This window comes from Acinetobacter sp. WC-743, assembly GCF_000335555.1.
GTDB classification, from domain to species: Bacteria; Pseudomonadota; Gammaproteobacteria; order Pseudomonadales; family Moraxellaceae; genus Acinetobacter; species Acinetobacter bereziniae.
In genome coordinates, this window is sequence record NZ_AMFQ01000009.1 from 1 (window position 1) to 95,587 (window position 95,587).

General features: G+C 39.5%; 76 protein-coding genes, 3 pseudogenes and 1 riboswitch. Of the genes and pseudogenes, 44 read left to right on the forward strand and 35 right to left on the reverse strand.

Features of this window, described 5'->3' with window-relative positions; all coding sequences use genetic code 11:
- The 3 genes from ACINWC743_RS00745 to ACINWC743_RS00755 all read left to right on the forward strand — a co-directional run.
- Positions 1–591 (forward strand): IS5 family transposase (locus ACINWC743_RS00745; RefSeq protein ID WP_009584009.1); only part of this gene is annotated, 591 nt, incomplete at its 5' end.
- Between the two features lie 446 nt (positions 592–1,037).
- Positions 1,038–2,201 carry a PQQ-dependent sugar dehydrogenase gene (locus ACINWC743_RS00750; protein ID WP_009584003.1) on the forward strand — a complete coding sequence of 388 codons (1,164 nt, stop codon included), beginning with the start codon at positions 1,038–1,040 and terminating at the stop codon, positions 2,199–2,201.
- Positions 2,202–2,323: 122 nt separating this feature from the next.
- Positions 2,324–3,568: an esterase-like activity of phytase family protein gene (locus tag ACINWC743_RS00755; protein WP_009583998.1), complete on the forward strand. Its 1,245-nt coding sequence runs from the start codon at positions 2,324–2,326 to the stop codon at positions 3,566–3,568.
- Between the two features lie 98 nt (positions 3,569–3,666).
- Here the strand turns inward: ACINWC743_RS00755 and ACINWC743_RS00760 are convergent, their stop codons facing one another.
- Both ACINWC743_RS00760 and ACINWC743_RS00765 read right to left on the reverse strand, forming a co-directional pair.
- Positions 3,667–4,434, reverse strand: a complete 768-nt coding sequence (locus ACINWC743_RS00760) for a hypothetical protein (protein WP_005034522.1) — start codon at positions 4,432–4,434, stop codon at positions 3,667–3,669.
- Between the two features lie 417 nt (positions 4,435–4,851).
- On the reverse strand, positions 4,852–8,343 hold the full coding sequence (locus ACINWC743_RS00765; protein ID WP_005034520.1) for a PAS domain-containing hybrid sensor histidine kinase/response regulator: 3,492 nt from the start codon (positions 8,341–8,343) through the stop codon (positions 4,852–4,854).
- A 186-nt stretch (positions 8,344–8,529) separates the two neighbouring features.
- Between ACINWC743_RS00765 and ACINWC743_RS00770 the strand changes: the two genes are divergently transcribed.
- From ACINWC743_RS00770 to ACINWC743_RS00785, 4 genes are all read left to right on the forward strand, one after another.
- Positions 8,530–8,862, forward strand: a complete 333-nt coding sequence (locus ACINWC743_RS00770; protein WP_004825640.1) for a DUF485 domain-containing protein — start codon at positions 8,530–8,532, stop codon at positions 8,860–8,862.
- Between the two features lies 1 nt (position 8,863).
- Positions 8,864–10,579 (forward strand): cation acetate symporter, encoded by a 1,716-nt coding sequence (locus ACINWC743_RS00775; RefSeq protein WP_004825638.1) that lies wholly within the window; start codon positions 8,864–8,866, stop codon positions 10,577–10,579.
- 270 nt (positions 10,580–10,849) lie between these two features.
- Complete coding sequence (locus ACINWC743_RS00780; RefSeq protein WP_004825636.1) at positions 10,850–11,527, forward strand: ion channel; 678 nt, start codon at positions 10,850–10,852, stop codon at positions 11,525–11,527.
- Positions 11,528–11,696: 169 nt separating this feature from the next.
- Entirely contained in the window at positions 11,697–13,664 is a 1,968-nt protein-coding gene (locus ACINWC743_RS00785; RefSeq protein ID WP_009584014.1) for a BCCT family transporter, read from the forward strand.
- 69 nt (positions 13,665–13,733) lie between these two features.
- On the opposite strand, the gene omp33-36 is transcribed toward ACINWC743_RS00785, so the two are convergent.
- Positions 13,734–14,618: a porin Omp33-36 gene (gene omp33-36 / locus ACINWC743_RS00790; RefSeq protein WP_004825632.1), complete on the reverse strand. Its 885-nt coding sequence runs from the start codon at positions 14,616–14,618 to the stop codon at positions 13,734–13,736.
- Between the two features lie 904 nt (positions 14,619–15,522).
- Here omp33-36 and blaOXA point away from each other — a divergent pair.
- Both blaOXA and ACINWC743_RS00805 read left to right on the forward strand, forming a co-directional pair.
- On the forward strand, positions 15,523–16,341 hold the full coding sequence (gene blaOXA, locus ACINWC743_RS00800; protein ID WP_228129096.1) for an OXA-229 family carbapenem-hydrolyzing class D beta-lactamase: 819 nt from the start codon (positions 15,523–15,525) through the stop codon (positions 16,339–16,341).
- A 282-nt stretch (positions 16,342–16,623) separates the two neighbouring features.
- Positions 16,624–18,336 carry a GGDEF domain-containing protein gene (locus ACINWC743_RS00805; RefSeq protein ID WP_035299940.1) on the forward strand — a complete coding sequence of 571 codons (1,713 nt, stop codon included), beginning with the start codon at positions 16,624–16,626 and terminating at the stop codon, positions 18,334–18,336.
- 15 nt (positions 18,337–18,351) lie between these two features.
- Here ACINWC743_RS00805 and ACINWC743_RS00810 read toward each other — a convergent pair whose 3' ends face one another.
- Positions 18,352–18,927: a hypothetical protein gene (locus ACINWC743_RS00810; protein ID WP_005034511.1), complete on the reverse strand. Its 576-nt coding sequence runs from the start codon at positions 18,925–18,927 to the stop codon at positions 18,352–18,354.
- Between the two features lie 301 nt (positions 18,928–19,228).
- On the reverse strand, positions 19,229–22,060 hold the full coding sequence (gene uvrA / locus ACINWC743_RS00815; protein ID WP_009584019.1) for an excinuclease ABC subunit UvrA: 2,832 nt from the start codon (positions 22,058–22,060) through the stop codon (positions 19,229–19,231).
- A 454-nt stretch (positions 22,061–22,514) separates the two neighbouring features.
- On the opposite strand from uvrA, the gene ACINWC743_RS00820 reads away from it, so the two are divergent.
- Positions 22,515–23,282 carry a hypothetical protein gene (locus ACINWC743_RS00820; RefSeq protein WP_035299943.1) on the forward strand — a complete coding sequence of 256 codons (768 nt, stop codon included), beginning with the start codon at positions 22,515–22,517 and terminating at the stop codon, positions 23,280–23,282.
- Between the two features lie 109 nt (positions 23,283–23,391).
- A complete protein-coding gene (locus ACINWC743_RS00825; RefSeq protein ID WP_005034503.1) occupies positions 23,392–23,733 on the forward strand; it encodes a GlpM family protein in 342 nt (113 codons plus the stop codon).
- 163 nt (positions 23,734–23,896) lie between these two features.
- Here the strand turns inward: ACINWC743_RS00825 and ACINWC743_RS00830 are convergent, their stop codons facing one another.
- Positions 23,897–24,532 carry a TIGR00730 family Rossman fold protein gene (locus tag ACINWC743_RS00830; RefSeq protein ID WP_004825617.1) on the reverse strand — a complete coding sequence of 212 codons (636 nt, stop codon included), beginning with the start codon at positions 24,530–24,532 and terminating at the stop codon, positions 23,897–23,899.
- A 437-nt stretch (positions 24,533–24,969) separates the two neighbouring features.
- On the opposite strand from ACINWC743_RS00830, the gene ACINWC743_RS00835 reads away from it, so the two are divergent.
- The 8 genes and pseudogenes from ACINWC743_RS00835 to ACINWC743_RS00865 all read left to right on the forward strand — a co-directional run bounded on the left by ACINWC743_RS00835 (position 24,970) and on the right by ACINWC743_RS00865 (position 34,570).
- Positions 24,970–26,550: a TerC family protein gene (locus ACINWC743_RS00835; protein WP_004825615.1), complete on the forward strand. Its 1,581-nt coding sequence runs from the start codon at positions 24,970–24,972 to the stop codon at positions 26,548–26,550.
- Between the two features lie 392 nt (positions 26,551–26,942).
- Positions 26,943–27,410 carry a YchJ family protein gene (locus tag ACINWC743_RS00840; RefSeq protein WP_009583990.1) on the forward strand — a complete coding sequence of 156 codons (468 nt, stop codon included), beginning with the start codon at positions 26,943–26,945 and terminating at the stop codon, positions 27,408–27,410.
- Positions 27,411–27,471: 61 nt separating this feature from the next.
- On the forward strand, positions 27,472–28,116 hold the full coding sequence (locus ACINWC743_RS00845; RefSeq protein WP_009583997.1) for a trimeric intracellular cation channel family protein: 645 nt from the start codon (positions 27,472–27,474) through the stop codon (positions 28,114–28,116).
- A gap of 155 nt (positions 28,117–28,271) precedes the next feature.
- Positions 28,272–28,430: pseudogene (locus tag ACINWC743_RS24655) on the forward strand (N-acetyltransferase); the annotation flags it as partial.
- A gap of 48 nt (positions 28,431–28,478) precedes the next feature.
- Positions 28,479–29,798, forward strand: coding sequence for an MFS transporter (locus tag ACINWC743_RS00850; protein WP_009583973.1), 1,320 nt, complete (start codon positions 28,479–28,481; stop codon positions 29,796–29,798).
- Between the two features lie 62 nt (positions 29,799–29,860).
- Positions 29,861–30,280 (forward strand): hypothetical protein, encoded by a 420-nt coding sequence (locus tag ACINWC743_RS00855; protein ID WP_227561095.1) that lies wholly within the window; start codon positions 29,861–29,863, stop codon positions 30,278–30,280.
- Between the two features lie 247 nt (positions 30,281–30,527).
- The gene (gene parC, locus ACINWC743_RS00860) at positions 30,528–32,747 is read left to right on the forward strand and encodes a DNA topoisomerase IV subunit A (protein ID WP_009584021.1); all 2,220 of its coding nucleotides are present in this window, start codon (positions 30,528–30,530) and stop codon (positions 32,745–32,747) included.
- Positions 32,748–32,896: 149 nt separating this feature from the next.
- Entirely contained in the window at positions 32,897–34,570 is a 1,674-nt protein-coding gene (locus ACINWC743_RS00865) for a long-chain-fatty-acid--CoA ligase (RefSeq protein ID WP_005034492.1), read from the forward strand.
- Between the two features lie 75 nt (positions 34,571–34,645).
- On the opposite strand, the gene ACINWC743_RS00870 is transcribed toward ACINWC743_RS00865, so the two are convergent.
- Positions 34,646–35,074: a hypothetical protein gene (locus tag ACINWC743_RS00870; RefSeq protein WP_046759763.1), complete on the reverse strand. Its 429-nt coding sequence runs from the start codon at positions 35,072–35,074 to the stop codon at positions 34,646–34,648.
- Positions 35,075–35,141: 67 nt separating this feature from the next.
- Between ACINWC743_RS00870 and ACINWC743_RS00875 the strand changes: the two genes are divergently transcribed.
- Positions 35,142–35,540, forward strand: coding sequence for an MAPEG family protein (locus ACINWC743_RS00875; protein WP_004825596.1), 399 nt, complete (start codon positions 35,142–35,144; stop codon positions 35,538–35,540).
- A gap of 121 nt (positions 35,541–35,661) precedes the next feature.
- Positions 35,662–36,186, forward strand: a complete 525-nt coding sequence (gene ppa / locus ACINWC743_RS00880; RefSeq protein ID WP_004825594.1) for an inorganic diphosphatase — start codon at positions 35,662–35,664, stop codon at positions 36,184–36,186.
- 104 nt (positions 36,187–36,290) lie between these two features.
- Here the strand turns inward: ppa and ACINWC743_RS00885 are convergent, their stop codons facing one another.
- On the reverse strand, positions 36,291–37,592 hold the full coding sequence (locus ACINWC743_RS00885) for an OprD family outer membrane porin (protein WP_004825593.1): 1,302 nt from the start codon (positions 37,590–37,592) through the stop codon (positions 36,291–36,293).
- A gap of 309 nt (positions 37,593–37,901) precedes the next feature.
- Here ACINWC743_RS00885 and ACINWC743_RS00890 point away from each other — a divergent pair, with 309 nt between their 5' ends.
- A complete protein-coding gene (locus tag ACINWC743_RS00890; protein ID WP_009584013.1) occupies positions 37,902–38,672 on the forward strand; it encodes a TorF family putative porin in 771 nt (256 codons plus the stop codon).
- A gap of 499 nt (positions 38,673–39,171) precedes the next feature.
- Positions 39,172–39,942, forward strand: coding sequence for a TorF family putative porin (locus ACINWC743_RS00900; RefSeq protein ID WP_009583975.1), 771 nt, complete (start codon positions 39,172–39,174; stop codon positions 39,940–39,942).
- Between the two features lie 61 nt (positions 39,943–40,003).
- Here ACINWC743_RS00900 and ACINWC743_RS00905 read toward each other — a convergent pair whose 3' ends face one another.
- Positions 40,004–40,513, reverse strand: a complete 510-nt coding sequence (locus ACINWC743_RS00905; protein ID WP_009584012.1) for a GNAT family N-acetyltransferase — start codon at positions 40,511–40,513, stop codon at positions 40,004–40,006.
- A gap of 537 nt (positions 40,514–41,050) precedes the next feature.
- On the opposite strand from ACINWC743_RS00905, the gene ACINWC743_RS00910 reads away from it, so the two are divergent.
- Both ACINWC743_RS00910 and ACINWC743_RS00915 read left to right on the forward strand, forming a co-directional pair.
- Positions 41,051–41,632, forward strand: a complete 582-nt coding sequence (locus tag ACINWC743_RS00910; RefSeq protein ID WP_009583983.1) for a TetR/AcrR family transcriptional regulator — start codon at positions 41,051–41,053, stop codon at positions 41,630–41,632.
- 250 nt (positions 41,633–41,882) lie between these two features.
- Positions 41,883–42,746, forward strand: a complete 864-nt coding sequence (locus ACINWC743_RS00915) for a nuclear transport factor 2 family protein (RefSeq protein ID WP_004825582.1) — start codon at positions 41,883–41,885, stop codon at positions 42,744–42,746.
- A gap of 190 nt (positions 42,747–42,936) precedes the next feature.
- Here ACINWC743_RS00915 and ACINWC743_RS00920 read toward each other — a convergent pair whose 3' ends face one another.
- Genes ACINWC743_RS00920 through ACINWC743_RS00930 form a run of 3 tightly spaced genes read right to left on the reverse strand, consistent with a single transcriptional unit; the run spans position 42,937 to position 46,729 of the window.
- The gene (locus tag ACINWC743_RS00920; RefSeq protein ID WP_009584004.1) at positions 42,937–44,448 is read right to left on the reverse strand and encodes a GMC oxidoreductase; all 1,512 of its coding nucleotides are present in this window, start codon (positions 44,446–44,448) and stop codon (positions 42,937–42,939) included.
- Positions 44,439–45,446 (reverse strand): Gfo/Idh/MocA family protein, encoded by a 1,008-nt coding sequence (locus ACINWC743_RS00925; protein ID WP_009584011.1) that lies wholly within the window; start codon positions 45,444–45,446, stop codon positions 44,439–44,441. Before ACINWC743_RS00925 ends, ACINWC743_RS00920 begins: the two co-directional genes overlap by 10 nt.
- A 2-nt stretch (positions 45,447–45,448) precedes the next feature.
- The gene (locus ACINWC743_RS00930) at positions 45,449–46,729 is read right to left on the reverse strand and encodes a sugar MFS transporter (protein ID WP_035299948.1); all 1,281 of its coding nucleotides are present in this window, start codon (positions 46,727–46,729) and stop codon (positions 45,449–45,451) included.
- A gap of 123 nt (positions 46,730–46,852) precedes the next feature.
- On the opposite strand from ACINWC743_RS00930, the gene ACINWC743_RS00935 reads away from it, so the two are divergent.
- Complete coding sequence (locus ACINWC743_RS00935; RefSeq protein WP_009583992.1) at positions 46,853–47,725, forward strand: AraC family transcriptional regulator; 873 nt, start codon at positions 46,853–46,855, stop codon at positions 47,723–47,725.
- 64 nt (positions 47,726–47,789) lie between these two features.
- Here the strand turns inward: ACINWC743_RS00935 and ACINWC743_RS00940 are convergent, their stop codons facing one another.
- From ACINWC743_RS00940 to ACINWC743_RS00980, 9 genes and pseudogenes are all read right to left on the reverse strand, one after another.
- Positions 47,790–48,932: a glycerate kinase gene (locus ACINWC743_RS00940; protein WP_009583972.1), complete on the reverse strand. Its 1,143-nt coding sequence runs from the start codon at positions 48,930–48,932 to the stop codon at positions 47,790–47,792.
- 81 nt (positions 48,933–49,013) lie between these two features.
- Entirely contained in the window at positions 49,014–51,704 is a 2,691-nt protein-coding gene (ppc, locus tag ACINWC743_RS00945) for a phosphoenolpyruvate carboxylase (protein ID WP_009583994.1), read from the reverse strand.
- A 28-nt stretch (positions 51,705–51,732) separates the two neighbouring features.
- Complete coding sequence (locus tag ACINWC743_RS00950) at positions 51,733–52,968, reverse strand: sugar MFS transporter (protein ID WP_004825571.1); 1,236 nt, start codon at positions 52,966–52,968, stop codon at positions 51,733–51,735.
- A 56-nt stretch (positions 52,969–53,024) separates the two neighbouring features.
- Positions 53,025–54,203, reverse strand: a complete 1,179-nt coding sequence (locus ACINWC743_RS00955; RefSeq protein ID WP_009583974.1) for a dihydrodipicolinate synthase family protein — start codon at positions 54,201–54,203, stop codon at positions 53,025–53,027.
- Positions 54,175–55,815, reverse strand: a complete 1,641-nt coding sequence (locus ACINWC743_RS00960) for a GMC family oxidoreductase (RefSeq protein ID WP_009583978.1) — start codon at positions 55,813–55,815, stop codon at positions 54,175–54,177. Before ACINWC743_RS00960 ends, ACINWC743_RS00955 begins: the two co-directional genes overlap by 29 nt.
- A gap of 8 nt (positions 55,816–55,823) precedes the next feature.
- Positions 55,824–56,609, reverse strand: coding sequence for a 3-ketoacyl-ACP reductase (locus ACINWC743_RS00965; RefSeq protein ID WP_004825564.1), 786 nt, complete (start codon positions 56,607–56,609; stop codon positions 55,824–55,826).
- A 49-nt stretch (positions 56,610–56,658) separates the two neighbouring features.
- Positions 56,659–58,173, reverse strand: a pseudogene (locus tag ACINWC743_RS00970) (aldehyde dehydrogenase family protein).
- A gap of 1 nt (position 58,174) precedes the next feature.
- A complete protein-coding gene (locus tag ACINWC743_RS00975; RefSeq protein WP_005034455.1) occupies positions 58,175–58,960 on the reverse strand; it encodes an enoyl-CoA hydratase/isomerase family protein in 786 nt (261 codons plus the stop codon).
- On the reverse strand, positions 58,957–60,543 hold the full coding sequence (locus ACINWC743_RS00980) for an acyl CoA:acetate/3-ketoacid CoA transferase (RefSeq protein WP_009584005.1): 1,587 nt from the start codon (positions 60,541–60,543) through the stop codon (positions 58,957–58,959). Before ACINWC743_RS00980 ends, ACINWC743_RS00975 begins: the two co-directional genes overlap by 4 nt.
- 361 nt (positions 60,544–60,904) lie before the next feature.
- Here ACINWC743_RS00980 and ACINWC743_RS00985 point away from each other — a divergent pair, with 361 nt between their 5' ends.
- Positions 60,905–61,957: a LacI family DNA-binding transcriptional regulator gene (locus tag ACINWC743_RS00985; RefSeq protein WP_004825556.1), complete on the forward strand. Its 1,053-nt coding sequence runs from the start codon at positions 60,905–60,907 to the stop codon at positions 61,955–61,957.
- Positions 61,958–62,231: 274 nt separating this feature from the next.
- Complete coding sequence (locus tag ACINWC743_RS00990; RefSeq protein WP_009583989.1) at positions 62,232–63,413, forward strand: maltoporin; 1,182 nt, start codon at positions 62,232–62,234, stop codon at positions 63,411–63,413.
- A gap of 78 nt (positions 63,414–63,491) precedes the next feature.
- Here ACINWC743_RS00990 and ACINWC743_RS00995 read toward each other — a convergent pair whose 3' ends face one another.
- Complete coding sequence (locus tag ACINWC743_RS00995) at positions 63,492–64,979, reverse strand: YifB family Mg chelatase-like AAA ATPase (protein ID WP_009583986.1); 1,488 nt, start codon at positions 64,977–64,979, stop codon at positions 63,492–63,494.
- A gap of 71 nt (positions 64,980–65,050) precedes the next feature.
- Positions 65,051–65,278: an accessory factor UbiK family protein gene (locus tag ACINWC743_RS01000; protein WP_004825547.1), complete on the reverse strand. Its 228-nt coding sequence runs from the start codon at positions 65,276–65,278 to the stop codon at positions 65,051–65,053.
- A gap of 291 nt (positions 65,279–65,569) precedes the next feature.
- On the opposite strand from ACINWC743_RS01000, the gene glnK reads away from it, so the two are divergent.
- The 9 genes from glnK (at position 65,570) to ftsW (ending at position 74,676) form a co-directional block, all read left to right on the forward strand.
- Complete coding sequence (gene glnK / locus ACINWC743_RS01005; protein WP_004725283.1) at positions 65,570–65,908, forward strand: P-II family nitrogen regulator; 339 nt, start codon at positions 65,570–65,572, stop codon at positions 65,906–65,908.
- A gap of 67 nt (positions 65,909–65,975) precedes the next feature.
- The gene (gene amt, locus ACINWC743_RS01010) at positions 65,976–67,379 is read left to right on the forward strand and encodes an ammonium transporter (protein ID WP_004825546.1); all 1,404 of its coding nucleotides are present in this window, start codon (positions 65,976–65,978) and stop codon (positions 67,377–67,379) included.
- A 160-nt stretch (positions 67,380–67,539) separates the two neighbouring features.
- Complete coding sequence (gene nrdR, locus ACINWC743_RS01015; protein ID WP_004825545.1) at positions 67,540–68,004, forward strand: transcriptional regulator NrdR; 465 nt, start codon at positions 67,540–67,542, stop codon at positions 68,002–68,004.
- A 32-nt stretch (positions 68,005–68,036) separates the two neighbouring features.
- On the forward strand, positions 68,037–69,149 hold the full coding sequence (ribD, locus tag ACINWC743_RS01020; RefSeq protein WP_009583993.1) for a bifunctional diaminohydroxyphosphoribosylaminopyrimidine deaminase/5-amino-6-(5-phosphoribosylamino)uracil reductase RibD: 1,113 nt from the start codon (positions 68,037–68,039) through the stop codon (positions 69,147–69,149).
- The gene (locus ACINWC743_RS01025; protein ID WP_004825539.1) at positions 69,146–70,450 is read left to right on the forward strand and encodes a DNA adenine methylase; all 1,305 of its coding nucleotides are present in this window, start codon (positions 69,146–69,148) and stop codon (positions 70,448–70,450) included. Before ribD ends, ACINWC743_RS01025 begins: the two co-directional genes overlap by 4 nt.
- 94 nt (positions 70,451–70,544) lie before the next feature.
- Positions 70,545–71,204 (forward strand): riboflavin synthase, encoded by a 660-nt coding sequence (locus ACINWC743_RS01030; RefSeq protein ID WP_005034441.1) that lies wholly within the window; start codon positions 70,545–70,547, stop codon positions 71,202–71,204.
- Between the two features lie 110 nt (positions 71,205–71,314).
- Positions 71,315–71,860 (forward strand): VTT domain-containing protein, encoded by a 546-nt coding sequence (locus tag ACINWC743_RS01035; protein ID WP_004825534.1) that lies wholly within the window; start codon positions 71,315–71,317, stop codon positions 71,858–71,860.
- 249 nt (positions 71,861–72,109) lie between these two features.
- Complete coding sequence (murD, locus tag ACINWC743_RS01040) at positions 72,110–73,456, forward strand: UDP-N-acetylmuramoyl-L-alanine--D-glutamate ligase (protein WP_005034438.1); 1,347 nt, start codon at positions 72,110–72,112, stop codon at positions 73,454–73,456.
- Between the two features lie 23 nt (positions 73,457–73,479).
- A complete protein-coding gene (gene ftsW / locus ACINWC743_RS01045; protein ID WP_004825531.1) occupies positions 73,480–74,676 on the forward strand; it encodes a putative lipid II flippase FtsW in 1,197 nt (398 codons plus the stop codon).
- A gap of 107 nt (positions 74,677–74,783) precedes the next feature.
- On the opposite strand, the gene gluQRS is transcribed toward ftsW, so the two are convergent.
- From gluQRS to ACINWC743_RS01080, 7 genes are all read right to left on the reverse strand, one after another.
- On the reverse strand, positions 74,784–75,701 hold the full coding sequence (gene gluQRS / locus ACINWC743_RS01050; protein ID WP_009583977.1) for a tRNA glutamyl-Q(34) synthetase GluQRS: 918 nt from the start codon (positions 75,699–75,701) through the stop codon (positions 74,784–74,786).
- A gap of 5 nt (positions 75,702–75,706) precedes the next feature.
- On the reverse strand, positions 75,707–76,234 hold the full coding sequence (gene dksA, locus ACINWC743_RS01055) for an RNA polymerase-binding protein DksA (protein ID WP_004825526.1): 528 nt from the start codon (positions 76,232–76,234) through the stop codon (positions 75,707–75,709).
- A gap of 208 nt (positions 76,235–76,442) precedes the next feature.
- On the reverse strand, positions 76,443–77,252 hold the full coding sequence (gene cpdA / locus ACINWC743_RS01060) for a 3',5'-cyclic-AMP phosphodiesterase (protein WP_009584007.1): 810 nt from the start codon (positions 77,250–77,252) through the stop codon (positions 76,443–76,445).
- A 9-nt stretch (positions 77,253–77,261) separates the two neighbouring features.
- A complete protein-coding gene (locus tag ACINWC743_RS01065; protein ID WP_004825520.1) occupies positions 77,262–77,882 on the reverse strand; it encodes an NUDIX domain-containing protein in 621 nt (206 codons plus the stop codon).
- Positions 77,883–77,956: 74 nt separating this feature from the next.
- Complete coding sequence (gene thiC, locus ACINWC743_RS01070; protein ID WP_004825518.1) at positions 77,957–79,852, reverse strand: phosphomethylpyrimidine synthase ThiC; 1,896 nt, start codon at positions 79,850–79,852, stop codon at positions 77,957–77,959.
- 135 nt (positions 79,853–79,987) lie between these two features.
- Positions 79,988–80,121: riboswitch (TPP riboswitch) on the reverse strand.
- A gap of 53 nt (positions 80,122–80,174) precedes the next feature.
- Entirely contained in the window at positions 80,175–81,230 is a 1,056-nt protein-coding gene (locus ACINWC743_RS01075; protein WP_009583995.1) for a hypothetical protein, read from the reverse strand.
- A gap of 66 nt (positions 81,231–81,296) precedes the next feature.
- Positions 81,297–82,376 (reverse strand): hypothetical protein, encoded by a 1,080-nt coding sequence (locus ACINWC743_RS01080; RefSeq protein WP_035299954.1) that lies wholly within the window; start codon positions 82,374–82,376, stop codon positions 81,297–81,299.
- A 386-nt stretch (positions 82,377–82,762) separates the two neighbouring features.
- Between ACINWC743_RS01080 and phoU the strand changes: the two genes are divergently transcribed.
- On the forward strand, positions 82,763–83,485 hold the full coding sequence (phoU, locus tag ACINWC743_RS01085) for a phosphate signaling complex protein PhoU (protein ID WP_009584000.1): 723 nt from the start codon (positions 82,763–82,765) through the stop codon (positions 83,483–83,485).
- Between the two features lie 92 nt (positions 83,486–83,577).
- Here the strand turns inward: phoU and ACINWC743_RS01090 are convergent, their stop codons facing one another.
- Positions 83,578–84,855, reverse strand: a complete 1,278-nt coding sequence (locus tag ACINWC743_RS01090; RefSeq protein WP_005034422.1) for an O-acetylhomoserine aminocarboxypropyltransferase/cysteine synthase family protein — start codon at positions 84,853–84,855, stop codon at positions 83,578–83,580.
- Between the two features lie 236 nt (positions 84,856–85,091).
- On the opposite strand from ACINWC743_RS01090, the gene ACINWC743_RS01095 reads away from it, so the two are divergent.
- Positions 85,092–86,669 carry an esterase-like activity of phytase family protein gene (locus tag ACINWC743_RS01095; RefSeq protein WP_009583985.1) on the forward strand — a complete coding sequence of 526 codons (1,578 nt, stop codon included), beginning with the start codon at positions 85,092–85,094 and terminating at the stop codon, positions 86,667–86,669.
- A 589-nt stretch (positions 86,670–87,258) separates the two neighbouring features.
- The gene (gene ettA / locus ACINWC743_RS01100) at positions 87,259–88,920 is read left to right on the forward strand and encodes an energy-dependent translational throttle protein EttA (protein ID WP_004825504.1); all 1,662 of its coding nucleotides are present in this window, start codon (positions 87,259–87,261) and stop codon (positions 88,918–88,920) included.
- Positions 88,921–88,962: 42 nt separating this feature from the next.
- On the opposite strand, the gene ACINWC743_RS01105 is transcribed toward ettA, so the two are convergent.
- Both ACINWC743_RS01105 and hisF read right to left on the reverse strand, forming a co-directional pair.
- Positions 88,963–89,322, reverse strand: a complete 360-nt coding sequence (locus tag ACINWC743_RS01105) for a tetratricopeptide repeat protein (RefSeq protein ID WP_004825502.1) — start codon at positions 89,320–89,322, stop codon at positions 88,963–88,965.
- A gap of 567 nt (positions 89,323–89,889) precedes the next feature.
- A complete protein-coding gene (gene hisF / locus ACINWC743_RS01110) occupies positions 89,890–90,648 on the reverse strand; it encodes an imidazole glycerol phosphate synthase subunit HisF (RefSeq protein WP_004825500.1) in 759 nt (252 codons plus the stop codon).
- A gap of 114 nt (positions 90,649–90,762) precedes the next feature.
- Between hisF and ACINWC743_RS01115 the strand changes: the two genes are divergently transcribed.
- Genes ACINWC743_RS01115 through ACINWC743_RS01125 form a run of 3 tightly spaced genes read left to right on the forward strand, consistent with a single transcriptional unit; the run spans position 90,763 to position 92,795 of the window.
- The gene (locus ACINWC743_RS01115) at positions 90,763–91,713 is read left to right on the forward strand and encodes a homoserine kinase (protein ID WP_009584001.1); all 951 of its coding nucleotides are present in this window, start codon (positions 90,763–90,765) and stop codon (positions 91,711–91,713) included.
- 19 nt (positions 91,714–91,732) lie between these two features.
- Positions 91,733–92,368 (forward strand): DUF1294 domain-containing protein, encoded by a 636-nt coding sequence (locus ACINWC743_RS01120; RefSeq protein WP_009583976.1) that lies wholly within the window; start codon positions 91,733–91,735, stop codon positions 92,366–92,368.
- Positions 92,369–92,402: 34 nt separating this feature from the next.
- On the forward strand, positions 92,403–92,795 hold the full coding sequence (locus ACINWC743_RS01125; protein ID WP_035299960.1) for a DUF4870 family protein: 393 nt from the start codon (positions 92,403–92,405) through the stop codon (positions 92,793–92,795).
- 66 nt (positions 92,796–92,861) lie between these two features.
- On the opposite strand, the gene ACINWC743_RS01130 is transcribed toward ACINWC743_RS01125, so the two are convergent.
- A complete protein-coding gene (locus tag ACINWC743_RS01130; RefSeq protein ID WP_009583987.1) occupies positions 92,862–93,782 on the reverse strand; it encodes a DMT family transporter in 921 nt (306 codons plus the stop codon).
- A 155-nt stretch (positions 93,783–93,937) separates the two neighbouring features.
- On the opposite strand from ACINWC743_RS01130, the gene ACINWC743_RS01135 reads away from it, so the two are divergent.
- Positions 93,938–94,231 carry an antibiotic biosynthesis monooxygenase family protein gene (locus ACINWC743_RS01135; protein WP_004825489.1) on the forward strand — a complete coding sequence of 98 codons (294 nt, stop codon included), beginning with the start codon at positions 93,938–93,940 and terminating at the stop codon, positions 94,229–94,231.
- Between the two features lie 61 nt (positions 94,232–94,292).
- On the opposite strand, the pseudogene ACINWC743_RS01145 reads toward ACINWC743_RS01135, so the two are convergent.
- A pseudogene (locus tag ACINWC743_RS01145) lies at positions 94,293–95,513 on the reverse strand (IS256 family transposase).
- Between the last annotated feature and the right edge of the window lie 74 nt (positions 95,514–95,587).

Below are 95,587 nucleotides of genomic sequence, written 5' to 3' on the forward strand. Positions count from 1 at the left end.
TTTGGACAACCGAACTCTATTTTTAAACGTTTTAATCGCTGGTCAAGTAGTGGTAAGTTACTCACTATATTCAAATTATTATCACTGAATACAGATATGGAATGGCTATTCATCGATGGTTCCCATATTCGCGCTCATCAACATTCAGCGGGTATCGCTGATCAGGCAATCTCTAAAAGTGCAGGAGGAAACTCCTCCAAAATACATTTAGTTGTAGATTCAAATGGGAATCCTATTGATTTCATTATTACTGATGGAACCACACATGATGTTAAGGTCGCACCTGATTTAATTTCAAAACTCGATTTAAATGAGGTAGAGGTTGTATGTGCAGATAAAGGTTACGATTCAGAGCCATTAAGACAGCAGATTAGAGCAACTGGAACAAAAGCGAATATACCTAAAAAATCCAATAGCCAATCAAACAATGACCATATGGATTGGTATTTATATAAAATCAGGCACTTAGTAGAAAACATGTTCTGTAGATTAAAGCAATTTCGAGGAATAGCCACACGATATGACAAGTTAAAACGGAACTATGAAAGTTCTGTTGCATTAGCTTGCATATTTTTATGGCTCCCCTTGTAGGTTAAATTATGGACCATAAATGTCAACAGACCCTAATAGATTTATATTAAAAATATTGTAATGAGATGGTTTGTTGATATTGAAGTGAGAATTACTATTGATTTAGAGTACTTTAGATTTGAAAAACTATTCAAGTACAAAAAAGAAAACCCCATCATCCTGATGGGGTTTTCTTCGTATTGGTGTGTTAGATCTGACTCCTGTCGAATCTCACGTTCCTGATGCTCAGACGTTTTGTTATTATTGTTTTGTCTGGGAAACTTCCTGTTCCCGATAACGATAGAATAGGTGAATTTACAGCAGCCGTATATTCGCTAAATTCGGCAGGGGTTGTAGGTAAATGCTTACATCGAATGGATTAGAAAATTGCTGTTAACAATATAAAATAGTTCAATACTGTCTTTTCTTTACAATAAATAAAACATCAAAGTATTGAGGAACAAGAAATGGAAGCGTTACGACAGAAATTTTTTTACTTACCTCTACTCATGGGCTGTACATTACTCAGTGCATGCAATGCTCAAAGCAATTCATCATCTGAAGTAAAACAAGCGACAGAAAGCACAACTGCGATGATTGATCAAAGCTATCGTGTTGAAAAAGTCGCGACATTTGATGAACCCTGGGCAATGACTGAATTGGTGGATGGGCGATTATTGATTACAGAGAGACGAGGGAAATTAAAGCTCTATGATCCTTCTTCATCACAAAGCATTGATATTTTAGGTGTTCCGCCAGTCGCTTATGGTGGGCAAGGTGGATTGGGTGATATTGCTTTGCACCCTGACTATAAAAATAATCATCAAATCTATTTAAGTTATGCTGAAAAGGGTAATGGTGGTTATGGCGCAGTTGTGATTCGTGGTGAATTAAACCTGCAAGAAACAAATCCTCAAATCCGCAATATACAAAGAATATGGGAACAAGTTCCAAAGGTCTCAGGACAAGGGCATTATGCGCATCGTATGTTATTTGGGAAAGATGGAAAGCTTTGGATCAGTTCTGGAGAACGTCAGAAATTTGATCCTGCACAAGATATGAAGTCGAATTTGGGTAAAGTCATTAGACTGAATGATGATGGTAGTGTTGTTGCAGATAACCCATTCACTCAACAAGGTGAAATCGCAAAACAAGTCTGGTCTTTAGGGCATCGCAATCCCTTAGGTATCGCTTTTGATCATAAAGACCAATTGTGGGTTGTAGAAATGGGTCCTAAGGGCGGTGATGAATTAAATCTAATTCATAAAGGTGAGAATTATGGTTATCCCATTGTTTCCAATGGGGATCATTATTCAGGAAAAGAGATTCCTGATCATGTCACCCGTCCTGAATTTAAAGCACCTGAGATCAGTTGGACACCTGTAATTTCTCCATCGAATTTGGTGTTTTATCAAAAACAATTGTTCCCCCAATGGACGAATAAGGCGCTCATTGGTGGATTGTCTTCAGAAGCAATAATTGTGGTCGATACTGAATCAAAGCCAGTTCGTGAAATACAGCGTTTGAACATGAAACAACGAATCCGAGATATTTATCCAGCGCTTGATGGTTCGATTTGGGTACTGGAAGATGGAAAAAATGCTGGGCTATTAAGACTTTTACCTAAATAGAATAGACTCATTTTTATGATTGGCTTTTTATTCAAATGACTCCGTATTGTCATTGAAATGACTTAAAAGTGTCATCCTGATTGGTTTAAATAAGGCTCATTTAAACCAATAAAAAGACCTTTATGAAAAAATTAGCCTACTCACTTTTAGCTTTCAGTATATTGGGTTTAACCGCTTGTAATGATGATGACAACGACTTTTCGTTCGAATCATCGGTTACCGTGCCTACATTGCTATCATTTGCTAAGCTTGATGTTGAAACTTATGCTGCTGGTCCAAATTCAGGTGCTTTCGTCAAAGGCGCAAATGGTATATTTCCGCCATTTAAAGGACAGCCAGTACAAGGTTTTTCAGGTGCATTAAAAAATAATGACGGTACCTATATTGTTATGGCTGATAATGGTTTTGGTACACAAGATAATTCATCAGATTTTCTGTTGCGTTTGTATCAGATCAAACCTGACTTACGAACCAAGTCATCTGGAACAGCGAAAGTTCAAGTGATGAGCTTTGTCCAACTTCGTGACCCAAATAAATTAATTCCGTTTAATATCGTCAATCAAAATACCGCTGATCGTTTGCTCACTGGCGCTGATTTTGATCCTGAATCGATTCAACGTACTGCGGATGGTACGTATTGGATTGGGGATGAGTTTGGACCTTATTTACTGCATTTTGATAAAGATGGAATCTTGTTGGATGCGCCAATTCCATTACCAAATCCATTGAAAGTAGGCGCTGAATTGCGTTCACCACAAAACCAGTTCAACAAAGCGAATATAAATTATGTTGAACCATTGGTTCAGCAAAGTGGCGGTTTCGAAGGTATGGCATTGTCTAAAGATGGGCAATATTTATACCCATTACTAGAGAAACCCTTAAAAGGCGAGACCACTCAGCAATTACTGATTTCTCAATTTGATGTAAAGAAAAAAGCCTATACAGGACGTTATTATTATTTCACTTTAAATACCAAAGCGACCAATATTGGTGACTTCCAAATGTACGATGACAAATCTGGCATTATTATCGAACGTGATGCGAGTCAGAATAAGCTCGATGGTTATAAAAAGCTGATTCAAATTGAGCTTGGCGATGTTGGTAAAGCGGTTAAACGTTCAGATTTGGTCGATTTAATGAAAGTTGCTAATCCAAATAATTTATATGGTGCGCCACGTGATGGTGATATCGGTACAGGCACTACATTCGCCTTTCCATTTGAAACGATTGAAGATGTCATTATTGAAAATAAAAATACTTTAACTGTGATGAACGACAATAATTTTCCCGGATCTTCAGGACGAAATGCAAAGCGTGCTGATGACAATGAAATTATTCAGATCAAGTTGCCTAAGGCATTGTATTAATACTGAGTCGCAACTATTCAAAGAATCGTATGTGGATATTTGATCAGAGTAAAAAGCCAGTCATTTGACTGGCTTTTTGTACTTCCTAAATAAGGCAATTAGGCTAAACAATCTTGTTTAGAGACTTGATCTGGGCAACCTAGAGGATTTAAAGCGCATTTTAAATCTTCGATCTGCTCATGAGTTACATAACCTTTAGATTTGAGGTAATCCGCAACTCGATCATCACGTAAACTTAAAAATGCTGCATCATATACGCCTAAATCAACAAATAATGCTGCTGTTTCTAAACTATTGAAGCGATCAAGGAAGACATCATTGCCATACATCAAGAATACATGGTCATAGTCTGCATGAGCATCTACTTTTAGACGCATTGCGAGCGTTGTCGGTGAAGTTTTAATGAATAACAAGTCTGATAGTTCATCAAACTGGGTCATGTCTAAACTATTTTCCCCAGTTTTAACTTTACCTAACCATGCTTTAAATACCAATACAGCACCACCACGAAGTAACATACTCCAGACTTGATGACGAACCTCATCATTTAGGCATTCGCATTCATCTTCTAAGCGTTGAACTAACTTTTCTTCTTGTTGGGCTAATTTATCAAATAAACCTAGACCTTGTGGATGAAATGCAACAGGTGCAAATACATCAAATTTTAATTCATCAAAAACTTGCAGTGCTAAAGGTACTGTTGCTTGATAGATGGTATTCAGCGCTTGGATTTGAGTGTCTTGCAACTTACTATGTTTAAAAATAGCTTGCCAATCGATTTCAGGCAGAATTGAATTAGCACCATATTGACGATGGAATTGTTGAGCTTGGTGTAGCCCATGTGGAACAGTTTCTGAAATATTCATAGCTAAAATCCTATTTAAAATTGAATTCAAACGCTGTTTTTGTTTCCCTAAACATGAGCGTGATTTTGTCTTGAATTAATTTTTGATTTATCTGAGATGCAATAGGAATACGACTAAAGTTGTATATGGGGTGAAAAGTAGTTTTTTATTATTTAGAATCAAATAAATATAAAATTGTAACTAACTATACAAGTGTATATTTACTATTTTGATGTTATTTGCCATAGAAAATAAAGCTTTGGAATCTTTCGCCAATAAACAAGGCAGTCTTTGGCAGCTTTTTGAATGCTTTTGCACAATCCTTAAAAAAAATTGCTATTTATCTTAAAAAAATGTGTAACACACGCGCTAGAGCACGAAGCTCTAGCGCGTGTAAATGTTTCAAAACATTAAAGAAGGGGATTCCAATAGGCAACACTATTTTGAAATTTTCAATCCAGATAACCATGCGCGTAGTGAGGCTGGTTTAAGTGGTTTCTTTAAAAGCACAACATTTAAATCTTTGACACGTTGTGGTAATTCAGGATCGGAGTCTGCGGTGATCAGTGCCGCAGGAACATTTTCCTGACGATTTTCAATAATGAAATCCAAACCAATTTTGCTATTGTTTAGATGCTGATCCACCAACCAGACTTGAATATTTTCTCTTTGAATAATGTCCAAAGCCTGTTCAGGTTCTGTGGCCTTAAAGACTTGATAACCCCATTTGGTCAGCAGAGTGGTCATACCTTCCAAAATTGTATCGTCATTATCTAAACATAAAATCTTATATGCTTTTGCTTTTAAAGGAACAGCTTGCACTGGTGTAGCAACAATTTTAGGTGCTTCTACCACGGGGACATCAATCATGAAGCATGAGCCTTTACCAAGCTCTGAATAGACATGTACAGGATAATCCAATAAGCTGGTCATTCGTTGAACGATCGCAAGACCAAGCCCTAAACCTTGTTCCCCCCAAGGTGAAGTATGTCCACAACGCTCAAACTCCTGAAACAGTTTAATGCGTTGTTCTTCTGCAATCCCAGGACCTGTATCCCAAACACCAATGCGGATATGTTGTGGAAGATCTGAAGCACGCAGTACACCCACCACGACACGCCCACGTGCTGTATAACGTAAGGCATTACTAACAAAGTTTTGGATGATACGACGAATCCATTGCGGGTCGGTGTCAATCCAGAATTGAGCATCATGTACGTGCAACTGGATATCACGTTGTGCGGCAATCGATTTAAATTGCAGTTCCAAATCACTGAGTAAATCATGTAATGGATAGGCTTGGCGTTTCGGCTGAATTGAACCACCTTCCAAGCGTGCAATATCCAAAAGAGCAGATAACATGCTTTCTGCACCATGCAAAGCACGGTCAAGCTGTTGTAAGGTTTTTCGGTCTTCATCCGACTGAACACTTTGTTCTAATGCTGTACTGAACAGACGTGCGGCATGCATGGGCTGAAGTAAGTCATGGCTGGCGGCGGCAATAAAGCGACTTTTTGACATGTTGGCTTTATCGGCTTGTTCGCGTGCAAGTTGTTGTTCTTCAAGTGCATCAGCCAACTGTTGGGTACGATCAGAGACACGGGCTTCAAGTACAGCTTCATTTTCACGGAATGCGGTAATATCAGCAAAAGTGGTAACGAAACCTCCACCTTCAATTGGATTTCCACGCATTTGAATCACACGACCATCTTTACGAATTCGTTCAAACTCATGCGCACTTCCGACTTTCATCCAGTGAATTCGCTTGCGTACATGTTCTTCTACCGAGCCAGGACCACATTCACCACGTTCAGCGTTATAACGAATCAAGTCTGCAATTGGACAACCGACATAAACGAGATCTTTAGGATAATCAAAAAGTTTGAGGTATTGATTGTTCCATGCCACCAGACACATATTTTCATCCACCACACTGACCCCTTGCGTCATATGGTCAATCATGGTCATGATGAGATTTTGGTTAAAGCGTTGCCATTGTGAAGCTTGGTCAAGAATGTTGGCAACTTGTCCCAAGGCTAAGCCGTTATTGACCATCGCTGTAGTTAATAAGGTACGCGCAGATGCTGCACCAATCGTTCCAGCAAGATACTGTTCGGTAAAACGCCACCACATCCCATTTGCACTGCTATTTTCATTTAAAACCACATTGTTCATAGCACAGAATTGCTGAAATGCGTGTGTTGCAGGTCCTTCACCAGTGATACGTTTAGCCAGTGCGATTAAATCGCCAACTTTGAGCTTGGCAACATCATGGTGTAAATAGTTAATATCAGTCGAAGTATTTTGCGCAGGTAAAGGTTTGGTTTCGTAATAGAAAAAGCTTTCGGCTTGTATTTGTTCAGCAATACTTGGGCGATAAATTCGAGATACCCAGATATATAAGGTAATGTTTAATCCGAGTGCCCAAATAACACCATGTGTTAATGGTGCGAATGATTCAAAACCAAATAATGCTTCTGGTCTTAACCATTCGATATTTAAAGGACCAAACATTAAAAACTGATGTGCGAACTCACTATACTCAACAGGTAAGCTTCGCAAAATTGTTGGAAGCAACAAGGTATATGACCACAGGATAAAACCGACCACTAAACCAGAATAGACCCCTTGGCGGCTACCTCCTCGCCAATATAAACCACCAATCAATGCTGGTGAGAACTGTGCAACAGCACTGAATGCCAAAAGACCAAAAGTTGAGAGTTGGTCAATATCATTAAAGAAATGGAAGAATAGAAAACCAAGTAGCATCACCGCTAAAATACACACACGACGTGTAAATTTAAGCACTTGCGGTAAGCGTTTATCATGACGGGAAAGAATGCCAAATTTCCATAAAGCAGGCATGATCAAGTCATTACTCAGCATGATAGACAGTGCGACAGAAGAGACCAAAAGCATGCCTGTAGATGCAGAAAATCCCCCTAAAAATGCCAGTAAAGATAACCAGTCTTGGTTATAACTAATCGGTAAAGAAAGTACCGCAACATCTGGAATGGTTAAATATTTCGGTGCTGCATGCAGTGCCCAACTGGCAATTGGAATAATGGCAATAATGGTAAGGATTAAATAAGCAGCAAACCAGCGTCTAGCACCTCGAATATGCTTTTCATCGCGTAACTCTACCACAGCAACGTGGAACTGACGGGGCAAACAAATAATCGCTAAAGATGCCAATAAGGTTTGAATCCAAAATGTTTCAGGAACACCAAACAGTTGCACTTCATGAAAGGTTTTTTGTACATCATGTGAAATTTGTACAATATTTTGAGGGTGGTCAAAAATAAAAAAGAAGGCAACACAGAGTAGTGCAAACAGTTTGACAAAAGATTCAAATGCTACCGCAAGCATGAGTCCGCCATGCTGTTCGGTATTGGCGATTTGTCGCGTTCCAAACATCATCGCTAAGATTGCAAGCACCGCAGTGAGTCCAAGTACACCATTGGTTGTGGTTGAAACAACTTGGGTATTATGATCGAGCATGACCGATGCACTGAGTGCAATCGCACGTAACTGCAAAGCCAAATAAGGAATAATTGCAATAACTGCTAAGATGGTGACCAAAGAGGCAAGTGTTCCGCTTTTACCATAACGAGCAGCAACAAAGTCGGCAATCGATGAAATGGCATGATGCTGGCGTACACGACCTAAACGACGCCAAATGTCATAACCTAGCCAAACGAATAATAAAGGTCCTAAATAAATCGGTAGGAAAATAATCCCTTCTCTTACTGCTGCACCAGTTGCACCATAAAAAGTCCAAGATGAACAATAAACGCCCAATGTTAGACTAAAGAGAAGCATTCTGCCGCGAGTGCTTAATCGGCTGGCATGCTTCTCCCCAAAGAAGGCACAAACGAAGAGAATGAAGATGTAAAGGGCTAAAACCCCTATAATTAACCAACTGTTCATAAGGACTACAGTATAAAAATCTACCCCCTATCATACCGCATCCATGAATTGACTCGCGCACTTTGCTCAAAATTTAACGACCAAAGTCTAAGTTACGAGAACCCCACAATATTGTTAATTTTGACCATGTAAAAAAAGATTAAAAAAAGCAACCAGGGTTCTGGTCGCTTATCAAGGAGCATGGTTATGGATGAGAGACAAGTAGAGGCGATTCTACAAAATCCAAAATTCAAAGAAATGGTTGCTAAAAAAAGTAGATTGAGCTGGACATTAACTGCAATTATGTTGTTCGTTTATGTTGGATTTATGCTTTTAGTTGGCTATAACAAAGAATTTTTGATGACTTCATTTAGTGGTGGAGTCACCACTTGGGGTATTCCTTTAGGTCTAGGCATTATTGTTTTATCTTTCATTTTGTGTGGTGTGTATTCATATATTGCCAACAATAAATTGGATCAATTGAATGAAGATGCAATGAGAGAAGTAGAAGCAATTGCTCATGAAAAAGGACTTCACTAAGATGAAATGGAACTCTTTAAAGACTAAAGCAGCACTTGCATCTACTGCACTGCTTTCTACTGTTGCACAAGCTGGTCCAGATTTAGGTGAAGCTCAGCAACAAGCGACCAACTGGCATGCGATTATCATGTTCGCAATTTTCGTTGGTCTTACCTTGTTCATCACTAAATGGGCTGCAAAACAAACCACCAATACAGCAGACTTCTATACAGCTGGCGGTGGCATCTCAGGTTTCCAAAATGGTTTGGCGATTGCCGGTGACTATATGTCAGCTGCATCGTTCTTGGGTATTTCTGCAATGGTGTTTAGCTCAGGTTTTGATGGCCTGCTTTATTCACTAGGTTTCATGGTTGGTTGGCCAGTTGTACTGTTCTTGGTTGCTGAACGTCTGCGTAACTTAGGTAAATACAACCTCTCTGATGTGGTTTCATTCCGCTTAGAAGAAAAGCCGGTACGTACACTTGCTGCGATCAGTTCTTTGGTTGTTGTTGCATTCTATTTGATTGCACAAATGGTGGGTGCAGGACAGCTAATCAAACTTCTTTTTGGTTTGAACTATAACATTGCAGTGGTGATCGTTGGTCTTCTGATGATGGCTTATGTGATCTTTGGTGGCATGTTGGCGACTACATGGGTACAGATCATTAAAGCGGTGATGTTGCTTTCAGGTGCAACATTCATGGCGTTCATGGTGATGCATTCTGTAGGCTATAGCTTCTCTGAAATGTTTAAACAATCTATCGATGTATTTGCAAAAGTGCATGATGTAAGCATCGAAGATGCAACTAAGATCATGGGTCCAGGTAGCTTGGCGAAAAACCCATTAGATGCATTATCGCTTGGTTTAGCATTAATGTTTGGTACCGCAGGTTTACCACATATCTTAATGCGTTTCTTTACTGTTAAAGACGCAAAAGAAGCGCGTAAATCAGTTGTTGTGGCAACAGGTTTCATTGGTTACTTCTACTTATTAACATTCATTATCGGCTTCGGTGCGATTCTGTTCGTATCAAACAACCCACAATTCATTGATGTCGCAAAAATGGCTGTAACTGGCAAACTAGAATTAGTTGGCGGTAACAACATGGCAGCGGTACACCTTGCTGATGCAGTGGGTGGCGATCTGTTCATGGGCTTCATTTCAGCAGTGGCGTTCGCAACTATTCTTGCAGTTGTTGCAGGTTTAACACTTTCAGGTGCTTCTGCAATTTCACATGACTTATATGCAAACGTAATTAAAAAAGGTCAAACTACACCTGAATCTGAATTACGTATGTCTAAGATCGCAACTTTAGGTCTAGCAATTTTCGCAATGATCTTAGGTATTTTGTTCGAAAAACAAAACGTTGCTTTCATGGTTGGTTTGGCATTCTCCGTAGCTGCATGTGCAAACTTCCCAGTGTTGGTACTTTCAATGTTCTGGAAAGGCTTAACGACACGTGGTGCAGTTATTGGTGGTGTTGTTGGTCTAGTAACAGCAGTGACTTTAATTATCTTATCGAAAGCTGTTTGGGTAGATACATTAAAAATCTCTGATACACCAATCAACTCATTCAATGGTCCTGCAATCTTCGCTATGCCGTTAGCCTTCATTTGCTGCTGGTTGTTCTCTGTGACTGATAAATCAGCACGTGCGCAAGCAGAACGCAAAGCATTTGATGCACAGTTTGTACGCTCACAAACAGGTATTGGCATCTCAGGTGCTTCAGATCACTAATTGATTTCGAATCAACTCAAAAACACCTTTTCGAAGGTGTTTTTTTATGGGTTTTCAATTTGAAAGCCTTCATGTCCCCTTTATAACAGGATTAAGTGCTTGAATAATTTAGAGTAGAAATAAAGCTGTAAAAGCGCACGATTTAGCATGTTATAAATAAGATGAATTATCTCAATTTATAGATTGAACAATAAGGTAAAATTTAAACAATTTATCAAATTGAATGAATATGTTAATTTGAAGTTTTAAAACAATAATCAGAAATTATTTATGCAATCAATCGTCGAATTTTGGAAAGGATTCAAGCAATTGCCTTCGGCATGGCTATTATTGGTGCAATTGCTGATTTTGGTTTTGTCTGTGTACACCAATGCCAGTAGAAGCTATCAAATTCTTACATGGCTGCTTGGGGTGTCTGCATTGTTGATCATTGCCAAGGTAATACGACAAACACCAACATTTACCGTGCTTGGGTTAAGCTTTGTGTTGGGGGCTTTTTCGTTATCTTTTTTGATGCTGATCGGTTTTCATTCAGTTACTTTGCAAATTATCGCCCATGCTTTTGAAGCAGCAGCATATTTTTGTGCTGCTTATGGACTGATCCGTTATATGTTTGCAGACCGTTACCTCACCAAAGATGAGTTATTTGCTGCTGGGGCAGTTTTTACCCTGATTGCTTGGGGCTTTGCCTTTTTATACAGTATTTGCCAATTATTGGTTCCACAAAGCTTTCAAAACCCCAATCATGTTGCGGATTATCAGTCTTGGCTGGATTTATTGTTTATTAGTTTTAGTTTGCAATCTGCAACTGGATTGTCGGATTTGATCCCTGTTGCACCCGCAGCACGTGTGATTTCGATGTTGCAAATGTTTTGTGGTGTGATGTATTTTGCGCTGATCGTTTCACGTATGATTGCACTGCAATATATTGAAAATAAACCAAAATAACGTGAAAACTATCTTGTTACATTTGCTAAATTGTTGAAAATATTAATTTAAATTATAATGTGTGCTGAATCTAATCGCTGTTCTACGGGATTCGTCTTTTTTCACTATTGTGAATGCCTTTTTTGACTTTAATACGTCTGTCCTTTTAATATAAAAACCTGGGGGAAATATGCCTTCCAAAAAAATCACTTGGTTTGACAATATCAATCCAAATGTTTTCTTGAGCACTGTTGGAATAATTGCGCTGTTTTTAGCGGTGGTTATCTTTGCACCTAATGCCTTTGAACTGATGACCACGCAAATGAATAAATGGATCACGGATTCATTTAGCTGGTTCTATGTTTTGTCCGTCGCAATTTTTTTAATTTTGCTTATTTTTATTGCCTTTTCTGAGATGGGCAAAATTAAACTCGGTCCAGACCACAGTCAGCCTGAATATAGCAATGGGTCATGGTTTGCCATGCTGTTTACCGCTGGTATGGGGATCGGTTTGATGTTCTTTAGTGTTGCCGAACCAGTCATGCACTATGTCAATCCGCCTACTGGAGATCCCCAAAGTATTGACTCTGCGCAACAAGCGATGAGAATTACCTTTTTCCATTGGGGTTTACACGCTTGGGCGATCTATGCTGTGGTTGGTCTAACACTGGCTTATTTTGCTTTCCGTTATCATTTACCACTAAAAGTTCGTTCGGGCCTATATCCAATTATTGGACGTAGGATCTATGGACCTATTGGCGATGCTGTGGATACCTTTGCGACCATTGGTACGGTATTTGGTGTTGCCACGACTTTAGGTTTCGGTGTAACACAAATTAACTCTGGCTTGAGCTATTTATTCGGCTGGGAAAGTAATATTACAACGCAAATTATATTGATCATCATCGTCAGTACACTTGCGTCACTGTCCGTATTTTTAGGCTTGGATAAAGGAATTAAAAGACTTTCTGAGCTGAATCTGGTCTTGGCTTTGCTACTTCTTGTTTTTATTTTTCTCGCCAGTTCAAGTGTTTATATTTTACAAGCCACAATTCAAAATGCTGGACAATACATCTCTAATTTATTCACCATGACCTTTAATTTATATGCTTATCAATCCAATGGTTGGATCGGTGGGTGGACCATTGTGTATTGGGCATGGTGGATTTCATGGTCACCATTTGTGGGGATGTTTATTGCTCGTGTTTCGAAAGGGCGTACTATTCGAGAGTTTATTGTTGGCGTTTTGCTGATTCCGACAGGTTTTACCCTGATTTGGATGGGCTTTATTGGTAATGCTGCATTATTCAGTATTTTGCAACAGGGGCAAGACAGTTTGATGGCTGCTGTGCAAAAAGATTCTTCAGTGGCATTGTTTGAATTCCTCGCTCATTTACCTTTCGCAGGAGTCTCAAGTCTAATCGAGACGGTACTGGTGGTTCTATTTTTTGTCACCTCAGCAGATTCTGGTGCATTGGTTACCGACTATCTCACAGCAAAGTCTGATAATTCACCGACTTGGCAACGTTTGTTTTGGACCATTTTAATGGCAGTACTTTCGATCATTCTATTAATGGTAGGTGGGCTTAGTGCATTACAATCCGCGACAATGATGAGCGCATTGCCATTCACATTTATTATGCTGTTGTTATGTTGGGGCTTAGTGAAAGCACTTCGTGTGGATGTGACCAAAATGCAAGCTTTACAAGTCGCAAGAATTACTCCGAGAGCAGTACAAAACCCACGAAGTTGGCAGCAACGTCTAGGCTTAATTATGCATTATCCGCATACACAAGCTGAGGTGCATGAATATATCCAATCTCATGTGATTAAAGCTTTTGAAAGTATTCGTTTTGAATTCAAACGCCGTCATTTGAATGTCGTCATCAAAGAATTGGAAGATGGAGTTCAGTTGAGTGTAGATCATCATGACGAACTAAACTTTATTTATAAAGTAATGGTGCGGGAAATGGTTGCACCCAGCTTTATGATGAATGAACAGCATCAACAAACAGATGACTTTTATCAAGCTGAAGTATTTTTAAGAGAGGGCGGTCAGAACTATGATGTGATGGAGTGGACACAGGAAGACTTGATTCAAGACATCATTGATCAATATGAACGTCACCTGCATTTTTTAAATGTACTGAGAAGCTAAGTTATTTATCTTCAAACAATAAAAAAGGACTCGTGAGAGTCCTTTTTTACAGATTCAATTTCTAAGTTATTAGAAACGGAATTTAGCGTTTAAGCCAACAGTTTGCGTATCACCAAAGTAAGAGATCGCTTGTTCTTTCTTCGCTTCGTAGTTTGCATTTACATAGCTTGCACCAACTGCAATCGCAGGAGTGATGAAGTAGTTTACGTTCGCACCCCAAGCTGAATCTGGAGAACCTTCGTAGCTAGAAGCTGCGTAAGAAGCACCAATGCTTAATTGTGGGTTCAAATAGAAGTCAGTTTTGAATTGGTATGCAGTTGCATCACCATAGATAATGCCTGATTCAAATGCTAAAGACATGTTTGTACCGTCAATACCACCAACGTATTTAGCACGTGCAGTGATTGCGTCTTGATCTTCACCAATTGTTGCAGCTTCAGCAGTTGCTTTAGCAACACCGTTACCCATTACATTGAATGCATCTAAAGCAACTTGGTCAGCAACGTTGGTATAACCAACAGCAACTAAGAAGTTTTGAGTAGGTAAAGCACCTAATTCTAAAGCAAAACGGTCGCCTTGATCGTTAGATAAGCCGTGTTTGCCATCAAGAATTGTGTGGCTATAAGATACGCTTGCATAAGCAGGAACATATGGTGTTGGAACATAAGCTTCAGCTTTAGCGCCATAGTTGTGTGCAGTTACGCCAGCATCTAATTCGCCATAGTTGTACGCTAAAGATACGTTAGAAGCTTGGTTTAAGAACGCTGCTTCAGCCAAAGGACCTTTAGAAGAGTCAACATTTTTGAAGTAGAAAGTACCTTGAAGACCACCAGTGAAGTCTTTGTCATTTTCAGTTGTATCGATATACTCTGATTGACCTTGAACTTCAAATTGGTATGCTTGTGCGCCGGTCATGGCTAATAATAGAGCAGTGGCTAAACCGAGTTTTTTCATAATCTTTTCCAATAGGAGAAATTGGTGAAACACACGGCATTGTATTGTAACAAGATATTAAGTCAATGATGTTTAAGACGTATGTTTACAAAGCAGATACATGAAAAAAACACTGTTTAAAAAACGAACATTTGTTTAACTTCAAGTCAACCTTAGAAAAAGTTTAATCAGAACAAGTAAATAAAACTAAAGAGCAGTAATATTTATTAAAAAAAGGATGGCAAAATACGAATTTTATTGATTTGTTTTTTCTATTGTATTCTGTTGTTAATTTGTATTTTCGATGGTTTTTTTGCAATCAATGTCAAGAAAATGTCATTAAAATCTGCTTAGCTGGCATAAAATATGTGATTTAATATTCATTTTATTTAATAAAGTGTTAGTCGTGGCGCAATTATTAGTAAAAACGATAATATTTCTATATCCGATCAATTTAATAGGTTTTACAAAGTGTGATGGATTTTAGATAATAAGTCTATAAAGTTCATTGCTAATCAATGAGTTTTTTTAAATTCGCAGTTTATATGCCCAGCTTTCCCCAAGGTTGGGCTTTTTTTTGTTTAAAAATCAATAAATTTTCATCAAATAAGGTAGGAAGTAAATTTTGCACCAATATAGTGCTAAACTTAACCTATCAAAGATAGGGTTGGCATGATTTTTGCCAAAAAAAATCCCAATTTTCAAAGAAAACTGGGATTTTTCGCCAAAATCTGGAGCAAAGCTAAAGTTTCTGCTGAGGAAAACCTAATTATTGCCCTAATGAGGTGCATTATGCACCAATATATTGCACATGTAAATATTTTCTTACATTCTTGGCACAATATATTTTTCCATGATCTCTACGATTTCAATTTTTCAGCATGTTAGAGTGGTATTTAAGGTCACCAATATCATGAAGTTTAAAATGAAAGGTTTATTTTGTGTCATCCTCAGTAGTTTGGCATTTTCAGGTTGTGTTTATGATTCAAAACTACAACGCCCAGTCATATCAGAGCGAGAAACTGAGATTCCTTTATTATTTAATCAAGCACAGACTCAAGCTGTGTTTGTTACTTATGATGGGATTCATCTAAAAAGTTATGGTAATGATCTAAGCCGAGCAAAGACTCAATATATTCCTGCATCTACATTTAAGATGTTGAATGCTTTAATTGGCTTGCAAAATGCAAAAGCAACCAATACTGAAGTATTTCATTGGAATGGTGAAAAGCGCGCTTTTTCAGCATGGGAAAAAGATATGACTTTGGCAGAAGCGATGCAGGCTTCAGCTGTTCCCGTATATCAGGAGCTTGCTCGACGTATTGGCTTGGAATTGATGCGTGAAGAAGTGAAGCGTGTAGGTTTTGGTAATGCAGAGATTGGTCAGCAAGTCGATAATTTTTGGTTGGTGGGTCCTTTAAAAATCTCCCCTGAACAAGAAGTTCAATTTGCCTATCAACTGGCGATGAAGCAATTACCTTTTGATCGAAATGTACAGCAACAAGTCAAAGATATGCTTTATATCGAGAGACGTGGTGACAGTAAACTGTATGCTAAAAGTGGTTGGGGAATGGATGTTGAACCTCAAGTGGGTTGGTATACGGGATGGGTTGAACAACCCAATGGCAAGGTGATTGCATTTGCGTTAAATATGAACATGCAAGCAGGTGATGATCCAGCTGAACGTAAACAATTAACCTTAAGTATTTTGGACAAATTGGGTCTATTTTTTTATTTAAGATAAATGCATTGGTTAAAAAAAATGCCCAGTTTATTGGGGGTAACTGGGCATTGAAAAGGGTGTATTTTCAAAATGTGATAATTCATTTGATTTTTATATTTTAAGAATAATCTATTTATATGTAAAATGTTAATTTTCAATATCACTTATCTGTAAAAGCGATAGTATAGTGAATGCAATAAACAGACTGAAATTTAAATACTTGGGTAGAATTGATTCAGATACTCTATAATATAGCCAAATTTTTTAGATTCATTCGACATTACTTCCCATAGGGTCATGACGATGGTGCAGGAACTCCGATCAGAACAAATAAGCACCCGTTTGCTTATCCTTATGTCAGTCATTATTTTGTCCGTTTTATTGATCGCTGTTCCTCAAATTATCAGTAATTATCAAGAATATGTTCGTTCAAAGAGAATTTTAGTCGATATTCAGACCTTACAAATTTTTGCAGAAACATCAAATAAAATATCACGAGAAAGGGCACCAACGAATAAGGCAATGTCGAACTCAACCCAAGATTTGTCTGAAAATATGAAAGCCTTGCAAGATTATCGTAAAGGGGTCGATCGACAAATTGATCTAACCGTCGAATCTTTAAGGCAGACAGGCTTTAATGCTTTAGCGGATCAGGTGGATGTACAGTTAAGACATGATTTAGCTGTCGCACGGGGGCAGGTCGATGCTTATTTGGCATTGCCTGCAAAAGAACGTACTTCTGTTCAAATGGATCAAGCAATTCAGGGGATGTTTGCTGCATGGGATAGCTGTAGAGCCATGTTACAACGCTTAATCAATGACTCAAAAAAAATAAATAGTGATGTGACGGACTATGCATCTATCGTATTGATCTTGGCGGATTTACGAGATCAATCGGGGCGTGTGGCTTCCAATATTATGGCACCACTGAGTTTTTCAGAGCCTATTCCTGAATATAACAAAGCGCGCTCACTACAAACTCAAGAGCAAGTAAAATACTTATGGCGTTTGATGGATACCATGCAAATGGAAAATTTAAAAACGCCAGCATATCTACATTTATACGCTCAAGTAAAAAGCCAATTTATTGATCAAGGATTACCGACTGTTAATCGTTTAATTGAGGAAAGTTCACATCAGCAAGCTTATTTTTTAACAGCCAATCAGTTGACTGATGTTTTGGTTGGGAAATTCAATTCAGTGATCGACTTACAAAAGTATTTATTGGAAACACATGCGTTGAGTGCTCAAGCACAAATGGAGTCGGAGCAACGTCAGTTTTTGATCACATTATTTATCTCGCTTTTGTCATTGGCTGTGGCGATTTTTACCATGTTATATACTAGGAAAAAACTCTTTGAGCCTTTGATTTATGCCAGAAATATGATTTTAGAGTTATCACAAATTCAAGAGCGTGATTATATGGGAGCTGTTTCTGTGCAAAATAAAGAAGTGCACACATTGAAAGATGCCATTGATAAATTAAAAGAAATGTTAAAACAGCGTGATGCCTTTGAATTTCAATTACAGAACAGTGCCAATACGGACATTTTAACCGGAGTTTCGAATCGTTTGGCATTAGAAGATTATTTAAAAAATATTGCCACTCAAACAGAACGTTTTGAAAAACTGACGCTAATCATGGTGGATATTGATAACTTTAAATATGTGAATGATCAATTTGGACATATCCTAGGCGATTCTGTAATTGTGGAAATTGCCCAGTGTCTAAAAGCCAATATTGCCCAGTCAAATTTAATTGTACGTTTTGGTGGTGATGAGTTTTTGATTTTAATTGATCAAGTCGAGTGGGATTGGGCGTTGCAAATTGCTGAAAGTATTTTGGCAGATGTTTCCCAGTTGAAATTTAATCATGCACCTTCAACAGATCACTTGAATGTTTCCGTAAGTATTGGCGTAGCAACAGGGGCAAAGAATTGGGAAGATTTGTTCGCTCAAGCGGATGCCTCTTTATTTAAAGCAAAGGCACAAGGTCGCAATAAAGTCGTGGGATAGTTCATTCAAACACGGTTATTTGAGATTCACTTTTTTTAATTCCCGATATAACTGATCCAGAAATTGCTGTTGTTCAGTATCATGTTTAAAGTAGCGTTGATAAAGCACACTACAGTTTTCTACATCAGCTATATTATTCAGATTAAATGACCAATCGTTATTATTTTTAATTGTAATTCCAAGATGGTCATTACAACTTTTCCATAATTTTGAAAATCTCGTGCTTTGACTCGGTGATAACTTTTCGAATTCTGCATGAACACTATAACCGCGCATTTGTGAATTGAAAAATTTCTCGATCATACTGACGGGTACGCCACCCCATATGATGTTTTGTCCACTTGGCATCAAAATGGATTGTAGTTTATTTTCATTCATGAGTTGATTTTGTTTGCCTGTCTTAAAACTTTGTTTCTCATAGGTCAGTATAGTCCCTGCCGGTACATTTATTTTTTTAATGATCATGGGTTGTGTAGTGACGAAATATGGATAGTTGGGGCGACCATTTCCACCCGCTGGATTCATATTGCCGATACAGCCGCTGAGTAAAGCAATACTGGGGATCAAAAAGCATGGGTAAAGAAACTTCATATGATGAATATCCTGTGCTATGGATTGATCTTGCCTTGTATGAATTGGAAATGCAAAATTTTTACAGTTAAAAGACAGAGTAATGAGCCAAGATATAGATCAGAAAGCCTGACAAATAAGCTAATAATTGACGGATAGATGGGTAAAAGACAAATATCAAAGTGGATAAAAAATATCAGTTATATATGTCAATTTTTATTTTAATTATAAAAACTTAGAGCCCTCTATACCCCTTTATCGACGAGCGTAGAGGCGCGAGCCCTCTCTAAAACAAGAGAGGGCAGAAATGCAATAAATCGCCTTACTTCAACAACGGTTTTAAGAATTTCGCTGTATGTGAAACTTTCGATTTAACCACATCTTCTGGTGTGCCTTCAGCAATAATTTGACCACCACCTGAACCCCCTTCAGGACCTAAGTCAATTACCCAGTCCGCAGTTTTAATCACATCCAGATTATGCTCAATCACCACAATCGTATTGCCCTTATTGCGAAGCTCATGCAGGATGTCTAAAAGCTTGGCAATATCGTGGAAGTGTAAGCCCGTCGTTGGTTCATCAAGGACATATAAGGTTTTGCCTGTATCTCGCTTTGCCAATTCACGTGCCAATTTAACACGTTGTGCTTCACCACCAGACAAAGTGGTTGCAGACTGACCTAAACGAATATAGCCTAAACCCACTTGGTTTAAGGTTTCTAATCGACGGTGAATGACAGGAATTGCATCAAAGAAATGCATGGCATCTTCAACCGTCATTTCCAACACATCAGAAATATTTTTACCTTTATAGCCGACTTCCAAAGTTTCACGGTTATAACGTTGACCATGGCAGGCATCACAAGGCACGTACATATCAGGCAAGAAATGCATCGCCACTTTGATCATGCCATCACCTTCACAGGCTTCGCAACGACCACCTTTGACGTTGAAAGAGAAACGACCTGCGGCATAACCACGTGCTTTTGCCTCAGGTGTTTGAGCAAATAATTCACGAATCGGGGTGAATAAACCTGTATAGGTTGCAGGATTGGAGCGTGGTGTACGTCCAATCGGGCTTTGATCAATATCGACCACTTTATCAAGGAATTGCAAGCCATCAATCGAGTCGAACTTTTCCGCCGTTAAGGTGGTTGCACCATTGAGTTGAGTTGCAGCCAAAGGCAATAGCGTACGGTTGATCAGTGTTGATTTTCCTGAACCAGAAACCCCTGTCACACAGGTCATCACACCCAAAGGTATGCTCAGATCAACATTTTTAAGGTTATGACCTGCTGCACCCATCAGTTTAATTTGCTCATCAGGTTTTGGCGGTGTTACACGCTGTTTAGGCACTGCGATTTTTAATTTTCCAGATAAGTATTTACCAGTTAAAGAATCTTCATTGTTTGCCAATTCTTCATAGGTACCTTCTGCAATGACATGACCACCATGGATACCAGCGCCAGGACCAATATCAATAATATGGTCAGCGGCACGAATGGCATCTTCATCATGTTCAACCACCAATACCGTATTGCCAAGATCACGCAAGCGTACCAATGTTTCAAGTAAACGGTCATTATCACGTTGATGTAAACCGATAGATGGTTCATCTAAAACATACATCACGCCCATTAAGCCTGCACCGATTTGCGAAGCAAGGCGAATACGCTGTGCTTCACCTCCTGAAAGGGTTTCAGCCGAACGTGAAAGACTTAAATAATTTAAACCCACGGAAACAAGGAAATGCAAACGCTCACGAATTTCTTTAAAAATCTTATCGGCAATTTCACCTTTGGCACCTTCAAGATTTAAATCTTGATAGTAGCTTTCAGCATCACCAATCGACATTTTAGTTATTTGAGCAATGGTTTTATCTTTTACCCGAACATGACGGGAAATTTCATTTAAGCGTGAGCCACCACAAGCATCACAAGCGGCATTTGATAAATATTGTGCCAAATCATCGCGAACATAATTCGATTCAGTTTCACGATAGCGGCGTTCTAAATGGGGCAAAATACCTTCGAAAGGTTGTACTCGATTGTGCTTACGACCACGTTCATCGATATAGCTTAAATCAACTTTTTCCTTGCCTGTTCCATACAGAAATTTCTTTTTGGTTTCTGCATCCAGCTCATTCCATGGTGTATCTAATGAAAAACCGAAATGATCTGCAACTTTTTGAATCATGCTGTAGTAGTAAGGGCGTTGTCTGTCCCAACCACGTATCGCCCCTTGGCTAATAGATACATCAGGGCTAGGGATTAATTTTTCAGCGCTAAAGTGGCTTCGCGTACCTAAACCATCACAGACAGGGCAGGCACCGAAAGGATTGTTGAACGAAAACAGACGGGGTTCAAGTTCAGCTACCGCACGATCACATTCAGGGCATGAGTGCTTTGCAGAAAACACACGATCAGGCTGCTCACCGCTCATCCACGATAGAACTGCAATATCTCCACCTAGACGTAGTGCAGTTTCAAAGCTTTCTGCAATACGGTTCCCTAGATCGTCACGTACTTTAAAGCGATCAACAACCACTTCGATGGTATGTTTTTTCTTTTTATCCAGCTCTGGCGGAGTATCGATATCAATGACTTCACCATCAACACGCGCACGGACAAAACCTTGACTCTGTAATTGTTCAAACAGATTGGTATATTCACCTTTACGCTCACGAACCACAGGCGCAAGTAGCATTAACGCTGTACCTTCTTCCAGAGCTTTAACTGCGTCCACCATTTCAGAAACAGTTTGGGCAACCATGGGTAAGTCATGTTCAGGGCAATATGGCGTGCCTACACGTGCATAGAGTAGACGTAAATAATCGTAAATCTCAGTGATGGTTCCGACTGTTGAACGAGGGTTATGGCTAGTCGACTTTTGTTCGATGGCAATCGCAGGGCTTAAACCTTCAATTGAATCGACTTCTGGCTTTTCCATTTGTGAAAGGAATTGACGTGCATAGGCAGAGAGGGATTCAACATAACGACGTTGACCTTCAGCATATAAAGTATCAAAAGCCAGTGATGATTTTCCTGAGCCTGAAAGTCCCGTGATCACCACAAACTTGTCACGTGGAATATCGAGTGACACATTTTTTAAATTATGGGTACGTGCGCCTCGAATACGGATATGACTTTGACTCATAAAACTTTCTCGAAATTATGCGAATTAAAGTGCTATATGATAGCGATTTAATTTTGTTCAAGCTGTAAAAAATAGTTTTTAAGCGACAAATTGTGTCATCTAACTGACCATTTTTTAAAAGCTACCACAATCAATGTTTTACATAAAATAATAAGATTCATAGCATTAGACTGATTGTGATTTATTTTATTGGTCTAATTTTTATACGTTCAATATGACAATATAATTTATTTAAAATGAAATGCTTATGAAATAACCAGTTTCATATATCAAAAGTTGAGTCTGTATTTTTTACCCAACGGATTGGTTTGTTTTGAGTGTCTGGTTATGCCTACTGAATGAGATGAAAAACCATTTATCTAGAAAAACAGATTGTAAGACAACTATTCTGCGATTGGTTATTATTTTTACTGTAATATATGTGATGTGCATCGCATTTACAGGGGGCTTAAAAATGAATATACACAAACTTATATGTGTTCTTTGTTTGGTATTTTCGTGCAATGTTTTTGCAGAAGATGCTATGCCAGTCCTGTTTGACCAAGTTTTACAGCTTAAACCAAATCAATTGTATGAAGTGGAATTAGAAGATGTTCAATCTGGCGATCAGATTTGGACAGCTGTATATTTAGTCGGACGTCAAAACTTCCCTGGATTGACGTCAAAAGCAGATTTTATACTTGAAAATCAAGGCTTATTAAATAAAGCGAAGCCAAGCGAACATTCCACACAGCAAACCTTGATTGCAGAGCAACTTACACAAACCAATCAGTATTCATTTCATCAATTTAAAGCGTTAACCGCTTTGTTGGATGAAAACGCTGTTCAACTTATTCAAGACCCCAAATTAGAAAAGACCGACACCATTCGTATCTACAGCCAGCTGAATGATTGGATTCCTGAATACAATACTTATGAACCGATAAAGGTTAAATTTGGCATTCAAAATGCAGTGGATTTTGATGTTGTTGCTGCCTATGTTTTAGTAGGCAAAGGTGAAAAACCAGCTGCGCTGACTGAATTAAACTTTAAAAATATCAAACCCTCTTATCTGACGACAAGTATCCCACCTGTACAAGCAGATTTTAGCCAAACAGAAACCAACAAATCTGAATACCATTTAAGCCGAAGTGAAATTAAATTCATTTTTTTCCTCGGTGCGTTAGCGGCAATGGCTTTTTTTGCCTTTATTCATCGTGGCAAATTGAAACGTGCATTCTAATTCAACATTGTGTTGATTTTGGATGAAATAAGCTGATTTTTTAGATTTCAAAAGGATAATGTTGGCGTAAACTCTTGCTCAGATCTGATGTTTGTTTGAGTGGTATTTAATGTTGTCTTTATTTTTGAAATGCAGTATCGGTGCAGCAGTAGTTTTACTGATTTCAATTCTTTCAAAAAGTAAGACATTTTATATTGCGGGCTTGGTTCCACTGTTTCCGACCTTTGCACTGATCGCACATGTAATCGTAGCTCAAGAAAAAGGTGCAGAAGCGTTAAAACAAACCGCTTTATTCGGAATATGGTCACTCGTTCCTTATTTTATTTATTTGTTGGTGGTTTATTTATTGGCAACAAAACTTTCAATGTGGTCTTGTTTTGGCGTTGCGACATTGTGTTGGATTGTAGCTGCTGCAGGTTTAATTTATGGATGGCAAATATTCCACCAATGATATAGTCGTTTTAGTCCTGCTTTGAAGTAATTGCATCTGTATTCAATGTTATTGATCTAATTTGAATAGATTGATCAAAAGTTGAACCCTATCAGACTGAATAAGATGAGTTTTTGAAAATTCATCTTATTCATTTTCATTCCATCGATTGACGATATAAAGCTTAGACGACGAATTGTTTAGGCGCTTCTAAGTTTTTAATTGCATTATAGATTTGATCAGCATGGTTACACACAATCAGTTTGGCACGATGTTGTGGTGGTAAAAAGCCTTCAACAACAGCATGATCTAACTGGGCAATCAAATGGTCATAAAATCCATTCACGTTATATAACATCATGGGTTTTTGATGTTGATTGAGTTGTCCCCATGTGGCGACTTCTAAGATTTCTTCAAAGGTTCCAAAACCACCTGGAAGAGCAACAAAGGCACTGGCACGATCTGCCATCATGGCTTTTCGTTCATGCATACTTTGTACAATGTGTAGTTCAGTCAGTTGATTATGTGCAATTTCATAATCCAGCATAAATTCAGGGATCACGCCTACCACATCACCACCATGTTCAGTCACGGTATCTGCAACTTGTCCCATCAAACCAATACTGGCACCACCATAGACAATACCAAAACCATGTTCGGCTATGCCTTGAGCCAATTGAATTGCTTTTTCTCTATAAGTCGGATTATTTCCAGGTCGGGAGCCACAATACAGTGCAATTAAACATTGAGTTGCTTTAGGAGTTTGCTGATCTAATTCTAACGATTCATTTATCATTACAGGCAATACACTATTCATCATTTATTTTTTCACCTTAACTTATCATGTTCTTATGTATTTCGACTACCTTAAGCAAGAAATATGACAAAAACATGTTGCGTTATAGGCACTTTTGCAATGATTTGTATCGTTAAAGAGTTGCTGTTGAGGTGAGAGTGAGCAAATCATGGAAATGAGCGATCTCTGGCGTTACGACAATATAGTGAGTTACGATTTATGCGCTAAGCAAATAAAATCCCATACAAATAAGATGAAATTTTTATCAAAACTGCCTATAATTAAAGCCTGTTTATCAACAAATGAATCATCATGGGTAGTGGTTGTAGTCGCTCCGAAAATGCACAATCTTTAGACAAAAAAATATTTCAAAATAAACTAAAGTTTTCTTCTCTGTTTCGAAATTTACAGTTCTCAAATGCTGAAAATATCAATTGCGCAACTGCAATGGAGCAAGATCAATGATACTTGAATGGATGTCCGATCCTTCGGCGTGGGTTGGTCTGGCGACTTTGGTTGTTTTGGAAATAGTTCTAGGTATTGATAACCTTGTTTTTATTGCAATTTTGGCAGAAAAACTTCCTCCAGAGCAACGTAATAAAGCACGGATTTTAGGCTTGTTGCTTGCGCTGTGTATGCGTATGGTTTTACTGGCATCCATTGCTTGGGTGGTTACGCTCACCGCACCTTTATTTCATATTTTCGACCATCCTTTCTCTGGTCGTGACCTTATCCTGTTGTTTGGTGGGGTATTCCTGCTTTTTAAAGGTACAATGGAACTGCATGAACGCCTTGAAGGTGGACAGGATTTAAAAGAAGAAAATCCAGTCCATGCGGCTTTTTGGATGGTGATTGTTCAGATTGTCATTCTTGATGCTGTATTCTCACTAGACAGTGTGATTACTGCGGTAGGCATGGTGAAAGAGCTTTCAGTGATGATGATTGCTGTGGTGATCGCCGTCGGGATTATGCTGTGGGCATCTAAACCTTTAATGGACTTTGTTAACAAACATCCGACTGTCGTGATTTTATGTCTAGGCTTCTTGATGATGATTGGTTTTTCATTGATTGTTGAGGGCTTTGGATACCATATTCCGAAAGGTTATTTATATGCTGCCATTGGTTTCTCGGTATTGATTGAGTTCATGAACCAAACCATGCGTAAGAACCAAGAAAAGATGGTCACAACCACAGATTTGCGTTTCCGTACGGCTTCAGCAGTGTTGAAAATGTTAGGGGGCAAAAATGCAGAAAGTCAAAATGGTAAAGCCGATGATGTGATTGCAACACAAGCTTTAGCCGATGAAATCTTTGATGATGAAAATGGGGCATACCATAGTGTCATGGTACAAGGTGTATTGGGTTTATCTGAGCGCCCAGTGAAATCAGTTATGACGCCACGACCAGAATTAGAATGGTTGGACTTGGATGAAGACGAAGCCACCATCAAAGAAAATTTAATGGCAATGTCTCACTCAAGACTGATCTTAGCGCATGGTGAATTAGACAATATCGCAGGTATTGTGCTCACGCATAAAGTGCTCAATGATTATATTGAAACGGGTATTTTGAATTTTGACAAACACTTACGTGAACCTGTCATTGTTCATGAAAATGCACAAGTGTTGATGGTGATGGAGCAACTACGTCAAGCACCTTTGCAAATGGCGATTGTCCTCAATGAATATGGTTCAATCGAGGGGATTGCCACGCCTATTGATGTACTTGAGGCGATTGCAGGTGAATTCCCTGATGAAGATGAGTTGGAGGCTGCTGCTGAAAGCTTGGAAGATGGTTCATTGATGTTGGAAGGTTCAACCGATATTCGCCATGTTTCATTGCTGTTAGGTCGAGACTTGGTAGATGAGTCAGAGCAATATTCAACACTTTCGGGTTATATCTTGTTCCATCTTGGTCGCTTACCTGAAAATGGTCAGAAGTTACAAGCAGATGGTTATGAGTTTGAAGTGGTCACGATGGATGGGCATAAGATTGAAAAAGTTCATATTGTGGCATTGTCGCCATCTAAAGACTCAGAATAAACCTTAATATTGAAAGCAAGGATATTGAAAACAAGCCAGTTGAAAAACTGGCTTATTTTTTTGTTCAGATGATCGGTATAAGCTGTAGCGTAGCCAATGGCGACATTCATGTTGCTTTAGGATAGAGAGATCTTCCACGGTTTATTAAAAGAGCAAAACAAATAAAGCATCAAACAGTCACTAAAAATTCGTATAAAAGGTTTAAAGTCGAGTTGGAATAAATCATTCAAAGTAAATGACTTATATGAATAATCTGGTGGTATGACTTGAGTATTCTTGAAAACTTGCATCATTTAAATCAGCTGTTTTTATCACGCTATATTTTTGTGAAAAGTTTCGATTTTAAGTAGGGTTGCATTATCATTTAAGCCTATTCAGATTTTGAGTTTACTATGTCCAATCTATCCTGTCCCTGTGGTTCGGCGCAATATAGTCAATGTTGTCAGCCACTACATTCGGGGCAAAAAAAAGCCCAGACAGCTGAGCAATTAATGAAATCTCGCTATAGCGCATTTGCCAAACAAGAGATTGCATATATTGTGGCAACAACTGCATTGGGGCAGCAGCAAGCATTGGATGTACAGGCGATTGCAGCATGGAGTACGTCTAATCAGTGGCTCAAATTAGAGGTAGTTCAAGCCAAAGAAAAGCTGGATAAAAATCACGCTCAGGTTGAGTTTAAAGCACATTTTCATGATGGTCAGCAAACGCAGATTCATCATGAAGTTTCACATTTTGTCTATCATGTAGATCAGTGGTATTTTTTAGATCCAACTACAGATCAGCAAGTTACAATGAAACAGCCTTGTATTTGTGGATCAACAAAAAAATTTAAGCAATGTTGTGCGCAATTCTTGTAGCTTTTAGCTCGTTTTGACTTAAAATAGCGCGCATCTTTTACCCATCAGTGGATGAAGGGCAATGTTACTGACCATTATTTATATTATTGCAATTACAGCAGAAGCCATGACGGGAGCGTTGTCAGCAGGACGACGTAGTATGGACTGGTTTGGTGTAGTGTTGATTGCCTGTGTAACCGCACTCGGCGGTGGTTCGGTCCGTGATGTCTTGTTGGGACATTATCCGCTCACTTGGGTGAAACATCCTGAATATCTTGTACTGACATGCTGCGCGGCTTTTGTCACAATTCTCATCGCTAAATGGATGAAGCATTTACATTCCATTTTCTTATTGTTAGATGCCTTGGGTTTAATTGGTTTTACCATTATTGGTTGTCAGATTGCGTTACAGATGGGGCATGGTTTTGTTGTTTCAGCAGTTGCTGGTGTTTTGACAGGTGTGTCAGGCGGTATTTTACGAGACATTTTGTGTAATGATGTTCCGTTGGTATTCCGTCGAGAGTTGTATGCATCAATTTCCTTTGTTGCTGTTATTTTCTACTGGTTCTGTATAGACTTTGGCTTATCTCTAGAAATCACTGTAATTTCGACATTGGTGTTTGGTTTTGCGCTACGCTGTATTGCCATTTATTTTGGTTTAGAAATGCCGAAATTTATTTATAAAGATGATGATGAGCAGTCGGCATCCTCTAAAGATGAAAGCTGAATATAGTGATGCTATTTAGAAGAGTATTTTGAAGATTTATCGCCGAATTTGAGGTTGTATATGTCATATAGAGGCAGCCCAAAGATTAAACTTGGAAAATTTACAACCTTAGATTTTAGAGCAAATTTTCAACTCGTCAGAAAAGTTGATGTCATGCAAAAAAACAGTCTCAGTTAAAGGGTTTAATCGCCATTATTGATCCTGTAAATATTCCATCTCGAAAAATTTTGATCAACAATGGTTTTCATTCTCAAGAATTTAAAGATTTTGACGGATTGTCGGGAGAAATTCTGAACTTAATTCTTCAAAAATAAAGTGTATGCCACGCTTGTCGATCAATTTACCTATTTGTTGAGTGTCTTATGGATTTAGTATCACGTGTACAACGTCTACCCATTGGGAAGTTTCACTATACTTTGCTGTGGGTGATCGGACTGGGCTGGATGTTCGATGCCATGGATACAGGTCTGATTTCATTTATTTTGACCAAAATGGCAGAAGAATGGCAGATGACACCTACGGAAAAAGGCTGGGTGGTCTCGATTGGCTTTGTCGGAATGGCAATCGGTGCTGTATTTTCAGGTGGCTTGGCTGATCGAATCGGTCGAAGAACAGTCTTTGCGATTACTTTGGTGACCTATAGCGTTGCAACCGCGTTATGTGCTTTTGCGCCGAATCTGACATGGCTGTTGATTTTCCGTTTTATTGTCGGATTAGGGCTGGGTGGGCAATTGCCTGTTGCTGTGACGCTGGTCAGTGAATATATCCCTGCTCAGGTTCGAGGTCGGTTTATTGTTTTGCTTGAAAGTTTTTGGGGGTTAGGCTGGTTAGTTGCAGCTTTGATTTCATACTTTGTGATCCCTGATTATGGTTGGCATATCGCATTTTTGATTGGTGGATTACCTGCCATTTATGTTTTCATGATTTTGAAAAAAGTGCCTGAATCTGTTCCTTATCTAATTAATCGTGGTCGCATTGACGAAGCTCATGCGCTGGTACAAAAACTTGAACGGCAATGTGGTGTAGAAGTCATCACTACGATTGAAGTCAAACCTGTTGCCGCCAAGCCAAATCTTTCCTTCACTCAACTGTGGTCGAGCGCTTTTGCCCGCCGTACCTTGATGTTGTGGTTGATTTGGTTTGGTATCGTCTATTCTTATTATGGCATTTTCACATGGTTACCCAGTTTGTTGGTCAAACAAGGTTATACCATCGTGCAGTCCTTTGAATATGTCTTGGGCATGATTTTGGCGCAGTTGCCGGGTTATGTTGCTGCTGCTTGGCTGGTTGAAAAGCTGGGGCGTAAAGCTACGCTGGCAGGCTTTATTGCGATGTGTGCGGTATCTGCGTATTTCTTTGGACAAGCTACCTCAGTCAATATGATCATGTTTTGGGGCTGTTTAATGTCTTTCTTCAATTTGGGTGCGTGGGGTGTTTTATATACTTATACGCCTGAACAGTATCCCACCAACATTCGTGCCTTTGGCTCAGGTTGGGCATCTGCGATTGGGCGTATTGGAGGAATCGTTGCACCACTGGTCGTCACTCATATGATGGTGGCAAGCAATGGTTTTAGTTCAGTCTTTATGATGTTTACAGCCGTACTTTTAGCAGTAGCAGCTGTTGTAATGGTCTTGGGTGAAGAAACCAAGAGCAAGACTTTAGAAGAGATTGGGTTATAGTGGTTGATTAGAAGTATTAAAAGTAAAGCGCCAAAAAAACGATAACAAATAATAAGTATAGAATGGCTGATATCGGGTTAATCTTAGCGATCAGCCGTTTTAATTTTTCGTATATTGAATTAAAAACAAACAATTTATCGCTATATTATGGGCTAGATCAGACAAGAATTAAGGGCGAAATAATGAAAAGTAAAATAGGATTAAGCTTCTGTATTATTTATCTTTTGCTTAGTGCATTTTGTCTTTATATTGCATTAGATCCAATGACTGATAACAAAGGAAATTTTGTTTTCTTACAATTACCCATAGGTTTTCAAGTGTCAGCATTTAATGTAATAGGGTTAGGTCCTTTATTGGATCGGTTGTCTTGGATGGAAGCGTATAGCTTAGTGGTTCCTGTTACTTTGCTGTTTTTATATGGGATCGGATGGTTGCTGAGTTTGAGCATCCATTTTATAAACGCACGAATTGGACCACTCTAATAAGTTTCAGCATTTATAAATTTCGTTTGAAATAAAGTGTATATTCGAATTTTAAAATAACCATTTAAATAAAAGTTGCTCATTTTCCAAAAAGTGGATAATTTTACGTCATTAGAAACACCGAAAGACGCAATTTGTCGTTGTGGCGTACACTTGTGCTTGTGTCGTCAGGCGCTGCGACTTAGCATAAGAATGTAGATACATCAGCATTTATTTAGAACGAATTTAATTAGGATAAAAGGTTGTTATGACAAGCCTTGCGCATCATGCGACAGAAAACCGTTCCGTAGCAGAATTTACTGAACAAGCTTACCTGAACTATGCCATGTACGTGATCATGGATCGTGCACTGCCTCATATCAGTGATGGTTTAAAACCTGTACAGCGCCGTATCGTCTATGCGATGAGCGAGTTGGGATTAAAGCCAAGTGGTAAGCCAAAGAAATCTGCACGTACAGTCGGTGACGTACTGGGTAAATATCATCCTCATGGTGACTCTGCATGTTATGAAGCTATGGTGCTGATGGCTCAGCCATTTAGTTATCGTTATCCATTCATTGAAGGTCAGGGCAACTGGGGTTCACCTGATGATCCTAAGTCTTTCGCAGCAATGCGTTATACCGAAGCTAAACTTTCAACTTATAGCGATTTATTATTATCAGAGTTAGGTCAAGGTACTTGTGATTGGCAAGATAACTTTGATGGTTCAATGAAAGAGCCAGTGAGTTTACCTGCGCGTGTACCGAATATTTTGCTGAATGGTACAACAGGTATTGCTGTTGGGATGGCGACCGATATTCCACCGCACAACTTACGTGAAGTGGTCAAAGGCACAATTGCATTAATTCGTAATCCTAATTTAACCGATGAAAAAGTTGCAGAATATATTCCTGCCCCTGATTTGCCGACCAAAGCAGAAATTATTACCTCACGTGAAGAATTACTTAAGCTCCAAACCACAGGGCGTGGAAGTTACCGAACACGTGCAATTTATCATATTGAAAAAAATGAAATCGTCATAACTGAACTGCCTTACCAAGTTTCAGGCTCTAAGGTTATTACGCAAATTGCAGATCAGATGCAAGCCAAAAAATTGCCTTTGGTGAGTGATTTACGTGATGAGTCAGATCATAAAAACCCAACACGTTTAGTGATTGTACTGCGCTCAAATCGTATTGATGCAGAAGCGGTAATGAGTCATTTGTTTGCGACTACAGACTTAGAATCCAGTTATCGTGTCAATATGAACATGATCGGAGCTGATGGTCGTCCACAAGTCAAATCAATCCGCAGAATATTATTAGAATGGATTGAAATTCGTAAACATACTGTCACACGTCGACTGCAATATCATCTCAACAAGATTGAAAAGCGCCTGCATATCTTAGGTGGTTTGATCATTGCTTATTTAAACATTGATGAAGTGATCAAAATCATTCGTGAAGAAGATCAGCCAAAACCTGTGTTAATGATGCGTTTCAATATTGATGAAATACAGGCTGAAGCGATTTTAGAACTCAAGTTACGTCATTTGGCAAAACTTGAAGAAATGGAAATGCGTCGTGAGCAGGAAGAACTTGAGGCAAGAGCGGCGGTGATTCGTGAGCAGTTGGCAAATCCAGAATCTTTAAAATCTTTGATTATTGAAGAGCTTAAAGATGATGCGAAAAAATTTGGTGATGATCGCCGTTCACCAATTGTGCAACGTGAAGAATCACAGGCAATGAGCGAGCAAGACTTGATGCCTGCTGAAGCTGTCACAGTAATTCTTTCAGAAGCAGGTTGGATTCGTTCAGCCAAAGGTCATGAAATTGATGTTGAGAAATTGAATTTCCGTGCAGGCGATCAGTACTTGAGTTCTGCACAAGGTAAGTCGAATCAAAAAGTGTATATTTTGGATGAGACCGGTCGAAGTTATGCCTTGTCAATAAATAGTTTGCCTTCTGCACGTGGTTTGGGAGAACCGTTGAGTTCAAAACTGTCACCTGCTAACGGTGTGAGCTTTATTCAAGTACTGGTAGAGGATGAAGATAAAGAAATTATTGCTGTAAGTTCAAAAGGTTATGGTTTTAAATCTCAAGCGAAACAATTGGATACAAATGCTAAAGCGGGTAAAACATTCTTGACTGTAGCGGATGATGCGAAAGCTATGCCGATAGAGGTCGTTGAAAATCAGACTCATTTGGCTATACTCAGTTCAGTAGGACGTTTACTTTTGATTGATTTGTCAGAATTGCCAACGCTGAATAAAGGAAAGGGAAACAAGTTGATACAACTTGAGGCTGATGAATATATTCAGTTTATGCTAACGTTGAATTTAGATGATGTAATTCAAGTGCTTGCAGGACAGCAACAATTAAAACTAAAAGGTGATGATTTACAGAAGTATATTGGTAAACGAGCATCGAAAGGTCAACTCTTACCCCGTGGATATCAAAAAGCAAATAAACTGTTGATTCAAAGATAAAACTAGCATCCTTGGATCGAAATACGTTATATATGCAATGTGTTCGTGGAAATGGATGCAATATTGAGCACAAAGAAGCCAAAAAATTATGCTCGATATTGAGAAAAACAGTTTAAAACTAAGGATTACTGATTGGAGATTATGGCATTATGGAAAAGATTTGGTTCGCTGAATACCAAAAGACTGGGATTCCAGAGACTGTAGAATTGCCCCAGGAAAATACTTCTCTTATTGATATTTTTGAGCGTAATTTCCAAAAGTTTGGTTCGCGTGATGCCTTTATCTTCATGGATAAGGTGATGTCATTCAGTGATCTTGAATTGGCAAGCCGTAAATTTGCAACTTATTTACAAAGTTTGGGTTTGGCAAAAGGCGCACGTGTCGCAGTAATGATGCCTAATGTCCTTCAATATCCTATTGTTGCTTTGGCGGTATTCCGTGCAGGTTTAGTGCTCGTCAATGTCAACCCACTTTATACTGCACGTGAACTAGAGCATCAGTTAAATGACTCAGGTGCAGAAGCATTGGTTATTGTTGAAAACTTTGCCACTGTTTACCAAGCAATTATCGGAAAAACGCCAGTAAAACATGTGGTTGTTGCCTCTGTTGGTGACATGCTAGGTACTTTAAAAGGTACTCTAGTGAATTTTGTATTACGTAAAGTACGTAAGCAAATTCCAGATTGGAACATTCCTGGACATATCAAATTTAATGCTGCATTGGCAAAAGTAAGTCCAAGCAACTACAAACGCCCTAACATGACGTTGAGTGATACTGCTGTGTTGCAATATACAGGTGGTACTACAGGTGTTTCAAAAGGTGCTGAACTGACTCATCGCAATTTAGTTGCAAACTTAATGCAATGTGATGGTATTTTCCAAAGTAAGTTTGGTCAGGGTGACGGTGCAAAAGATGACCGTATCTTCTGTGCATTGCCGCTTTACCACATCTTTGCATTTATGGTGTGTGCACTTTATGGTATGTACAAAGGTCAAGCAAATATTCTGATTCCTAACCCACGTGACTTACCTGCGGTGATTAAAGAATTACGTAAATATCAGCCGGGCTTTTTCCCAGCGGTCAATACATTATTCAATGCATTGGTACATAACGAAGAATTTAGACAGCTCGATTTCAGCAATTTAAAAATGGCGATGGGCGGTGGTATGGCTGTATTGCCTTCAACTGCGGAAGAGTGGAAAAAAGTGACGGGTACCATCATTATTGAAGGTTATGGTTTATCTGAAACTTCGCCTGTTGCAACAGCTAACCCACCTGCAACGACTGAATTCAGCGGTACAATCGGTGTTCCATTACCTTTGACTGATGTGGCGATCCTTGATGATGATGGCAACCACCTACCACAAGGTGAACAAGGTGAAATCTCGATTCGTGGACCACAAGTCATGAAAGGTTATTGGAACCGTCCTGATGAAACTGCGAAAGTGATGACAGCTGATGGTTATTTCCGTACTGGTGATATCGGTGTCATGGATGCCCGTGGTTACTTTAAAATCGTAGATCGTAAGAAAGATATGATCTTGGTGTCTGGTTTTAATGTTTATCCATCTGAAATTGAAGAAGTCATTGCACAACATCCAAAAGTGCTTGAAGTTGCAGCGATTGGTGTACCTGATGAAAAATCTGGTGAAGTGCCAAAACTGTTTGTTGTGAAAAAAGATCCTTCATTAACAACAGAAGAAGTTCTTGAATTTGCAAAACAAAACTTAACTGGCTATAAACGCCCACGTTATGTGGAGTTTATGGATGATTTACCAAAATCGAATGTAGGTAAAATCTTACGTAAAGATTTGCGTAAATAAGCAAAAACTCGAATTGAAAAAGCGCCAAGATTGGCGCTTTTTTTGTAACATAGAACAGTGCAACGATGGATAGAATCAGAAATTTTGCTTTGAGCGACTATACCAACCATCAATATAGGGACGGCTTAAACCTACAATCGCAGTAAAGGTCAACATTGTTCCCATTTGACGACCTAAAGCAGAAGGAACAATACTGCCGTAACTCATATAAATATCAATCAAACAATAGATGATAATGATCGCAAGCCACAAATATAGATTCATTCGTTTGATCGCAACCGCAAAAAAAGCCACAATTAAAATGATAAGCGTGCCTAATGTTGACTGCCAGTTATAATTGGCACAAATCACACATAATAAAAATGCCAAAATAGGCAGCACAATTTTAAGAATACGATCAATCTCGGCATGTTGCTGGCGTTGTTTCTCTAAAACTTCAAACAATTCATTTTGGTCGGGCTGCACGACATTGTCCTCACTACACAATTTTGCAAAACTCTGCATTAAACAAAAAATATTCTGTTATTGCCATGCTATGATAACCTGCATTAACACTTCATGAGAAAAAATCATGTCTGGGATAGATGGCATCATATATTTAATTCTAATTGCCTGTTTACTTCCTTATGTTTTTACCATTATTGCGAAAGTATCTGGGGGATTTAAACTCGCAGATAACCAGAATCCTCGTGACTTTTTAGCCAAAAGCACAGGCTTGTCGGCACGCGCCAATGCGGTACAACAAAATAGTTTTGAAAGCTTACCTTTATTTATTGCCGCTGTGCTTATGGCTGAGTATATGGTGGTCTCACAACATTTGATCATGATGTTGGGGATCGCTTATATTGTACTGCGCATTATCTATGGGATTTGTTATCTAGCCAATATTTCAGCATTACGCTCAATCATTTGGTTTCTATCGATGGCTTGTCCAATCATTTTATTATTATTGATTATTCGAATTGTCTGAGTGGATTTAGACGAAATCGATTCATTTTGATGATGCAAAATGTATAATCCGCAGCTGTTCGCGTATTTTAGCGTTATAATCGTCAAGATTTTTTATAAGACCTCACTTCAAAGAGTATCCTATGAGCTATAGCAATATTCCTGCTGGTAAAGATGCACCTAATGACATCTATGTAATCATCGAAATCCCAGCCAATGCTGCACCAATCAAATATGAAGTAGATAAAGATTCAGATGCTTTATTTGTTGACCGTTTCATGGGTACTGCAATGTTCTACCCAGCGAACTACGGTTATGTTCCAAATACCTTGTCTGAAGATGGTGACCCATTAGACGTATTGGTCGTTACACCACATCCATTGGTACATGGTTCAGTGATTCGTTGTCGTCCAGTGGGTAAATTAAACATGGAAGATGACGGTGGTATCGATGCGAAACTTATCGCTGTACCACACGACAAATTAACACCGCTTTATAAAGATGTGAAAGAATATTCAGATCTTCCAGCTTTGTTGTTGAATCAAATTGAACACTTCTTTGCACATTACAAAGATTTAGAGCCTGGGAAATGGGTTAAATTGACAGGTTGGGAAGGTTCTGAAGTTGCTAAAGCTGAAGTATTAAAAGCAATCGAAGCAGCCAAATAAGCCTGATAGAAATGCGGTTTGAAGATTAAATAATTGTTCAAATCAATAAAAAAACCTGCATGATTAAATGCAGGTTTTTTTATGGTTCATTTTTCTATTTTAGATTAGAAAAATTTCACAGGGATATCAAGGAAAATACGCCATTCGTTGGTATCACCGATATAAACAGGGTTATACGCGTCGCTTGCACGGTAGTAAGAGTGGCGAACACGTAAGCTTGCATCTTTTGCAAAACCGCTTTGCATAGTGTATTTCACTTGGTTGAAGAATTCGCGTTCTTGAGCATTGTCGGTCACATTGCGAACTTTAATATCCCAACCATAAACAAATGCAGTCGTCCAGTTTAATCCTGGAACACCATAACCACCAAAGTCTAAGTTATATTGAACTTGAGCAGATTTTTCATGGTTACCAATAAAGTCAGACAAGTACGAGTTTGGTAAATAAACACTTTGGAAACCATCGGCATTTTGACCATAGTCATAACCAACATCACCCGTGTTTTGTTGGTAAGCCAACATCACACTGTGTGGACCTTGATTATAGGTTGAAGACAACGCCCAAATATTATTGGTCTTTTCTACGCCTGCTTTACCTGTGTCTGCATAGTCAGCATCAACTGGACCCGTTGCTGAGTACGTATTGGCATTTTTATCAAACTTAGTGTGATAACCACTGAAGTCAAACGTCAAAGAGCTTTGATTTGCTAGAGGATATTTATAATTTGCATTGATATAATGACGCTCTAAAGCATTCTTAGAATCTAAACCATAATAAGATGCACTGAGTTGGTCATCAAACTTATATTTAGCACCCCAAACAATGGCATCATCCAGATGATTACTGTCTGTATTGATATGATCAGACATTTGGTCTTTGGTAAATTTACCAGCAACAAGTTCTAAGTTCTTAATTTCACGGCTAGTCAATAAAGTCCCTGTAAAGTATTCAGGAACAAGACGTGTGGTATTACTTGCCAATACAGGTAAATCTAAAACTTGAGTACCATAACGCACAGTTGTGTTTGAGAAACGTGCTTTCACGTTTGCACCACCACGAGCCCAGTGATGGTAAGGATTACCTTGATCATCACGAGGGATCATGTTGTTGCCTGAATGTTGGTTGTCACCAATTTTAAAAGAACCGTCACCCACAACACCCACACCAAAACCAACAACGCCTTGTGTGAAACCTGAATCTAAGTCAACAATTGCAGTTTGTGCAAATGAACTTTGGTCTTCGATGCCATGTTTTTTATCGCGAAGGATGTAACCAGTACGAAACAATACAGAACCTTTGGCATCTTCAACGAAACCTTTTGCATCACTTTGTTCGCTAGCAAATGTAGGTGTAATTAAAGCAGCATTAATTAATATAGCTAAAGTAAGTTTTGGAGCATTCAACATGAATTGCCTCGTGAACGAGAATAAATGGTACTGACTGATTGAATTCAGAGCAGATAATGGATGAATTGTATATTTAATCTATAAAAAGGGAATGACCTTTGATTAAAAATATTACATTTTTGTAATTTTCTACTCAATATTAATTTATTTCTTTATGAAAAAAAATTCTAAAGTTGCTTAAATATGATTAAATTGTTTGAAATATCCATTATTTTAATGAATTTGGTTATTCTGTAGCCACTATTTTTACCAAAAATTCAAAAAAACAGTAAAATTTCAGCAAATTTTTCCTCTTACTTATTTAATTTCATGAATTCAATTTTTTCCCAAATTTTATGGGCTTTGCCTATCTGTGTTGTATCGTGTTCTGTATTTGCGGATCAGACAGATCATTCTGCTGAAAATAGTATAATTTCTGGAAATATAGGGGTGGTATCTAAGTATATCTATCGCGGTGGTGAGGAAAATCAAGATCTTGCAATGCAAGGCGGTTTAGCCTATGCGCATCAAAGTGGCATAACATTAGGCTATTGGGGGTCGACTTTAGGCTATGATCCATCAGATGACAGACAAGATCATGGCTTTGAACATAATTTCTATCTGTCATATGGACAGGAAATTGATCAAAATTGGCGCTACAATCTTAAAACCACAGCCTATGTGTACCATCATGGTGGAACGGTCTACGCTGAGCAGGGGGATCATCGTAAAACTGATGATTTAGACATTTTAGCTGAGTTTGTTTATAAGAATTTAACAGTGGGTGCGGCAGTAATGCTCGCTGATTCTTCTTATGCCAATGCGGGTGATGTCTACTTAAGTGCCGCTTATAGTTATCCTTTAGCGCATGAATTTGTGTTCAATACATCTTTTGGCGGCTCTTTCTACAATACTCAGCACGATAATCAGATTGTGCAGTCGAAAAAGAATTTTACCTTCAATGAAGCGCGTATAGGTGTCAGTAAGTCAATTGCAAATACTGGGCTGTTGGCATCGTTTGATTACGTCGTAGGTGGCAAGAGTCGTATTGGAGAAGATTATGATGATCACATGGTACTTGGCTTGATCTACAATTTTTAGCTGATACTCAAGCCCCATTTTTATGCTCAAAAATTTAACACAGTGCATGACCTAAGATTGGGCATGCACTTTTTTTAAGCATTTTTTAAGTTAAAATCTGTTTTTTGATCAAAAATAGTACATTTTGTTGCAGTGTTGTGACATTTAAGCTTTGAAAAATATTTATGAGATTTTTATGTCACGAATCACATCAATGATAGAAAATTTATGCGACGGTTTTACATACTCATCAGCAGTCAAAATCATGCTGAAAGTAGGTAAATATGAAGCATCGTCATTTCGTGTTCAATGATCTAATGATCCGTACACAACTCAGAAAAAGAAATTTTATCCAACAAAAAAAATTAATAATTTTATTTATGATCAATAGTTTGGGGTGTTTTAATCAAAATTATAAAAAATTAAAAAATATTCTTGGCATGGCAATTGCTAAATGCTTAGGGAGTTCATCAAATTTTAGCATAACAAATAAACATCGTATGATGGGGGAGCACTCAAGATGAAATTCTCAACTAAAGCACTAGCATTGGCAGTTTTATCGTCTACAGCAACTATGGCAATGGCGGAAGATAACGCACTGTCAAAATTAGGTTTAAGTTTCTCAGGAAGTGCTGCCGTAACGAATGACTATCGTTTTCGTGGTATGACGCAAACAATGAGTGATCCAGCAGTGCAAGCAGGTTTCACTTTATCGCATACTTCAGGTCTATATGTTGGTCTATGGGGCTCCAATGTGAACTTTGGCGAGTCAGATCCTCATTTAGAATTAGACCCATCGATCGGTTTTACAACACCATTAGAACTTTCACCAACCTTTAAGCCAACTTTAGATGTTGGTGTGGTTGAATATAACTACCCAAGTGCAAGCAGTGACTTTAACTGGACTGAATTTTACGCAAAATTAATATTTGCAGATGTGTTTGTGAAAGGTGGAAGTTTATTAACAAACGTGAACTATACCAATGACTGGGCTGCAGTCGGTGGAAATAGCTGGAATTTTAACCTAGGTTATTCTGCACCATTCGGCGATACTGGTTTTGGTGGTGTTGCCAATGTGGGTTATACCACAATGGATGAAAAAGCATTACCAGATGGTAAAGACAACTATGTAGACTGGAAAGTTGGGGTTAACTACAGTGTTAAATCAATTCCAGGTGTTACTGCGGAACTTGCTGCTGTAGGGACAAATATTGATACAGATGGTTTTACCAATGCTTCAAAACGTGGAGTTGAAACAGGTGCTGTGTTTACGCTAACCAAAGCATTCTAAGTACGATTAAAATGAAAAAAGGTGACTTTAAGTCACCTTTTTTTATATCCAGTCAGCCAAGTTAAGCGGTTGCTCCAAATGCAGCATGATAGTTGACTTTCCCATGAGGAATATCTTGGGTAAAGGCAAGGGCTTGAAAGTATTCAGCAGGGACACCTTCAAGGATCAAATGGGCATAAGGTTTAAAGCCAAATTTTGAGTAGTAAGCAGGATCACCAAGGACTACACATCCCGCAGCGCCAAGTTGTTTGAGTTGTTGTAAGGACTGTTGTATTAACGCCTTACCCACACCTTGTTGTTGGTACGCTGGAACAACAGAAACTGGACCTAAGCCATACCAGTTTGGCTCGCCAGAGGAAATCACCACAGGTGAAATCGCAACATGCCCGATGATCTTGCCTTCAAATTCAGCAACAATCGAAATACTTAATTGATTTGCTTCCCTGAGTGCATTCACGATGAAGTGTTCGGTGTGATCTGTATGTGCTGCATGTTCAAAAGCTTGTTGTGTGATATTGAAAATACTTTCAATATCATCTGCTTGTTCGTTGCGTAAAGTTAAGTTGAGCATCTTGATTATATCGTACCTATTATTTAGCTCATTCTAAGAGTGCTTTTATTGCACTGGCAAGGCTTAGTCTAAATACATTTTTTGAATTTGCCGAAACCAGCATTTAACGATTTTACTCATATTTTTTATGATCAATAGTGTTTGATCACCTGAGTTAAAAATAGGATGCAGACAGAATATGATCAGAAACTCTTAATGCCTGTGCAGCAATGGTGAGCGCAGGATTTACAGCTGCGGAGCTTGGAAAAAAGCTTGCCATTATGCGAAAAATTACTCCAATACGATTTGTTGTAGAAGGAGTTTTAATTGAATCACCTTGCTCTGCGTTTCTAGTCTCACATTATTATGCTTAATTTCCTGAATTCATTAGTAAATTTTATGCATACTCCATTAAATTCAAAAGAAATTAATGAAAATAGATAACAATTTAATAACGATTTCGTAAGAGATGAGTATTCTTGACCGTTCGTTACAATATTGATTATACTGTGGTAAGTTAGTATTTCTTGGCAATACCTTTAACCTTTGGTGAATTTAATGAGTGGAAGACCTAGGGAGTTCGATGATGAGGCAGTTATTACTGCTGCTATGGATGTATTCTGGACTAATGGCTATGAAGCAACTTCTGCGCAAGAGCTGGTTGAGCGAACAGGCTTAGGGCGGGGAAGCTTATATAATGCTTTTGGCAGTAAGATTGGGCTATATCACGAATCATTGAGGTATTATCAAGAATTAGGAATTCATATTCAATCAAATATATTAAATGGTTCTGGTACCACTAAAGAACGTTTACGTACTCTTATGTTATGGGGGATTGAGGGTGATCTTGACCCCGTCAAACGAAGGGGATGTATGGCATTATTTGCAGCCTTGGAACGTTCAGGTAAAGACCCAATTGTTGTACAAATAAGTCAAGTTTATGTAAAGCGTCTTGAAAAAGTTTTATTCGACTTATTTACTGAAGGACAACATAAGGGTGAAATAGTAAAAAATCGTTCGGCACTTTCATTAGCACGAGCCTTTTTAAGTAGTTATTACGGCTTAAGATTATTAGGTAGATCTATGCCAGAAAGAGAATTTCTTATAGATGTAATGGAAGGAACATTGGCTCAGCTATAAAAGTTTAAGTAGTTGTTGTCCTTTTTATTTTTTTAATTTTGGAATGATCATTAAAGAATGTTTGAAAAAGAATTGATCTCTCGCATATTTTGCATTGTAGATTTGATGCAAATATTTGCTTCATTCGTGTGGAAAGAGAGAAGACTATTTTAGTCTGATACGCATTGTTATGTTTTTATGGATTTCCAAGAACTTAGTTACTTATTGACACGGCTTTCTACGTTGTCATTTTTTGCAAAAGGAATGTCTTATGCTTAATAACACTGATGCACGCATCGAAACCATTCGTAATTATTTTCGTAAGGTAGATGCTAAAGATCCTACATTGCTTGACCTCTTCATTGAGGAGGTCGAGTTCTTCTTTCCTAAGTTCGGACTTGCGCATGGTAAGGAGGCAATGATAAGTTTCGCCGAACGGATCGGGGTGGAGGCAGCCCATCTTACTCATGATATTGATGGTTTAACCTTCACTGTAGATGGAGACCGAATAGTGGTCGAAGGACGTGAATGGGGGGTTACACGTGATGGACGCAAATGGCCAGATGGAATTATATCGCAAGGTCGTTTTGCAAATGTATTCGAATTTGATGGTAAGTTGATTAGTCGAATGTACATCTATGTTGATCCAGATGTAACTAATGGAGATCGTCAACGTGTGGCACTGTATCGCGGTGAAACTGCTATTAAAACACCCTATCAGGTTGTTACTCACTACTTTGAGTATTGGGCTGATCTGTGGGTGGAACCAAATGATCCGCAAAAGTTGGCTGCCGTTCTCGAACTATTCGCTGAAAAGGTCGATTGGGATATCCCTGGTAATAAAGAAGTTGTACCTTGGATTGGTCCTCGAAATGATAGAGAGTCAGTGGGTGCTTTTCACCAAGAGTTGGCAGCACAAATTGCACCTGAGCGATTCGAAGTACAGCATATTTTAGCTGATGACCAAGATGTCGTGGCAATTGGTGAACTATCATCTCGTGTTAAAGCTACAGGAAGTCTCATTGAGACTCCTTTTGCTTTTCTGTTCACAATAAAGGAGGGAAAAATCATTCGTTATCGTATGCTAGAAGATAGTTATGCTGTTGCTATTGCTGCATCTAGTCAGAAAGTTTAGATGAATGCGGCAAGTTAATTCTTAAAGTATTACTTATATTGATCATATCGTACCTATTATTTAGCTCATTCTAAGAGTGCTTTTATTGCACTGGCAAGGCTTAGTCTAAATACATTTTTTAAATTTGCTGAAATCAGTATTTAACTATTTTACTCATATTTTTATGATCAATAGTGTTTGATCACCTGAGTTAAAAATAGGATGCAGACAGAATATGATCAGAAACTCTTAATGCCTGTGCAGCAATGGTGAGCGCAGGATTTACGGCTGCGGAGCTTGGAAAAAAGCTTGCATCAACCACAAATAAATTATCATGATCATAAGATCTGCAAAAACTGTTGAGGGGTGAAGTCCGAGGATCAAGCCCCATACGAATAGTGCCACATTGATGCGAAGGTGTTCTTTTATCAAATGCTTGTTGAAGAACCCAATAGAAGCCACAATCTTTCAGAATTGCACTAAATTTATGCACTAACTTCTGATGTGCACTCCAATTATTTCTTTCCCATACCAAATTAATTTTGTCATTTTCAACAAAAACTCGATTATGTGGGGAGGGCAAATCTTCACTCATGGCATAAAAGTCGATGCTATGTTTGCTGAAATAATTCAAAGCAAAAGCGGGTATAAATGGGATATTGGATTTCAGAATTTTGCCCGAAACTTTGCCGAGAAGCTGAATATTGCCGAGTGGTAAACCATTAACACCATCATTTAAATAAAAGTCATTGATGCCAAAAGTTTTTGAGTAAAGTGAATCATTGGTATATCGATGATTAAAACCGATAATTGCTGAACAATTATGATTCATGAAGTTACGCCCAACCATAGTAGAACTGTTGGATAAACCCTCTGGATTGCTTTGATTTTTTGAACGAAGCAATAGTGCTGCTGAGTGAATAGCACCTGCTGAGAGCACCACCAGTTTAGGTCGAATGGATTCAAGCTTGCCATTGTGTGAAAAAATCACTTCTTCAATATGGTTTGTTGTTGAAGAGGTTTTTAACTGAATCACCTTGCTCTGTGTTTGTAATCTCACATTGTTGTATTGAATTGCCTGAATCAGTGGTCCCGTTTCTGCATCAATTTTGCCATTAAAAAAATGCGGGTGCGCATCCCAAGGTACTTTACGAGTTTGTTTCCATTGTTCAATATCCATTGCCAAAGGTAAGGGATAAGGATGAAGACCTTGAGCCTTGAGTTGGTCTTTGACTGCGCGAATTGCTGGTTCATCTTCAATTGCTTTAAATGGATAAGACGTTGAATGGTAAGGTTCGGTAGGATCAAAATGTTCATCGCCCCTCACTTTAAAAAGTACTTCTGCTTTTGCATACCACGGTTCTAAGGTTTGATAGGTAAATGGCCATGCTGGAGAGATTCCTCCTTGGTGTGTCATTTCTAAGAAGTCTTGTTGACGATACCTTGCCAGAACAGCACCAAAGAATTTGGAGTTGCCACCCACATAATAATAATTGCCTGGTTTAAAAGGTTTTTTATCTTTATCCAACCATTCTTCATTGGGCTTAAAGTATTGCTCTGTAAAAATCTTATCTTGATCTTCATTGATTGGAGAATCGGGCAGTTGAGTACCGCATTCAAGAATAAGTATATTCAGACCACTTGCGGCAAGACCTGCTGCCATTGTTGAGCCACCGATACCAGACCCTATGATGAGAATATCTGTTTGATGATTTAAAAACATAGTGATTCTCCAAAAGTAAGCGAGATATGCTTTTTATTTTCAATGGCTTGTTGTATTGCTAAAGCAATTTCTAAAGAACGTAAACCATCATAGGCTGTTGCAGCAGGTCGCCCCCGATTTTGAATGGCATTTTTAAACTGTTGAAAAGAACTGACGTATAAGTTGTGGTGCTCAATTGGAATACGTTGGCAACCCTTATCATTGTTAAGATGTAATTCTCCAATAGCATGTTGGGTCAATGTATTCGATGCCTGTAAATTTCCTTTGGAACCGATGATATCGATACTGGTTTGAAAATATTGTGCGGTAAAAGAATCATAAAAACTGACCAATGCACCTTTCGCAAATTCAATTGTACCCATCACTGTTTCAGGCACATTATTCGGGCTAAGCACTCCTGTTTGAGCCATAGCACTTACGCTGATAGGTTCATCGTTAAGTAAAAAGCGAAGTGTATCAATGTCATGAACAGTAATATCAAGGATAACGCCACCTTCTGAAGGTGTGTGGATACGCCAGCTCTGTAAATTCTTCGGCAGAGAGACAGCATGACAAAATCGAATGTTCTGCACTTCACCAATACAATTGTTTGCAATGAGTTCACGTATTTTTTGTATGACAGCAGAATTTCGAAGATGATAATTGACAGCTAAAACCACCTGATGGATTTTTGCCTGTTCAATCATCTGTTGGGCATCTGAGATACTGAGTGCCATCGGCTTTTCACACATCACGTGCTTTTTTGCTTTTAAAGCAATCATTGCTTGTTCGGCATGAAGCGAATTTGCACTCGAAATATAAACAGCGTCAACCTCATTGTCATAAAGTGCGTGTTTTAAATCATGAGAAAATTTTTGAATATTTTGTTTACGGGCAAAGTCTTGAGCTCGTACCAAATCATTGCTGACGATACCAGTCACTTCGTCACCAACTGCTCTGATCGCCGAAATAATCCATTCCTGTGCAACATTACTTGCACCCACCAATAGCCAGTTCATGTTTAGTCTCCTTGCTGAGAACAAAATATGCTGAATACCCAAATACCGAGGTAACAAATGATCGGTACATAAAGACTGGTACTCAATGAGCTGATATCTGCAACCAAACCTGTTAGAGGAGGAACAATTGCACCACCTACAATGCCACAACATAAGATGCCAGAGCCTTCAGCTGCTCTTTCTTTTAAGTGTTTCGAGGCAAGTGAGAAAATGGTCGGAAACATGATGGAGTTAAAGAAACCGACAGCGAGGATCGCAATTCCTGCAATATTTCCTCGTAAAGTACTACTGGTGAACAAAAGCGCCATAACTGCGATGGAAAACAATGCCAGTAGTTTGGCAGGTGTAATAATTTTCATCAGTGCTGAACACAGGAAGCGAGCGATCATTGCACCACCCCAGTAAAATGCAACAAGTTTGCCAGCATGTTCAGCAGAGATATTCATAATCTCGGCTTGAGATAAGTAGTTCACCAGAACACTGCCGATGGTGACTTCAGCACCGACATATAAGAAAAGACAAATAAAACCTAAAGCAAATCTGGGGGACTTTAGTAAGCTGAGTGAGGCGCTTAAACTTATATGAGCTGACGAGCTTAGGTTTTTAGGACCATCATTTCGAAAGCGCGCCAGTAAAATACAAAAGATAGCGATGACGATGGCAATACCAGTATAGGCATGACTGATGACAGAAGACTCCTGTTGCAGATATGCAGTCATTTCGATACTGCTCAATTGCGAGGTATCGACAGTCGCAATGCTTCCTAAGATGATAATCGCACCAAAGTAAGGTGCAATAGTCGTCCCCAATGAGTTGAAAGCGTGTCCAAGTGTAAGGCGGCTTGAAACTGTTTCTGCTTTACCCAACTGAGTGAGCAGGGGATTGGTCACCACTTGAATAATGGTCACCCCTACTGCAAGAATAAACAGGGCAGATAAAAAGGCTGCAAACATATGAATCTTGGTTGCAGGAATGAAGGCTAGACATCCGATTGCCATAACAAAAAGTCCAATAATGGCAGAACGAACATATCCAAATTTATAAATCAATCGACTTGCAGGAATAGAAGCAACAAAGTAAGCAAAGAAAAAAGCGGATTGAACGAGCATAGCTTCCATGTAGCTCAGTTGAAAAACTTCTTTGAGTTTGGGAATTAAAACGTCGTTCAGGCTGGTAATACTGCCGAATAGAAAAAACAAAGCAAAAACCATTATATTTAATGAATAATTATTTTGTGAATTCTGTCGGAGCTCTTGATTATTGAATAGCGTTTGATTTTTCATTTGATACCTTTCCGTGGTATATAAAAATGATAATAATCAGCATGGCTTTTTTAATTAATGTTGAATAGATATTAATTTATCAATAAATGATACTATTGTTGCAATATGTCAGGGAGTATAATAATGAGATCTGAATATGAGAAAGTTATAGTAAAACCATATTCATCCTGGTCATTTTTAAATCGAAGAATGGAGCAAGGAATACCTTTTCAGTGGCATCACCATCCAGAGTTTGAATTTACATTGACGGTGAATAGCTATGGTAAACGATATATCGGTAGCGATATTAGCAATTACCATGAAAACGATCTGGTCATGATTGGTCCAAACATTTCTCATACTTGGCAATCTTTTGGAAAATTTAACCCCAATCAGCCCTATATTGCTCTCGTGATCTGGGTTAGTACTGAATGGATTCAAAACGTTATCAATATTTTTCCAGAAATGCGATCTCTGAATAACTTACTTATCTTGTCAAATAATGTTGTGATCTTTAGTGACGATGTTAAGCATAAAGTGATTGATCATTTTCATAACATTCCAGCACTGGGTTGGTCTGAACGGACACCATTGTTATTAAAGATTCTTTTGACGCTTTCTCAAGATGAGAAAATGATCATCACACATGTTAATAAATTAAATATAAGCTCTGAGAACAATAAGAAAATTCAAAATTTTATAGAAGTAATGGACTATATCGATAAAAATTATCATAAGAAAATATCAATTGAGGATTTAGCCGAGATGTGTTTTGTGAGTCCGGCAACTTTCTATCGATCATTTAAGAAAATTTTAAAAAAATCACCGATGGAATATATTATTAATTTAAGAATTAATCATGCAGCAGAGTTAATTTTAGAGAGGAATATGGCAATAGCCAATATAGCAGAATATGTGGGTTATTCTTCTTTGGCGTTATTTAATCGGCATTTTAAGAGTATTAAAAAAATATCTCCACGCGAATACAGATTGAAATATAATAAACAATTTATATAATATTTCTGATGATTTTAGAGTTGTAGAATCATCAGATGGCTTAATCAATAACATTTGAGATGTATTATTTTTTTACGTCACTCATTTTAATCAAACGGGCAATATCAATTGTTCTTTCATAGATTAAATCTGCTGCATTGATACATGCCTCATTTAAATTCATCGGTCCTGAGGTTAAAGAAAATGCTGCACTTACACCATAGTCATAAAGCGCTTGATAATTTTCACCCAAAGCCCCTGCAATCACGATGACAGGTACGTTTGCTGCTTGTGCAATTTGGGCAATACCGAATGGCGTTTTGCCATTTAATGTTTGTCCATCAAATTTTCCTTCCCCTGTAATGACCCAATCTGCACCTTGGATTTTACTGGAAAGATGATTGAGTTCTGCAATGACTTCAACACCAGATCTGAACTCGGCATTTAAATAAGCTTTAGCAGCAAAGCCAAGCCCTCCAGCTGCACCCGAACCTTGCTCATTGCGTTTATCATGACCTAATAAGAGCGCAGAAAGATCAGCAAAATGAGCAAGGGCTTGGTCTAATTGCAAGACTTGATCTGGTGTGGCTCCTTTTTGTGGTCCAAAAATATAAGATGCACCATTTTCACCGCAAAGTGGATTAGTAACATCTGCTGCTAAAACAAATTTTGTTTTTGCTGTACGCGGATCGAAGTCAGTTAAATCAATTTTTGCTAAGTGTTGAAGTGCTAGACCACCAGCTGCAATGGGATGGTGGTTTTTATCTAAAAGTCGCGCACCTAAAGCGGATAAAAGCCCTGTGCCAGCATCATTTGTAGCACTGCCACCCAAGGTTAAAATAATTTCTTTAGCACCAACATCAAGTGCAGCAACAATCAGTTCACCTGTTCCAAAGGTACTGGTGATACACGCATCACGTTGAGTAGGTGCAAGGTATTGAATCCCACTTGCTTGTGCCATTTCAATCAAGGCAATTTTTTCAGTTTTTAACCAACCCCATCGGGCAAGAACAGGATTTCCTAAAGGACCTTGGACAGATTGTTCTCGCCATTCCCCTTTACAAATATCAAGGACCGCCTCAATTGAACCTTCACCACCATCTGCCATCGGGCAAATCAGAATTTCTGCTTCTGGGAATATGGTTTGCCATCCGAGTGCTATGCTTTTGGCGACACTCTGTGCAGACAAACTATCTTTAAACGAATCTGGAGCAATGATAACTTTCATAAATATTCTCAAAACCAATTTTTGAAGGAATAGGCGGACTTTTTAAGCATTACTGATCTAAAGCATTTTATTGTTCGATATTTATCCAGTGTTTCTTAATCCCGCAGCAATACCCGCAATACTCACCATCAGAGCTTGATCGACTGGAGTATTTTCTTGATGATCATTGGCTAAGTAGTCACGTCGCCGTTTCATTAATTCAGCTTGGAGTAAGTGTAATGGCAGTAGATAGGGGTTACGAACTTGCATGGATTGGTCAAGAACAGTATTGCTACCCAGTAATTTAGCTTCGCCCTTAATAAATAGTAGTGTTTCGACCGATTGTTCTAACTGAAAGCGTAATTGATGACCTAATTTTTTCAAATTTTCATCATCTGTTAAATGAGATTCATAATACAGCGTAATATGACGATCGGCTTTTGCAAGAACCATTTCCAACATATCGATCAAGGTTTGGAAATAAGGCCACTGAATCAGCATTTCATCGATTGAGGTTTTCTTCCCCTCCTTTAACATTTGATAGAGGGCTTCACCTGTACCTAACCATGCGGGTAACATTAGACGAATTTGAGTCCATGCAAATACCCACGGAATGGCACGCAATGATTCAATGCCACCACTGGTTTTGCGTTTTGCTGGACGTGAACCTAATGGAAGCATTTGTAGTTCGAGTTCAGGCGTAATCGACCTTAGATACTGCACAAAATATGGATTTTCTCTCACAGTTCGACGATAAGCGTTTACTGAGATATCGGTCATTTGGTGCATTAAGTCTCGCCATTCCTGTTTTGGAGTCGGTGGCGGCAGTAGGGTGGCTTCCAAAGCTGCTGCGGTATAAATTTCAAGATTTTGTAAAGCAATACTCTCTAATCCAAATTTAAATCGAATCATTTCACCTTGCTCGGTTACTCGTATTGATCCAGAAATTGAACCAGGTGGTTGTGAAAATAAAGCTTGCAAAGTAGGTGCCCCGCCTCGGCTAATCGATCCTCCTCGCCCATGAAATAGGGTGAGTTGAATATCGTGAGTTTTGGCAATTTCGGTTAGTTGTTCTTGGGCACGATATTGAGCCCAATTTGCAGACATAAAACCTGCATCTTTGGCAGAATCTGAGTAGCCGATCATCACTTCATGCTTAGCTTGGATATGTTGCTTATACCAATCTATTTGAAATAAGGTTTCCATTGTATTTGCTGCACCCTCTAAGTCTTTGAGGGTTTCAAATAGAGGAACAACCCGTAATGGTTGTAAAATGCCAGCTTCTTTCTGTAAAAGAAGTACCGCCAATACATCACTTGGATGTGCTGTCATTGAAATAATATATGCACCTAAGCTTTCAGTAGGTTGCCTAGCAAGCATCTGCATGGTCGCGAATACTTCTTTAACATCAGGGTGTTCGATTAGACTATCGGGTGAACTGTGTAAATATTTAGATAGCAACGGACGTTTGTTCTGTAATTCTCGAATTAAGAAATTTTGTCGCGCTTGTTCTGTCCATGATTCAAAATTTCCCAAGCCTAAATATTCAGTTACTGCCGAAATGGCTTGACGATGCCGACCAGATTCTTGGCGAATATCGAGTTTGAGTAGCTCAATACCAAAACAATTTACGCGATAGATGAAATCTAGCAATTTACCATTGGCAATCTCAGGTAAATGACACGCCATGAGAGAGCGGTGACATAGTAATAATGGTGCAAGTAATTCATTTTTATCTTGAATGACAGCGTTTAATTGATCATCACATTCAATCCCTTGTAATTTCAGGCTTAACCAATGCAGTGTTGTTTTTAGTTTTTCACGTATATGACGTAAATACTCTCGATATGGTTCAGGATGAGCATCACCGAGAGCTTCTTTCAATTCTTGTGAACAGGCTTGAAGGGAGAGTTCCCAACGAAGATCCTCAAGATCTTTAAGATAGAGACTAGCGGCTTGCCAACGAGATAACCAAAGCACTTCTTGAGTGATTTGATGGTTCACATTTGGATTGCCATCTCTGTCTCCCCCCATCCATGAGGCAAAGCGAATTGGACAAACAGTGCATGGTAGGTGTAGGTCGCAATTCTTAAAAACAAGATCGTCTAACTCACGAATAAATTTGGGTACAGCATTCCATAAGGTTTGTTCAATGGTGGTGAAGCCCCATTTTGCTTCATCAATAGGGGTAGGTCGATTTTGGCGAATTTCGTCAGTTTCCCAAGCAGAACAGATTAACTGCCTGAGATCCTGCATGATCATGTGATGTTCACGAGCTGTGAGTTGTTGTTGATCCAACTTTGATAGGCAATCATTGATTTTGTCATATTTCTGAATCAAGGTACGGCGACTGACTTCTGTCGGATGCGCCGTTAACACCAATTCAATATTTAATTGACAGATTTGTTCGAATAATTGCGTTGATGTGATGTGTTGTTGTTTAAACTTCTCAAATAATGGCACAAGTGGGTTTGGTGATTGCGCTTGTTCATTGAGTTCACTTTGCCGCCTTTGCCGAACAACATGATATTGTTCTGCAATATTGGCAAAGTTTAAAAAATACGAAAAAGCGCGCGTTAGTGGCAAAATTTCCTGATCTTTTAAGTTTAAGAAAAGGTATTCAAGTTGTTGTTCAGCATCAGTTTGACCATCCAAAGTCGCTTTAGATAAAGTGCGTATTTGCTCAACCAAGTTGAATAAGTTTTGATCTTCATGATTTTTTAGGGTTTCTCCTAAGAGATTCCCTAAAAGCCGAACATCTTCACGTAAAGCGCTGTCAATTTGTTGAATCATATTTTACTGTCCAGTGTTCGGTCGAAACTCATTGCGTTTTGTTTTGAAGCCATGCATAGACCCCGATCGCTGCAAAGCAAAAGGTTGGAATGATAAAAGCCAATTGAATGTTTTTTAGGTCTGCAATTAAACCCATGAAATAGGGGGAAATCGCTCCTCCAACTAAGGTCATGACTAAAAATGAACCGGCTTTTTTGGTATGTGAACCTAAGTTTTTTACCCCCATTGCAAAGATAGTGGGATACATAATTGAGGAAAAGAAGAAGGAAAGAATCAGGGCATAAATAGACACAACAGACAAACCTGAAACAACCACTGCACATAAAATGACATTGATCACCGCATAGCTAATCAACATGCTGACTGGAGAGAAAAAACGCATGAAAAATGTGCTTACAAAGCGCCCAATCATAAATACAATCAAGCCAACTGAGAGTAAAAAGGACGCTTTTTGAGGACTAAGCCCAGCCCAATGATCAATTGCAAAATTGATAAAGAACGAACAAATACCGACATGGGCTGCAATCCATGCAAACTGTGCAACGAGTGCGCCTGTAAAATTCGGGAATGACCAAATAGAGCGAGCTTGATTGTGCTGGTCAGTGAATTGTTTGCTTACTTGTACTTCAGGAAGAGGTGTTTTTGCAAAAATGATCATCATAATGACCACCACAAATGCTAAACAAACATAAGTGAACATGACGGGATTAAGTGAAAGTTGTCCTAAGGAAATTGAAGGTGCGAAGAATAAAGCGCCACCAATTAATGGACCAATAAAGACCCCTAATCCGTTAAAAGACTGTGCGAAATTCAAACGTCTTTCCGCATGTTCAGGTTCGCCTAATATAGAAGCATAAAGGTTTGCAGCAGTTTCTAAGCAACCCAAACCACAAGCCAGTATAAACAGTGCGAAGAGGAACATACCGAATACGGCAGCATTTGTGGCAGGAATAAACAGCAATGCACCTAATGCAAATAGACCTAAGCCAACTTGGATACCTGCTTTATATCCAAAACGTTCCATAAATAAGCCAATCGGAAGTGCGATTAGAAAATACGCGCCATAATAGGCAGCTTGAACAAACCCTGACTGGGCTTTGGTCACATGCAATGAGTCTTGAAAGTGTTTGTTTAAAACATCCAGTAAGCCATGTGATAATCCCCACATGAAAAACAGGCTGGTGATTAATATAAATGCAATCCTCGTGGCAGACTTTGGATAGCTAACTGGGCTATTGATCATGGTATTGTTATTTACGTCCATGTGTATTTTCCTATTTTTGAGGGAAAAGGAGGAGTTTCTACTCCTCTTAAAAATGTCTATTCGGCTTCGATGCCACCATAGACCGCTAAAAATTGTTTCATGCGCTGAATGGCTAAATCTGGCTTGATCAGTGCTCCAGCTTGATCTGCTAAACGAAAAATTGTGCAGTAATGGGACATGCTTCGTGCAGATTGCATCCCTCCTAACATGCTGAAGTGATCTTGGTGACCATTTAGCCAAGCCAAAAACACAATGCCTGCTTTGTAATAGCGCGTAGGCGCACAGAAAATTTCTCTGGAAAGTTGTACGGTTGGCTGGATAATTTCTTGGTAGTGTTGGAGATCACCGTTTGCTAAGGCGACCAGTGCATGAGCAGCAACAGGTGCGATTGGATCAAAAATTCCAAGTAAGGCATGCGAAAAACGCTCACCATCTCCTGCGATTAATTCACCAAAATTAAAATCATCTCCTGTATAAAGCTTTACACCTTGAGGTAAACGACGACGTAGTTCAATTTCCCATTTTGCCTCCAAGAGGGAAATCTTGATGCCATCTACTTTGTTGATATTTGCTTCGATGATGGATAAAACAGTGTCCATCGCTGTGGGAATATCCGTACTGCCCCAATAGCCATGTAGACTTGGGTCAAAAGCTTCACCAAGCCAATGTAAAATTACTTTGTCTTTGGCTTCTTGTAGTAATGTTGAATATACCTTGCGATAGTCTGTAGCACTTTTTGCAGTTTCACACAAAGCTCGACTTGCCATTAAAATTGCACTGACACCCGCCCGATTTACAACTTCAAATTGAGCTCTATATGCTTGAAGAACATCATCTATTGTGGTTTCAGCATTGACGTTTAATTGATCTGTACCCACGCCACAGCTGAGCATTGCTCCAGGAATTGTTTTTGCGTGTGCTGCACTGCGAGTAATCAGCTCAGCAGATTCCTCCCAGCCCAACCCCATACCACGTTGGGCGGTATCCATAGCTTCCGCAACTCTAAAGCCTAAACGCCATAAATATTCACGAAATGCCAATGTTTTATCCCAATCGATTGAGAGCGTCTCATCCCAAGGATTTCCAGACTTCATCGGTTGTACGACGACATGTGCAGCAGCGTAGACAATCCGATTCATGGTCCCTTTGGCAGGTGATGCAAAAGGGGACTGTGCATATTTCAATGTATACAGTTCAAGCGTTTCTTCATTCAGTGAAGGCAAGCGTATTTTCATGAGCTTTATCCGTGATGTGCAATGTTTTTCCTAAAATGAGATCAGCCGCTTTTTCAGCAATCATGATGGTTGGTGCATTGGTGTTACAGCTTGGAACCCGTGGCATGACAGATGCATCAACGATTCTTAAACCATCAATACCATGGACTTTCAGATCACTTGAAACCACAGCATCATTCCCATTTCCGATTCGGCATGTCCCAACAGGGTGATGATCTGTTTTTGCATTTGCACAGGCATATTCAAACAACTGTTGATCTGTGACTTTAGAATTTCCAGGAAGTTTTTCTTCTAGAACAAAGCGTTTGAGTGCCGGTTGACTGAGTATTTCTCGTGCCAAACGTAGTCCTTTCATTGACATTTCTCTGTCATAAGGATCTGCCCAATAATTAGGGTCGATAAGAGGTGCACTAGATGGGTTGGCATTCGCAAGCCTAACAGTGCCTCGAGAGCGAGGTCTCAAGAGAGCAGAGTTAAGCGTCACGCCAGGATTGGTCATATGCTCGACCCCAGATTCGATTCCAGAACCCAAACCTAAATGAAGTTGAATATCGGGAGAGCGTGCCGTTTCGTCGGCATACCAAAAACCACCTGTTTCAAAAAGGCTGGATGCAACTGGTCCCTTTTTGAGTAGCAGATATTGCAGACCTGCCCAAGCTGCTAAAAATGGTGAGGAATAGGCATCATAGGTATGATTGCCTGTACATTCGGCGATTACAAATAGGTCTAAATGATCTTGGAAATTCGCACCAACCCCTGACAAATGATGTTTTAGCTCAATGCCTACATCACGTAGGTGATCGGCGGGTCCAATACCCGATTGCATCAATAATTTCGGTGAGCCTATCGCGCCACTACTGATAATAATTTCCCTTTCCGCATAATACATACCAGATTTAGCTGCTTCTGGATGAATCACTTCTACTGCTATGGCTCTTTTATCTGACAGTATGATGCGTTGGGTAAATGCATCTAAAAGTACGGTTAAATTACTCCGATGCTGTACAGGACGAAGATAGGCTGTTGAGGTTGACGATCGTTTTGCATGTAACTGAGTCAGTTGGTAATGACCTAAACCTTCTTGCTTTTCACCGTTAAAATCGGGATTAAAAGGAATACCTAACTCTTGACCCGCTTGAAAGAAAGCTTCACAAATAGGCAAAGGGCTTACTGGATTGGAAACCCCTAAAGGTCCACCATAAGCGTGGTAGCGATTGGCAAAGCGTTCATTGTTTTCTGCGCGTTTAAAATAAGGTAGAACATCGGCATAAGACCAACCTTTTGCACCACATTCCGTTGCCCATTCATCATAGTCAGCCGCTGCGCCACGTGTATATATTTGCGCATTGACCGATGAACCGCCACCAATGACTTTGCCTTGAGTAAAACGTAAAACTCTATTGTTCAGGTGCTTCTGAGGAACTGTACTCCAGCCCCATGACCCACGACCTTTGGTCATTTTTGCAAAACCAGCAGGCATACTATAAAGCGGATGTTTATCTTCACCACCTGCTTCCAAGAGCAGAACGTTTATAGATGGGTCTTCACTAAGACGATTGGCTAACACACATCCCGCTGAGCCACCGCCTACAATAATATAATCATATTTCATGGTATTTCTCAGAAAGTAGGAATTGAAAGACCACCATCAATATTGATGACGGAGCCAGTAGAAAAATTTAATTTGCCTGAGGCTAGACTGCTGACGGCAACAGCGATATCTTCGGTTTCTCCCCAGCGCGCCATTGGAACAAGACCATTTTTGAAGCGTTCTTCGTATTTGTTGGCAACACCAGCGGTCATATCAGTTCGTATAACACCAGGACGAATTTCGAATACACCAATATTGGCTGCGGCTAAACGCAATGCGAAAAGTTTGGTACTCATTGCCAATGCAGCTTTGGATAAGCAATATTCACCTCGCTCAGGTGATGCCATTTCAGCACTGACACTGGAAATTGTGATAATGCTCCGAGGATGCTGAGAGGGGACTGAGAGCATATGCTTGGCAACGAGTTGTGTGAAGAAAAATGTCCCTCTTAAATTTGTATTGATCACCAAATCAAATGCTTCTGGTTGCATTGCCAGTAAATCACCACGACACGGTGAGCCAATGCCTGCGTTATTGACCAGACAATCTATTTTTCCTCCCCAGGCGATGACTTTATCGATCAGTTGCTGTTGTGCTTCCAAGTTTTCTAGTTCGCTGGCAATTGCCAGCGCTTTTCCTCCAACAGATTCAACCTCAGCACACAAGGCTGTGCTTTTAGCGTCTTCATGACGACAGGTGAACACAATATCGAAACCTTCACTTGCCAACTGCATCACCACTGAGGCACCAATTCCTCTACGTCCACCTGTAATGAGTGCTAATGGTCGCGATTTAATATCTGAAATCCTTTTCATTATTTTTCCTTTTTGGAACGTTCCAATTTTAACTTAAACAAACTTTTCACTAAGACTGAGTAAGCCACCAATGAGTTCTTTCTCCGATATGTAATTGAATGGTTTTCTGTTCTGTATAATCTTCTACGGCATTGAGACCTAATTCGCGACCAATACCTGATGCTTTAAATCCACCAAAAGGAAGTTCTGGAAAACCTTCGAGAAAGTTATTGATCCAGATGGTTCCTGCATGAATACCTTTTGCTGCTCGTAAGCAAATATCAATATCTTTGCTCCAAACTGCGGCAGAGAGTCCGTAACTGGTTTGATTGGCAATTGTGATTGCCTCTTCGATTGTGCTGAAGTTGAGTATCGATAATACAGGACCAAACACTTCTTCATGGGCGATGGACATACCCGATTCAACATTTGTAATAATCGTTGGCTGGAAATACATACCTACGGTTGTTGGAATACGTTCTCCGCCCAAACGTATCGTGGCACCCTCTGCTTTTGCATTTTTTATCGCTGTTTCGATAATGTTGAGTTGAGTTTCACTGGTAATTGCACCAACTTTTACATCGGGGTGTAGTGGGTCACCAACAGGTACCTGCTTAGAACGGTCAATCACTGCTTGTGTGAAACGTTCAGCAATGTCTGCATGGACTAAAATTCGACTGCCACTATTGCAACATTCACCTGCATTGAAATAGACACCAAATACCACAGCATCGACAGCAGCTTCCCAATCACAATCTGGGAAAATAATTTGTGGATTTTTGCCCCCAAGTTCAAGAGAGACTTTCTTTAATGAACGCCCAGCTTCTGCTGCAATATGACGTCCCACACGTGTAGAACCAGTGAAGGAAACCATGTCTATATCCGGATGGTTAATCAGTCGTTCACCAACAGTTGGACCTAAGCCCGTGACAATATTTACTACCCCTTGAGGTAAACCTGCTTCAAGTAAAATTTCACCGAGGATTAACGTCGTACCATTGGTGAGTTCACTTGGTTTGATCACAGCTGTACATCCTGCAGCTAAAGCAAAAGGTAATTTTTGGCTGAGAATCCAAATGGGGAAATTCCATGGCGTGATCATGGCAACCACACCAATCGGTTGACGTACAACTATGCCAAGCGTTGAGTTACCTAAATTATTATAGCTTTCACCATGTAGGGTTCTTGCCAGTGCAGCTGCATATTTCCATAAGTCCACACAACCAGAAACTTCACTGCGTGCTTACGTCAGAGGTTTGCCTGTTTCTAAACTTTCAATCAATGCCATTTCTTCAACACGATTTGCAATGCCTTCAGCAACTCGTATCAATAGATCTGCGCGTTCACTGCCAGATCGACTTGACCATGTACCCTGATCAAATGCTTTACGGGCGGCGTCTACGGCACGTAAAGCATCTTCGCGACAAGCGTCAGGATAAATGCCGACAATGACATCATGAGCAGGGCTTTTTCGTTCAGTTATTTTTCCTTGTTGTGAGATACACAGTTCGCCATCAATCAACATACGACCTTGATAAGGTTGTTTAATCACAGGTGCATGATGCTCTAAGTTTAAGAATTTCATTTCATCTTCCTTTATAGTCTGCGGAACGGCGTTCACTAAAGCTTGCTAAACCTTCTTTTGCATCTTCAGTTGTTGCGGCAAGTGCTCCCGCCATTCCTTCCAAAACTGCTGCCAAATGATGACCTTCACCTGCATCAATAAGTTGTTTTGTTAGTTGTATGGAAATCGGGGCTTTTCGTCCTATTTCTTCGGCGATCTGTAGAGCACAGGCTAAAACCTCTCCTGAATGACTAATCTCTTGAATTAAGCCTTGTTTAAGTGCTTGTTCAGCATTCATTTTTCTTCCTGTCATTGCGAGATATTTAACCGAACTTGCACCGATTAAACGAACTAGACGTTGTGTTCCAGACCAACCTGGGCATGTCGCGATGCCTGTTTCTGGCAAAGCAAATGTGGCATTTGGGTCACTGACTCGAATATCCGCAGTCGCTAATAGCTCTAATCCACCACCAAAAGCATGACCATTGATAGCTGCAATCACAGGAAAACGTAATCGAGCCCATAAATCGAAAACTTGGTGTCCTTTTCTGGTCCAATGACGCCACATATCCAGCGGTTTTAGCTCTGCCCAGACATGAATATCAGCACCTACACAAAAGGCACGATCACCAGTCGCCGTAATAATGGCGGCTATAATATCTGTTCGTTGATCAAGAGACTTTGCAATATCATCAAGCTGATCTAGCATTTCAGGCGTGAGAGCATTCAATTTTTCAGGTCGCTCTAATTGGACGATAGCAATCGAATTTTCAAAACGGAGGCTGACTGAACCAGATGATCTATTCATGCTGCATACTCCTTAAGCTCTAGTCCCATAACCGCATCTGTAAATAAGCTGGGTCTCATAATTTTTAAATCATCAGAGACGAGTAGGGGGAATTCTGCTTGCGAGAGAACATCTTTTTCTAAATCTATACCTGGGGCAATTTCTGTAATCAGTAAACCTTCTGTCGTTAATTTCATGACACAACGTTCAGTGATATAAAGGATGTTTTGTCCTCGCTGTAGAGCCATATGACCACTGAAAGTGACATGATCAACTATGTTGACCAATTTACGTGATTTGCCTTCCTGATGAATCTTTAAAGCACCATCACCCACTGTTAATTTTGCGCCAGCAGTGAAAAAGCCAGAAAAAACAATATTCTTCGCATGTGTGGTGATGTCAACAAAACCACCGCAACCTGCTGTTAGATAAGGCTTGCTAGGAAGTTTCGAAACATTCACATTGCCTTCGCGATCAATTTGTAAAAAAGAAAGTAGAGAGAGGTTAAAACCACCACCTTGAAAATAAGTAAATTGTGCGGACGATGGCATAATTGCATCGGCATTTACAGCGCAACCAAATGCAAAATCGAGTAAAGGCATTCCGCCCACAGCTCCTTGTTCAATCAACCAAGTCACCTCATCGTGATAACCTTCTTCCAATAGAATCCGAGGGACATTGGCAGAGATTCCAAAACCTAAATTCACCGACATACCTTTTTCGACTTGCATTGCAGCTCGACGTGCAATGACCTTTTCAGCTCCCCAAGGCGTCATGTCAAATACTGAGTCTGGCTGTTGAATTTCACCACTGATTGCTGGGTCATAGCTGATTTGTGTGGTTTGCATTTGGTCAGGAGCAACCACGATATAATCCACTAAATTACAAGGGATATGCACATGATGCGGCTTTATGGAGCCTGCGCGAACCATACGTTTCACTTGGACAATGACAATCCCACCATTGTTACGAACAGCAAGTGCTTGATCGAGCGCGCCAAGTAAACCGCCTTCATGTTCAAAAGATAGGTTGCCTTTTTCATCGGCGGTGGTTGCTCGAATAATGGCAACGTTAGGAATGATGTTTGGAAAGAACAACCAATCTTCACCTGCAAAATTTACCTTTTCTACAATGGGTTGAGCTTCAGCTTTTGCATTCATCGCACAACCTTGTAAATCTGGGTCTACAAAAGTATTAAAACCAACTTTTGTTAAAACACCTGGACGTTTTGCCGCGACATCGCGATGCAAGTCAAACATGATGCCACTGGGAACGTTATATGCGGCTATTTCGTTATTGACGATCATTTTCCATATCTCTGGCATGGGTAAAGAGGATGGACCACTTGGAAAAGAGCCAGCAATGACTTTTTTGATTAACCCGGTCTGCGCCAGATGCTCAATGCCTTTGATTCCATACAAATCTCCAGCAGCAATAGGATGAAGCAAAGTTAAGTCTTTAGGCTGAGCAATGTGTTGATAGCGCTTTCCAATTGCAGAAAGAATATGATCTGGACAAGCCAAACCACTTGATGAGCTGACAGTCACAATGTCGCCATCGATGATTAATTTTGCAGCTTCTTCGGCACTAATAAGTTTGTTCATGGTTTTTCACTTTTACACAAATAGTTTTTAGATTGCTTTAAATGGTTCTGTTCAAGATCAATAGACGTTGGTGTTGTCGGTGATCGAAGCGAAACCACTTGCTTCGATCTGCTTTAAAACAAATGGAAAAATTTAGTGGTCGCTGGTTTTAATCCATTTCCATTGTTTTTTGTCCTCATAAGTTCCTTCTTATGTGGTTTATGTTTGTTTTAGGAACGTTCTAATTAATTTTGGAACGTTCCAAAAAAAATATAGAATTACTACATGGCGATGTCAATATATTTTTTAAAGAAGGGAAAATTAACTAAAAAAGAAATGGTATGCTACTAGCACTTCGACGCAGGTTAATGAGGTATCTCACTTGAGTAGCAAAGCACCAAAAAGTAAAGCCACCATTATGGATATTGCGAAAGTTTCGGGTGTTTCCAAATCAACCGTCTCTTTAGTCTTGAATAATAGTGAATTGGTCAAACCTGAAACTGCTGAAAATGTTCGAAAGGTCGCTGCTCAACTGGGTTATATCTACAATCGTAGTGCGGCTAACTTGCGTCAAGGGGTAAGTAATATTATTGGTGTAGTCGTCAATGATTTAACCAATACCTTTTTTGTCGAGTTATTGATTGGTGCGGAGAGAAAACTTTTAGAATCAAACTTTACCACTTTGCTTGCACATACAGCTGAAGATCATGCTTTACAACAGCAAGTTATTGTCACTATGCGTGAACATAAAATTGCGGGTTTGATTATTTGTCCTACTTTCGATACCTCGCCTGAATTGATCTCGATGTTAAAAAAATGGGGGGTGCCTTTTGTTATGGTAATGCGCTCTTTGGAAGGAGAGATCTGTGATTTTGTGGGTGCAGATAATCGACTTGGTATCCAACTTTTAACTCAACATTTAATCGATTTAGGACATAAAGAAATCGGATTTATTGGTCGCCATACGGGTTATTCAGTCAGTTTAGAGCGCTTGCAAGGGTTTAAAGATTGTTTGGAAAAAAATGGATTAGCTTGTAATGAGCAATGGATCATTGATGGTCCAATTAGTCGTGAAGGTGGGAAATTAGGTATTGCTCAATTACTTGATTTAGAGCATAAACCTTCAGCCGTAATTTGTTACAACGATTTGATCGCAATCGGTGTTTTAAGCGAATTGGATCGACGTGGTTTAAAAGCTGGTAGAGATATTGCTGTCGTGGGTGGAGATGGAATTTCAGAATCAGAATATTGTAGTCCTCCGTTGACTACCGTTGCTCATCAACCAGAAAAACTCGGTGAAATCGCAAGTGAGTTATTGTTAACTCGAATTAAAAAACCAGAGGCACCTCCTTTAAAGTTTTTGCTGAAACCAAAGCTAATTGTACGTGAGTCTTGTGGCAGTCAAAAACAACCGTCTGAGCATAAGACCAATTAAATATAAAGCACTTAACACCCTGCATAGATCTGATATAAATATCGTGATTTATTGTTTTTGTTTAAAAAAATTAAAAATCAAGGCTTAAATACTTCTATAAATTGATATTGACAGATTAAATTTGTATATCTATATTTTTTGGAACGTTCCAATTTATTATGGAACGTTCCATTGTTAGAAATTCAATATCAGAAATTGAATATTAGAAATGAAAATTGCATTTGTAATATCGAGATATTGATGAAGCATAAAAATTGATTAAAAAGGAATTTTAATGAAAAAATTAATTGGATTGATTGGGATCACCAGTATTTTTAGTAGCTATCCAGCTTATGCAGTAGAATTACACGGTTATTTTCGTACAGGAATAGGGACTAGCGAAAACGGCAATATTCAAGAATGTTTTAAATTAACTGGTGCTCCCACCAAATACCGTTTGGGCAACGAATGTGAACAATATGCGGAGTTTTCTGCCAAGCAACCTATCGCAAATTTTAAGGACGGTTCACAGCTCAGTATCAATGGGATGGTGCAGTTTTATAATGTATATGGACAAGCACTTAAGTTTAGTGGAGACAATGGCTACACACGATTGAATCAAATTTATCTGGATTGGCGTAATCTTGCTGTGCTCAATGGCGGAAATTTTTGGGCTGGACGAAGATATTATAATCGTAATGATAGTCATATGACGGACTTCTTTTACTGGAACCAAAGCGCAACAGGTTTCGGTATAGATAGTTATGATCTGAATGATTACAAAATCAGTTATTCCTTCTCACGAAAAGACAATTTATTTCAAGAGGAGATGGCATCCAAGCATGATCTCACTGTAAAAGGGATAAACATCAACCCAGACAATGAGTTACAGCTAGGAGTTTCTTATATTGATCATCAGCAAAACAATGGATGGTCGCTTATTGTTCAGGATATTCAAAAGCATCGTTTCAACGGCAAGAACACGGTTGCTTTGCAATATGGAGAAGGACCTGGAACAGGATTAAGTTATACAGGTGATGTCAATTTAAGTCGAAATAATACAACATTTAGAACGCTTGAAATGTTTGATTGGCAGACAGAGTCGAACCGTTTCAATGGGCAAATGCAAGCAGTCTATCAAAAAAATAATTTTAAGGATTTGCCGAACACGGAATGGATTTCATTGGGTTCAAGAACTTCTTATGTATTGAATGATAAAGTCAAAATTACGGGAGAACTTGGATTTGATCAGATCAAAGATACAGAAAAGAGAAATTTAACTAAGCTTACACTTGCACCAACTTGGGCGTTCAAAGGTACCAAATATTATGATCGACCAGAGCTTCGGGTCTATTACACCTATGCAAATTGGAACAATGCTGAAAGAAAATTAAGGGATCAAATGATGTCAGATAGTGATTTTGTTGCCTCCAATCACGGTTCAAACTTCGGGATTCAATTGGAAAACTGGTGGTAATGCTTGTTTAGCGAATAAAATATCCATTTTGACTGGCATTTCAGTGAATTACTGGAATGCCAGTATTGATGTTGATCTTTAAGACTGCGTTCCCCGATAAGACAAAGCTTCTGTCAAATGCGTACTTTGAATTTGCTCACTTTGTGCTAAATCTGCAATGGTCCTTGAAACACGTAAAATTCGATGATATGCCCGCGCAGATAAGTTTAAGCGTTGTTGTGCCATCTCAATCATCTTTTGGGATGTTTCATCCAAAACTACATACTTTTCCAACTGTTTTGGCGTTAAAGCGTGATTTAATCCGCCTTGGCGTTGAATTTGAAAATGAAAAGCTTGAAGTACGCGTTCTCGCACTGTTGCTGAATCTTCAACAGGAGTTGTATCTTGTAATTCTTGAGCTTTTAATGGTGGTACATCGATATGTAGATCAATACGGTCTAGTAACGGACCTGAGATTCGACTTTGATAACGTTTGATTGATTCAGCTGAGCACTGGCAACGGCTATCTTGATTAAAAGCATAACCACAAGGACATGGATTCATTGCTGCGATGAGTTGAAAATTTGCTGGAAAGGTAATTTGTCTTGATGCTCTTGAAATGATGATTTCTTTAGACTCAAGGGGTTGCCTTAAAACTTCTAGGACTTTCTTATCAAACTCGGGCAATTCATCCAAGAAAAGTACCCCTAAATGTGCAAGTGTAATTTCTCCGGGTTTCGGGTTTGATCCACCTCCCACCAAGGCAATTGCAGAAGCAGTATGATGAGGTGCTCGAAAAGGTCGCTGCCCAAAGTGATGTTGAGTGTTGGCAATGGAATAAATACTGGCGACTTCGAGATTTTCTTGTGGATTCAATGCAGGCAAAATACTAGGTAAACGTGAAGCTAAAAGTGTTTTACCTGTTCCTGGTGGTCCTTTAAATAAAAGCGAGTGTCCACCTGCAGCGGCAATTTCTAGAGCTCTTCGAGGGCGTAACTGACCTTTTACATCAGCCAAATCAAATTTATATTGTTTGTCCAAAGTAGATTTTTGTGTGGAGGTTACTTCAATTTTCTGTGTATTTAAAAAATGATCACAGACTTGTTTTAAATGATGTGCAGCAAATACCTTGAATTCGGGTAATTGTGCGGCTTCATCAGCATTTTCTTGAGGAAGCATCAATTGGTGTTTTGCCAATTGACAAGCCATTGCAATCGTTAATGTGCCTGTAACAGGTCTTAAATGACCATCCAGTGCTAACTCACCAATAAACTCGAAATCGTCTGTGACATTCTCAGGGAGTTGACCTGTCGCAATCAGAATTCCTAATGCAATCGGAAGATCTAAGCGAGAGCCATCTTTAGGAAGGTCTGCAGGTGCCAGATTGATGGTCAAGCGTTTGGTTGGAAATTGAAAACCACTATTGATAATTGCAGAGCGGACACGATCCTTACTTTCACGAACGGCTGCTTCTGCCAAACCAACAATCGTTAAAGAAGGTAGTCCTGCACTAACATGGACCTCTACTTCAATTAAAGGTGCATGCAATCCAAGTAAGCCTCGTGTATAAATTTTGGCTAAAGACATTGTTATTTTCCAAGTTTGCTTTATTTTTAATCATTATTATAATTTTTGCACCACTTTTGTGCAAATTTAGTTTATTTTTTATGCTGAATAAGCACCTCAAGTGCTTTTACTTGCGCTTGTAATTCAGTCAATCTTAAATTGGCATTATTTAGTGCAGTTTTTTGACGCTCGATTTCATCTTTAGAGACAATGTCCATTTTGCTAATAGCTTCGTTCAATAAGGCACGTAGGTTATGTTCGATATCTTTTTTAGGTTGATCGACTTGTTCCAAAATTGCTTGTAGTAATGTTTCAATCATGAGGAATCCAAAATGTTGATATTCTTTGCCTAGTGTAACATCGTGTATGGATTTTTACTTGAGTAATTTTTATTGGTTTATCAAGGCATCAAAGATAAGAAAATCGTGAGTGAATTTTAAAAAAATTGATCATTATTGTGAGTTTTTTCAAGTTGAAACTTCACCTAAGGATATACAATAGGTTATAAAGGCAATACGTGTTGATTAAATTAGCCACCCCAACCGTTAATAAGATTGGCACGAAAATTGAACATAAAACCTTACTGGTGAAATAAGCCGAAGGAAAACAATATGAAGCTCGTAACTGCAATTGTAAAACCGTTTAAATTAGATGACGTGCGTGAAGCCTTGTCTGATATAGGCGTTCAAGGGATTACCGTAACTGAGGTTAAAGGTTTTGGTCGTCAAAAAGGGCATACAGAACTTTACCGTGGTGCTGAATATGTCGTGGATTTTCTCCCAAAAGTGAAAATTGAAATCGCGATCAGTGATGACATGGTAGATTCAGTGATTGAATCTATTACACGTGTTGCGAGCACTGGGAAAATTGGTGACGGAAAAATTTTCGTGACGAATTTAGAGCAAGTGATTCGTATTCGTACAGGTGAAACAGGTCCAGACGCTGTTTAATTTGGCACGAAGATTGCTGGTTATGTTGATGAAGACATAACTCACAAAATTAGGTTGGGGGATACGAATGAAAAAAATGCTATTAGCGCTCAGCCTGTCTGGCGCACTTCTTGGCGGATCAGTTGCGTGGGCAGAAGAAAGCGTAACTGAGCCTGCATCTACCGCTGTTGCATCAGCAAGTGATGTCAGCACAGCGACAACAGATACCACAGCAAGCGTTGCACCTGAGGCAACTGCAACAGTTGCACCTGCACCAGAAGCAGAGAAACCAACACTCAACACAGGCGATACTGCGTGGATTTTAGTGTCTACAGCATTGGTCTTGCTGATGACGATTCCAGGTTTGGCATTGTTTTATGGTGGTATGGTTCGTAAGAAAAACGTACTGGCAACAATGGCACAAAGTTTCACTGCTGCAGCAATTGTAAGTATTGTATGGGTGGTTGTGGGGTACTCACTAGCCTTTGGATCTGGCAATGCTTTTATCGGTGGGTTAGATAAAGCCATGTTGTCTGGCATCACCACAGATGCGCTGAGCGGAAGTATCCCTGAAATTCTATTTGTTATTTTCCAAATGACTTTTGCGATTATTACAGTTGCCATTATTAGTGGTTCTGTGGCTGATCGTATGAAGTTCAGCGCTTGGATCAGCTTTATTACCATTTGGGTGATTGTTGTTTATGCTCCGATTGCACATTGGGTGTGGGGTGGTGGTTGGTTAATGAATGACGGTGCACTTGATTTTGCAGGTGGTACAGTGGTTCATATCAACTCAGGTGTTGCTGGTTTAGTTGCTGCATATTTACTCGGTAAACGTATGGGCTTAGGTAAAGAGTCTATGGCGCCACATAACTTAACTTTAACTGTATTGGGTGCGAGTCTGGTATGGGTAGGTTGGTTTGGTTTCAATGGTGGTTCAGCTTTAGGTGCTAATGGTTCAGCAGCATATGCTTTGGTGACAACTCAAGTTGCAGCAGCTGCAGCTGCAATCGCTTGGTTAGTGGTTGAGAAGATTGTTCGTGGCAAAGGCTCTGTATTGGGTGCAGCATCAGGTGCGGTTGCAGGTCTTGTGGTGATTACGCCAGCTGCGGGCTTTGTAACCGTCAGTGGTGCATTGATCATGGGCTTGATTGGTGGTGTGGTATGTTTCTGGGGAATCTCTGGTCTTAAACGTATCTTGAAAGCAGATGACTCTTTAGATGCCTTTGGTCTACATGGTGTGGGCGGTATCGTGGGTGCAATTTTAACAGCAGTTTTTGCAAGCTCGTTCATTATGGGTGACAAAGCGCCAACCAACATGATGCATCAATTATGGGTTCAAGTAGAGGGTGTATTGGCAACGATTGCTTACTCGGCAGTGGTAACATTCATTCTTCTTAAAATTATCGATGTGGTGATTGGAATCCGTGTTGAAAATGATGATGAACGTATGGGCTTGGATTTAAGCCAACATGGTGAACGCATCGAATAATTAAAATGATGAGAACAATAGCTTTTTAGAATAATAACTATATATAGTATTAAACAGCCCGTGAGGGCTGTTTTTTTTCCATATCTTGCGAAACCCTCAACAAAAACCTGTTTTTTTGCTACACTAGCTGAAATTATGAATTTTGCTTAATTAAACCACTATGCATTGTCCATTTTGTAACGCTGCAGATAGTAAAGTGATCGATTCCCGTTTGGCTGCTGAAGGTAGTCAGATTCGTCGTCGCCGTGAATGTATCAGTTGTGGCGAACGTTTTACCACTTTTGAAAGTTATGAAGTAGTGATGCCACGTGTAACCAAGTCTGATGGTAAAAATGAACCATTTGATGAAGCAAAATTGCGTCGTTCTTTGATGCATGCTTTGCAAAAAAGACCTGTGACTCAAGAGCAAATTGAAACAGTCATTAGTGATATTCAATTGCAAATTCGTCGTTTAGGTGAACGTGATGTGCGTTCACGTACCATTGGCGAAATTGTTATGAAATCTTTGTTTGCACTTGATCATGTGGCATATGTGCGTTTTGCTTCGGTTTATCAGGATTTCCAAGATATTGATGCTTTTCGCCATCAAATTGAGCAAATGCAAGCACGTGGTCAAGACCACTGATTTATTTTTCATAGGATTAAATTAGGAATTTTATGTCTGAGTTGGATTCAAACTCTAAGTCTGAAGATGCTGTCAATATCGATCAGGTTTGGATGCAGAAAGCGATTGAGCTCGCCAAGCTTGGACAGTATTCCACACGACCAAATCCAAATGTTGGTTGCGTTATTGTCAAAGATGGAGTCCTCATTGGAGAGGGTTTTCATCCCCAAGCCGGACAACCTCATGCAGAAGTGTTTGCAATGCGTCAAGCTGGAGCGTCTGCAAAAGGCGCAACGGCTTATGTGACTTTGGAGCCTTGTGCACATTATGGTCGTACACCACCTTGTGCAAAAGGTTTGGTTGAAGCAGGTGTGGCAAAAGTTATCGTTGCATGTGCAGACCCAAATCCACTTGTCGCAGGTAAAGGTGTAGAAATTTTACGTCAGGCTGGAATTGTTGTTGAAACAGGTGTTTGTGAACAACAAGCCACCCAACTCAACTTAGGTTTCCTAAAAGCAATGGCAACGGGTTTACCTTATGTGCGTTTAAAAGTCGCTTCGAGTCTAGATGGACGCACCGCTATGGCATCAGGTGAATCCAAATGGATTACTGGTGCTGAGTCTCGTCAAGATGTACAACATTGGCGTGCTATTTCAGGTGCAGTGATTACTGGGATTGAGACCATTTTGGCGGATGATCCTCAGCTCAATGTTCGAAGTTTAGCCAATGTGGAACTGGAAAAAGTCGTACAGCCGAAACGTGTTATCTTAGATCGGAAAGGTCGCTTACCGTTGACCGCTCAAGTGCTTAAGCATCCTGAAACAGTGATGGTAATGGGACCATTTCGTCGGGAATTGGCTGAACTTGGCGTGGTGCAATTAGACGTCCAGTCATTGAAAGATTTATTAGGCACTTTAAAAGATTTTCAAATTTATGATGTGTTGGTTGAAGCTGGTGCAACCTTATCGACTGCATTTTTACAGGAAAAACTGGTTAATGAGTTAATCAGTTATGTTGCTCCGACTTTTTTAGGGCAATCAGCACGACCAATGTTTAATGCAGAATTTGAAACCATGGCACAACAATTACGTTTTATGCTTAAAGATGTTCATCAATTTGGTGATGATATTCGTTTAAGACTTCTCCCTGCGCAAGAGTCAGTATGAATTCAGAGTTAACATCATCGGTTTATCATAAACGTCGCCATGCTGCGCGTACAACAGATGAATATCTTTTTCATCAGTTGGTTCCTTATTTGGGAAACAAGCGGCGTTTGTTGCACCTGATTCTCGAAGCGCTCGAAATTACTGGAACATTGAATCCTAAAGGTAAACGTGCGCCTATTTTTGCAGATTTTTTTGCAGGTAGCGGAGTCGTTTCACGTTTGGCTCGTCAAAATGGCTATCGTGTGATTGCCAATGATTGGGAGCCTTATAGTCATGCCCTGAACCATGCCATTCTTGCTTGCACCGATGCGCCTGCATTTAAAGAATTGGGTGGCTATCAAAAAGCCATTGATTATTTAAATCGTTTACCTGAAGTCAAAGGTTGGGTGACGCATAATTTATGCCCACGTAATGATGAGATTTATGACCCAGCGCGCGATCGTTTGTTCTTTAAGCGTCGTAATGGTATGCGTATCGATGCAATTCGCCAACAGATTGCGACATGGCAGGCACAAGGCGCTATTGATGATGTTGAAATGAGTGCCTTACTTGCCCCTTTGCTTTACTCAGCCAGTTTTGTCAGTAATACCAGTGGTGTATTTAAAAGTTTTCATCATGGCTGGGGCGGAAAGACTCAAACGGCATTAGAACGAATTGAATCACTGTTGTGGTTAACACCAAGCCGTTTTAGTGAGGTGGGTGACAATAAGCAAAAAACACCAATGGCGGAAATGTGGTGCGTGGATGCACAGCATTTGGCAAACCAGATGAGCGGTTTTGAAGTGGATGTGGCGTATTTAGATCCTCCTTATAACCAACATGCTTACAGCAGTAATTATCATGTACTCAATTCATTAACCCTTTGGGATCAAGTCGATCTACCTACACCAGACACCAAAGGTTTTAAAAGTGGCATTGATCGCGCATGGCGAAAAGAGCGTCCAAGCCCATATAACTCGTCCAAGCATGCACAAGAAGCTTATGAGAGCCTGTTGGAAACCATTAATGCACGTTATATTCTCACCAGTTACTCCACTGATGGAAATATTGAAGCCAAAGATTTATTGGCGGCAAATCTAAAACGTGGCAAAGTTACCTTGTTGACACAGGATGTTCCGCGTTATCGCGTCAGTAAACAACGTCAGTCAGAGCGTGCTCGTGTACTTGAGTTTATTGTCATTACCGATACGCATGCCAAGTCTGGACCACCTTTGCGTCAGCTTTTGGGGCAACTTTACCATTTTGCTGAGTTGGGTGGTGTGGATACATCGGGTGTGAGTACACAACTGGCTTTATGGTAATCTTGTTATCTTCATCTTTAAATTAAAGCTGGGGATATGCTAATCAACACAATAGATATTCATCAGCCCTCAGATTGAGGCAGTAGGTCGTAGTATGTTCACAGGCATTGTTGAAAGTTTAGGTAAAGTTGACAGCTTACAAAGCGTAGGTGGTGATGTGCGCTTGCGTATTCAGACTGACCTAGATATGTCTGATGTACATTTGGGTGATTCTATTGCTACCAATGGCATTTGCTTAACGGTGATTGACTGGGGAGACAATTGGTATGCTGCCGATGTTTCTCGTGAAAGTCTGAATCGTTCAACTTTGGCAAGTTGGAACGTTGGACAAGTGGTCAATGTTGAAAAAGCAATGTTGCCAACCACACGCTTTGGCGGTCATATTGTCAGTGGGCATGTCGATGCAGTGGGTGAAATTACCGTAGTTCGTTCAGATGCACGTTCGCTATATTTTGAGGTAACTGCACCTGTTGAAATCGCTAAATATTTGGCTGAAAAAGGCTCGATCACTGTAGATGGAATTAGCTTAACCATCAACCATTTACGTGGCAATATTCTTAGTCTCAATTTGATTCCACATACTGCTGAACGTACCAATATTGGAACATGGAAAGTGGGCGCCAAGGTGAACTTGGAAGTTGATGTATTGGCACGTTATATCGAGCGTTTACTGCTCGGTGATAAAGCCGCTGAGGTTAAAGCTGAATCAAAACTGAGCATGGAATTTCTCGCTAAGAATGGTTTTTTAAAATAACTCAAATAGACGCTAAGATCGAAAAAGCCTAATTAATTTAGGCTTTTTAATATTTACATGGTTAAATTAGACTAATATATTGTGGATACTTCTTTGAAGAGAGTTGAGTATTGCTTGATTTTTTATTGCATTTAGAACAATTATTGCCCACTTTCTTAGAAAATTATGGGCTATGGATTTATGCTATTTTGTTTTTGATTATTTTTGCAGAAACTGGCTCAATCTTTATGTTTTTTCTCCCCGGTGATAGCTTATTGATCGCTGTTGGTGCCCTATGCTCGACTGCTGAATCGGTTCATCTTCATTATATGGGGGTGTTGCTGATCATTGCTTCTATTTTAGGTTATATCGTCAACTACTATACAGGGCGAGCTTTAGGCTTTAAGTATTTTCATGCGCATTCACGTTGGTTTAAGCCTGAATATATTAAAAAGACCAATCATTATTTTGAGCGTCATGGGGGTAAAACGATTCTTGTTGCACGTTTTGTACCTTTTGTTCGTTCGTTCGCTCCATTCGCAGCAGGTGCAGGACATATGAAAATGCCTGTATTCATGCTGTATAACGTGTTGGGTGGCTGGATTTGGATTGCGCTGTTGTTGGGTGCAGGTTATGGGGCAGGTAATCTACTGTCGCTATTGATCGATTCATTCTAAACACATTGAGAATAGATACCAATCAGCCGAATGTTGGGTACAACATTCGGCTGATTGGTATCTATCATATGATCGCAGGTTATCATCGAAGAAATTTAAAAAAGCCATCGCAATAAATCAGAATAATATGACGATATTTTTACGCACTGACACAAAAAAAACTTCAGAAACTGCAAACATAAAAAGCTTTCAAATCGCCAAAGTGCTAACATTTTGCAAGTTTTAAAATCTTAATGCTGGTGGGCAAAAATGTTGATACAACGTGGTGGTTTAAAAGTTGTGGCTGGGCTTGGAATTTCAGGCGTTTCAGCTGTAAATTTTCTGCATGAAAATGGCTACCGTGTTGCAGTCACTGATTCACGTCAACTCCCACCAGGACACGATCAAATTCCAGCAACAGTGCAAACCAGTTTTGGTAAATTGGACCAAGATTTGCTGTTGCAAGCGGAAGAAATTGTCATTAGCCCGGGATTGGATATTAAACTGCCAGAGATTCAAGCGGCGATCGCCAAAGGGATTCCAGTCGTCAGCGAGATCCAGATTTTGCGTCGTGCAACAGATAAACCAATTGTTGCCATTACTGGCTCAAATGCCAAGAGTACGGTAACGACCTTAATAGGTTTAATGGCGCAGGATGCAGGCGTTAAAGTTGCTGTTGGAGGCAATCTTGGGCGCCCAGCCTTGGATCTAACGCGTGATGATCCTGATGTCTATATTCTTGAACTGTCGAGCTTCCAGCTTGAAACCACTTCAAATTTAAATGCTGAAGTTGCTGTGGTGTTAAATATGAGTGAAGACCATTTGGATCGTCATGGTGATATGGCGGGTTATCATGCGGCGAAACATCGTATTTTCCAAGGTGTGAAAAAAGTGGTGTTTAACCGTGATGACTCTCTCACTCGCCCGTTGGTTCCAGATGTAACCCCAATGCAAAGCTTTGGTCTCAATGCACCTGATTTAAAACAATACGGTATTCTCAGAGAAGACAATGGTACGATCTGGTTAGCGCGTGGTCGTGAACGATTGCTGAAAAGTTCGGAGATGTACATCCAAGGTACGCATAATGTTGCGAATGCTTTGGCATGTTTGGCTTTAGGTGAAGCGATTGGTCTACCGATAGACAAGATGTTGGAAACACTCAAGACCTTCAAGGGTTTAGAACATCGTTGTGAATTCGTTAAAGAAGTGGCGGGTGTTCGCTATTATAATGATTCTAAAGGGACCAATATTGGAGCAACTTTGGCTGCTTTAGATGGTTTAGGTGCTGCAATTGAAGCGCAAGGTGGCAAAGTGGCGATTATTCTAGGTGGTCAAGGCAAAGGGCAAGATTTTACTGCTTTACGCCAGTCCTTAGAAAAATATGCCAAACTGGCGGTACTGATCGGTGAAGATCGACCTGTGATCGAAAAAGCAATTCAAGGCACAACTGAGCTATTGCATGCTGAAACGCTACAGGAAGCTGTGGCGCTGTGTCAGCAACATACGCAAGCACAGGATGTGGTGTTATTATCACCAGCATGTGCAAGTTTTGATATGTTTACAGGTTATCCGCAACGCGGTCATCGCTTTGTTGAATATGTAAATGCGCTAAACTAAAAGAATCATAAGGAAAATAAAGTATGGCTGGGTTAGCTCAGACGACAATAAGTAAACTTCATCAAGCGTATGAACGTTGGATGCCAAAATTGCCCGCAGAAATTACCCCACGTAATGTATTGCTGTTTTGTGTCATCTCACTATTGTGTATCGGTACCGTGATGGTTGCTTCAGCGTCAATGCCGTATGCGGAGCGGATGCATGAAAACGAATTCCATTATGTCATTCGTCATGCGATTTCAATTGTGGTGGCTTTTCTAGCCGCTGTAGTGACCTATCGGATTTCGCTGAATCTGTGGTTTAAAAACACCTTTCCTTTGTGGTTGATCACTATTCTACTTTTACTTGCAGTTTTAGTGGTGGGAACAGAGGTAAACGGTTCTACACGTTGGATTCGTGTCGGCGGCTTCACCTTACAGGCGACAGAAGTTGCCAAGGTGATGATGGCAATTTTTACTGCTGATTATGTGGTTCGTCGTGCTGAAGAGGTTCGAAACAATATTAAAGGCTTGGTTCGACTCGGTGTCGTAATGTTACTGACGGTAGGATTAATTATTGCAGAGCCTGATCTCGGGGCAACAGTGGTGATTGCGGTATCGATGTTAGGGGTGTTTTTCCTTGCTGGCGCGCCGATGATTCAGTTTGGTTTCGCTTTTGGTGCCATTCTGGTTGCGTTTGTTTCCTTGATTGTATTCGAACCTTACCGTTATGAGCGTTTGATGTCATTCTCTAACCCATGGGCTGACCCTTTAGGTTCGGGTTATCAATTGTCCAATGCCTTGATGGCATTTGGGCGAGGTGAGTGGTTTGGAGTCGGTTTAGGGCACAGTATTCAAAAGATGTCTTATCTGCCTGAGGCGCATACAGACTTTATGTTGGCGATCTTGGGTGAAGAGTTTGGTTTCTTTGGGATTGCGACGGTGTTGTTGCTTTCATTTGTGATGCTGATTTGTTGTATTCGAATTGGTCAGCGCGCTTTAAATCATCAGTATTTACGTGCCGGCTATTTGGCTTACGGAATTAGTATTATTTTCTTACTGCAAATTCTGGTCAATGCAGGCATGAATATGGGCATGTTGCCAACCAAAGGTTTGACCCTTCCATTTATTAGTTATGGGGGGTCATCTTTGATTATGTGCGCAGTCATGATCAGTTTGATTTTAAAAATTGATGCAACAACCAAAGAAGCCAACCCAGCAAGGGAAGAATCGAGTTTCTAGAATTTTCCTTAGCTTGAATACTTCAAAAGCCATTTGTGATCAAATGGCTTTTTTGTGAGATGTGCTGTGAACTTATAGCATTTTTATTGTTGATATAAGCACTGTAATTATTGATAAATGCCGGTTAAATGGATGCCTTGGGGGATACGTGAAATATCCCATTGTTGCACAGCTTGAGCCAACATGTGTGCAGGCTGATCTAAGTCTACAGGTGCCTGACCCAATGCGAGAATTGCCTGTGAAAGTAGGGGCGCTGCATTTTCAATATTTAGTGCATGAGCAAGATTTTGCTTTGAGAGCTTTTGACCTTGTTCATTCATGGCGAGCGGAAGGTGCATATACTCAATTGCTGGATAGCCAAGAAGTTGCCCTAGCCATATTTGACGTTCAGTATTATCCAATAAGTCTGAACCACGTACGATATGGTTAATTCCTTGTAAATAGTCATCTACAACGACTGCCAATTGATAGTTGATGATGCCGTCACGGCGCTTAAGGACAAAGTCACCAAGATCATGTTGTAAGTTAGAGCAATGTAGCCCTTGCAAACGATCATGGAAGCAAATGTTTTGATCTGTGACTTTTACACGAATGGCTTGATCTTTAAACTCAAGCTGTTTATCTCGACATGTGCCTGTATAGATATGGTTTGAACCGAGAATCTTTCGAGTACACGCACAAGCATATACCCAATTGTGTTGTTTGAGCTGGTCGATAACAGATTCATAAATTGCAATGCGTTGTCTTTGATAAATGATTTCAACATCAGATTCAAATCCAAAAGCATTTAAACATTGTAAGATGTGTTGTTCGCTATCGGGATAGATGCGAGGAATATCCGTATCTTCTATACGGACGATCCATTGCCCTGCATGTGCTTTTGCATCGCAATAACTGGCAACAGCAGTAATTAATGAACCGAAGTGTAAAGGACCTGTGGGCGAAGGTGCAAATCGTCCTTTATATTGGTCATGCTTCCCCCCTTCCTTAACATCAGGAAGGGTCGGGGAGGAATGTGCAGACACAGTGTTTAACCGTTGTTTTGCTTCTCTTTGATCTCTGCAAGTGTTTTACAGTCGATACATAAAGTTGCAGTAGGACGTGCTTCTAAACGACGTAAACCGATTTCGATACCACAAGTTTCACAGAAACCATAGTCATCATTTTTAATGGCTTCGATAGACTGTTCGATTTTGCGAATCAATTTACGTTCACGATCACGAGTACGTAATTCAATTGCAAACTCTTCTTCCTGTGTTGCACGATCGTTTACATCAGGTAAAGAAGAAGATTCGTCTTGCATCGTGTTTAAAGTGCGATCCACTTCCGACATTAACTCTGCCTTCCAAGCCAGCAAAATTTGACGGAAATGTTCGAGCTGCCCCTCAGACATATATTCTTCATTTTTCTTTGGCTGATAAGGCTCGATACCGAATAGACTTGCTGTAGTACCGTTTTCATTGGTCTTTGGCTTGGCTTTGCGTACACGCTTTGCAGACTTGTCATCCGTCAATGCTGTTTGCTCATCCAAGACTTGATTTTGGTTGTCATTCGCCATAAAGGGCATTCCTCATCATATACGTACTATCTATACGCAAAAAATATGGTGATATGCAAGTATTTTTATCACTACCAACAGAATGAATCTATCGGGGGCGTCATCATATAGATTTTTTTACAAAGATGAAAGTCATCTCGCCCTGACTTCGACTTTCTGCATATCTTGTTGGACGAATAACTTAATGGAAAAAAAACAAAATGAAAAGCTAGTAACCTGAAATTTCTTCATTAATTGTAACATTGAAGTGGTCAAGTCGATGTACAAAGGTCTCAAACTCACCATTGGCTTTTAAATGTAAGCAACGGTAACCAGGTGCAATCGGGTCAAATGAAAACTCTTGGCTAAGCGGTTTAAATTGGACACAGGTGGCTGGTGTAGAAATAAACTGTATGCCATTCCACTCGTTATAAGACTCTTGATGTACATGCCCATGTAATAATAGCTTGATATTGTTAAATGGTTCGAGCACTGCTTTTAATTCATCGGCATTTTTTAATTTGTGTTGATCTAGCCATTTTGAGTGCATTTCAAAAGGATTGTGATGACAGGCAACAATCACAAATTTGTCTCGAAGTTGCTCTAAGCGTTGTTTTAGGCGAACCAATTGTTCAGGTTGAATCTTTCCATCTGTACGCCCACTCACTGTACTGTTAAGCAGAATAATGCACCATTGATCAAGCTCAATCACTGTGGGTTCTGGTTCAGGTATATGAAAGGGGAAAAAGCTCAGATTGTCATGATTTCCTGGGATATGATAAAAATCAATGCCAAAGCCCCGCATATAATTTAAATAGCGTGCATAGGTTTCTGGATAAGCTGCTTGGGCCAAATCCCCAGTATGTAGAATCAAATCAGCATTTGGAAAGCGCTGCTGAACATCTTCCATAACGGCATGAAAGCTTTCCTCAGGGTTGATCCCGACAAACTTTGCATCAGGCTTATCCATTAAGTGTGTATCTGTGATCTGTATGATCACTTTATCTTTATCGGTTTGCTGCAATATCTTTGATTGCATGTCTTTCCCCTAGACATTTTCAAGTGTACGCAAGTGCTGTTGTAGCCATTGTAAAGCCATTATCACTGGTGCATTTTTTAAACGATTACTTTGTAATAATATACTAAGATCTGCATAGTCGATGATATGAAGTTGAATATTTTCACCTTCATCGGGCATTCCAAAAATACCGCCTTCGGCAGGCAACTCCGCTTGAGCAGTATAAAGATGAAAAATTTCATCACATGCGCCAGCCGATGGATAGAAACTAAAAAGAGCTTGAATATGTTCAAGCTCACAGCCAGATTCTTCAAGACTTTCTCTTCGAATACAGGTTTCTGGAGATTCATCACCATCCAATACCCCTGCAATAATTTCTAATTGCCAAGGTGAAATCGGGTCATCAATTGCACCAACGCGAAATTGTTCAATCAGTGCGAATTTTTGTTGTTGATCATTATAAATCAAAACACCCGCGGCTTCTTTGCGACGAACTAACTCACGTTGGATGTTTGATGTATATTCGGTTTGGTTAAATAATCGGTGCTGCAAGCTGACTTTTTCGACTTGAACAAAGCCCTGAAAAGCATATTCTCGAGATTGAATTTTTACATCGTTATGGGTGTAAGTTGCTTGCTGAATGATGTTCATGTGTGTAGTTAGGATGAAACATATTCACTTCATCCTAACTGAGAAATAGGCAAAGGCAAAAGTTTTTTTTAACTTTACACTTTGTGGTACAACTTTTGTCCTTGCTCATGATAGACAGATTTCATGGTTTTTAGACCATCCTCTATCACCGTTTGGCTTGAAGTCGCTTGCTCAGCATGTTGCTGATTTTGTGCGTAGTCACGAACATTTTGGGTGATTTTCATCGAACAAAACTTCGGTCCGCACATGGAGCAGAAATGCGCTGATTTATGTGCTTCTTTCGGCATGGTTTCATCATGCATAGAGCGAGCGGTATCAGGGTCCAAACTCAGATTGAATTGATCCTCCCAGCGGAATTCAAAACGTGCTTTAGAGAGCGCATTGTCGCGTACTTGTGCGCCTGGATGACCTTTAGCTAAATCTGCTGCATGTGCGGCGATTTTGTACGTGATGATGCCGTCTTTAACATCTTTTTTGTTGGGTAATCCCAAATGCTCTTTTGGTGTGACATAACACAGCATTGCTGTACCATACCAACCAATCATTGCCGCGCCTATCGCAGAGGTAATGTGGTCATAACCAGGTGCAATATCCGTTGTCAGTGGTCCAAGTGTATAGAATGGTGCTTCCTGACAAACTTCAAGTTGCAAGTCCATATTTTCTTTGACCATATGCATTGGAACATGCCCTGGACCTTCAATCATCACTTGAACATCATGTTGCCATGCACGATGGGTGAGTTCACCCAAGGTGCGTAATTCTGAAAATTGTGCTTCATCATTGGCATCTTGGATACAGCCTGGACGTAAACCATCACCTAGACTGAACGAGACATCATAAGCTTTCATGATTTCACAGATTTCATCGAAATGCGTATAAAGGAAATTTTCTTCATGATGCGCCAAACACCATTGCGCCATAATTGAGCCACCACGTGACACAATCCCCGTCAAACGATTTGCGGTTAATGGAACATAGCGCAATAACACACCTGCATGAATAGTAAAGTAGTCCACGCCTTGTTCTGCTTGTTCGATCAAGGTGTCTTTAAAGATTTCCCACGTCAGGTCTTCTGCAACCCCATCGACTTTCTCAAGTGCTTGATAAATCGGAACAGTACCAATTGGTACAGGAGAGTTGCGAATAATCCATTCACGTGTTTCATGAATATTTTTACCCGTCGACAGATCCATAATGGTATCTGCGCCCCAACGTGTTGCCCATGTCATTTTTGCAACTTCTTCATCAATCGATGAACCCAGTGCAGAGTTACCAATATTGGCATTGATCTTAACCAAGAAATTACGTCCGATAATCATCGGTTCACATTCTGGATGGTTAATATTTGCAGGGATGATGGCGCGACCTTCAGCGACTTCTTTGCGCACAAATTCGGGTGTGATTTCCATCAGATTATGTGCACCAAAATTTTGTCCTGCATGTTGACGCATATCGACGCCTTCACGCTGACGTTGATTTTCACGAATCGCAATATATTCCATTTCTGGGGTGATGATTCCTTGCTTGGCATAATGCATTTGGCTGACATTATGTCCTGCTTTGGCGCGACGAGGCTTTTGAATATGTGCAAAACGGATTTCAGCTGTACGAATATCTTTGAGGCGCTCTTGTCCGAACTTAGACGTTAGGGTATTTAAGCGTTCAGTGTCGTTACGTTCAGCAATCCATGTTTCACGAACATTGGGCAAACCTTGATTGAGGTCGATCTTGACATTCGGGTCGGTATAAACCCCTGATGTGTCATAAACCATCACTGGTGGATTTTTTTCCCCACCTAAACCTGTAGGGGTATCGGTGAGTTCAATTTCACGCATCGGAACCTGAATGTCAGGGCGTGAACCTTGAATATAGACTTTTTTAGATGCGGGTAAAATTCGAGTGAGATCTTTGGCTTCTTGCTCATGTTGAGCCAATTGATCAGCAGGGGATAGATTCGTTAATTGGTTCATTACAATGATCCTTATGAATGACATCAACGAATCAAGCACGACCAAAAACGGTGGCAAATTTAGTCTATTTGATGCAGCACTATGACCAAGAGCATGATGCTGTATTTCTAAAAAATAGATAAACTTTGGGCTGTCAGTTTTTAGATGCTTGATTCCTACGCAGGTCTTAACCTGATCAGGTTCAACGGTACTTTAGTTTAAGTTTTGGCAAGGAGATGCAAAACTGACTAAATCTCAGCGAGGAATTACTCGCGCTCCGTCAAGCGATGTTTAAATATTAGCATGTTCTCATCGGGAATGTGATGACATGCTCCTATCAAATTTAATTATTTTTTTGAGCAAGAATCTCTTCAACCTGCTTTCTTATTTTTTGTTCAAATGCTGTACGTTGCTCTTGAATGCTTTGTTGTTCAGGGGTTTCATCTTGAGTATTTTCTCTAGATGGCTTTGGCATTTGTTGCCAAAGCGTTTCACTCTTATTGATCAAATTTAGGAAGCTTTGTGCAGTCTGACGGCTTGCCGTTTGGCTTTTGGTAACTTTCTCAATGGCTTTCATGGCTTCTTCATCTGCAATTTTGTCATCATCAAACCATAGGGTACGGGTATTGTCATCGCCTTGAAAAAGAGCACGACGATATTGTTCAATGTTTTCTGAAACTTGAGGTTTATAATGGTTTTTAGGGTAGTCTTTATTGAATTTTTCCCAAAATAATAAGCGGTTGGCGACTTCATCAAAACTAATTGCCAATCCAGCATCCAGTATATAGTTTGCTCCTGTATACTCTTTACGGATTTGTTTAAAATAAACTTGATCTGATTTTTCTAAAGAGGGTGCAAAAATATCGAGATCATATTGTGGATTTCGGGTAAACGTATATTCACCTTCACCCACATAAAATTTTTCTAAATATAAGTCTTTTGCATGATCTACCAAGTATTTCTCACTCGGTTTTAACTTTTTATATAGTTCTTGTTTTTGCTTTGCTGTCATAGACTGACCTTCTGCAAGAGAATCAGTCAAATATTGGAATACTTGAGGTGAAGCATCCATCACAAGTTTCTGATAAATGTCTTCAGATTTTGCTTGCCATTGATAACGAGTTTTTAAGGGTACAATTGATAAACAGTTTCTAAACCATTGATTGAGATCATGCAAATCCTCAGCAACCACTGTTTTTTCTAACTTTTGAATACTTGAATCGATTTGGCTACAATCTTGAGCAGGTCCTTTAGGACGAGAGGCTTCAGTGGCATCAATCTCAGATGTAGATGTTTTAACTGCTTCAGTTTTTTGATTATTTTCATGTTTTTGACAAGCACTGAGCAAGGTAAAAATAAAAATAGCAGCTAATGGAACACTTTTTTGTAGAAAGTTCATGGTATGACAATTGTTGTGAGTTTTTTGAATAGTGAAAGGATAATAAAAATTGAGCTGAAAAGAAATCTATGTATTAGAACAAATTGCATCACTAAAGCAGTCTTTTTTGACATGTTTAAAATCAATTGGACTTAAATTTAAATATTGATTGAGTTGAGAAAGTGCCAATAATTGAGGGCGATTTTCTAATTTTAAGCGTTCTTTTTCACTGATTTGAATTTTTTGTTGGCGTTGTTCAGGCGTCATTTGTACGAATTGTATAAATTTCTTGGCTTGGACTGAAAGCTCCCCTTCATTTGTTTTAGACAAATGTTCGATGACCAACCAACTTGAGGCATCTATATCATTTTGATTTTCAAAATTCATCGAAATGGGCGAGCCTTCTGTACCTAAAAATAACAAGCTGCTGTAAGCATTTTTTAAAAAGCGCGCGTCATGTAGAAAAATGGTATTTGGATACGTCACAAGATATTCTTGCCAAAATTTAGCGCGCTTGGCAATTTCATCAGGCTCAAGGTTCAATTTATTATTTTTGAAAAGCGGTTGCGCATTTTGCTCTGCCAGATTTTCGATAAATACTTGTTCAGGTGCTTGCAGATAAGGTGCAAAAACTTTTGCCAAATACTGCGGGCTTCGGCGATAGTTGATTGCATCCTCAGTCTGGTCTGTTAACTCAATATAAGCCTGTCCTTTATGGCGCAATAAATATTGATCGCGCAAATTGAGTTGTTCAAATTTATTCTGCTGAATGGTGGGATATGCTGCCTGATCTAACACATAGGTTTCAAATGCTTGCTGTTGTTCGGATGTTCGATCTATTTGTAGAAATTGTTGGTACATCTTTTTGGATTGATGCATGAGTTCCATTTGTTCTGTAGATTTTAACAAAGGTAAGCACATGCGAATGTCTTGATTCACCTGTTCAATCGCTAAAGTTGTTCTTTGCGGATTAATTGCCAACATTTCATTTTTTAGATTTTGACAAATTTGCGTCAGATCAGGAACAGGATTTTCTGTTTTTGGTGCTTCCTTTGACTCTTGTACGATATCCGTTGTTGGTTTTTGACACGCGACCACCACCAAGCCACTCAAAACTACGAGTATGCTCGAAATGAGATAATGAATAGGGTTGCGAGGAAATTTCATTAGACCGATATAACAAGGAAGCTCAATGTGGTACTTTGCTATTGTCGCTGAATCAAAGCTAAATAAATGAAATATTTTGTAGTTTTGTGATAATGAAACGTTACGATTTTAACGGAAATGGCAAATTTTTTCATGGCTATGCAGCGTTCATTTATTGAATAATTTGCCTAAAAATAAGCCTGCGGTTTATCTTAAATTAAATGTCAGTATATATAAATTATATAAAGTGAGTGCTATGATTTGAGCTAAATCTTGAAGATGAAAATCAACATTGCTTCAATGAAAGTTCATCTAAAAGAAAAATACTTGTCATAAAATGTTCATCATTGCTATGGTTTAATATTAAGTCTAAAAAGTCGCATTTGTTGCCTGTGGAGTATCAAACTTTGAGCCCAAGTAATCCTGTATTAAACCATCACATTTCTTCACAATTCAATGAAGATCTACAGGATGTAAATACCAAATTTATGACCATGGGTGGTTTAGTAGAGCAACAAGTGGCAAATGCGGTGCATGCTTTGTTAGATACCAATGCCAATATGGCAATAGATGTGCAGTTTCAAGACAATACCGTCAACCGTTATGAACGTGAAATCGATGAAGCACTGACTTTGATTTTGGCACGTCGTCATCCCGCGGCAATTGATTTGCGCATGGTGATTGCGATGAGTAAGGCAAACACGGATTTAGAACGGATTGGTGATGAAGCCGCAAAAATCGCCCGTATTGCACAGACATTGTGCGAAGAAGGTGAGTCACCTCGTGGCTATATGGAAACACGCCATATTGGCAATCAAGTTCGTGTCATGATTCATGATGCTTTGGATGCTTTTGCCCGTGTCGATGCTGAACAAGCATTAAAAGTTTTGTTGGCAGATGCAGATATTGACCGTGAGTATCAGTCGGCAACACGTACACTCATGACGTATATGATTGAAGATCCTCGACATATTAGTCGTGTTATTAATGTGATGTGGGTATTGCGCTCATTGGAGCGTATTGGTGATCATGCACGTAATATTTCAGAACAAGTCATTTATATGGCGAAAGGTTTTGATGTGCGTCATACCAACATTGAAGAAATTGAACAAAAAGTTCAAGGAAAATAATTTAACGTAGCTTAAAGACTTAAACAAAAAGACCTGAATTATTCAGGTCTTTTTTTGGGGCATCGGTTTTGAAAAAACGTCAACTCAACGAATTAAACTTGTGCCAAGGCTTGCTCTAAATCTGCAATCAAATCATCAATATGTTCAATGCCTACAGATAAGCGAACCATATCAATACTGACCCCAGCCGCTTTTAATTCTTCTTCATTGAGTTGGCGATGAGTCGTGGTTGCTGGATGACATGCCAAGCTTTTGGCATCACCAATGTTGACTAAACGAGTAAAGAGTTGTAGGGCATCAATAAAACGAGTTCCACCTTCACGACCATCTTGTACTCCAAAAGATAAGATGGCAGATGGTTTACCTTTGACATATTTTTGAGCTAAGGCATGTTGTGGATGGTCTTTTAAACCGGCATAGTTGACCCATTGCACTTTAGGATGTGCTTGCAAGTATTCTGCAACTTTTTGTGCATTCTCAGTATGACGTTCCATACGTAAACTGAGCGTTTCTAAGCCCTGTAAAATAAGGAATACACTGAGTGGGCTAATCGCAGCACCAGTGTTACGTAAAGGCACAACACGCGCTCGCGCTATATATGCGGCTTCACCTAAGGCTTCTACATAATTCACACCATGATAACTTGGATCAGGTGTATTTAAGACTTTAAAACGTTCAGGATATTTACCCCAAGGGAATTTCCCACTGTCTACAATGGCGCCGCCAATGGAGTTGCCATGACCACCAATGTATTTCGTCAAAGAATGTACGACAATATCAGCACCATGTTCAAAAGGCTTGAGTAAGGCAGGGGTAGCAACAGTATTATCAACAATGACAGGAACGCCGTATTCGTGCGCGATTTTGGCAATCGCCTCAAGATCGATAATATTGCCCAATGGGTTGCCGATTGATTCAACAAAGACCAGTTTGGTTTTTTCATCAATCAGGTTGCGCAGTGCTTCAGGATTTTGGTAATCAAAAAAACGTACTTCAATGCCTTGTTTCGGCAAAGTATGCGCAAATAAATTGTATGTTCCACCATATAGCGTCGATACAGATGCAATATTATCGCCAGCTTCGGCAATGGTTTGAATCGAATAGGTGATTGCTGACATGCCCGAAGCCAATGCTAAAGCACCGATTCCACCTTCAAGTGCAGCCAGACGTTGTTCAAGCACAGCTGTGGTTGGATTCATGATACGGGTATAAATATTGCCTTGAACTTTGAGATCAAATAGATCTGCACCATGCTGGGTATTATCAAAGGCATAGGATGTCGTTTGATAAATTGGAACAGCAACGGCTTTGGTTGTTGCTTCTGGTTCATAGCCTGCGTGAATGGCAAGTGTTTCGTCTTTATAAGTCATATTCCGTCAACTTTTTATTAAAATTCAATAGAGTGTAACAAATAAATATATGAAGTAAACAAGGGTTTCTATATTTTAAAATCATAAAAAAAGATAAAGACAAAGTCTTAGCGATGTGCCGTTTACACAGAATTGAATATGTAAATACCGAATATCGCTTAGTTGAGTCACTGTCATGTTGATGTCACTTGCCGAAATTAGTATTGGAATTTCCATTAAATCAGGCACTAAGTACAATGAATAAAGCACAGATAAGTAAACTGACAATTCGTAAAACCACTTTAACTTTAGTTTTATGTAGTTTATTCGGCTTAACAGCATGTTCAGATGATGATAATAAAGACTCAACCAACAGCAAAACACTTACTCAAAGTATAAGTTTAGCGTTTGGCGATGAGGCTTGTGTGATGGGAGGAACACGTGTTCAAAGCGGGGTAGATAGGAATGGAAATGGTCAACTGGAAGCCAGTGAAGTCACAAAAAATGAGGACAGTTGTAAACCGAATTTATTTGCTCAAGGCGTCGCATTACCATTTACTGTACTCGCACGACATGATGCAAATGGCACGACCATTGATAGTAGCTTTGATATTCGTCAAGGTGGTTTTGGTTCTGATGCCACTGCTCACCCGACAAATAAAAAGCAATTCTATGCTTTGACAGATCGAGGACCGAATGCTGACTTTACTGACAAGCTGTATGGTGCAGGTAAAGTGTTTGCGATTCCTAATTATGTTCCCAAAATTGGTTTGTTTGAAATTCAGGACAATGGCACCGTCAAACTAATCAAAACCATTAATTTGAAAGACCGTAATGGTAAAGATATTTCAGGTTTACCCAATACCTCAGCTTTTGGGGGGACTGGAGAAACTCCTTATGATGTGAATGGTAAAGTGATTACTGTAGATCCAACCAAACCGTTTGATGCAGTGAATAATCCCATCAAATTGGATGATTATGGCTTAGATAGTGAAGGGCTAGTTGCACTTCAAGATGGCACGTTTTGGGTCAGTGATGAATACGGTCCACATATTGTACATTTTGATGCCAATGGCAAGGAAATCGGGCGAATTAACCCATTTAAAGCAGATCAACGTAATCAATGGACGCTACCTAATGAATTTAGTTATCGCCGTGCCAATCGAGGAATGGAAGGGCTCACCATTACACCAGATCAAAAAACTTTGGTGGGCATTATGCAGTCGACCATGAGTTTGCCGAATAAAAGTGTCAATAAATCAACATTGACTCGTATAGTGACCATTAACCTTGAGACAGGTAAGGTTGCACAATATCTCTATCAGCAAGAACTTCCTGAGAACTCCAACTCCGGGATTATTGCATTAAGTGCAACACAATTTTTAGTGCTGGAACGGGACGGTCTTTTTTATAAAGACACCACAAAGGTAATTAAAAATGTTTATCGTATTGATTTAACTCAAGCCACCAATTTAGAAGATATTAAAGATCAAAAGGATTTCAAACAGGATGACAAGATCGGTTTAACGATCGCGGGTAAAACACTGGAAGAATTCCAGTTGGAAAAAGGCTGGGATGGTTTAAAAGCATTGAATATTGTTCCAGCACCCAAAACATTGGTACTCGATATGGGTAAAGCGGTGAAATATCCACATGACAAAATAGAAGGCATATGGTTGATTAATAACACCACCTTAGGTGTATTAAACGATGATGATTTAGGATTGTGGAGTAATGCAAAAGGAATGGAGCAAAAATTTCTGGATACAGCGCGAACAAGAGTCGATATCAATACCTTATACATCATGGATAAATTGAATTTGAAAGGGCAATAAGTACTTTGAAAGAGCCGTCAAATTGGCGGCTCTTTCAATCTTATGTGTTGAATAACAGCAAGCATTAAAATAAAAAACGATACTCATACCTTGGTGCAATGTATAGCCACCAGTTTTAGTCCTGTGCAAGCCTTAATTTGGTTGTCATCCAACCAACACATCCAGACTGCATCTACAGTTTATATCGCAATATCAGACGAACTTTGATTTCATATCTCGTTTGAATAAAACTCAAGGTCGAACTCTTTTGAAGAACGAATCTGAAAAAGCGTGTTTGAAAATATCTCTATCTAATTGGACAAATCTGAACAAAAATAGATAAATTCAGCGTATAATTAACAGCATTTATTTAAGGATTTGTCCGCATTTCATCTGTGGATTGCCTTGTAAGTTAAAACAAACAATGAATGCTGTGAAACGAAGAAAACCGTAAATATGTTTTTGAGTTTTATCGCGCAGACTGAGTGAGTTTGAGTTGCAAGTGGATATAAACAAAACCATGTTTTTGTTTATCAAGTCGCTACAGATGACATTCGAGTAAAGCCTATTCGCATTTTGCGAATTTTTATTCATTATAGAGGAGTCCTACGTGGCCCAATATATTTACACGATGAACCGTGTGTCGAAGATGGTTCCGCCTAAACGCGAAATCTTAAAAGACATCTCTTTATCATTTTTCCCAGGTGCCAAAATTGGTGTGCTTGGTTTAAACGGTGCTGGTAAATCTACTTTGCTCCGTATTATGGCTGGCGTAGATAAAGATTTCTCAGGTGAAGCTCGTGCACAACCAGGTATTAAAATCGGTTATCTAGAGCAAGAACCACCATTAGATCCAAATAAAGATGTCCGTGGTAACGTTGAAGATGGTTTACGTGAGCCATTGGATGCCTTGGCACGCTTAGATGAAGTTTTTGCTGAATACGCAGCAGAAGATGCTGATTTTGACGCACTTGCAAAAGAGCAAGAGAAATTAGAAGCAATCATTCATTCTTGGGATGCCCATAACCTGACCAATCAAATGGATCAGGCAGCCGCTGCATTAAATCTTCCTGCTTGGGATGCAGATGTAACTTTGCTTTCAGGTGGTGAGCGTCGTCGTGTTGCACTATGCCGTTTATTGCTGTCTAAGCCAGATATGTTATTGCTGGACGAACCGACGAACCATTTGGATGCAGAGTCTGTATCTTGGTTAGAACGTTTCTTGAAAGACTTTGCTGGTACAATCGTGGCGATTACCCATGACCGTTATTTCTTGGATAACGTGGCAGAGTGGATTCTTGAGCTTGACCGTGGGCATGGTATTCCATACCAAGGTAACTATTCGTCTTGGTTAGAGCAAAAAAATGCCCGTTTAGAGCAAGAACAAAAGCAAGAAGAATCTTTTGCTAAAGCATTGAAAAAAGAACTTGAATGGGTTCGTTCAAATGCCAAAGGTCAACAAAAGAAAAATAAAGCACGTATGGAGCGTTTTGAAGAGCTTAACTCGCGTGAGTTCCAACAACGTAATGAAACTTCAGAGATTTATATTCCACCTGGTCCACGTCTAGGGAATAAAGTGGTTGAAGTTGAAGGCATCAGTAAATCTTTTGATGGTCGTTTATTGTACGAAAATCTAACCTTTACTGTGCCACCTACAGCGATTGTGGGTATTGTGGGTCCAAACGGGGCAGGTAAAACCACCTTATTCCGTATGATGACAGGTGAGCAGCAACCTGATACAGGTACTGTGACACTGGGTGAGTCTGTTAAAGTCGCCTATGTTGGTCAGATTCGTGACACCTTAGACAACAATAAAACAGTTTGGGAAGAAGTTTCTGGCGGTTTAGATATCTTAAGAATCGGTGAATACGAGATTGCTTCTCGTGCCTATATCGGTCGCTTTAACTTTAAAGGTCAAGATCAGCAAAAACGTGTTGGAGAATTATCTGGTGGTGAACGTAACCGTTTACAACTTGCTAAGATTCTTCAAATGGGCGCAAACGTGATCTTACTGGATGAGCCATCAAACGATTTGGATATCGAGACTTTACGTGCGCTAGAAGATGCGATTTTAGTCTTCCCAGGTACAGTGATGGTGGTATCGCATGACCGTTGGTTCCTCGACCGTATTGCAACGCATATCTTGTCATTTGAAAATGAACAGCCAGAGTTCTACGAAGGTAACTATGCCGAATACGAAGCGTATCGCTTGGCTCGCTTAGGTGATGCAGCTGTGCAGAAGCGTACTAAATACAAAAAAATTGGTGGCTAAACACTGATTTTACTGTAAAAAACCAGCTTTCGAGCTGGTTTTTTATTGCAGGTAAGCATGGTGAAGTTGATTTTGCGCTTCGATATGTCCTTGATTGGCTGCAAGTAACAACCATTTTCTGGCTTTATATTGATCAGGAGACAGTCCCAGTTGACCCTGTAGATAAATCATTCCGAGTTTATATTGTGCTTTACTATAACCTTTCAATGCGGCATGTAAAAAATACCAAATCGCATTACGCTGATAGGTATAAACGCGCTCATGACGATGTAAATCATAATGCACACTATAGTGATTATTCAGGGCGAGATGTTCATAACTGGTTGCACGATGATAAATATGCATGGACTCAGACATCCCAAATAAGACATGCCGATGTGTATAATCGTATGAATAAGTCATGAGCTGATTAATCCTCCTTATTTATTTTTATTAACTCCATCATCAACTACAAAATTTAAGGCTTATTTCAATCAAGATTAAATGAAATAAAAAGAATATGAAATACCTTAGGTTCATGATTTTTTTTCATAGTAAAAATACTGGAAAAATAAAGGAGTTTCAGTAAATAGGGTTAATTGCCTGATTTATATTGAAGGATCGGCTTATTTTAAGACGCTGATATTAAAAGTGGAAATGTGACTATTTTCATTTATTTTATCATTACTGAGTGAATTCTCTATTTAAAAATCATGACAAATAAATTGTAAAATTTTATTTGAAAATAAATATTATTAATTGATTTCTTTATGTTGTTTTAATTTAGACTTAATAAAGGTGATATAAAACCATGAATAACTCATCACTTTAGAATGCTTTCATTTTCTTATTCAATAGAGCATTCGAAATAAAATAAGCGCTCAATACAACCTTCTCCCAGTGGAAGAAGGCGTTTTCAGCATGATGCAGTATGTTGATTGAAGTATGAGATTATTTATATAGTTTTTAATCTAGATAAAACGTTATTCATCACAGACGCATTTCAATCCCTTGTTCTGCGAGATATTGTTTTGCTTCAGGAATCGTATATTGACCAAAATGGAAGATTGAAGCTGCCAATACCGCATCTGCTCCACCTTTTAAAATACCATCTGCTAGGTGTTGTAAATTACCTACGCCACCAGAAGCAATCGTTGGAATGGTGACACGATCATTGATTTGGCGCATGAGACCAATGTCATAACCGGCTTTGGTTCCATCAGCATCCATAGACGTAACCAATAGTTCACCTGCACCGTATTCCGCCATTTTTACTGCCCATTCAATGGCATCAATCCCTGTAGGTTTACGTCCACCATGAGTGAAAATTTCCCACTTATTTTCCGCAGTTTTTTTGGCATCAATCGCAACGACAATGCATTGTGCGCCAAAGCGCTGAGACGCTTCTTGTACAAACTCAGGGTTAAACACGGCAGCGGAGTTAATACTGACTTTATCAGCGCCTGCATTTAACAATAGGCGAATATCTTCAACTTTACGTACACCGCCACCGACAGTTAAAGGGACAAATACACTTTCCGCCATACGTTCTACAGTGCGATAAGTCGTATCACGACCATTGGAGGTTGCAGTGATGTCTAAAAAAGTAATTTCATCGGCACCTTGTTCATTATATCGTCGAGCTACTTCTACAGGATCACCTGCGTCACGAATATCAAGAAATTGAACACCTTTCACCACACGACCATTATCTACGTCTAGGCAAGGAATAATACGTTTAGCGAGCATAATTTTTTCCAAAAAATAACAGTCGATGATGAAACTTCGTGACTTAGCTATAGCACCACAATAGCCGAAGCGGTTATTCTATCAAACTTATGTAAGTTTTTTCGCAGGTTTTCTATGTCGGTTTATACCACTTTGAGTTTACAAGAAGTTCAGGTCTTTGCAGCACCTTATGGATTAGAGGTGGTTGAGCTGAACCCAATTCAAGGCGGTATCCAAAATACCAACTATTTTATCATTTGTCGTGATGGAACACAGTTTGTTTTAACCTTATTTGAAAATATGGATGCGCAAGCGGCAGGTGAGTTAATTCCTGTGTTAGAGCATTTAGGCGAATATGGGCTGGCTGTCCCTGTACCTCTCAAATATGAAGGTCAATCTATTCATACGTTGAAGGATAAACCTGCGCAGATTGCACCACGTATGATCGGCAAACATCCTATGCCATCAAGCATTGCTCAAGTTGAACAGATTGCGATGGCTCAGGCAAAGATGCATATTGCATTAAAAGATTTTCCACTACAGCGCAAAATCGCCCGCGATCATGACTATTGGTACAACGTGGCGAAACAAATTAAACCGACTTTAAGTACAGCCGATAAAGCGCTACTTGATAATCTCTTGGGATTGTATCAAGCATTAACACAGATGTATCCAAATAGACCTAAAGGTTGGATTCATTCAGACTTGTTTCGCGACAATACGCTGTTTGAAGGGGACAACCTCAAAGGAATCCTTGATTTTTATGAAATGAATCAAGATGAATTGTTGTTTGATGTTGCCATTACATTAAATGATTTTTGTACCGAATATCCTGAAGTTACTTTAAATGAAGCCAAGGCAATGGCATTTTTAAATGCTTATAGTTCAGTTCGTCCACTGACTGAAGATGAAAAGGCATGTCTAGAATTATATTTGGCAATGGCGGCAGGACGCTTTTGGATGATGCGTTTGCAGATTGCACAAATCAATGCTGAATCAGCTCGAACAGGCGATGATATCTTGCAGAAAAATCCACAAGAAATGCGTAATATGTTGATTGAAAGATTGAAATTTGTAACAGCTTAATAAATGTGTGGGATAAAAAATGCGTGATCAAGGTCGGTTAGTTGAGTGGTTTGATGACAAAGGCTATGGCTTTATTCAACCCAATGATGGACTAAAAGAGCGTGTATTCCTGCATATCAAAGACTTTGCGCAAAAAGGTCCACGTCCGATAGTGGGCTGTGCACTTGAATATGTGGTGCAGTTAGATGGACAAGGACGTTATAAAGCCAAGCAAGTGACTTATTTGAAAGCAACTCAAACTGTTCATGCCAAAACAAATCGAACCAGTCAGAATAAACTGAATGCCCAAAAAACCTCCTCATTACAGCCGATGCAAATCATATGTATCGTTTATATAGTGGCTTTGGCAATCTTAAGTATAAGTGGTTTATTAAATGGTATGATTCTGCTTTTTGTCAGTATTATCAATGTCATGACTTATTGGTTCTATGCACAGGACAAAGAAGCTGCACAAATCAATCAGCGTCGGGTGCCTGAAAATACCTTACATATTTTAGCCTTTTTAGGCGGCTGGCCCGCTGCATGGTTGGCACAACAACGCTTACGACATAAAACACAAAAACAACCTTTTCGAAAGATCTATTTCTGTACCATAGTCTTTAATATTTTATTGATTTTATGGTTAATTTCACCTTTAAATGTATTCCACATTTGATGTGAATTCGCCAAGTTTTAAAAAAGGGCTTGCGATGAGTAATTATGTCGATTCAAACAATAGTAAATCTCTCACCTTAATCTTATACATTCTTTACATTATTGCGATTTTCTCCGCTGGAATTCTAGCAATTGTTGCATTGATTATTAATTACGTAAAATTAGATTCTGTTCGAGGTACGATTTTTGAAAGCCATTTTAAGTGGCAAATCAGAACATTTTGGTGGTACTTGATCTGGACCATCGTTGCATTTATTCCATTTCTTTTTCTCTTTTTCACTATGGATAATGTCAACGCATTTGCAGGTGTAGCACTCAGCGCTACAGTGTTTTGTGGTGTGACTTTATTTCTTTCTTGGATATGGATTGTTTATCGAGCGATTCGAGGGATTATCGTTTTGAATGATGATCAAGCTTTACCGCTATAAACCTGACTAAAAATTGAAAGAATGACTGAAGTAAAAAACAGCGCTTACCCTGAAACGCTGTTTTTTTTATATGGTGTGAGTACTTTTTTGATGTTGTTTTCTGTTTAAAAATCGAGGTCTCCATTCGCTGACGATAACGCCCAAAACCACAAGTAATCCACCAAAAAGTGCAACTAAGGGAAGGCGTTCACCTGCAATTCTGCCAAATAATGCTGCCCATACAGGTTCGCCAGCATAGATCACTGCTGCTTGAGATGGATCAACTGAACGTTGTGCCCAATTCATGGTCAGTTGCAATATAGAACTGGTCAAGCCTAATCCTACTGCCAGTATAAGCAGTTCCCACGAAAAGGCGGGGATATGATGTTCTCCAACAAAGGGCATTGATGCAAAAGATAACACTGAGGCAAAAGCCAACTGAATGACAGTCACTCGCTGAATGTTCACTTTCCCTGCAAAGTAACCAATCAAAATAATTTCCATTGCAATCGCAAAAGAACCGAGTAGGGTTACAATTTGCCCTGTATTGAGATTGATTTGGTTGAAGCCATTGCCTGTTAAGAAAATTAACCCGATAAATGCCAGTAAGACGCCTAACCATGTCATCACGTGAGGTCTTTTACGAAAAATCAGCCAAATTAAGATGGGTACCAAAGGGACATACAACGCCGTTAAAAATGCAGACTCACTACTACTGATGGTTTGCATTCCTACGGTTTGTGAGCCATAACCTCCAGCAATCATGCTGCCAATCAGTGCCCCAGCAATAATTTCTTTTAGATGAATGCCTCTGAGATATTTATATGACAATAATCCGACAGCGATGGTTGCCGCTGCAAATCGGCAACCTACGAAGAACATTGGAGAACTATAATTCAAGGCATGATGCACAACGACAAAAGTACCTCCCCAAATCATAGTCATGATGATCAGGGCAATCTGAGGTATTTTCGATTTTAAAAATAAAGCAAAGGGAGAGGATGACATAAAGAACAAGAGAGCAAAAGAAAGCATCGCTATTTTACGCGAAAGCACAGAATTATGCTGATGTTAAGTTTGGTAATAAATGAGAGGCGATCATTAAATTGTCACCTGAAAGCGTTATACTTTAACTATTAAAATATGCTAAAGAGAAATAAGCCATGGTCATTGAACAAGCTTTATTTCATATTATTGAGGGTCAGCAATCGGCTTTCGAAAAGAAATTTTATGAATTATCCGACATTTTTAGAAATGCACAAGGGTGTGAAAAATTTAAATTGATTCGTGGAATAGAGAATAATCAACAATATATTCTACAAATTCACTGGACTGATTTAAAAGCACACACAGATGTTTTTATGAAAACAGAAGAATTTAAACATTGGTTTAAGGCTTTAAAACCCTTTTTGGCACAAAAAATAGAAATGCAGCATTTTGAAAATACATTAGTTTAGATTTTTGTTGTGATTGAAGGAATAAAAAAGGAGCCTGTAAAAACTTCTGTGTAAATGTCGCTTAAATGAAAGCGTCTAAACGACCTTCAAATTCGATCATAAACCGACTCATAGCAGCACGCCAATCCCGAATTGGCATATTCCACTTTTTTGATGCAGCTTCAATTGCCAAATAGATTACCTTTCTGACCGAGTCATCGGTTGGAAAGAGCTTACGCTTCTTGATTGCCTGCCGAATCACACTATTTAGTGATTCAAACTTGCGGAGCAATACTCCTCAGGTGGTGTAAATCGCTTTACGAATATCTGCTGGATAAGCAAACAAGGTATTTAGGTTCTGCCAGTGCCCGTACCAAGATTTGCTAATCTGCGGGTATTTATCATCCCATGTGCTCGCAAAGACTTCTAATGCCTGCAAGGCAGACTCTTCAGTAACAGCTTGATAAATACGCTTCAAGTCACTGGTGACGGCTTTATAGTCCTTCCAACTCACATATTTCAAACTGTTGCGTACCATGTGGATAATACATAGTTGAATGCGTGTTTGTGGGTAGACGGTAGTAATCGCATCAGGAAAGCCTTTCAAACCATCTACACAGGCAATCAGAATGTCTTGTACACCACGATTCTTTAGTTCTGTTAGAACGGACAGCCAGAATTTGGCACCTTCATTCTCGGCGATCCACATACCCAGCAGTTCTTTGTGACCCTCAAGGTTAACACCCAATGCTAGAAAGACAGCTTTGTTAATAACGCTGTTGTCCTGTCTGACCTTCACCACAATGCAATCAAGGTACACGATGGGGTAAATGTTATCGAGTGGGCGATTCTGCCACTCAATCACTTGCTCTTTAACCGCATCTGTCACCTTGGAAATCAAACTAGGAGATACATCTGCATCGTATAGTTCTTTGAATGTACTGACGATTTCACGGGTGGTCATGCCTTTGGCATACAGCGATAGGATTTGGCTATCCATGCTGGTGATTCTGGTTTGGTGTTTCTTCACCAATTGTGGTTCAAATGTACCATCACGATCACGTGGGGTATTCAGCTCAAACTCACCATCACCCGTGAGTAGTTGCTTCTTACTGTAGCCATTACGTGCATTGCCTTTGGCACTAGGTGGTGACGCTCATGCCCTAAATGCTCGTGAGTTCTGCATTTAGGGCTGTTTCAACGGTAAGTTTCTTTAGAGCTTTACTGAATTCATTCAGGTCAGAATCTGTTTTTAGGTTTTTGGCAAATTCTTTTGCAGTGCCATCAATTGACTGTGATCCATTGTGGATGTCTCCATCTATCCCTATTACAGGGTACTAAGATTTGGACATTTACACAGTTTTATTTACAGGCTCG

What these genes read in the sequence shown, in the direction of transcription:
- ACINWC743_RS01115 (WP_009584001.1), top strand. Translation starts at nt 90,763, where the DNA reads ATGTCGGTTTATACCACTTTGAGTTTACAAGAAGTTCAGGTCTTTGCA.
- ACINWC743_RS00855 (WP_227561095.1), top strand. Translation starts at nt 29,861, where the DNA reads ATGGCTGATATCGGGTTAATCTTAGCGATCAGCCGTTTTAATTTTTCG.
- ACINWC743_RS00990 (WP_009583989.1), top strand. Translation starts at nt 62,232, where the DNA reads ATGAAAAAATTAATTGGATTGATTGGGATCACCAGTATTTTTAGTAGC.
- ACINWC743_RS01000 (WP_004825547.1), bottom strand. Translation starts at nt 65,278, where the DNA reads ATGATTGAAACATTACTACAAGCAATTTTGGAACAAGTCGATCAACCT.
- ACINWC743_RS00770 (WP_004825640.1), top strand. Translation starts at nt 8,530, where the DNA reads ATGGATGAGAGACAAGTAGAGGCGATTCTACAAAATCCAAAATTCAAA.
- ACINWC743_RS00865 (WP_005034492.1), top strand. Translation starts at nt 32,897, where the DNA reads ATGGAAAAGATTTGGTTCGCTGAATACCAAAAGACTGGGATTCCAGAG.
- ribD (WP_009583993.1), top strand. Translation starts at nt 68,037, where the DNA reads ATGTCTGAGTTGGATTCAAACTCTAAGTCTGAAGATGCTGTCAATATC.
- ACINWC743_RS00870 (WP_046759763.1), bottom strand. Translation starts at nt 35,074, where the DNA reads ATGCAGAGTTTTGCAAAATTGTGTAGTGAGGACAATGTCGTGCAGCCC.
- ACINWC743_RS00750 (WP_009584003.1), top strand. Translation starts at nt 1,038, where the DNA reads ATGGAAGCGTTACGACAGAAATTTTTTTACTTACCTCTACTCATGGGC.
- uvrA (WP_009584019.1), bottom strand. Translation starts at nt 22,060, where the DNA reads ATGAGTCAAAGTCATATCCGTATTCGAGGCGCACGTACCCATAATTTA.
- ACINWC743_RS01105 (WP_004825502.1), bottom strand. Translation starts at nt 89,322, where the DNA reads ATGACTTATTCATACGATTATACACATCGGCATGTCTTATTTGGGATG.
- ACINWC743_RS00785 (WP_009584014.1), top strand. Translation starts at nt 11,697, where the DNA reads ATGCCTTCCAAAAAAATCACTTGGTTTGACAATATCAATCCAAATGTT.
- ACINWC743_RS00755 (WP_009583998.1), top strand. Translation starts at nt 2,324, where the DNA reads ATGAAAAAATTAGCCTACTCACTTTTAGCTTTCAGTATATTGGGTTTA.
- ACINWC743_RS01090 (WP_005034422.1), bottom strand. Translation starts at nt 84,855, where the DNA reads ATGACTTATAAAGACGAAACACTTGCCATTCACGCAGGCTATGAACCA.
- ACINWC743_RS00805 (WP_035299940.1), top strand. Translation starts at nt 16,624, where the DNA reads ATGGTGCAGGAACTCCGATCAGAACAAATAAGCACCCGTTTGCTTATC.
- ACINWC743_RS00910 (WP_009583983.1), top strand. Translation starts at nt 41,051, where the DNA reads ATGAGTGGAAGACCTAGGGAGTTCGATGATGAGGCAGTTATTACTGCT.
- ppc (WP_009583994.1), bottom strand. Translation starts at nt 51,704, where the DNA reads ATGATTCAACAAATTGACAGCGCTTTACGTGAAGATGTTCGGCTTTTA.
- ACINWC743_RS01080 (WP_035299954.1), bottom strand. Translation starts at nt 82,376, where the DNA reads ATGAAATTTCCTCGCAACCCTATTCATTATCTCATTTCGAGCATACTC.
- ACINWC743_RS00775 (WP_004825638.1), top strand. Translation starts at nt 8,864, where the DNA reads ATGAAATGGAACTCTTTAAAGACTAAAGCAGCACTTGCATCTACTGCA.
- amt (WP_004825546.1), top strand. Translation starts at nt 65,976, where the DNA reads ATGAAAAAAATGCTATTAGCGCTCAGCCTGTCTGGCGCACTTCTTGGC.
- ACINWC743_RS00950 (WP_004825571.1), bottom strand. Translation starts at nt 52,968, where the DNA reads ATGGACGTAAATAACAATACCATGATCAATAGCCCAGTTAGCTATCCA.
- ACINWC743_RS00825 (WP_005034503.1), top strand. Translation starts at nt 23,392, where the DNA reads ATGTTGTCTTTATTTTTGAAATGCAGTATCGGTGCAGCAGTAGTTTTA.
- omp33-36 (WP_004825632.1), bottom strand. Translation starts at nt 14,618, where the DNA reads ATGAAAAAACTCGGTTTAGCCACTGCTCTATTATTAGCCATGACCGGC.
- ppa (WP_004825594.1), top strand. Translation starts at nt 35,662, where the DNA reads ATGAGCTATAGCAATATTCCTGCTGGTAAAGATGCACCTAATGACATC.
- ACINWC743_RS00760 (WP_005034522.1), bottom strand. Translation starts at nt 4,434, where the DNA reads ATGAATATTTCAGAAACTGTTCCACATGGGCTACACCAAGCTCAACAA.
- ACINWC743_RS00965 (WP_004825564.1), bottom strand. Translation starts at nt 56,609, where the DNA reads ATGAAAAGGATTTCAGATATTAAATCGCGACCATTAGCACTCATTACA.
- ACINWC743_RS00930 (WP_035299948.1), bottom strand. Translation starts at nt 46,729, where the DNA reads ATGAAAAATCAAACGCTATTCAATAATCAAGAGCTCCGACAGAATTCA.
- ACINWC743_RS00995 (WP_009583986.1), bottom strand. Translation starts at nt 64,979, where the DNA reads ATGTCTTTAGCCAAAATTTATACACGAGGCTTACTTGGATTGCATGCA.
- ACINWC743_RS01125 (WP_035299960.1), top strand. Translation starts at nt 92,403, where the DNA reads ATGAGTAATTATGTCGATTCAAACAATAGTAAATCTCTCACCTTAATC.
- ACINWC743_RS00925 (WP_009584011.1), bottom strand. Translation starts at nt 45,446, where the DNA reads ATGAACTGGCTATTGGTGGGTGCAAGTAATGTTGCACAGGAATGGATT.
- ACINWC743_RS00900 (WP_009583975.1), top strand. Translation starts at nt 39,172, where the DNA reads ATGAAATTCTCAACTAAAGCACTAGCATTGGCAGTTTTATCGTCTACA.
- blaOXA (WP_228129096.1), top strand. Translation starts at nt 15,523, where the DNA reads ATGAAAGGTTTATTTTGTGTCATCCTCAGTAGTTTGGCATTTTCAGGT.
- ACINWC743_RS00780 (WP_004825636.1), top strand. Translation starts at nt 10,850, where the DNA reads ATGCAATCAATCGTCGAATTTTGGAAAGGATTCAAGCAATTGCCTTCG.
- ACINWC743_RS00820 (WP_035299943.1), top strand. Translation starts at nt 22,515, where the DNA reads ATGAATATACACAAACTTATATGTGTTCTTTGTTTGGTATTTTCGTGC.
- ACINWC743_RS00845 (WP_009583997.1), top strand. Translation starts at nt 27,472, where the DNA reads ATGTTACTGACCATTATTTATATTATTGCAATTACAGCAGAAGCCATG.
- ACINWC743_RS01025 (WP_004825539.1), top strand. Translation starts at nt 69,146, where the DNA reads ATGAATTCAGAGTTAACATCATCGGTTTATCATAAACGTCGCCATGCT.
- ACINWC743_RS00765 (WP_005034520.1), bottom strand. Translation starts at nt 8,343, where the DNA reads ATGAACAGTTGGTTAATTATAGGGGTTTTAGCCCTTTACATCTTCATT.
- ACINWC743_RS00975 (WP_005034455.1), bottom strand. Translation starts at nt 58,960, where the DNA reads ATGAATAGATCATCTGGTTCAGTCAGCCTCCGTTTTGAAAATTCGATT.
- ACINWC743_RS01065 (WP_004825520.1), bottom strand. Translation starts at nt 77,882, where the DNA reads ATGAACATCATTCAGCAAGCAACTTACACCCATAACGATGTAAAAATT.
- ACINWC743_RS00830 (WP_004825617.1), bottom strand. Translation starts at nt 24,532, where the DNA reads ATGATGAATAGTGTATTGCCTGTAATGATAAATGAATCGTTAGAATTA.
- ACINWC743_RS00980 (WP_009584005.1), bottom strand. Translation starts at nt 60,543, where the DNA reads ATGAACAAACTTATTAGTGCCGAAGAAGCTGCAAAATTAATCATCGAT.
- thiC (WP_004825518.1), bottom strand. Translation starts at nt 79,852, where the DNA reads ATGAACCAATTAACGAATCTATCCCCTGCTGATCAATTGGCTCAACAT.
- nrdR (WP_004825545.1), top strand. Translation starts at nt 67,540, where the DNA reads ATGCATTGTCCATTTTGTAACGCTGCAGATAGTAAAGTGATCGATTCC.
- ACINWC743_RS00905 (WP_009584012.1), bottom strand. Translation starts at nt 40,513, where the DNA reads ATGCTCAACTTAACTTTACGCAACGAACAAGCAGATGATATTGAAAGT.
- ACINWC743_RS00955 (WP_009583974.1), bottom strand. Translation starts at nt 54,203, where the DNA reads ATGAAAATACGCTTGCCTTCACTGAATGAAGAAACGCTTGAACTGTAT.
- ACINWC743_RS00915 (WP_004825582.1), top strand. Translation starts at nt 41,883, where the DNA reads ATGCTTAATAACACTGATGCACGCATCGAAACCATTCGTAATTATTTT.
- ACINWC743_RS00875 (WP_004825596.1), top strand. Translation starts at nt 35,142, where the DNA reads ATGTCTGGGATAGATGGCATCATATATTTAATTCTAATTGCCTGTTTA.
- ACINWC743_RS01095 (WP_009583985.1), top strand. Translation starts at nt 85,092, where the DNA reads ATGAATAAAGCACAGATAAGTAAACTGACAATTCGTAAAACCACTTTA.
- cpdA (WP_009584007.1), bottom strand. Translation starts at nt 77,252, where the DNA reads ATGCAATCAAAGATATTGCAGCAAACCGATAAAGATAAAGTGATCATA.
- dksA (WP_004825526.1), bottom strand. Translation starts at nt 76,234, where the DNA reads ATGGCGAATGACAACCAAAATCAAGTCTTGGATGAGCAAACAGCATTG.
- parC (WP_009584021.1), top strand. Translation starts at nt 30,528, where the DNA reads ATGACAAGCCTTGCGCATCATGCGACAGAAAACCGTTCCGTAGCAGAA.
- ACINWC743_RS00935 (WP_009583992.1), top strand. Translation starts at nt 46,853, where the DNA reads ATGAGATCTGAATATGAGAAAGTTATAGTAAAACCATATTCATCCTGG.
- ACINWC743_RS01130 (WP_009583987.1), bottom strand. Translation starts at nt 93,782, where the DNA reads ATGTCATCCTCTCCCTTTGCTTTATTTTTAAAATCGAAAATACCTCAG.
- ftsW (WP_004825531.1), top strand. Translation starts at nt 73,480, where the DNA reads ATGGCTGGGTTAGCTCAGACGACAATAAGTAAACTTCATCAAGCGTAT.
- ACINWC743_RS01135 (WP_004825489.1), top strand. Translation starts at nt 93,938, where the DNA reads ATGGTCATTGAACAAGCTTTATTTCATATTATTGAGGGTCAGCAATCG.
- ACINWC743_RS01030 (WP_005034441.1), top strand. Translation starts at nt 70,545, where the DNA reads ATGTTCACAGGCATTGTTGAAAGTTTAGGTAAAGTTGACAGCTTACAA.
- ACINWC743_RS00850 (WP_009583973.1), top strand. Translation starts at nt 28,479, where the DNA reads ATGGATTTAGTATCACGTGTACAACGTCTACCCATTGGGAAGTTTCAC.
- ACINWC743_RS00885 (WP_004825593.1), bottom strand. Translation starts at nt 37,592, where the DNA reads ATGTTGAATGCTCCAAAACTTACTTTAGCTATATTAATTAATGCTGCT.
- ACINWC743_RS00835 (WP_004825615.1), top strand. Translation starts at nt 24,970, where the DNA reads ATGATACTTGAATGGATGTCCGATCCTTCGGCGTGGGTTGGTCTGGCG.
- ACINWC743_RS00840 (WP_009583990.1), top strand. Translation starts at nt 26,943, where the DNA reads ATGTCCAATCTATCCTGTCCCTGTGGTTCGGCGCAATATAGTCAATGT.
- ACINWC743_RS00960 (WP_009583978.1), bottom strand. Translation starts at nt 55,815, where the DNA reads ATGAAATATGATTATATTATTGTAGGCGGTGGCTCAGCGGGATGTGTG.
- ACINWC743_RS01120 (WP_009583976.1), top strand. Translation starts at nt 91,733, where the DNA reads ATGCGTGATCAAGGTCGGTTAGTTGAGTGGTTTGATGACAAAGGCTAT.
- murD (WP_005034438.1), top strand. Translation starts at nt 72,110, where the DNA reads ATGTTGATACAACGTGGTGGTTTAAAAGTTGTGGCTGGGCTTGGAATT.
- glnK (WP_004725283.1), top strand. Translation starts at nt 65,570, where the DNA reads ATGAAGCTCGTAACTGCAATTGTAAAACCGTTTAAATTAGATGACGTG.
- hisF (WP_004825500.1), bottom strand. Translation starts at nt 90,648, where the DNA reads ATGCTCGCTAAACGTATTATTCCTTGCCTAGACGTAGATAATGGTCGT.
- ACINWC743_RS00890 (WP_009584013.1), top strand. Translation starts at nt 37,902, where the DNA reads ATGAATTCAATTTTTTCCCAAATTTTATGGGCTTTGCCTATCTGTGTT.
- ACINWC743_RS00810 (WP_005034511.1), bottom strand. Translation starts at nt 18,927, where the DNA reads ATGAAGTTTCTTTACCCATGCTTTTTGATCCCCAGTATTGCTTTACTC.
- ACINWC743_RS00920 (WP_009584004.1), bottom strand. Translation starts at nt 44,448, where the DNA reads ATGTTTTTAAATCATCAAACAGATATTCTCATCATAGGGTCTGGTATC.
- ACINWC743_RS00940 (WP_009583972.1), bottom strand. Translation starts at nt 48,932, where the DNA reads ATGAAAGTTATCATTGCTCCAGATTCGTTTAAAGATAGTTTGTCTGCA.
- ACINWC743_RS01075 (WP_009583995.1), bottom strand. Translation starts at nt 81,230, where the DNA reads ATGAACTTTCTACAAAAAAGTGTTCCATTAGCTGCTATTTTTATTTTT.